The 112,500-nt window shown below is 62.3% G+C and carries 108 protein-coding genes and 2 pseudogenes (1 of these 110 only partly in view); 53 read left to right on the forward strand and 57 right to left on the reverse strand.

The features are described 5' to 3' along the window. Positions 1–77: 77 nt before the first annotated feature. Entirely contained in the window at positions 78–1,067 is a 990-nt protein-coding gene (locus HGO38_RS19975) for a sugar-binding transcriptional regulator (protein ID WP_250957660.1), read from the reverse strand. A gap of 200 nt (positions 1,068–1,267) precedes the next feature. Between HGO38_RS19975 and tal the strand changes: the two genes are divergently transcribed. Then, complete coding sequence (gene tal, locus HGO38_RS19980) at positions 1,268–2,224, forward strand: transaldolase (protein ID WP_250957661.1); 957 nt, start codon at positions 1,268–1,270, stop codon at positions 2,222–2,224. Positions 2,225–2,359: 135 nt separating this feature from the next. Here the strand turns inward: tal and HGO38_RS19985 are convergent, their stop codons facing one another. The 6 genes from HGO38_RS19985 to HGO38_RS20010 all read right to left on the reverse strand — a co-directional run bounded on the left by HGO38_RS19985 (position 2,360) and on the right by HGO38_RS20010 (position 8,580). Beyond that, positions 2,360–2,833, reverse strand: a complete 474-nt coding sequence (locus HGO38_RS19985) for an SH3 domain-containing protein (protein ID WP_250957662.1) — start codon at positions 2,831–2,833, stop codon at positions 2,360–2,362. Positions 2,834–2,998: 165 nt separating this feature from the next. Beyond that, positions 2,999–4,423, reverse strand: a complete 1,425-nt coding sequence (locus HGO38_RS19990) for a gamma-aminobutyraldehyde dehydrogenase (RefSeq protein ID WP_250957663.1) — start codon at positions 4,421–4,423, stop codon at positions 2,999–3,001. Positions 4,424–4,494: 71 nt separating this feature from the next. Further along, entirely contained in the window at positions 4,495–5,310 is an 816-nt protein-coding gene (locus tag HGO38_RS19995) for an ABC transporter permease (protein ID WP_250957664.1), read from the reverse strand. After that, entirely contained in the window at positions 5,300–6,247 is a 948-nt protein-coding gene (locus tag HGO38_RS20000) for an ABC transporter permease (RefSeq protein WP_250957665.1), read from the reverse strand. The genes HGO38_RS19995 and HGO38_RS20000 overlap by 11 nt, the downstream gene beginning before the upstream one ends. Further along, on the reverse strand, positions 6,244–7,233 hold the full coding sequence (locus HGO38_RS20005) for an ABC transporter ATP-binding protein (RefSeq protein ID WP_250957666.1): 990 nt from the start codon (positions 7,231–7,233) through the stop codon (positions 6,244–6,246). Before HGO38_RS20005 ends, HGO38_RS20000 begins: the two co-directional genes overlap by 4 nt. 186 nt (positions 7,234–7,419) lie before the next feature. Then, positions 7,420–8,580, reverse strand: coding sequence for an ABC transporter substrate-binding protein (locus HGO38_RS20010; protein ID WP_250957667.1), 1,161 nt, complete (start codon positions 8,578–8,580; stop codon positions 7,420–7,422). 240 nt (positions 8,581–8,820) lie between these two features. Between HGO38_RS20010 and HGO38_RS20015 the strand changes: the two genes are divergently transcribed. Next, positions 8,821–9,669, forward strand: coding sequence for a LysR family transcriptional regulator (locus HGO38_RS20015; protein ID WP_250957668.1), 849 nt, complete (start codon positions 8,821–8,823; stop codon positions 9,667–9,669). Here HGO38_RS20015 and HGO38_RS20020 read toward each other — a convergent pair. Next, entirely contained in the window at positions 9,666–10,559 is an 894-nt protein-coding gene (locus HGO38_RS20020) for a DMT family transporter (RefSeq protein WP_250957669.1), read from the reverse strand. The two genes, HGO38_RS20015 and HGO38_RS20020, sit on opposite strands and share 4 nt — an antisense overlap. 246 nt (positions 10,560–10,805) lie before the next feature. Here HGO38_RS20020 and HGO38_RS20025 point away from each other — a divergent pair, with 246 nt between their 5' ends. Continuing rightward, on the forward strand, positions 10,806–11,714 hold the full coding sequence (locus HGO38_RS20025; RefSeq protein ID WP_250957670.1) for a LysR family transcriptional regulator: 909 nt from the start codon (positions 10,806–10,808) through the stop codon (positions 11,712–11,714). Positions 11,715–11,736: 22 nt separating this feature from the next. Here the strand turns inward: HGO38_RS20025 and arsA are convergent, their stop codons facing one another. Next, a complete protein-coding gene (gene arsA, locus HGO38_RS20030) occupies positions 11,737–13,497 on the reverse strand; it encodes an arsenical pump-driving ATPase (protein ID WP_250957671.1) in 1,761 nt (586 codons plus the stop codon). Positions 13,498–13,683: 186 nt separating this feature from the next. Between arsA and HGO38_RS20035 the strand changes: the two genes are divergently transcribed. From HGO38_RS20035 to HGO38_RS20045, 3 genes are all read left to right on the forward strand, one after another. After that, positions 13,684–16,131, forward strand: coding sequence for a GcvT family protein (locus HGO38_RS20035; protein ID WP_250957672.1), 2,448 nt, complete (start codon positions 13,684–13,686; stop codon positions 16,129–16,131). Beyond that, positions 16,128–18,575, forward strand: a complete 2,448-nt coding sequence (locus HGO38_RS20040; protein WP_250957673.1) for a GcvT family protein — start codon at positions 16,128–16,130, stop codon at positions 18,573–18,575. Before HGO38_RS20035 ends, HGO38_RS20040 begins: the two co-directional genes overlap by 4 nt. A 246-nt stretch (positions 18,576–18,821) precedes the next feature. Beyond that, on the forward strand, positions 18,822–20,048 hold the full coding sequence (locus HGO38_RS20045) for an aromatic ring-hydroxylating oxygenase subunit alpha (protein ID WP_250957674.1): 1,227 nt from the start codon (positions 18,822–18,824) through the stop codon (positions 20,046–20,048). Here the strand turns inward: HGO38_RS20045 and HGO38_RS20050 are convergent. From HGO38_RS20050 to HGO38_RS20065, 4 genes are read right to left on the reverse strand one after another with little or no spacing between them, the layout of a single operon-like run. Continuing rightward, positions 20,035–20,895 carry a metal ABC transporter permease gene (locus tag HGO38_RS20050; RefSeq protein ID WP_250957675.1) on the reverse strand — a complete coding sequence of 287 codons (861 nt, stop codon included), beginning with the start codon at positions 20,893–20,895 and terminating at the stop codon, positions 20,035–20,037. The genes HGO38_RS20045 and HGO38_RS20050 overlap by 14 nt on opposite strands. Further along, complete coding sequence (locus HGO38_RS20055; protein ID WP_250957676.1) at positions 20,892–21,749, reverse strand: metal ABC transporter permease; 858 nt, start codon at positions 21,747–21,749, stop codon at positions 20,892–20,894. Before HGO38_RS20055 ends, HGO38_RS20050 begins: the two co-directional genes overlap by 4 nt. Then, positions 21,733–22,620: a manganese/iron ABC transporter ATP-binding protein gene (locus tag HGO38_RS20060; protein ID WP_284739495.1), complete on the reverse strand. Its 888-nt coding sequence runs from the start codon at positions 22,618–22,620 to the stop codon at positions 21,733–21,735. The genes HGO38_RS20055 and HGO38_RS20060 overlap by 17 nt, the downstream gene beginning before the upstream one ends. After that, the gene (locus tag HGO38_RS20065) at positions 22,617–23,507 is read right to left on the reverse strand and encodes a metal ABC transporter substrate-binding protein (RefSeq protein ID WP_250957677.1); all 891 of its coding nucleotides are present in this window, start codon (positions 23,505–23,507) and stop codon (positions 22,617–22,619) included. The genes HGO38_RS20060 and HGO38_RS20065 overlap by 4 nt, the downstream gene beginning before the upstream one ends. A 244-nt stretch (positions 23,508–23,751) precedes the next feature. Between HGO38_RS20065 and HGO38_RS20070 the strand changes: the two genes are divergently transcribed. Next, positions 23,752–25,050 (forward strand): hypothetical protein, encoded by a 1,299-nt coding sequence (locus HGO38_RS20070; RefSeq protein WP_250957678.1) that lies wholly within the window; start codon positions 23,752–23,754, stop codon positions 25,048–25,050. Positions 25,051–25,178: 128 nt separating this feature from the next. On the opposite strand, the gene lysS is transcribed toward HGO38_RS20070, so the two are convergent. The 5 genes from lysS to HGO38_RS20095 all read right to left on the reverse strand — a co-directional run bounded on the left by lysS (position 25,179) and on the right by HGO38_RS20095 (position 32,399). Then, entirely contained in the window at positions 25,179–26,675 is a 1,497-nt protein-coding gene (lysS, locus tag HGO38_RS20075) for a lysine--tRNA ligase (protein WP_250957679.1), read from the reverse strand. Positions 26,676–26,923: 248 nt separating this feature from the next. Then, positions 26,924–28,381, reverse strand: coding sequence for a glutamate--tRNA ligase (gltX, locus tag HGO38_RS20080; RefSeq protein WP_250957680.1), 1,458 nt, complete (start codon positions 28,379–28,381; stop codon positions 26,924–26,926). 491 nt (positions 28,382–28,872) lie between these two features. Continuing rightward, on the reverse strand, positions 28,873–30,645 hold the full coding sequence (locus HGO38_RS20085) for an SLC13 family permease (RefSeq protein ID WP_250957681.1): 1,773 nt from the start codon (positions 30,643–30,645) through the stop codon (positions 28,873–28,875). A 167-nt stretch (positions 30,646–30,812) separates the two neighbouring features. After that, complete coding sequence (locus HGO38_RS20090) at positions 30,813–31,568, reverse strand: TerC family protein (RefSeq protein ID WP_250957682.1); 756 nt, start codon at positions 31,566–31,568, stop codon at positions 30,813–30,815. A 105-nt stretch (positions 31,569–31,673) separates the two neighbouring features. After that, positions 31,674–32,399, reverse strand: a complete 726-nt coding sequence (locus HGO38_RS20095; RefSeq protein ID WP_502941603.1) for a TetR/AcrR family transcriptional regulator — start codon at positions 32,397–32,399, stop codon at positions 31,674–31,676. A gap of 135 nt (positions 32,400–32,534) precedes the next feature. On the opposite strand from HGO38_RS20095, the gene HGO38_RS20100 reads away from it, so the two are divergent. The 5 genes from HGO38_RS20100 to xylA all read left to right on the forward strand — a co-directional run bounded on the left by HGO38_RS20100 (position 32,535) and on the right by xylA (position 39,486). Next, positions 32,535–33,746, forward strand: a complete 1,212-nt coding sequence (locus HGO38_RS20100) for an HlyD family secretion protein (RefSeq protein WP_250957683.1) — start codon at positions 32,535–32,537, stop codon at positions 33,744–33,746. A gap of 28 nt (positions 33,747–33,774) precedes the next feature. Then, complete coding sequence (locus HGO38_RS20105) at positions 33,775–35,364, forward strand: DHA2 family efflux MFS transporter permease subunit (protein WP_250957684.1); 1,590 nt, start codon at positions 33,775–33,777, stop codon at positions 35,362–35,364. Between the two features lie 153 nt (positions 35,365–35,517). Next, complete coding sequence (locus HGO38_RS20110) at positions 35,518–36,543, forward strand: LacI family DNA-binding transcriptional regulator (protein WP_250957685.1); 1,026 nt, start codon at positions 35,518–35,520, stop codon at positions 36,541–36,543. 24 nt (positions 36,544–36,567) lie between these two features. Continuing rightward, entirely contained in the window at positions 36,568–38,025 is a 1,458-nt protein-coding gene (gene xylB, locus HGO38_RS20115) for a xylulokinase (protein ID WP_250957686.1), read from the forward strand. A gap of 150 nt (positions 38,026–38,175) precedes the next feature. Beyond that, a complete protein-coding gene (xylA, locus tag HGO38_RS20120; RefSeq protein WP_250957687.1) occupies positions 38,176–39,486 on the forward strand; it encodes a xylose isomerase in 1,311 nt (436 codons plus the stop codon). Between the two features lie 11 nt (positions 39,487–39,497). On the opposite strand, the gene HGO38_RS20125 is transcribed toward xylA, so the two are convergent. Further along, positions 39,498–39,935, reverse strand: coding sequence for a VOC family protein (locus HGO38_RS20125; protein ID WP_250957688.1), 438 nt, complete (start codon positions 39,933–39,935; stop codon positions 39,498–39,500). Between the two features lie 11 nt (positions 39,936–39,946). Further along, positions 39,947–40,969, reverse strand: coding sequence for a LacI family DNA-binding transcriptional regulator (locus HGO38_RS20130; RefSeq protein ID WP_250957689.1), 1,023 nt, complete (start codon positions 40,967–40,969; stop codon positions 39,947–39,949). A 166-nt stretch (positions 40,970–41,135) separates the two neighbouring features. On the opposite strand from HGO38_RS20130, the gene HGO38_RS20135 reads away from it, so the two are divergent. The 5 genes from HGO38_RS20135 to HGO38_RS20155 all read left to right on the forward strand — a co-directional run bounded on the left by HGO38_RS20135 (position 41,136) and on the right by HGO38_RS20155 (position 47,628). Beyond that, positions 41,136–42,662, forward strand: a complete 1,527-nt coding sequence (locus tag HGO38_RS20135) for a sugar ABC transporter ATP-binding protein (protein ID WP_250957690.1) — start codon at positions 41,136–41,138, stop codon at positions 42,660–42,662. A gap of 87 nt (positions 42,663–42,749) precedes the next feature. Further along, positions 42,750–43,754 carry an ABC transporter permease gene (locus tag HGO38_RS20140; protein WP_250957691.1) on the forward strand — a complete coding sequence of 335 codons (1,005 nt, stop codon included), beginning with the start codon at positions 42,750–42,752 and terminating at the stop codon, positions 43,752–43,754. Between the two features lie 86 nt (positions 43,755–43,840). Further along, a complete protein-coding gene (locus HGO38_RS20145) occupies positions 43,841–44,785 on the forward strand; it encodes a substrate-binding domain-containing protein (RefSeq protein WP_250957692.1) in 945 nt (314 codons plus the stop codon). Positions 44,786–45,019: 234 nt separating this feature from the next. Then, positions 45,020–46,072 carry a sugar phosphate isomerase/epimerase family protein gene (locus tag HGO38_RS20150; RefSeq protein ID WP_250957693.1) on the forward strand — a complete coding sequence of 351 codons (1,053 nt, stop codon included), beginning with the start codon at positions 45,020–45,022 and terminating at the stop codon, positions 46,070–46,072. A 383-nt stretch (positions 46,073–46,455) separates the two neighbouring features. Beyond that, positions 46,456–47,628 carry a Gfo/Idh/MocA family protein gene (locus HGO38_RS20155; RefSeq protein WP_250957694.1) on the forward strand — a complete coding sequence of 391 codons (1,173 nt, stop codon included), beginning with the start codon at positions 46,456–46,458 and terminating at the stop codon, positions 47,626–47,628. 156 nt (positions 47,629–47,784) lie between these two features. On the opposite strand, the gene HGO38_RS20160 is transcribed toward HGO38_RS20155, so the two are convergent. Then, entirely contained in the window at positions 47,785–49,725 is a 1,941-nt protein-coding gene (locus tag HGO38_RS20160) for a methyl-accepting chemotaxis protein (protein WP_250957695.1), read from the reverse strand. A 375-nt stretch (positions 49,726–50,100) separates the two neighbouring features. On the opposite strand from HGO38_RS20160, the gene HGO38_RS20165 reads away from it, so the two are divergent. The 6 genes from HGO38_RS20165 to HGO38_RS20190 all read left to right on the forward strand — a co-directional run bounded on the left by HGO38_RS20165 (position 50,101) and on the right by HGO38_RS20190 (position 55,889). Beyond that, positions 50,101–50,589, forward strand: coding sequence for a nucleoside deaminase (locus HGO38_RS20165; RefSeq protein ID WP_250957696.1), 489 nt, complete (start codon positions 50,101–50,103; stop codon positions 50,587–50,589). Positions 50,590–50,801: 212 nt separating this feature from the next. Further along, positions 50,802–52,175, forward strand: a complete 1,374-nt coding sequence (locus HGO38_RS20170; protein ID WP_250957697.1) for a GH1 family beta-glucosidase — start codon at positions 50,802–50,804, stop codon at positions 52,173–52,175. Between the two features lie 68 nt (positions 52,176–52,243). Further along, positions 52,244–52,975 (forward strand): EAL domain-containing protein, encoded by a 732-nt coding sequence (locus HGO38_RS20175; protein WP_250957698.1) that lies wholly within the window; start codon positions 52,244–52,246, stop codon positions 52,973–52,975. A gap of 351 nt (positions 52,976–53,326) precedes the next feature. Further along, a complete protein-coding gene (locus HGO38_RS20180) occupies positions 53,327–54,409 on the forward strand; it encodes a methionine ABC transporter ATP-binding protein (RefSeq protein WP_250957699.1) in 1,083 nt (360 codons plus the stop codon). After that, the gene (locus HGO38_RS20185) at positions 54,399–55,067 is read left to right on the forward strand and encodes a methionine ABC transporter permease (RefSeq protein WP_250957700.1); all 669 of its coding nucleotides are present in this window, start codon (positions 54,399–54,401) and stop codon (positions 55,065–55,067) included. Before HGO38_RS20180 ends, HGO38_RS20185 begins: the two co-directional genes overlap by 11 nt. 42 nt (positions 55,068–55,109) lie before the next feature. After that, on the forward strand, positions 55,110–55,889 hold the full coding sequence (locus tag HGO38_RS20190) for a MetQ/NlpA family ABC transporter substrate-binding protein (RefSeq protein ID WP_250957701.1): 780 nt from the start codon (positions 55,110–55,112) through the stop codon (positions 55,887–55,889). Positions 55,890–55,954: 65 nt separating this feature from the next. Here the strand turns inward: HGO38_RS20190 and HGO38_RS20195 are convergent, their stop codons facing one another. From HGO38_RS20195 to HGO38_RS20205, 3 genes are all read right to left on the reverse strand, one after another. Then, positions 55,955–56,269 (reverse strand): BrnA antitoxin family protein, encoded by a 315-nt coding sequence (locus tag HGO38_RS20195; RefSeq protein ID WP_250957702.1) that lies wholly within the window; start codon positions 56,267–56,269, stop codon positions 55,955–55,957. Then, positions 56,260–56,514, reverse strand: a complete 255-nt coding sequence (locus HGO38_RS20200) for a BrnT family toxin (RefSeq protein WP_250957703.1) — start codon at positions 56,512–56,514, stop codon at positions 56,260–56,262. The genes HGO38_RS20195 and HGO38_RS20200 overlap by 10 nt, the downstream gene beginning before the upstream one ends. Before the next feature lie 62 nt (positions 56,515–56,576). Then, positions 56,577–58,163: a helicase HerA-like C-terminal domain-containing protein gene (locus HGO38_RS20205; RefSeq protein ID WP_250957704.1), complete on the reverse strand. Its 1,587-nt coding sequence runs from the start codon at positions 58,161–58,163 to the stop codon at positions 56,577–56,579. A 235-nt stretch (positions 58,164–58,398) separates the two neighbouring features. On the opposite strand from HGO38_RS20205, the gene HGO38_RS20210 reads away from it, so the two are divergent. After that, positions 58,399–58,788, forward strand: a complete 390-nt coding sequence (locus HGO38_RS20210; protein ID WP_250957705.1) for a hypothetical protein — start codon at positions 58,399–58,401, stop codon at positions 58,786–58,788. A gap of 86 nt (positions 58,789–58,874) precedes the next feature. On the opposite strand, the gene HGO38_RS20215 is transcribed toward HGO38_RS20210, so the two are convergent. From HGO38_RS20215 to HGO38_RS20235, 5 genes and pseudogenes are all read right to left on the reverse strand, one after another. After that, a complete protein-coding gene (locus tag HGO38_RS20215) occupies positions 58,875–59,099 on the reverse strand; it encodes a BrnA antitoxin family protein (RefSeq protein ID WP_250957706.1) in 225 nt (74 codons plus the stop codon). Continuing rightward, entirely contained in the window at positions 59,086–59,364 is a 279-nt protein-coding gene (locus tag HGO38_RS20220; RefSeq protein WP_250957707.1) for a BrnT family toxin, read from the reverse strand. The genes HGO38_RS20215 and HGO38_RS20220 overlap by 14 nt, the downstream gene beginning before the upstream one ends. A 134-nt stretch (positions 59,365–59,498) precedes the next feature. After that, positions 59,499–60,431 carry an SHOCT domain-containing protein gene (locus HGO38_RS20225; protein WP_250957708.1) on the reverse strand — a complete coding sequence of 311 codons (933 nt, stop codon included), beginning with the start codon at positions 60,429–60,431 and terminating at the stop codon, positions 59,499–59,501. 252 nt (positions 60,432–60,683) lie between these two features. Next, positions 60,684–60,911: pseudogene (locus tag HGO38_RS20230) on the reverse strand (aldo/keto reductase); the annotation flags it as partial. A 32-nt stretch (positions 60,912–60,943) separates the two neighbouring features. Further along, a complete protein-coding gene (locus tag HGO38_RS20235; RefSeq protein ID WP_250957709.1) occupies positions 60,944–62,125 on the reverse strand; it encodes an MFS transporter in 1,182 nt (393 codons plus the stop codon). Positions 62,126–62,268: 143 nt separating this feature from the next. On the opposite strand from HGO38_RS20235, the gene HGO38_RS20240 reads away from it, so the two are divergent. Then, entirely contained in the window at positions 62,269–63,162 is an 894-nt protein-coding gene (locus HGO38_RS20240; protein ID WP_250957710.1) for a LysR family transcriptional regulator, read from the forward strand. 48 nt (positions 63,163–63,210) lie between these two features. On the opposite strand, the gene HGO38_RS20245 is transcribed toward HGO38_RS20240, so the two are convergent. Beyond that, positions 63,211–64,023, reverse strand: a complete 813-nt coding sequence (locus tag HGO38_RS20245; RefSeq protein WP_250957711.1) for a class I SAM-dependent methyltransferase — start codon at positions 64,021–64,023, stop codon at positions 63,211–63,213. Between the two features lie 113 nt (positions 64,024–64,136). Here HGO38_RS20245 and HGO38_RS20250 point away from each other — a divergent pair, with 113 nt between their 5' ends. The 3 genes from HGO38_RS20250 to HGO38_RS20260 all read left to right on the forward strand — a co-directional run bounded on the left by HGO38_RS20250 (position 64,137) and on the right by HGO38_RS20260 (position 67,225). Continuing rightward, positions 64,137–65,276 carry an ABC transporter substrate-binding protein gene (locus HGO38_RS20250; RefSeq protein WP_250957712.1) on the forward strand — a complete coding sequence of 380 codons (1,140 nt, stop codon included), beginning with the start codon at positions 64,137–64,139 and terminating at the stop codon, positions 65,274–65,276. 135 nt (positions 65,277–65,411) lie between these two features. Beyond that, entirely contained in the window at positions 65,412–66,479 is a 1,068-nt protein-coding gene (locus HGO38_RS20255; protein ID WP_250957713.1) for a FecCD family ABC transporter permease, read from the forward strand. Further along, positions 66,473–67,225, forward strand: coding sequence for an ABC transporter ATP-binding protein (locus HGO38_RS20260; RefSeq protein ID WP_250957714.1), 753 nt, complete (start codon positions 66,473–66,475; stop codon positions 67,223–67,225). Before HGO38_RS20255 ends, HGO38_RS20260 begins: the two co-directional genes overlap by 7 nt. A gap of 42 nt (positions 67,226–67,267) precedes the next feature. Here HGO38_RS20260 and HGO38_RS20265 read toward each other — a convergent pair whose 3' ends face one another. From HGO38_RS20265 to HGO38_RS20280, 4 genes are all read right to left on the reverse strand, one after another. Continuing rightward, entirely contained in the window at positions 67,268–68,539 is a 1,272-nt protein-coding gene (locus tag HGO38_RS20265; protein WP_250957715.1) for an MFS transporter, read from the reverse strand. Positions 68,540–68,671: 132 nt separating this feature from the next. Then, positions 68,672–69,442, reverse strand: coding sequence for a trans-aconitate 2-methyltransferase (tam, locus tag HGO38_RS20270; RefSeq protein ID WP_250957716.1), 771 nt, complete (start codon positions 69,440–69,442; stop codon positions 68,672–68,674). 47 nt (positions 69,443–69,489) lie between these two features. Beyond that, positions 69,490–70,884, reverse strand: coding sequence for an endo-1,3-1,4-beta-glycanase EglC (gene eglC, locus HGO38_RS20275; protein WP_250957717.1), 1,395 nt, complete (start codon positions 70,882–70,884; stop codon positions 69,490–69,492). A 225-nt stretch (positions 70,885–71,109) separates the two neighbouring features. Beyond that, positions 71,110–71,760, reverse strand: a complete 651-nt coding sequence (locus HGO38_RS20280; RefSeq protein WP_250957718.1) for a haloacid dehalogenase type II — start codon at positions 71,758–71,760, stop codon at positions 71,110–71,112. A gap of 227 nt (positions 71,761–71,987) precedes the next feature. Here HGO38_RS20280 and HGO38_RS20285 point away from each other — a divergent pair, with 227 nt between their 5' ends. Further along, positions 71,988–74,102, forward strand: a complete 2,115-nt coding sequence (locus tag HGO38_RS20285) for an EAL domain-containing protein (RefSeq protein ID WP_250957719.1) — start codon at positions 71,988–71,990, stop codon at positions 74,100–74,102. An 8-nt stretch (positions 74,103–74,110) separates the two neighbouring features. Here HGO38_RS20285 and HGO38_RS20290 read toward each other — a convergent pair whose 3' ends face one another. Further along, positions 74,111–75,340: an ROK family transcriptional regulator gene (locus HGO38_RS20290; RefSeq protein WP_250957720.1), complete on the reverse strand. Its 1,230-nt coding sequence runs from the start codon at positions 75,338–75,340 to the stop codon at positions 74,111–74,113. A gap of 241 nt (positions 75,341–75,581) precedes the next feature. On the opposite strand from HGO38_RS20290, the gene xylF reads away from it, so the two are divergent. The 3 genes from xylF (at position 75,582) to HGO38_RS20305 (ending at position 78,877) form a co-directional block, all read left to right on the forward strand. Then, positions 75,582–76,619, forward strand: coding sequence for a D-xylose ABC transporter substrate-binding protein (gene xylF / locus HGO38_RS20295; protein WP_250957721.1), 1,038 nt, complete (start codon positions 75,582–75,584; stop codon positions 76,617–76,619). A 149-nt stretch (positions 76,620–76,768) separates the two neighbouring features. Beyond that, on the forward strand, positions 76,769–78,079 hold the full coding sequence (locus tag HGO38_RS20300) for a sugar ABC transporter permease (RefSeq protein ID WP_250957722.1): 1,311 nt from the start codon (positions 76,769–76,771) through the stop codon (positions 78,077–78,079). A gap of 12 nt (positions 78,080–78,091) precedes the next feature. Next, positions 78,092–78,877, forward strand: coding sequence for an ATP-binding cassette domain-containing protein (locus HGO38_RS20305; RefSeq protein ID WP_250957723.1), 786 nt, complete (start codon positions 78,092–78,094; stop codon positions 78,875–78,877). A gap of 154 nt (positions 78,878–79,031) precedes the next feature. Here the strand turns inward: HGO38_RS20305 and HGO38_RS20310 are convergent, their stop codons facing one another. After that, positions 79,032–79,436 carry an endonuclease domain-containing protein gene (locus tag HGO38_RS20310; protein ID WP_250957724.1) on the reverse strand — a complete coding sequence of 135 codons (405 nt, stop codon included), beginning with the start codon at positions 79,434–79,436 and terminating at the stop codon, positions 79,032–79,034. 415 nt (positions 79,437–79,851) lie between these two features. Between HGO38_RS20310 and HGO38_RS20315 the strand changes: the two genes are divergently transcribed. Together HGO38_RS20315 and HGO38_RS20320 are read left to right on the forward strand one after the other, a co-directional pair. Then, the gene (locus tag HGO38_RS20315) at positions 79,852–80,733 is read left to right on the forward strand and encodes a branched-chain amino acid aminotransferase (protein ID WP_250957725.1); all 882 of its coding nucleotides are present in this window, start codon (positions 79,852–79,854) and stop codon (positions 80,731–80,733) included. 54 nt (positions 80,734–80,787) lie between these two features. Beyond that, positions 80,788–81,132 carry a YkgJ family cysteine cluster protein gene (locus HGO38_RS20320; RefSeq protein ID WP_250957726.1) on the forward strand — a complete coding sequence of 115 codons (345 nt, stop codon included), beginning with the start codon at positions 80,788–80,790 and terminating at the stop codon, positions 81,130–81,132. Between the two features lie 6 nt (positions 81,133–81,138). Here HGO38_RS20320 and HGO38_RS20325 read toward each other — a convergent pair whose 3' ends face one another. Further along, positions 81,139–81,465: a hypothetical protein gene (locus HGO38_RS20325; RefSeq protein WP_250957727.1), complete on the reverse strand. Its 327-nt coding sequence runs from the start codon at positions 81,463–81,465 to the stop codon at positions 81,139–81,141. Between the two features lie 213 nt (positions 81,466–81,678). On the opposite strand from HGO38_RS20325, the gene HGO38_RS20330 reads away from it, so the two are divergent. Further along, positions 81,679–82,281 carry a superoxide dismutase gene (locus HGO38_RS20330; RefSeq protein WP_250957728.1) on the forward strand — a complete coding sequence of 201 codons (603 nt, stop codon included), beginning with the start codon at positions 81,679–81,681 and terminating at the stop codon, positions 82,279–82,281. Between the two features lie 113 nt (positions 82,282–82,394). Here HGO38_RS20330 and HGO38_RS20335 read toward each other — a convergent pair whose 3' ends face one another. The 3 genes from HGO38_RS20335 to HGO38_RS20345 all read right to left on the reverse strand — a co-directional run bounded on the left by HGO38_RS20335 (position 82,395) and on the right by HGO38_RS20345 (position 83,687). Then, the gene (locus HGO38_RS20335; RefSeq protein WP_250957729.1) at positions 82,395–82,841 is read right to left on the reverse strand and encodes a type II toxin-antitoxin system VapC family toxin; all 447 of its coding nucleotides are present in this window, start codon (positions 82,839–82,841) and stop codon (positions 82,395–82,397) included. Then, positions 82,838–83,089 (reverse strand): type II toxin-antitoxin system Phd/YefM family antitoxin, encoded by a 252-nt coding sequence (locus HGO38_RS20340; protein ID WP_250957730.1) that lies wholly within the window; start codon positions 83,087–83,089, stop codon positions 82,838–82,840. The genes HGO38_RS20335 and HGO38_RS20340 overlap by 4 nt, the downstream gene beginning before the upstream one ends. Positions 83,090–83,195: 106 nt before the next feature. Beyond that, positions 83,196–83,687 (reverse strand): histidine kinase, encoded by a 492-nt coding sequence (locus tag HGO38_RS20345; protein WP_250957731.1) that lies wholly within the window; start codon positions 83,685–83,687, stop codon positions 83,196–83,198. Positions 83,688–83,941: 254 nt separating this feature from the next. On the opposite strand from HGO38_RS20345, the gene HGO38_RS20350 reads away from it, so the two are divergent. Next, a complete protein-coding gene (locus HGO38_RS20350) occupies positions 83,942–84,793 on the forward strand; it encodes a metallophosphoesterase (RefSeq protein ID WP_250957732.1) in 852 nt (283 codons plus the stop codon). Here the strand turns inward: HGO38_RS20350 and HGO38_RS20355 are convergent. Beyond that, the gene (locus HGO38_RS20355; RefSeq protein WP_250957733.1) at positions 84,790–85,488 is read right to left on the reverse strand and encodes a helix-turn-helix transcriptional regulator; all 699 of its coding nucleotides are present in this window, start codon (positions 85,486–85,488) and stop codon (positions 84,790–84,792) included. The two genes, HGO38_RS20350 and HGO38_RS20355, sit on opposite strands and share 4 nt — an antisense overlap. Before the next feature lie 122 nt (positions 85,489–85,610). On the opposite strand from HGO38_RS20355, the gene HGO38_RS20360 reads away from it, so the two are divergent. The 4 genes from HGO38_RS20360 to HGO38_RS20375 all read left to right on the forward strand — a co-directional run bounded on the left by HGO38_RS20360 (position 85,611) and on the right by HGO38_RS20375 (position 88,213). Next, positions 85,611–86,240, forward strand: coding sequence for a LysE family translocator (locus HGO38_RS20360; RefSeq protein ID WP_250957734.1), 630 nt, complete (start codon positions 85,611–85,613; stop codon positions 86,238–86,240). A gap of 201 nt (positions 86,241–86,441) precedes the next feature. After that, positions 86,442–86,885 carry a c-type cytochrome gene (locus HGO38_RS20365; RefSeq protein ID WP_250957735.1) on the forward strand — a complete coding sequence of 148 codons (444 nt, stop codon included), beginning with the start codon at positions 86,442–86,444 and terminating at the stop codon, positions 86,883–86,885. A gap of 98 nt (positions 86,886–86,983) precedes the next feature. Next, positions 86,984–87,901, forward strand: coding sequence for a cytochrome c (locus HGO38_RS20370; protein WP_250957736.1), 918 nt, complete (start codon positions 86,984–86,986; stop codon positions 87,899–87,901). A gap of 87 nt (positions 87,902–87,988) precedes the next feature. After that, complete coding sequence (locus HGO38_RS20375) at positions 87,989–88,213, forward strand: hypothetical protein (protein WP_250957737.1); 225 nt, start codon at positions 87,989–87,991, stop codon at positions 88,211–88,213. Between the two features lie 34 nt (positions 88,214–88,247). On the opposite strand, the gene HGO38_RS20380 is transcribed toward HGO38_RS20375, so the two are convergent. Together HGO38_RS20380 and HGO38_RS20385 are read right to left on the reverse strand one after the other, a co-directional pair. Continuing rightward, the gene (locus tag HGO38_RS20380; protein WP_250957738.1) at positions 88,248–88,838 is read right to left on the reverse strand and encodes a type 1 glutamine amidotransferase family protein; all 591 of its coding nucleotides are present in this window, start codon (positions 88,836–88,838) and stop codon (positions 88,248–88,250) included. Between the two features lie 21 nt (positions 88,839–88,859). Further along, on the reverse strand, positions 88,860–89,348 hold the full coding sequence (locus HGO38_RS20385) for a GNAT family N-acetyltransferase (protein ID WP_250957739.1): 489 nt from the start codon (positions 89,346–89,348) through the stop codon (positions 88,860–88,862). Positions 89,349–89,611: 263 nt separating this feature from the next. Between HGO38_RS20385 and HGO38_RS20390 the strand changes: the two genes are divergently transcribed. Continuing rightward, on the forward strand, positions 89,612–89,887 hold the full coding sequence (locus HGO38_RS20390; protein ID WP_250957740.1) for a ribbon-helix-helix domain-containing protein: 276 nt from the start codon (positions 89,612–89,614) through the stop codon (positions 89,885–89,887). After that, positions 89,884–90,213 carry a type II toxin-antitoxin system RelE/ParE family toxin gene (locus tag HGO38_RS20395; RefSeq protein WP_250957741.1) on the forward strand — a complete coding sequence of 110 codons (330 nt, stop codon included), beginning with the start codon at positions 89,884–89,886 and terminating at the stop codon, positions 90,211–90,213. The genes HGO38_RS20390 and HGO38_RS20395 overlap by 4 nt, the downstream gene beginning before the upstream one ends. A gap of 56 nt (positions 90,214–90,269) precedes the next feature. Here HGO38_RS20395 and HGO38_RS20400 read toward each other — a convergent pair whose 3' ends face one another. Next, positions 90,270–90,683 (reverse strand): MerR family transcriptional regulator, encoded by a 414-nt coding sequence (locus HGO38_RS20400; protein WP_250957742.1) that lies wholly within the window; start codon positions 90,681–90,683, stop codon positions 90,270–90,272. 79 nt (positions 90,684–90,762) lie between these two features. Here HGO38_RS20400 and HGO38_RS20405 point away from each other — a divergent pair. Together HGO38_RS20405 and HGO38_RS20410 are read left to right on the forward strand one after the other, a co-directional pair. Further along, positions 90,763–91,069 (forward strand): annotated as a pseudogene (locus HGO38_RS20405) (cation efflux transmembrane domain-containing protein); the annotation flags it as partial. Between the two features lie 224 nt (positions 91,070–91,293). Further along, positions 91,294–91,902 (forward strand): TetR/AcrR family transcriptional regulator, encoded by a 609-nt coding sequence (locus HGO38_RS20410; protein ID WP_250957743.1) that lies wholly within the window; start codon positions 91,294–91,296, stop codon positions 91,900–91,902. A gap of 13 nt (positions 91,903–91,915) precedes the next feature. On the opposite strand, the gene HGO38_RS20415 is transcribed toward HGO38_RS20410, so the two are convergent. After that, entirely contained in the window at positions 91,916–92,227 is a 312-nt protein-coding gene (locus HGO38_RS20415) for a hypothetical protein (RefSeq protein WP_250957744.1), read from the reverse strand. Between the two features lie 232 nt (positions 92,228–92,459). Here HGO38_RS20415 and HGO38_RS20420 point away from each other — a divergent pair, with 232 nt between their 5' ends. Further along, entirely contained in the window at positions 92,460–93,080 is a 621-nt protein-coding gene (locus HGO38_RS20420) for a glutathione S-transferase family protein (RefSeq protein WP_250957745.1), read from the forward strand. 9 nt (positions 93,081–93,089) lie between these two features. On the opposite strand, the gene HGO38_RS20425 is transcribed toward HGO38_RS20420, so the two are convergent. From HGO38_RS20425 to HGO38_RS20435, 3 genes are all read right to left on the reverse strand, one after another. Continuing rightward, positions 93,090–93,395 carry an addiction module antidote protein gene (locus HGO38_RS20425; protein ID WP_502941604.1) on the reverse strand — a complete coding sequence of 102 codons (306 nt, stop codon included), beginning with the start codon at positions 93,393–93,395 and terminating at the stop codon, positions 93,090–93,092. Beyond that, a complete protein-coding gene (locus tag HGO38_RS20430) occupies positions 93,379–93,678 on the reverse strand; it encodes a type II toxin-antitoxin system RelE/ParE family toxin (protein ID WP_250957746.1) in 300 nt (99 codons plus the stop codon). Before HGO38_RS20430 ends, HGO38_RS20425 begins: the two co-directional genes overlap by 17 nt. 67 nt (positions 93,679–93,745) lie before the next feature. Beyond that, a complete protein-coding gene (locus HGO38_RS20435; protein WP_250957747.1) occupies positions 93,746–95,869 on the reverse strand; it encodes a S9 family peptidase in 2,124 nt (707 codons plus the stop codon). 484 nt (positions 95,870–96,353) lie between these two features. Here HGO38_RS20435 and HGO38_RS20440 point away from each other — a divergent pair, with 484 nt between their 5' ends. Next, positions 96,354–98,300: a putative bifunctional diguanylate cyclase/phosphodiesterase gene (locus HGO38_RS20440; RefSeq protein WP_250957748.1), complete on the forward strand. Its 1,947-nt coding sequence runs from the start codon at positions 96,354–96,356 to the stop codon at positions 98,298–98,300. Between the two features lie 6 nt (positions 98,301–98,306). Here HGO38_RS20440 and HGO38_RS20445 read toward each other — a convergent pair whose 3' ends face one another. After that, positions 98,307–99,452 (reverse strand): AI-2E family transporter, encoded by a 1,146-nt coding sequence (locus HGO38_RS20445; protein ID WP_250957749.1) that lies wholly within the window; start codon positions 99,450–99,452, stop codon positions 98,307–98,309. Positions 99,453–99,542: 90 nt separating this feature from the next. Next, complete coding sequence (locus HGO38_RS20450; protein ID WP_250957750.1) at positions 99,543–100,406, reverse strand: VOC family protein; 864 nt, start codon at positions 100,404–100,406, stop codon at positions 99,543–99,545. 238 nt (positions 100,407–100,644) lie between these two features. Here HGO38_RS20450 and HGO38_RS20455 point away from each other — a divergent pair, with 238 nt between their 5' ends. From HGO38_RS20455 to HGO38_RS20475, 5 genes are all read left to right on the forward strand, one after another. Further along, positions 100,645–101,055, forward strand: coding sequence for a universal stress protein (locus HGO38_RS20455; RefSeq protein ID WP_250957751.1), 411 nt, complete (start codon positions 100,645–100,647; stop codon positions 101,053–101,055). Between the two features lie 49 nt (positions 101,056–101,104). Then, complete coding sequence (locus tag HGO38_RS20460; protein ID WP_250957752.1) at positions 101,105–101,425, forward strand: TraR/DksA family transcriptional regulator; 321 nt, start codon at positions 101,105–101,107, stop codon at positions 101,423–101,425. Between the two features lie 196 nt (positions 101,426–101,621). Beyond that, positions 101,622–102,281, forward strand: a complete 660-nt coding sequence (gene trhA / locus HGO38_RS20465) for a PAQR family membrane homeostasis protein TrhA (protein WP_250957753.1) — start codon at positions 101,622–101,624, stop codon at positions 102,279–102,281. Positions 102,282–102,392: 111 nt separating this feature from the next. Continuing rightward, entirely contained in the window at positions 102,393–102,899 is a 507-nt protein-coding gene (locus tag HGO38_RS20470) for a GNAT family N-acetyltransferase (protein WP_250957754.1), read from the forward strand. Positions 102,900–103,022: 123 nt separating this feature from the next. Next, the gene (locus HGO38_RS20475; RefSeq protein WP_250957755.1) at positions 103,023–103,406 is read left to right on the forward strand and encodes a hypothetical protein; all 384 of its coding nucleotides are present in this window, start codon (positions 103,023–103,025) and stop codon (positions 103,404–103,406) included. Positions 103,407–103,686: 280 nt separating this feature from the next. Here HGO38_RS20475 and HGO38_RS20480 read toward each other — a convergent pair whose 3' ends face one another. Further along, positions 103,687–105,300: a calcium-binding protein gene (locus HGO38_RS20480; RefSeq protein WP_250957756.1), complete on the reverse strand. Its 1,614-nt coding sequence runs from the start codon at positions 105,298–105,300 to the stop codon at positions 103,687–103,689. A gap of 312 nt (positions 105,301–105,612) precedes the next feature. Here HGO38_RS20480 and HGO38_RS20485 point away from each other — a divergent pair, with 312 nt between their 5' ends. Then, positions 105,613–106,668, forward strand: a complete 1,056-nt coding sequence (locus HGO38_RS20485; protein ID WP_250957757.1) for a sensor histidine kinase — start codon at positions 105,613–105,615, stop codon at positions 106,666–106,668. A gap of 83 nt (positions 106,669–106,751) precedes the next feature. Here the strand turns inward: HGO38_RS20485 and HGO38_RS20490 are convergent, their stop codons facing one another. The 4 genes from HGO38_RS20490 to HGO38_RS20505 all read right to left on the reverse strand — a co-directional run bounded on the left by HGO38_RS20490 (position 106,752) and on the right by HGO38_RS20505 (position 109,995). Further along, a complete protein-coding gene (locus tag HGO38_RS20490) occupies positions 106,752–107,426 on the reverse strand; it encodes a type 1 glutamine amidotransferase domain-containing protein (protein ID WP_250957758.1) in 675 nt (224 codons plus the stop codon). Between the two features lie 48 nt (positions 107,427–107,474). After that, positions 107,475–108,512 carry an NADPH-dependent curcumin/dihydrocurcumin reductase gene (curA, locus tag HGO38_RS20495; RefSeq protein WP_250957759.1) on the reverse strand — a complete coding sequence of 346 codons (1,038 nt, stop codon included), beginning with the start codon at positions 108,510–108,512 and terminating at the stop codon, positions 107,475–107,477. A 73-nt stretch (positions 108,513–108,585) separates the two neighbouring features. Beyond that, entirely contained in the window at positions 108,586–109,158 is a 573-nt protein-coding gene (locus tag HGO38_RS20500) for a TetR/AcrR family transcriptional regulator (protein ID WP_250957760.1), read from the reverse strand. Positions 109,159–109,242: 84 nt separating this feature from the next. Beyond that, on the reverse strand, positions 109,243–109,995 hold the full coding sequence (locus HGO38_RS20505; RefSeq protein WP_250957761.1) for a hypothetical protein: 753 nt from the start codon (positions 109,993–109,995) through the stop codon (positions 109,243–109,245). 111 nt (positions 109,996–110,106) lie between these two features. Here HGO38_RS20505 and HGO38_RS20510 point away from each other — a divergent pair, with 111 nt between their 5' ends. Next, on the forward strand, positions 110,107–111,234 hold the full coding sequence (locus tag HGO38_RS20510; protein WP_250957762.1) for a helix-turn-helix domain-containing protein: 1,128 nt from the start codon (positions 110,107–110,109) through the stop codon (positions 111,232–111,234). Positions 111,235–111,266: 32 nt separating this feature from the next. On the opposite strand, the gene trhO is transcribed toward HGO38_RS20510, so the two are convergent. Then, a complete protein-coding gene (gene trhO / locus HGO38_RS20515; RefSeq protein WP_250957763.1) occupies positions 111,267–112,211 on the reverse strand; it encodes an oxygen-dependent tRNA uridine(34) hydroxylase TrhO in 945 nt (314 codons plus the stop codon). Positions 112,212–112,335: 124 nt separating this feature from the next. After that, positions 112,336–112,500 carry the 3' portion of a VOC family protein gene (locus tag HGO38_RS20520; RefSeq protein WP_250957764.1) on the reverse strand. 201 nt of this gene lie beyond the right edge of the window, so only the last 165 of its 366 coding nucleotides appear in the window; its start codon lies off the right edge, out of view; it ends in the stop codon at positions 112,336–112,338.

Below are 112,500 nucleotides of genomic sequence, written 5' to 3' on the forward strand. Positions count from 1 at the left end.
CCCCTGCCCTTGTGGGGAGGGTGGGGAGGGGACTGTTTCACGCGCGGCAGGCTGGTTTTGTGAAAAGGGCGTCGTTTTCAGCCAGACATTTCTTCCACAAGCCGCAACAGTTCCCGTGCCGCGCTCTCGTCGGTGATCAGCGTGTTACAGCCGATGCGGTTGATCGTCGCGCGGATGGCGAGCGCCCGGTGGGCGCCGCCGGAGCAGATGACGATGTGTTTGGCCTTTTTCAGCGTATCGAGATCGACCGACATGACGCGCTCGTTGATCGGGTGGTCGACGGAGCGGCCCTCGGCATCGAGGAAATTGAACATGGTGTCGCAGACGCAGCCGGCGACGATCAGCTCTTCCAGCGTCTGCCGGGAAATGAAGCCTTCCGACAGGGAGGTGGAATGGGGGCCGATGTCGCCGCAGGAGACGATGGCGAGATCGAGGTCCTCGGCCAGGTCATAGATGGTCTTCAGGCCGCATTGCTCGATCAGGGCGCGCTTGGTGGCGACCGAATCGACCAGCAGGGGCGCCAGGAACATGTAGCATTCGGCGCCGAGCTGGCTGGCAAGCCGCCAGGTGTAGTCGATCGGATTGGTCTGGTGCACGGCGACGATGCCGCCCAAAAGGGAGACCACCTTGCAGTTTTCGCGGCGGGGCGGGCGGAAGCCGGCGAGCGAGGCGGTCATGGTGCGGCCCCAGCCGACACCGATCGTCGCATTGTCGGTGACCACTTCGGTCAGGAACTGGCCAAGCGCCAGCCCGACCGCCTTGGCTATGGATGTGGCATCCTGGCCGACCGGTGCCGGCACGACGACGGCCTCATCGAGCCCCAGGGCCTTTTCCAGTCGGACGGCCAGTTCCACGCAATCATTGACGCTGTCGCTGATCCAGATCTGCACTTCGGCGCGCTTCAAGGCCTCGTCGAGCAGGCGGATGACGGTGCTGCGGCTGATACCGAGCCGCTCGGCCACATCCTTCTGGGTCAGGCCCTGGTTATAGTAGAGCCATGCGGCGCGCAGCCGCACGGAGGCGGCTTCCGAATAGGCGATGTGGGTTTCGCGCCTGAGCTTTGCCACGTCGTTGACGGCTCCTGTTGCAGGTGTCCGTACTATCGCTATTTGTGAGACTTATGTCAAACGAGATGCACAAATGTCTTGACTTGATGCTGGTTGGGCGGCGATAATCACGGTAATGGCGCAGTGCGCATTGAGCCCTTTGCTGCGGAACAATGTGCTGGCCTGACGGTTCACTATAGGCACCTGAAGGAATTTTAAGCATGACTTCCAAACTTGACCAGCTTCGCGCCATGACGACGGTTGTCGCCGATACCGGCGATATCGAAGCCGTCGCCCGTCTGAAACCGGTGGATTGCACCACAAACCCGTCGATCGTTCTGAAGGCGCTTGGCACCGAAGCCTTTGCCGAGGCTTTCGAGGAAGCGATTACCTGGGGCAAGGCCAAGGGCGGCAAGGACGATGCGGTGGTCGGCGCGATCGCCGATCGTCTGGCGATCTCGGTCGGCGCGGCTCTGGCCGGCCTCGTGCCGGGACGTGTGTCGACCGAAGTGGATGCGGATCTCTCCTTCGACACCAAGGCCTCGATCGACAAGGCGCATGGCATCATTGCCGGCTACAAGGAACGCGGCATCGAACGCGAGCGCATCTTGATCAAGCTGGCCTCCACCTGGGAAGGCATTCGCGCCGCGGAAGTGCTGCAGAGCGAGGGCATTGACTGCAACCTGACCCTGCTGTTCTCCAAGGCCCAGGCCATTGCCTGCGCCGATGCAAACGTCTTCCTGATCTCGCCCTTCGTCGGCCGTATCCTCGATTGGTACAAGAAATCGACCGGCCAGGACTACACGCCGGAAACCGATCCGGGCGTCGTTTCCGTGCGGTCGATCTACAATTATTACAAGGTCAACGGTATCAACACGATCGTCATGGGCGCCTCATTCCGCAGCGCCGGCGAAATCATCGCGCTGGCCGGTTGTGACCGCCTGACGATCAGCCCGGCTCTGCTCGACGAACTGGATGCCGCGACCGGCGATCTGCCGCGCCTGCTGTCGCCGCAGTCGACCACGCCGGACCCGCTTGTTTCGCTGGATGAAAAGGCCTTCCGCTGGGCGATGAACGAAGATGCCATGGCGACGGAAAAGCTGGCCGAAGGCATTCGCGGCTTTGCCAAGGATCTCGGCACGCTGCGCGGCCAGATCGCGCAGAAACTGTCGGCCTGATTTTTTAGGGCAATTCGAAAATCGAGGGCGTTCCGGGCAACCGGGACGCCCTTTTGTCGTCCATCGCCCATCCTCACACCATCAGGGACGACAGGGTCGCGCCGTTGTCGAGAGTGACGATGGCTGTGACGGTCTTCAGTTGCAATTTTCCATGGGACGGTCGCCAGACTGCCGGCAGCGGTTCGGGCTGATGGCGTCATAGATCCCTTCGGCCACGTAGTCGTCCGTGCTCGGGGCCTTGGCATGGGGTACGCCGTCCTCGTGCAAGGTGCGGCCGACCACCCAGCCGGACATCCGCGGTCGGTCGGTGGTGGCAACCCGGCACCAGTAGCCGCGGCTGTCGTCGCGGCACTCAAGCTTTTCGACCGGGGCGCCATCGGCAAGCGTGCCGATGATCCGGAAGCTGGTGCCGGCGCCGGAGCGGATATTGACCGGGTCGCCCGGACGGGTCGCGTAGACGTGGAAGAGGTAGGGATCATCCTCAAGGGCGCCCGGCAGGGCGCGCGGCGATGCGGGCGCGGGAACGACCTGCTGTGCTCCGGCCGGAAGGACCAGGCCGAGCAGCAGACAGGTTGCCAGGGCGGAAAGAATGGGTGTCGCCTGCATCATATACCTTTTGTCGTTTCGGCTTCCGCATCAGCATCGTCCGGCATAGGCAGGCACGCCAACGGCGCCCCTCCCTATGGTTTACGGATTGGCGGGCATCATGCAGTGCAGAACTTTCGCAGGGCTGATCAGCCCGGCCGTGCGGCCAGGCAGATCACAGATAGTTCTTCAGTGAGCAATCATCACATGGCGCACGGCGGTGTAGTCCTCCAGCGCATAGACCGACATGTCCTTGCCATAGCCGGACTGTTTCAGGCCGCCATGGGGCATTTCGTTGCAGAGCATGAAATGGGTGTTGATCCAGGTGCAGCCGTAGCGCAGCTTGGCGGCGGTCTGCATGGCGCGGGAAATGTCCTTGGTCCAAACGGAGGAGGCGAGTCCATAATCGCTGTCATTGGCCCAGCGGACCGCATCGCTGCTGTCCGAAAAGCGGGTGACGGAGACAACAGGGCCGAACACTTCGCGGCGCACGATCTCGTCGTCCTGTAGCGCGCCGGCAATGACCGTCGGCTCGTAGAAGAAACCCTTGTCGCCGGACACCTTGCCGCCGGTGACGATTTCCATGTGCTTGTGCTCGGCGGCGCGGGTGACGAAGCTCTCGACCCGGTCGCGCTGGCGCCTGGAGATCAGCGGGCCGATTTCGTTTTGCGTGTCGTCGGCCAGGTTGAATTTCAGCGTCGAGACGGCGGAGGCAAGGTCGGCGACGACATTGTCGTAGATCTTGTCGGCGACATACATGCGGCAGGCGGCCGTGCAGTCCTGGCCGGCATTGTAATAGCCGAAGGCGCGGATGCCGGCGACGACGGCATCGATATCGGCATCGTCGAAAACGATGACCGGCGCCTTGCCGCCCAGTTCCAGATGGGTGCGCTTGACCGTCTTGGCAGCCGCCGCCAGCACCTTCTTGCCGGTGGCGATATCGCCGGTGATCGACAGCATGTTGATTTTCGGATGATTGATCAGCGCATTGCCGGTGCTTTCGCCGCGGCCGAGCACGACATTGACCACGCCTTCCGGCAGGATGTCGGCCATCAGCCTGGCCATTTTTAGCGCCGTCAGCGGCGTCTGCTCGGAGGGCTTGAAGACCACCGTGTTGCCGCCGGCAATGGCCGGTGCCAGCTTCCAGGCCATCATCATCAGGGGATAGTTCCACGGTGCGATCGAGCCGACGATGCCAACCGGATCGCGGCGGATCATCGAGGTGTGGCCCGGCAGATATTCGCCGGCCGCAGGCGTCTGCAGCGTCCGGATGGCGCCGGCAAAGAAGCGGTAACAATCGACGATCGCCGGGATCTCATCATTTAGAACGGCATTGATCGGCTTGCCGCAATTGAGGCTCTCCAGCGTGGCAAATCCCACCGCGTCCTTCTCGATCGCATCGGCAATCTGCAGCAGATAGGTCGAGCGCTGGGCCGGCGTGGTGGTTGACCAGGTGTCGAAGGCCTTCTCCGCCGCATCGACGGCGGCATCGATCTGCGCCAGCGAGGCTTCCGGCAGATCGAGAATGGTCTCGCCGGTCTTCGGGTTGAGGATCTTTTCCTCCGTTTCGGTGCCGGCCTCGAATCTCGAGCCAATCAGCATTTGCGTGTCCATACCGTTCTCCCTTGTCTTTTAGATCTGTGCCTGACGACGCAGGTCGAGCCACGTCGCGGTTTTAGTTGTCGTCATTTGCCGCTGCCGGATATCTGGTCTGTGTCGCGGGTCAGGTAATAGGCCGCCAGGATCGGCAGGAAGGTGACGATCACCACCACCATGGCCACGACATTGGTGACCGGGCGCTGACGGGGACGGATCAGTTCCTCCAGCATCCAGATCGGCAACGTTGCCTGCTGGCCGCCGGTAAAGGTGGTGACGATGACCTCGTCGAAGGACAGCGCGAAGGCCAGCATGCCGCCGGCCAAAAGCGCCGTGGCGATATTCGGCAGGATCACGTAGCGGAAGGTCTGGAAACCGTCGGCGCCGAGATCCATCGAGGCTTCGATCAGCGAGCCGGAGGTGCGGCGGAAGCGGGCGACCGCATTGTTATAGACCACCACGACGCAAAAGGTGGCGTGGCCGAGGATGATCGTCCACATGGAATAGGGGATCTCGGCCAGCGAAAAGGCCGAGCGCAGCGCAATGCCGGTGATGATGCCGGGAAGTGCGATCGGCAGGATGACCAGCAGCGAGATCGCCTCGCGGCCGAAGAAGGCGGTGCGCGCCACGGCGGCGGCGGCAAGCGTGCCGAGCACCAGCGCGATCACGGTGGCAATCGAGGCGACCTTGACCGACAGCGCCAAGGCTTCCCAGACATCGGGACGGTTCCAGGCCACCGCGAACCATTGCGTGGTAAAGCCCGGCGGCGGCCATTGAAAACTCTTCTCCTCGGTGGTGAAGGCATAGACGAAGATCAGCAGGATCGGCAGATGCAGGAAGAGCAGACCGGCGCCCGCGGCGATCTTCAGCGGCCATCCGGCGTCATTGGAGCGGTCAGAGCGCATTGAAGGCCCCCATGCGTTTGGCGGCCCAGAGATAGACGCCCATGATGACGATCGGCACGACGGTGAAGGCGGCTGCCAGCGGCACATTGCCGGCGGTGCCCTGCTGGGCGTAGACGGCCTGGCCGATGAACAGGCGCGAGGAACCGACGATCTGCGGGATGATGTAATCGCCCAATGTCAGCGAGAAGGTGAAGATCGAGCCGGCGACGATGCCGGGCAGGGCCAGCGGCAGCAGCACATGGCGGAAGGTCTGGCCGGGGCGGGCACCCAGATCGCCGGAGGCTTCGATCAGGTTGCCAGGCACGCGCTCAAGGGCTGCCTGGGTCGGCAGGATCATGTAAGGCAGCCAGACATAGACGAAGACCAGAAAGGTGCCGATATAGCTGATCGACAGGGAATTGCCGCCGATCACCGGGATGGCCAGGATGGCATCGAGCAGCGAGGACAGGCCGAGCTTTGCAAAGATCCAGGTGAGGATGCCCTCCTTGGCAAGGATCAGTTTCCAGGCATAGACCTTGACCAGATAGCTCGACCAGAGCGGCAGCATGACGCCGAGATAGAAGAGCGCCTTCCATTTGCCGGTCGCATAGCGGGCCGCGTAATAGGCGACCGGGAAGGCGATGACCGCGGAGGCGACGGTGACGGCGGCCGCCATCAGCACTGTGCGCAGGATGATGTCGAAATTCGACGGGATGAGCAGTTGCCGATAGGTCGACAGGGTCAGCTCATAGCTGATCAATCCGGAAAAATCGTCGATCGAGAAGAAGCTCTGCAGCAGCAGGGCCAGCAGCGAGCCGATATAGATGACGCCAAGCCAGAGAAGCGGCGGACCGAGCATCAAAGCGAGCAGCAGGCCCGGCCGGCGCCAGAACAGGTCCGACAGGCGGGCCAGCGCGCCGTCTCTCACCGGCAGTATGGTGGTGGTTGCCTCGCTCATGCCGTGCCGTCCATATAGTGCAGGCCGTCAGCGTTCCAGGACAGGCGGGTATCCGACCCTTCCGCCGGCACCGGCTGGCCGGCCGGGACCATCACCGACAGGACGATATTGCCGACCGAGACATGCAGGCGGGTGGCGCTGCCAAGGAAGCTCGAAGAGCGGACCTGGGCCTGAATGCCGCCGGCGGCGCCAATGCGGATCGCTTCCGGCCGCAGGCTGGCCCATCGGGCCTCGCCGCCGAGTTTCGCCATGTCGGTCGGCGCAATGACGTTGGAGGAGCCGACGAAATCGGCGACGAAGCGGGTCTTCGGCCGCTGGTAGATCTCTTCCGGCGTGCCGGCCTGGACGATCTTGCCGTCGTTGAACACGGCGACCCTGTCGGCCATCGACAGCGCTTCGCCCTGGTCATGGGTGACGAAGATGAAGGTGATGCCGAGCGAGCGCTGCAGGCTTTTCAGCTCTTCCTGCATCTGTTCGCGCAGTTTCAGGTCGAGCGCACCGAGCGGCTCATCGAGCAGCAGCACTTTCGGCTTGTTGACCAGGGCGCGGGCGAGGGCCACGCGCTGGCGCTGGCCGCCGGACAATTGCCCCGGCTTGCGGGCGCCATAGCCCGGCAGCTTGACGAGATCGAGGGCCTGTTCGGCCATGGCATGGCGTTCGGTTTTCGCCACACCCTTGACCATCAGCCCGTAGGCGACATTGTCGAGAATGGAGAGATGCGGGAACAGCGCATAATCCTGGAACACGGTGTTGACCTGGCGGCGATAGGGCGGCACGCCCTCGGCGGTCTCGCCGAAGATTTCGATATGGCCCGAGGTCGGCTGTTCGAAGCCGGCGATCAGCCGGAGGCAGGTGGTCTTGCCGGAGCCGGAGGGCCCGAGCATGGCGAAGAACTCGCCGGGCGCAATCTTCAGATCGACGCCATCGACGGCTTTGACAGCGCCGAAATGGCGCGACACCTGCGAGAATTCAACGGCTGCGGTCATTGGTGACTCCGGGAAAGCGAGACGCAGGTTGCAAGGCCGGCGCGAGGTAACACCCTCCCCTTGAGGGGGAGGGTCGGACCGAAGGTCCGGGGTGGGGTGACATCTCTGTGCATCCCATAATGCAGAAGGGTCACCCCCACCCGCGCGTTCGCGCGACCTCCCCCCCTCAAGGGGGAGGTGGGAAGATCAACGGCCGCCGATGACGCCGATGTAGTCGGAGACCCAGCGGTGGTAGGGCACGCACTCGCCCTGGCTTTCGCATTTGCTGGTCGGGGTCTTCCAGAAGCGGATCTTCTCGAAGTCGTTGTAGCCGTTGGCGGCGCAGCCCTCGTCGGTCAGCAACTCATTGCCCTTGCAGGCGGCCGGGACCGAAGGCACCGTGCCGAACCAGGCGGAGACATCGCCCTGCACCTTGGGCGACAGCGTGTGCTCCATCCACATATAGGCGCAGTTGGGATGCTCGCTATCGGCATGCAGCATGGTCGTGTCGGCCCAGCCGGTGGCGCCTTCTTCCGGGAAGGTCGAGGCGATCTTGGCGTTCTCGGCCTTCATCATGTTGACCTGGAAGGGCCAGGAGCCGGAAGCGACGACGCCCTCGTTTTTGAAGTCGTCGATCTGGATCATGGCGTCGTGCCAGTAGCGGCCGACCAGGGTGCGCTGGACGCGCAGCACGTCGAGCGCTGCCTTGTACTGGTCCTCGTTGAGTTCGTAGGGGTCCTTGATGCCGAGTTCCGGCTTGTGGGCCATCAGGTAGAGGGCGGCGTCGGCGACATAGATCGGGCCGTCATAGGCCTGGATGCGGCCCTTGTTGGATTTGCCGTCGGGCAGGGTCATTTCCTCGAAAACGACCTTCCAGCTCTTCGGCGCTTCGTCCTTGAAGGCATCGGTATTGTACATCAGCACATTCGGGCCCCAGACATAGGGCGTGCCGTAATGCACATCCTTGACCGTGTGCCACGGAGCATTCTGCAGCCGTTCGTCGATGGTCTTCCACGAAGGGATCAGGGCGGTATTGATCGGCTGGACGCGCTTGCCGGCCACCAGGCGCAGCGAGGCGTCGCCCGAAGCGGTGACCAGGTCAAAGCCACCTTCGTTCATCAGGGCGACCATTTCGTCGGATGTCGCGGCTGTCTTCACCGAGACCTTGCAGCCGGTGTCGGCTTCGAACTTGGTGACCCAGTCGTAATTCTTGTCGGTTTCGCCGCGCTCGATATAGCCGGCCCAGGCAACGATGGATAGTTCGCCTTCGCCCTTGCCCAGTTCTTTCAACGGCTCCTGGGCAACGGCATTAAAGGCAAAGCTGACAATGGCTGTGATGGCAGTGCAGGACTTCAGGATAGTCTTCATGTCGATTTTCTCCCGGTTCGGAGCCGCTTCTCGCGGCATTTGTTCCCGATCGCCAGAGTGGCGCGATTTCGCCGCATTCGCAAATTCATTTATCAGAAAGGCGATATCGGAATTTCCGAACGCAGCGAGAGCCTGCGAACCGCTTGCCGGGATTGTCCGGCTCTCCTATCCTCGTCAGGCCTGCGAGCGGCGCTCCGTCGGAGCGGCTTTGCCGGCGTCCGAGGGAAAGCCAAACCGACGATGCAGATCGAATTGATCGAGACCTATCTGGATCTCATGGAGACCCGCAGCTTCAATCGCACGGCCGAACGCCTGAACCTGACGCAATCGACCATTTCCCATCGCATCCAGGCGCTTGAGACGGCGCTCACCCGCAGGCTGTTCACCCGCAACAAGGGCGGCACGGTCCCGACATCGGCGGGCCTGCGCTTTCTCGACCATGCCCGCGCGCTGCAGCGCCAGTGGCACGAGGCGGCCAGGGCTGTCGAAAGCGCCGGTGCCTATGAGCATGCCATGCGCATCGGTGTGCAGCAGGATGTGGCCGAGCGGCTGGCCGGTCCTTGGCTGGCAGCGATCCGGGCCGATCTTCCGGCGACCTCGATCTATATGGAGGTCGATTATTCCGGTCAGATGAACCGGGATCTCGCCAGCGGCGATCTGGACCTTGCCATTCTCTACACGCCGCATCATCTGCCGGATCTGCATTACGAGCGCATCGGCGAGATGACCTATGTGCTGGTCAGCACCCTGTCGGCGCTGGCCGTGGATCTGCGGGTCGAGACCTATATCTACGCGAACTATTCGCCGGCCTTCGACCGGGCGCAGCGGCTGGCCTTGCCGCAATTCGTCGGCGCGCCGCTGGCCTCAGGCCAGAATATCGCCATTGCCGGATTGCTGCGCAGTCTCGGCGGTGCCGCCTTCGTCAGCAAGGCGACGGCGGATGACCTGGTCGAGAGCGGTGCGGCCCAGATCGTTGCCGATGTCGCGCCGATCGCCCAGACGGTCTATGCGGCCACTGGCATCCGCACCCGGCATGCGCCGCAGCACCGGCGGATCATCTCGGCCATGGCCGATCTGCTCAACGGTTAGGCATCCAATGCCGCAAGCTCGCGGTTGCGTCGCAGCACGACATGTTCGCGCCAGGCGGTGAAAATACCGGCCGCGACGACAATCATCGCGCCGACCACCATGTTGAGGCGCAGGGTCTCGCCGAAGACGACGACGCCGATGCCCGACGCCAGCACCAGTTGCAGATAGCTGATCGGCTGCACGACGACGGCATTCAGGTTCTGGTAGGCCTTGATCAGCGAGTAATGGCCGACGATACCGGTGAAACACAGGAACAGCATCCATTTCCAGTCTTCCGGCGCGATCTCCACCCAGAAGAACGGGCCGGCAAGGGTCAGCGCCACGGCACCGACGACGCCAATGTAGAAGAAGCTGGTGGTCGGGCCATCGACGCGGCTGACCAGTCGCGTCGTCAGCCCATAGATCGCGCCGATGAAGGCGACGATCAACGGCAGCACGACCAGGACATTGAAATCGGCCCCGGTCGGTCCCAGGATCAGCAGCACGCCGCAGAAACCGACGCCGATCGCCGTCCAGCGCCGCCAGCCGACCTTCTCGCCGAGGATCGGCACGGACAGCAGCGCCACGATCAGTGGGCCGGATGCAAAGATCGCCTGGGATTGCGCCAGCCCAACGAGCGTGAAGGCATTGATGGCAATCGGGATCTGCGAGGCCAGCAACAGGCCGCGAAAGATCTGCAGAGCCGGCCGCTTCGACTTTATCGCAACGGTCAGGCCGCCGCGGGCGCGCATCGCCAGGAGAATGGCGAAGACGGCAAAGGCCCAGTAGCGGATCATCGCCACGACCACGGCCGGGTAGGCAGCCCCCAGATGTTTGGAGACGCCGTCCTGCGCAGAAAAGACCACGAACGCAAGCAGGGCGAAAGCGTAACCGATAGCCGTGGATTTCATGGGGAGACTTCAGACAATAAAGACGGCACACCACAGGCGTGCGCACCGCTGGCGGCAGGAATGCGAAACCAGATAGTATACGTCTCTTGATTTTTGCAAAGGCTTTTCCGCGCACGGCTGGGATGCGCGAAACAATCAAGCGATCACCCGTCGGCGGCGATAGCGGCTGTCATACGGTTTCCATTGCGGAGATCTGCCCCGCAGGCGCCGCTTGCCCTTGGCGTATCCGGCGTGTTCTAAAAGGCCATGGCCTTCACGCTTCGACAATTGCAGTATTTCGTCGCCGTGGCCGAGCAGGGCTCGGTGACGCGGGCAGCGCAGAACCTGTCGATTTCGCAATCCTCGGTCACCGAGGCGATCAAGGAGCTGGAGGGCGATCTGAGCGTCGAGCTGTTCGAGCGGCATCCGCGCGGCTTGACGATCACCCACAACGGCCATCAGTTCCTGCGCCACGCGACGAAAATTCTTGCCACCGTGTCGGATGCGCGCAATTCCTTTTCGATCACCAAGCCGGATGCCGGCGGCACGCTGAACATTGGCGTGACCTCGCTGGTCGCCGGTTATGTTCTCTCGGATCTTCTGGCCCGCTATCGCCGCGCCTGCCCCGGCGTCGAGGTCAGCGCCATCGAGGACAACGGGTCCTATCTCGAACACCTGCTGATCGGCGGCGAGCTGGATGTCGCCGTCATGGTGATTTCCAATTTGCGCGATCGCATGGCGCTGCAGGCGGAAATCCTGGAGACCTCGCCCTATCGCCTTTGGTTGCCGATGGGCCATCCGCTGGTCTCTGCCGATATCATTTCCGTGGCCGATATCGCCCGCGAGCCGCTGATCATGCTGACGGTCGACGAAATCGAGGAGAATACCGGCAAATTGCTGTCGGCACTCGGAGCCCGGCCGCATGTCGCCTTCCGCACCCGGTCCGTCGAGGCGGTGCGCAGCCTGGTGGCGACCGGGGCCGGCGTGGCACTGCTGCCCGATCTGGTCTATCGGCCCTGGTCGCTGGAAGGCGACCGGATCGAAAGCCGCGATGTGTCTGGCGCCCTGCCTGTCGTGCAGGTCGGCATGGTCTGGCGCAAGGGATCGAGCCTGCCGCAATCGGCCCGCGATTTCGTCGGCGTCGCCGAGGCACTGCGCTCCGGAAGACCACGCTGATTGGGCCGGGTTGTGAAGGATCTCAGGCTTTCGACAGGTTCGCAAGCTTCTCCACGCCGACCGGCGCTTCGCTGCAAAATCCCAGCGCATAGACCCGTTTTGCCAGCGTATCGCGAACCCGTTCGATCTGGACGCGCTCGCCCTTCAGCCGGGCCCGCAGCAGCGGATCGCGCGTTCCGGCGGCCGTCATGCTGCGGTTGATCACCCAGCCATAGGGCTCGATGCCGGCGCGGCGCAGGTCCTCCTGCAGGGCGCCGGCTTCGGAGACGGGCGTGGTCTCCGGCAGAGCCACAAGAATGACGCGGGTGTAGTCGGGATCCTGCAGCCGCATCAGGGGCGTAATCATCCGGCCGGGTGCATCGGCTTCCAGATGCTGGGTCATCTGCCGATGATAGGCGCCGGTGGCGTCGAGCAGCAGCAGGGTATGGCCGGTCGGCGCGGTATCGATCACCACGAAGGCGCTGCGCGCCTCGCCGACGACGCGGGAAAAGGCGTGGAAGACGGCCACTTCCTCGGTGCAGGGCGAGGCAAGGTCTTCCCGCAGCAGGGCCTTGCCATCATCGTCCAAGTCGCGGCCGCGGCTGGCCATGATCTTGTCGATATAGCGTTTGGTCTCTTCTGCCGGATCGATGCGGTCGACCGTCAGTCCGGGCATCGCGCCATCGACCACGAAGGCGACATGGGCGGCGGGATCGGTGGTGGTCAAGTGAACGGAATGGCCGCGGGCCGCAAGGCCGACGGCGATGGCGGCCGCAATTGTCGTCTTGCCGACGCCGCCCTTGCCCATGACCATCACGAGGCCCTTGGTGCCGGCGGCGATCTCGTCGACCAGGTGCGACAGCCGCGGCAGGTCGATCTCGGCCGGCGCGTCTTCTCCGGCAAGAGCGGGTATTGCCGCTGCCGGTTTCAGCAAAGCGCGCAGGGCGGGCAGGCCGACCATGTCGAAGGCGAGCAGGGGAACCTCGTCGCGCGGCAGCCGGGCAAGGCTTGCCGGCATGGCCGACAGCGCCTCGTCCTGTTCGCGCGCAAAGGCGGCAGCGATCGGGTCCGTGGTTTTGCTGGCATGAAACCGTCCGTTGACGGCCAGCAACTGGTTCGACAGCCCGAGCGCATTGAGTTCGCCGGATGTGCGGGCCGCCTCGCGGATGGCGCCCTTGTCGGCGCGGGTGACCAGGATGATGGTGGTGCGGGCGGCATCGCCCAGGCATTCCAGGGCTTCGCGGAACCGGTCCTCCTGCATTTTGAGGCCGGAATGGGGACCGAGGCAGGAGGCGCCGCGATCGTTGTTTTCCAGAAAGCCGGTCCAGGCTTTGGGCAGGCTCAACAGCCGCAAGGTGTGGCCGGTCGGTGCGGTGTCGAAGACGATATGGTCAAAGCCCTGCTCGTCGCCCGACAGAAGCCCGGCGAATTCGTCGAAGGCGGCGATCTCCGTGGTGCAGGCACCGGACAGCTGTTCCCGGACGGTCGATTTTTCCGTGTCGGTGACCGAAGGTCCCAATTGCGCGATGACGCGGCGGCGGTAGTCCTCGGCCGCCTGTTCGGGATCGATGTTCATGGCAAACAGGCCCGGTACGTCGGGCACCGCGACAGGGCTGTCGGACAGGGCGACGCCCAGCATCTCGTCTAGATTGGAGGCGGGGTCGGTGCTGACCAGCAGGATGCGCAGGCCGCGGTCGGCGAGTGCTATGGCACTGGCGCAGCTCAGCGAGGTCTTGCCGACGCCGCCCTTGCCGGTGAAGAACAGGTATTTCGTCGGAGCGTTCAAGGCGCGGAACGAAGCCATCGCACATTCTCTTCCAGCTTGCGAGTGTTGGCTGTACCCTATCACCGGGCCTGCGACCGCGACTTGATCTTTCGCAAGGGATACCAAGGCAAACTAATCGAAGTCTTCGATCAATAAAGCGGTTTTGCGTGGCTTGATGACTGTCAGTTTCGGCGTCACAACTTCTCCCAAAACAAGGGAGCAGTCATGTCAGGTTTGCCGTCGCATGCGCGCGTCGTGATCATCGGAGGCGGGGCTGTCGGGGCCTCCTGTCTCTACCATCTGGCCAAGGCCGGCTGGAGCGATTGCGTGCTTCTGGAGAAGAACGAGCTGACGGCGGGCTCGACCTGGCATGCGGCCGGCAATGTGCCAACCTTTTCGTCGTCGTGGTCGATCATGAACATGCAGCGCTATTCCGCCGCGCTCTACCGCGAGCTGGGCACGCTGGTCGATTATCCGATGAACTATCACGTCACCGGCTCGGTGCGGCTTGGCCATTCCAAGGAGCGGCTGCAGGAGTTCAAGCGCGTCGTCGGCATGGGCCGCTACCAGGGCATGGATCTCGACATCCTGTCGCCGGACGAGATCAGATCGAAATATCCCTTCGTCGAGACTCACGACCTGACCGGGGCGCTTTATGACCCTTACGACGGCGATATCGATCCGGCACAGCTGACCCAGGCGCTGGCCAAGGGCGCGCGCGATCTGGGCGCAAAAATCTTCCGCTTCTGTCCCGCCACCGGCGTGCGCCGGGACAATGACGAGTGGGTGATCTCGACGCCGCAGGGCGAGATCCGTTGCGAGAAGGTGGTCAACGCCGCCGGCTATTATGCGCGCGAAGTAGGCAAATGGTTCGGCCGGGACGTGCCGATGATGGTGATGAGCCATCAATATATGCTGTTTGAGGAAATCCCCGAGCTGGCGGCCTGGTCCAGGGAGGTCGGGCACAAGCTGCCGCTTTTGCGCGATGTCGACAGTTCCTATTACCTGCGCCAGGAAAAGACCGGCATGAATCTCGGTCCCTACGAGAAGAACTGCAAGGCGCACTGGATCACGCCGGACGATCCGATGCCGGAGGATTTTTCGTTCCAGCTGTTTCCCGACGATCTGGAGCGGCTGGAATGGTATCTGAACGATGCCGTCGAGCGGGTGCCGATCCTCGGCACCGCGGGTCTTTCCAAGATGATCAACGGCCCGATCCCCTATGCTCCGGACGGCAATCCGCTGATCGGCCCGATGCCGGGCGTGCCGAACGCATTCGAGGCCTGCGTCTTCACCTTCGGCATCTGCCAGGCCGGCGGGGCCGGCAAGGTGCTGGCCGAATGGGTGACGGAGGGTCAGACCGAGTGGGACATGTGGTCCTGCGATCCGCGCCGGTTTACCAGCTTTGCGACCCAGGATTATTGCGTGGCCAAGGGCATGGAAATCTATGGCCATGAATATGCGATGCATTTCCCCAAGCACGCCTGGCCGGCCGGCCGCAACCGCAAGCTCTCGCCGATCCACGACCGGATCGCAGCACTCGGCGCGCAGTTCAAGCCCTATAACGGCTGGGAGCGTGCCAGCTGGTATGCCAGGCCGGGCGACGATACGTCGGAGGCCTCCACCCAGACCTGGAACCGGGCAGGCCCCTGGGCGGCGCGGATCGAGGAGGAATGTCTGGCGGTGACCAGCGCTGCCGGCATTCTCGATCTGCCCGGCTTTTCGCGCTATCGGCTGAAGGGCGAGGGCGCGCGCGCCTGGCTGCTAACACTCACCACCGGCAAGGTGCCGAAGCCCGGCCGCATCGGACTTGCCTATTTTTCCGACGACCAGGGCCGCATCGTCACGGAAATGTCGGTCATGGCGCTGGAGGAGGATGTCTTCTTCCTGATCACGGCGGCCACGGCCCAGTGGCACGATTTCGAATGGCTGCAGAAACACCTGCCCGCAGATGCGGGTTTCACGCTCGATGACGTGACCGAGGATTTCACCTGCCAGATCCTGCCCGGCCCCAAGTCGCGCGATATACTCGCCGAGGTCTGCGACGCCGATCTCGCCAGGGGCTGGCTGACCCATCAGAGCTGCCAGATCGCCGGGCGCTGGTGCCAGCTGGTGCGCGTGTCGTTTGCCGGCGAGCTCGGCTGGGAAATCCATACGAAAATCGATGACACCGCCGTGATCTTCGACGCTGTCTGGGCGGCGGGGCAAAAGCACGGGCTGAAACCCTTCGGCATGGAGGCGCTGGATTCGCTGCGCATCGAGAAGGGCTATCGCGCCTGGAAGGGCGATCTGTCGACCGATTACAGCATCCTGCAGGGCGGGCTGGAACGCTTCATCGACTGGAGCAAGCCGGATTTTAAAGGCAAGGCGGCATTGGAGCGCGAGAAGCAGCAGGGGCTGTCGAAGCGGTTTGTGACGCTGGTGGTCGAGGCCGGCGATTGCGACGCGCCTTACATGTCGACGCTCTGGCACGGTGGTCAGGTGGTCGGCGAGACGACCTCGGGCAATTGGGGCTACCGGGTCGGCAAGTCCATTGCGCTTGGCATGTTGCGGGCCGATCTGGCCGTGCCGGGCACGGAGATCGAGGTGGAGATCTTCGGCGAGCGCTTCAAGGCCGTCGTCCAGGCCGACCAGCCGCTGTTTGATCCCCAGAATGAAAGACTGCGCGCATGACCAAGGCCATCCCCAAAAAGGCGAGAGCGGTGATCATCGGCGGCGGCGTGTCGGGCTGCTCGGTTGCCTATCACCTGGCCAAGCTCGGCTGGACCGATGTGGTGCTGCTGGAGCGCAAGCAGCTGACATCAGGCACGACCTGGCATGCGGCCGGGCTGATCGGCCAGCTGCGCGGCAGCCAGAACATGACGCGGCTCGCCAAATATTCGCGCGATCTCTATGTGCGGCTGGAGGAAGAGACCGGCATCGGCACCGGCATGAAGCAGAACGGATCGATCACCGTGGCGCTGACCGCTGAGCGCCGCGAAGAAATCTACCGCCAGGCCTCGCTGGCCCGCGCCTTCAATATCGACGTGCGCGAGATTTCGCCGGACGAGGTCAAGGCGATGTATCCGCATCTCAACGTCTCCGACGTGGTGGCCGCCGTGCATCTGCCGCTCGACGGCCAGTGCGATCCGGCCAATATCGCCATGGCGCTGGCCAAGGGGGCGCGCCAGAGCGGGGCTTCGATCATCGAGGGCGTCAAGGTGACCGCGGTTCTCCAAAAGGATGGCCGCGTCACCGGCGTTGCCTGCGAGCAGAATGGCGAGAGCACTGTCATCGAGACGGAGCATGTGGTCAACGCGGCCGGCATGTGGGGGCGGACGCTCGCCAATATGTCCGGGGTGACGCTGCCGCTGCATGCCTGCGAGCATTTCTACATCGTCACGGAGCCGGTGGCGGGCCTCAAACAGTTGCCGGTGCTGCGCGTGCCGGACGAGTGCGCCTATTACAAGGAGGATGCCGGCAAGATGCTGCTCGGCGCCTTCGAGCCTGTCGCCAAGCCCTGGGGCATGGAGGGCATAAGCGAGGACTTCTGCTTCGACCAGCTGCCGGAGGATTTCGATCATTTCCAGCCGATCCTCGAGCAGGCGATCAACCGCATGCCGATGCTGGAAACCGCCGGCATCCATACTTTCTTCAACGGTCCGGAGAGTTTTACGCCCGACGACCGCTACTATCTCGGCGAGGCGCCGGAGCTGAAGAACTATTGGGTGGCGGCCGGCTACAATTCCATCGGCATCGTCTCGTCCGGCGGCGCCGGCATGGCGCTGGCGCAGTGGATGAACGACGGCGAGCCGCCGTTCGATCTGTGGGAGGTCGATATCCGCCGGGCGCAGCCATTCCAGAAGAACCGCAGCTATCTGAAGGAGCGCGTTACCGAGACGCTCGGTCTGCTCTATGCCGATCACTTTCCCTATCGCCAGATGGCCACCGCCCGCGGTGTCCGCCGTTCGCCGATCCATGAGCATCTGAAACGCCGTGGCGCGGTGTTCGGCGAGGTGGCCGGCTGGGAGCGGGCCAACTGGTTTGCCAGAGACGGCCAGGAGCGCGAATACCGCTACAGCTGGAAGCGGCAGAACTGGTTTTTGAACCAGCGCGACGAACATCTGGCGGTGCGCGGCGGTGTCGGCCTGTTCGACATGACCTCGTTCGGCAAGATCCGTATCGAAGGCCGCGACGCGCTGCCCTTCCTGCAGAGACTTTGTGCCAACCAGATGGACGTGGCCGCCGGCCGCATCGTCTATACGCAGATGCTCAATGCGAAAGGCGGCATCGAGAGCGACCTGACCGTGACGCGGTTGTCGGAGACCGCCTTCCTCGCCGTCGTGCCCGGCGCTACCCTGCAGCGCGACCTTGCCTGGTTGCGGAGGCATATCGGCGATGCCTTCGTGGTGGTGACCGACCTGACCGCATCGGAATCGGTGCTGTGCGTCATGGGGCCGAAATCGCGCGATCTGCTGCAGAAGGTCAGCCCCAACGATTTTTCCAATGCCGCCCATCCGTTCGGCACGGCGCGGGAGATCGAGATCGGCATGGGGCTCGCCCGCGCCCATCGCGTTACCTATGTCGGCGAACTCGGTTGGGAGCTGTATGTCCCGACCGACCAGACGGCGCATGTGTTCGAGGCGCTGGAGGAGGCGGGCTCGCAAGTCGGCCTTAAACTCTGCGGCCTGCATACGCTGGACAGTTGCCGCATCGAAAAGGCGTTCCGCCATTTCGGCCACGATATTACCGATGAGGATCATGTGCTGGAGGCCGGGCTCGGCTTTGCGGTGAAGACGGCCAAGGGCGATTTCATCGGCCGTGATGCGGTGCTGGCCAAGCAGGAGGCAGGTCTCGACCGCCGGCTGGTGCAATTCCGCCTGACCGATCCCGAACCGCTTTTGTTCCACAACGAGGCGGTGGTGCGTGACGGGAAGATCGTCGGCACGGTCACCTCCGGCAATTACGGCCACCACCTCGGCGGCGCCATCGGCCTTGGCTATGTGCCCTGTGCCGGCGAGAGCGAGGCGGATGTGCTGAGCTCAACCTACGAGATCGAGATTGCCGGCGTGCGGGTAAAGGCGGAGGCGTCGTTGACGCCGATGTATGATCCGAGGGCGGAAAGGGTGAGGGCATGATGCAGGACACACCGGCGTTTGCCGGGGCTACCCCCCTCTGTCACTCCGTGACATCTCCCCCTCAAGGGGGGAGATTGACCGCAATCGCTGCGGCTCATGCCACTTATCATCGCTCAACGCCCGTTCAGTCGGTTGTTGTTGGACAGAAAATTATCCGCAATCGCCCGATCTCCCCCCTTGAGGGGGAGATGTCACGAAGTGACAGAGGGGGGTGCGCCGCAGGCTCGTCAATTTGGAGACATTCCCATGCTCGCACCTGACATCACCACCCAGCCCACAGCCGACCGCATTGACCAACTGGTCACCGCCCACACGCCTGGTCACGGCCTTGCCCGGCCGTTTTATCTCGACCCTGATATCTACGAGCGCGATCTGCAGCGGGTGTTCTTCCGCCATTGGCATTGCGTCGCCCATGAGAGTGTCATCCCCAATATCAACGATTTCGAAGTGTTCCGCATGGCGTCGGAACAGGTGATCGTGACGCGTGGGGCGGATGGCCGGGTGCATGCGATCCTCAATGTCTGTCGGCATCGCGGCGCCGAGGTCTGTACAAAGGACAAGGGCAATGCCCGCGTCTTCGTCTGTCCCTATCATGCCTGGACCTATGGCAATGACGGGGCGCTGAAGGCCGCCCGGCTGATGCCGAAAGAGTTCAAACGGGAGGATCACGGGCTGAAGCGGCTGCAGGTGCGGGTGGTCGAGGGGCTGATCTTCATTTCGTTTGCGGAAAATCCGCTGGATTTCTCCGAGGTCGAAAACCTGCTGCATGCGACCTGCGGGCAATATGGCTGGGCCTCGGCCAAGGTGGCGCACCGCCAGAGTTATGCCGTCGATGCCAACTGGAAGCTGGCGGTCGAGAATTATGTTGAGTGTTATCACTGCGGCCCGGCCCATCCGGAATATTCGCAGACCCATGCGCTGGAACAGCCGCTGCCGATGATCGAGGCGCTGAATGCGGCGATGGAGGAGCGAACCTGCGCGCTCGGCATCGAAGTCGGCTCCGGCGATCACTGGCAGACGTCGGAGGGCGGCCGCGAGACCATCCATGCCTTCCGCTATGCGCTCTATGATGGCGTGAAGACCGGCAGCCAGGACGGATCGCCTTTGGCGCCGCTGATGGGCCGGTTCAGCGAATATGATGGTGGCGTCACCTCCGTGCATCTCGGCGGTACGAGCTTCCTGGTCTGCTATCCCGACCACGGCATGATCTACCGCTTCATTCCGAAGGGGCCGGAAGCCTGCGAGATGGAGCTGATCTGGCTGGTCGACGGCCAGGCTGAACAGGGTGTCGACTACGATTTCGACAAGCTGACATGGCTGTGGACCGTCACCACCGACGAGGACAAGGCGATCATCGAGCACACCTCGCGCGGCGTGCGCTCGCATTTCTTCGTGCCGGGACCGATCGCGCCGATGGAGCAGAACGAGTTGCGCTACATCAACTGGTATCTCGACGAGATCAGCCGTCCGTAAGGGCCTGACCGTTTTTGTCCGTTGCGTGCGCCTTCCACACGGTGCGGACGAAGGCGGCGATGAACATGGCCGTCATCAAGAGCACGATGGTCGGGGCCGGGGCGCTGTCGATGTAGAAGCTCAGATAGATGCCGGACAGCGTCGCTGTGACCGCGACCAGGACGGCGGCGACCAGCATGCTCTGGAAGCGCCGGGTGATCAGAAAGGCGATGGCGCCGGGCGTCACCAGCATGGCGACCGACAGGATGATGCCGACGGCCTTCAGCGCGCCGACCACGGTCAGCGACAGTACCGCCAGCAGGCCGTAATGCAGCAGCCGCACCGGCAGGCCGATGGCGCGGGCATGCTGCGGATCGAAGGCATGGGCCAGAAGATCCTTGCGCAGGATGACGAGAAAGGCAGTCGCTGCCAGGGCGATCAGGCCGGTTTCCAGCAAATCCGATGGCAGGATGCCGAGCATGTCGCCGAACAGGATATGGTCGAGATGTACGTCGCTTTCGACCTTCACGTAAAGCACGAGACCGAGGCCGAACATTCCTGAGAATACGATGCCGAGAACGGTGTCTTCCTTGATGCGGCTGTTTTCCTTGAGATACCCCGTTGCCAGCGCGCAGGTCATGCCGGCGACGAAGGCACCTATGGCCAGCGGCAGGCCGACGACATAGGCGATCACAACGCCGGGCAGGACGGCATGGGAGACGGCGTCGCCCATCAGCGACCAGCCCTTCAGCACCAGAAGGCAGGAGAGCAGGGCCATCGGCACGGCAATCATCAGGGTGACGATGAAGGCATATTGCATGAAGGGCAGCTGGAACGGCAGGATCAGCAGGGCAAGCGTGTCACTCATGCCGCATCCTCCAAAGCGAGCCGCGCCTTGCGCTTGGAAGCGAGAAGCCCGTGTTTCGGGGCAAAGACAAAAGCGCCTAAGAAGATCAGCGTCTGCAGCACGACGATGATGCCGCCGGTGGCGCCGTCGAGGAAGTAGCTGAGATAAGCGCCGACGCCGCTGGTGCCGGCGCCGATGCAAAAGGCCATGACGATCAGCCGCTGGAAACGGTCGGTTAGGAGATAGGCGGTGGCGCCCGGGGTGACCACCATGGCGACGACCAGAAAGGCGCCGACGGTCTGCAGGGCGGCCACCGTCGAGCCGGCCAAAAGGGTGAAGAACAGCACTTTGAGGAAAGCCGGCTTCAGGCCGATCGAGCGGGCATGATCCTCATCGAAGAAGGTGACCATGAGGTCCTTCCATTTCAGCGTCAGGATGACCAGGCTGACGCCGCCGATGATCACCAGCTGCAGGGTGTCTTCCGGGGTGATGGCCAGTATATTGCCGAGCACGATGGTCTGGATGTTCACCGACATCGGCGACAGCGACACCATGAACAGGCCGAGACCGAAGAAGGAGGTGAAGATCAGGCCGATAATGGCATCTTCCTTCAGCCGGGTGCGCTGGTTGAGAAACAGCATGGCGCCGGCGGCAAGACCGCCCGAGAGGAAGGCACCGGCGGCAAAGGGCAGGCCCAGCATATAGGCGCCGGCCACGCCCGGCACGATGGCATGGGACAGGGCATCGCCGATCAGCGACCAGCCTTTCAGCATCAGATAGGCCGACAGAAAACCGCAGACGCCACCGACCAGGGCGCTGACCCAGATGGCGCTGACCATGTACTGGTAGGAGAAGGGTTCAAGCAGCAGGGCCATCGTCCACCTTCTTGGCTTGCGGATCGCGATAGATCACGAAGGGCCGTTCGTCGTCGGTGATCACCTTGACCTGACGGGCGTCGGCATCGTCATGCAGATCGGTGCCGGACAGCACGAAGTGCCTGAGCGCGCCGCCAAAGGCCAGATGCAGGTTTTCCTCGGTAAACGTGTCTTCCGTCTTGCCGGAGGCGATCACCGTGCCCTTGACGAACACCGTGCGGTCGCAGAAATCCGGGACGCTGCCGAGATTGTGGGTCGAGACCAGCATGACCCGGCCCTCGCGGCGCAGGTCTTTCAAGAGGGCGACGATCTGCTCTTCGGTGGTCACGTCGACGCCGGTAAAGGGTTCGTCGAGCAGGATGACCTGCCCTTCCTGGGCAAGTGCGCGGGCCAGGAAGACGCGCTTGCGCTGGCCGCCGGAGAGCTCGCCGATCTGGCGCTTGCGGTAGTCGAGCATGCCAACGCGGCCGAGCGCCTCGTCAACCAGGGCCTTGTCGCGGCGCGACGGGATGCGCAGGAAATTCATATGGCCGTAGCGGCCCATCATCACGACGTCTTCGACCAGAACCGGAAAATTCCAGTCGACTTCCTCGCTTTGCGGCACGTAAGCGACGAGGTTCTTCTTCAGCGCCTCGCGCACCGGCATGCCGAGAATGGTGATGTCGCCGCGCGCCAGCGGCACGAAGCCCATGATCGCCTTGAAGATCGTCGACTTGCCGGCGCCGTTGACGCCGACCAGCGCGGTGATCGTGCCCTTGGGGATGGTGAAGCTGGCATCCTTCAGCGCCGTGTGGCCGTTGCGATAGGTGACGGTGATACTGTTGGCTGTCAGGCCGTCCAGCCGCTTGCCGGTGCTTTTGCCCATGATCATGCGGCCAGCCCTTCGACGATGGTGGAAACGGTGACCTTCAGCAGATCGAGATAGGTCGGAACCGGACCGCCCTTTTCGCTCAGCGAATCCACATAGAGCACGCCGCCATATTTGGCGCCGGTCTCGGCGGCGACCTGGCGGGCCGGCTTATCCGACACGGTGCTTTCGGAGAAGATCACCTTGATCTGGTGCTCGCGCATGGCGTCGATGACGGCGCGCACCTGCTGCGGCGAGCCCTGGCTGTCGGCATTGATCGGCCAGAGGAACAGTTCTTTCAGACCGAGATCGCGGGCGAGATAGGAGAAGGCGCCTTCACTGGTGGCAAGCCAGCGTTCCTGCTCCGGCAGCTTGGCGATCTGCGCCTTCAGCGGCTCCAGTTCGGCCTTGATCTTTTGCGAATAGGCGGCCGCGTTGGCGGCATAGAGATCGGCGTGGTCGGGGTCTATGCCGGTCAGGGCCTTGCGGATGTTCTCGACATAGATCAGCGCGTTTTCAGGTGACATCCAGGCATGCGGGTTCGGCTTGCCCTCATAGGCGCCGCCGGCAATGCTCATCGGGGCGACGCCTTCCGAGATCACGGCGTTTGGAACCGAGCCGAGATTGCCAAGGAATTTCTGGAACCAGAGTTCGAGATTGAGGCCGTTCCACAGAACCAGGTCGGCGTCGCGGGCTTTGAGGATATCGCGGGGCGTCGGCTGGTAGTTGTGAATCTCGGCGCCAGCCTTGGTAATGCTTTCAATGTCGGCGGCATCGCCGGCAACATTCTTGGCCATATCGGCAATCACGGTAAACGTTGTGATAACCTTGGGCTTGTCTGCTGCCACTGCCGCCGACACGGGCAGAAGGGCGAGGGCGACTGCCAGAATTCCCGCAATTCGGTTCAACATGATCGACTCCAAAAGGCTTTTGCAACTCATTCGCAATCTAAGCTAGTGCGTTTGTGGCGTTTGTCAAACGCTATTGCAAATCATTCGCAATGTGAGCTGCTGCGAAGAGCGGTCTTGTGCCGAAATGGGAAAGCTTCGCTGCAGCGCACAGCGTGTAGATTAAAGTTTCCTCAAGAACAGTGTGGCAAGGTCAGTCCAAGTTTTGCGTATGTGTATGGAGTGACTTGATGCCGGAGTTGTTGGCGTGAAGGGTCTTGGCGGCAAGTTCCGGTTATCCCGCAAATTGATTTTGATTTCCGGCGGCGTCCTGGTCCTGTTGGGCGGAACGGGCGCGGCTGCCGTGTTCATCGGCACGGAAGCGATCCTTGGGCCTCCCTACGAGAAGATCAATGGGTTGGAATGCACGGAAGTGACGTCGGTGACGATCAAGAAGAAGGATCGTTTCTGGGTTCGTAAATTCGTCACCACGGAGCCGACCGATGGCTTGACGCGGGTGAAAACGGCGCTGCGGGTCGCCAAGGCCGTGCAGGAGGCCGAAAAGGCCGATCTTGTGCAGGTGGTGGTGCTCGACGCGAAAGGGCCGGTCAAACGGGCGGATATGCGCGGACGGGCGGTCGGCGCCGATGTCATCTATGTTCCTGATCCCAGCAAGATTCCAGAAGAGGCAAACGGCCAGATTTTTACGGCCCGCTACGTGGAAAAGCCCGCCAATGGCAGCGGCCAGTTCTACGGCGAGAAGATTTCGATGACATCGGATGATATCGATCATCTCGTGGCTAGCCTCGATGACACGGCCAATTGCGTCAAGCCGGAAGTGGCCCTGCCGGAAGGCCATGGCGCTCCGAGCGGCCATGGCGAAGCACCCGCGGGTCACGGCGAAGCGCCGGCCGGTCATGGTGAGGCGCCGGCAGAGGGGCATGGCGAAGCGCCAGCCGGGCATGGCGACGCGCCAGCAGACGGACATGGCGACGCGCCAGCCAGTGACGAGATTGCATCGGCCGAGGGCCATGGCGAAGCGCCTGCCGCCGATGGCCATGGCGCAGCTCCGGCTGAGACCGGCGGCTGGTTTGCCTCGCTGAAGGGCATGGTGTTCGGGGCAGACGAGGCCCCGGCCGCCGAAGGACATGAGGCCACGCCTGCGGCCGAGGGCCATGACGCTGCTCCTGCGGCGGAAGGACATGGCGAGGTTGCTGCCGATCATGGTGCTGCACCGTCCCACGAGGCGGCCGCTGAACCGGCGGCCGGACACGGGGAACATGCCGCTACCGAAGAGGCTGCCGCTTCTGCTGCAGCGCATGGCGCGGAAACGGCCGCTGCAGGCGAGCATTCGACGGAAGAGGCCACGGCGCCGAGCCAGGAGCCCGTGGTCGAGGCCGACAATGGCGGCTGGCTGTCCTCGGTGAAGAGCATGATGTTCGGCAGCGGTGAAGATGCGGCAGCGCCGGCGGAGGCGCAGGGCGAGGCGGCCGCTGCACCCGAGCACGCATCGCCTGAAGAGCCGGTGCCGCCGGTTTCAAAGGAACATGTCGCGGCCACGCATTGAGTTTGAAAAAGTGCTGCTTTCGTTCGCGAAAGCGGCACCTTGATATGCCAACCGACATTGCATCAAACGCAAAAAGCCCGGAGCGATGATCAAGCGTTCCGGGCCTTTCGAATTCATGAGGCGACAGATCAGTCGTTCTTGTTGCGGCGGGCCGGGAACAGGATGATGTCGCGGATCGACGGCGAATTGGTGAGCAGCATGATCAGGCGGTCGACACCGATACCGAGGCCACCGGCCGGCGGCATGCCCTGGTCGATCGCGTCGAGGAATTCCTCGTCCAGCTGCTTGTCCTTCTCGCCGCGGGCATGGGCCTGTTCGAGCTGCTCGACCATGCGGGCGCGCTGTTCTTCCGGGTCGTTCAGTTCGGAAAAGGCGTTGCCGATTTCCCAGGCGTTGCAATAGGTCTCGAAGCGCTCGACGAGACGCGGTTCGCCCGGCACTTCCTTGGCAAAGGGCGAGATGTCCTTGGGGAAATGGGTGACGTGGCTCGGCTGGATCAGCGTGCCCTCGACCTTTTCCTCGAAGATGAAGGCCAGGCATTCGCCCCAGGTCCAGTCCTTCTCGACAGCAAAACCGGCTGCCTTGGCCGCAGTGCGGGCTTCCTCGTCGGTCTTCATGGCCAGGAAGTCGATGCCGGTCACATCCTTGACGGCGTCGGGCATCGGCACGCGGCGGAATGGACCCTTGAAGGAGATTTCCGTGTCGCCGAATGTGAACTCGGTCGAGCCGTGGATGCGGGTCGCGAGGTCTGCGAACAGCCGCTCGACGAGGTCCATGATGTCCTCGTAATCGGCATAGGCCCAGTAGCATTCCATCATGGTGAATTCGGGATTGTGCCGGGTCGAGACGCCTTCGTTGCGGAAGTTACGGTTGATCTCGAACACCTTGTCGGACAGGCCAGAGACCAGCGTGCGCTTCAAGAACAGTTCCGGCGCGATGCGCAGGTACATGTCGAGCTTCAGCGTATTGTGGTGGGTCTTGAAGGGCTCGGCCGTGGCGCCGCCATAGATCGACTGCAGCATAGGCGTTTCGACTTCCATGAAGCCGTCGTTTTCCATGAAGCGGCGGATGCTGGAGACGATCTTCGAGCGCTGCTGGAAACGCAGCTTGCTGTCCTCGTTGGTCATGATGTCGAGATGACGCTTGCGGTAGCGCGTCTCGATATCGGTGACGCCATGCCACTTTTCCGGCATGGGGAGCAGCGCCTTGGTCAGCATGGTGATCTCTTGCGCATTGATCGTCAGCTCGCCGCGCTTGGTGCGGCGGACCATGCCGGTGACGCCGATGATGTCGCCCAGGTCGATCAGCGGCAGCAGGGCGCGGGCGCTTTCGGGCGTGGTGTCCTTGTGGCTGAAAATCTGGATCTTGCCCGAGGCATCATGGATATCCATGAACATGCCCGAGTTGCGCGAGGAATAGACGCGGCCGGCAACGGTGATGATATCGCCCGATTCCGTATCCAGCTCCAGCCCGGCATATTTCTCGGCCAGTTCGGCATTGGTCATCGTGCGGTGGAAATGCGCCGGATAGACATCGCCGATGAGCTCGCGCAGCAATTTCAGCTTCTGGGCGCGCACTTCCGTGACGTCGGAGGACAGGGCGGTTTCGGTCTTGGTATCGGTCATCGTTTTCGCCTTTTTCGGGCTGTGTTCGTTGCGGTTACCCCCCTCTGCCCTGCCGGGCATCTCCCCCTCAAGGGGGGAGATCGGATGAAGCGGTCTCTTCGTCCTGCCGCTGGCGTCGCGTGCTCAGCACTCTATGCTGAATTGGGCGAAGGCGGTGCCTCTGGTGGATCTCCCCCCTTGAGGGGGAGATGTCCGGCAGGACAGAGGGGGGTATTTAAAACGCCGCCGTTGCGGGCAGCCTGTGCTTATTACTTTTCTGCACCCACCATCTGCGCCACCACCGTCGCCGCGACCTTCAAACGCTGGCGCACGACCGAGCGGCCGAGCAGCGCCATGCTGTCAAACAGTGGTAGCGAGCGGGACGAGCCCGACACGGCGACGAACAGCGGCGGGGTGACCACGCGCAGCTTCTTGCCGAGGCGCTCGGAAATGGCGCGCAGTTCCTCGTCGATGGTCGTCACGTTCCATTCGAGGATCTTTTCGAGATCCGTCTGCACGGTGGTGAGGATTTCCAGCGTCTCGGCCGGGCTGGTCTTCAGGCCGGCAAAGGATGCCGGTGTCAGCCCGACGTCGTTGGCGAGCAGGAAGCCGGCAAGCTGCGGCAGTTCGCCGAGCTTGGAAATGCGGCTCTGGGCGAGCTTCAGGCCTTCCGTCAGACGGTCGTTTTCAGCAGACCATTCAAAGACACGGGCCAGGAACTGGTCCGGCGTCAGCTTTTCGCGCAGCCAGCGGCCGTTCAGCCAGTCGAGCTTCTGGATGTCGAAGATCGCGCCGGCCTTGGAGAGGTTGTCCGGATCGAATTTTTCGGCAAGCTCGTTCATATCCAGCAGCTCTTCGCCTTCGGCGATCTGGATGAAGAACAGGCCGAGGAAGTTCATCAGGGCTTCCGGCAGGTAGCCGAGCGCGGAATAATAGGAGATCGAGGTCGGGTTCTTGCGTTTCGACAGTTTTGACTTGTCGGCATTGCGCATCAGCGACAGATGCATGAACTTCGGCTCGTCCCACTCGAAATAGCGATAGAGCAGGATGTGCTTAGGGACTGATGCCAGCCATTCCTCGCCACGTGCCACATGGGTGATCTTCATCAGATGGTCGTCGATGACATTGGCCATGTGATAGGTCGGCATGCCGTCGGCCTTCATCAGCACCTGCATGTCGACCGAATCCCAGGGGATCGAGACATCGCCATAGACGCCGTCGTTGAAATCGCAGGAGCCCTCGGTCGGGATCTTCATGCGCACGACGGAGGCTTCGCCGGAGGCGACGCGGGCGGTGACTTCCTCGGCCTTCAGGTGCAGGCAGAGACCGTCATATTTCGGCGGCTTGCCGCTGGCGCGCTGGGCTTCGCGCATTTCCGTCAGGCGCTCGGGCGTGCAGAAGCAGCGGAAGGCATGGCCCTTGTCGAGCAGGTCCTGGGCGAAGGGCTGGTACATGTCCTTGCGGTCGGACTGGCGATAGGGACCGTAGGGGCCGCCGACATCGGGGCCTTCCGACCAGGTCAATCCCGTCCACTTCAGCGCGTCGAGCACTTTCTGCTCGAATTCCGGCGTCGAGCGCGTCGCGTCGGTATCCTCGATGCGCAGGATGAACTCGCCGCCCATCTTCTTGGCGAAGAGATAGTTGAACAAGGCGATGTAGACGGTGCCCACATGGGGTTCACCGGTCGGGGAAGGTGCGATGCGGACGCGGACGCCGGATGTGCTCATTGGATTCGTGCTCGTGGTAACGTGCGGGCAATCGGACGACACTCGCGCGATTGCGGGAAAGGCTTAAAACTCTCGGAAACGCAGAAAAACCGGCTTGGCACCCGGTTTTCAGCAGTGTTCCATTGCGAGGCCTTAGGCCATATTCAGCGCCAAGCGTCAAGGAAAACTGCCGCCTGAAGCCAGAGGGAAAGGTCCTGCCATTCAAAAAGAGTGAAGGAAGCACATTTTTTTGCGCCCCTGGCGGAACCATTTCCGATCGGCGGCGTTAGACCCCACGAATGAAGGTTGGGTCAGCCTATTCCGCGGAGACGAAAAAGACAGGATTGGATCCGTGTTCTTTCAGCGACCAAAGATAAAGCAGGTGCCCCCTTACCCCCAGCCCGACTTTCATTCGCGAAGCCCGTCCCTACCCGAAAGCCTGCGTCCCGCCCGACGCAGGCTTTCTCCTTTTGGGGGATCGTCATGGGACCGATGGGTCCTGCCAATCGATCTCACGTGATCGGCCAGACCAGCAGCAGCATGGGGATCGCCACGACAATGATCAGCAGTGATAAGGGCAGGCCGAGGCGCGGGTAGTCGCTGAAGCGATAGCCGCCCGGTCCCATCACCAGCGTATTGCACTGATGGCCGATCGGGGTGAGGAAGTCGCTGCCGGCGCCGATCGCCACGGCCATCAGGAAGGCATCCGGCCGGAAGCCGAGATTGGCGGCGAAGCTCGCGGCAATCGGTGCCATCACGAGAACGGTGGCGGCATTGTTGAGGAACGGCGTGACCGCCATCGCCGTGACCAGGATCAGCGTCAGTGCGCCATAGGCCGGCATGCCATGGGCCATTTGCCCCAGCCATTCCGCGATCTTCTCGCTGGCGCCTGTGGTGCGCAGGGTCTCGCTGACCGGGATGAGGGCGGCCAGCATGATCAGGATCGGGCCATCGACGGCGCGGTAGATTTCGCTCAACGGAATGACCTTGAAGATCACCATGGCCAGGGCGGCGGCAAAGAAGGCAACGGCGACTGGGGCCAGGCCGAGGGCCGTCGATCCCATGGCGGCGATCAGGATGATGATCGGGATCAGGGCGCTGCGCGAAGTCCCGAGCAGAATTTCCCGTTCGGCCAAAGGCAGGCATCCCAGTCCCTGCAGGGCCCCCGGAAGCGTCTTGCGATGTCCTTGCAGCACCACCACATCGCCGGTGCGCAGGGTCAGTTCGCCCAGCCGCTCCTTGATGCGCTTGCCCTGCCGGCTGACGGCCAGGAGGTTGATGCCATAGGTGTTGAACAGTGACACGTCGCGTGCCGACAGATCCACCAGCACCGAACTGGGCGCCACGACGGCTTCGATCGTGCTGATTTCCCCTTTCCTGGCGTCGGTCTCCGCGATCGGCTTGCCGGACAGGCTGAGCTGGGCCTGGGAAACGATACGGTCCAGCGCTTCGGACGGTCCTTCCAGCAGCAAAGTGTCGCTCTCCTTCAGCGCCACATCCGGAAATGGCGACATGCGGGTGTGACCTCGTAAGATTGCAGTTGCGATCACGTCGCCCGACGCGAGCATCAGCAGGTCGTTCAGGGGCTTGCCGATGAAGGGCGATTGTTTGGTGAGCGTGGCCTCGGTGGCATAGGTCGAATTTTCCAGCGCCTCCTGCATGGAGGGATTCTGGTTTTCGCGGCGCGGCACCAGCCAGTAGAAGAACATCAGGAAGATCGTGCCGGTGACGGCAAGCGTGGCGCCGACCGGCGTAAAATCGAACATGGTGAAGGCTTCGCCGGTGATCTCCTTGCGAAGACCCGAGACGACGATGTTGGGCGAGGTGCCGATCTGCGTCATCAAGCCTCCCAGCAGGGCACCGAACGCCATGGGCATCAGGAAAATGGATGGCGGACTGTTGGAGCGGCGCGCAAACTGAAAGGCGACCGGCATCATGATGGCCAGCGCGCCGATATTCTTGATGAAGGCCGACAGGATCGTTACGGTGACGATCAAAAGCAGCATCTGGCCGCGGATCGATTTCAGCCGTGGAAAGAAGCGCTTGATGGCCCCATCAACGATGCCCGATCGCGCCACGCCGGCGCTGACCACCAGGGCGGCACCGACGATGATGACGATATCGTCGCTGAAGCCGGAGAAAGCCTTGTCGACCGGCACCAGGCCAAGGGCAACGGCAGCCACCAGCGTCACGCAGGCCACGATGTCATAGCGGAACCGATCCCATATGAAGGCGGCCATCATCAGGCCAATGACCGAAAACGCAAGAATTTGCTCGGTGGACATGGTGCTCCAGTCAATTCTGATGGGGGTAGGGATTTGGGAAGAACGGCAGAAATCGCAGTCGGAATGCAAACGGATGTCGCTTTGTTCCGAGCAAAAGCTGCAGTCAGACATGGAAAAGGCCCGCGGAGGTTTCCGCGGGCCTGCCGGAGTCGATCAGGCGACGCCTGTCAATGCATGCTTTTCTTGTCCTTGTCGGACAACTTCTTGCGACGGGCGAACATGTTGAGCACTTCCACCAGGCCGGAGAAGGCCATGGCTGCGTAAATGTAGCCCTTGGGAACATGGAAGCCCATGCCGTCGGCAATCAGCGTCATGCCGATCATCAGCAGGAAGCCGAGCGCCAGCATGACGACGGTCGGGTTCTTCTCGATGAACTTGGCCAGCGGATTTGCGGCGAGCAGCATCACGGCGACGGCCACGATGACGGCAACCACCATGATCGGCAGGTGCTCGGTCATGCCGACGGCGGTGATGATGCTGTCGACGGAGAAGACCAAGTCAAGCAGCAGGATCTGGCCGATGGCGGCCGTCATGGTGGCATTGGCGGTCGAGGCGATGAAGTCGCCGTCCTTGTCGACCGGATCGACGCTGTGGTGGATTTCCTTGGTGGCCTTCCAGACCAGGAACAGACCGCCGGCGATCAGGATCAGATCCTTCCAGGAGAAGCCATGATTGAACAGCACGAACAGTGGTTCGGTCAGCTGGACGATCCAGGCGACGGTGCCGAGCAGGGCAAGACGCATGACAAGCGCAAGGCCGATGCCGATGCGGCGGGCGGATTCGCGCTGATGCTCGGGCAGCTTGTTGGTCAGGATCGAGATGAAGACCAGGTTGTCGATGCCAAGCACGACCTCCATGATAATCAGCGTGATCAGGGCGATCCAGGCGGCGGGATCCTGGAGAAGTAGGGCGATGTCCTGCATGGGGCTCTTCCGGTTGGCGGTGTCTTCGCGATAGCATCAAATGGCGCTAGCGAGAAGGATCGGCAAGGTGTCATCCGTAAAAGGACTAAAAATACCCGTAACCTGTTATTGCGGCGAGGCTTTCGCGGCCTCGCTGCCGGCAGGCCCATAGGCCGCCAGGAAGACACGCAGACCGCTTTTGACGATCCGGTCGATTTCGTTGACATCCGGGGTGCTGGTCATTTGCCCGAACAAGCGCCGCTTGAACAGAATGCTGGTCGACAGATCGATGAACTGACGCGATGCCAGATCCGCGTCATCGACGCTCAGGGCTCCCACCTCAGCCTGGCGCTCGATGAATTCCTGCAACACCGTCTGGGCATTGCTCGGCGTGCTGGCAAAAAAACGTGTGCACAGGCCGGGCATGCGATCGGTCACGCCGATCACCGTGCGCATGGCCGGGATCATGTCACTGTTGACGACATGACGGGCATAGGTCAGGCCAAACTGCAGCAAGCGATCCTCAACCGAGCCGTCGCGGGCCAGGAGATCGCGCAATTCTTCGGCAAAGCGGCCTTTTTCCCGTTCGATCAGCGAGGCAAACAGGTCTTCCTTGCTCTGGAAGTAGACATAGATCGTCCCCTTCGAAACGCCGGCTTCCCGCGTCACGTCGTTCATGCTGGCTGCATCGAAGCCAAGCTTCATGAAAACCCGCTTGGCACCGTCGAGAATCTGCTCGCGTTTGACAGGATCGGCGCCGGCCGCAAAACGGCCCGAAATCGGCGCACACATATAGGGAGGACAGTTCTCTAAGCCCTCCGCCATCTTGTCTTTGTCCGCTGCTTCGCTCATTTCCAACCTAAAATTAACACTGTCGAACTGATACGTTCTTTAACGCTTGATATGTGGTATAAAACGCCCTATGTCAAATCGAACCGAACGGTTCAGTTCGGTAATTCTTCACAATTTACTCGCTATGGTAACGATATGTCAGGCACGCAGAGAAAAGGCGCCGTTCGCGCCGTCGATCTTCAGACCACGCCGCAGACAGGCGTCGACGACACGGCCAAGGTGGATGATGCGGGTGCACCGGTCTCGGCTGACGTCGCTGCCAGCGCTGCCGTTACCGAAAAGCCAAAGGCCAAGCGTCGCAACCCGGTCCTGCCGTTGATCCTGCTTGCCCTGGTGGCGGCCGGCGGCTGGTACGGTTATTCCTGGTGGACGAATGGGCGCTTCATGGTGTCGACCGAAGACGCCTATATCGAAGGCGACATCGCGATCATCTCGCCCAAGGTTTCGGGCTATGTCGCCGAGGTGAACGTCACGGACAACCAGAGGGTCAAGGCGGGCGATCCGCTGGTCACCCTGGACAATGGCGATTATCGCATCGCGCTTGAGCAGGCCGACGCGGCCATCCAAACCGAGATGCTCTCCCTGAAGCGTATCGACGCGCAGATCGTTGGCGGGCAAGCGTCGCTGGAACAGGCCGAAGCGCAGAAAGTGGCGCTTGAGGCTGCGGTGCGTGGCGCCGTTATCACCCAGCGCCGGGCAGGCGAGCTGCAGTCCAAGTCGGTCGGCACCGTTGCCTCGCTCGACAATGCGCAGGTGGTTCTCGATCAGGCGCGCGCCAACCTGGTGGCTGGTGACGCGAGCATTTCGTCGGCCAAGGCCAATATCGAGCTATTGCGGGCGCAGCGTGCCGAGGCGGAAAGCTCGGTGCGGTCGCTGGAATTGTCGCGCCAGAAGGCGCAGCGGGATTTCGATTTCACCGTTCTGAAGGCACCCTATGACGGCGTCGTCGGCAATCTGGCGGTGCAGACCGGCGATCTGGTGTCCGTCGGCAAGCGGCTCGCAGCGCTGGTGCCGGTCCAGGACCTCTATATCGATGCCAATTTCAAGGAAACGCAGATCGCGCATCTGGTGCCGGGCTCCAAGGTCAAGATCCATGTCGATGCCTTTGAGGACGAGCCGCTGATCGGAACGGTGACGTCGATTGCGCCGGCGTCCGGCTCGGTGTTCTCGATGCTGCCGGCGGAAAATGCCACGGGCAATTTCACCAAGGTCATCCAGCGCGTGCCGGTCAGGATCGCGCTGCCCGAAGAGGCCCTGAAGCAGGGACGCCTCAGGGCGGGCCTCAGCGTCGTGGTCGATGTCGATACGCGTACGGCCCCCGCCGACGCGGCCGTCGCTGCCAAGTAGTCCGTCGAACAAGAGGCCGGGACCAACGATGGCGACCACAGTAAGCCCAAGTGCTGGCGGCATCACCGTCCCGAAGGCCGAGGAGCGCATGGATCCCAAGCGCATCATCGCGTTTTTCGCGATGGTGTTCGGCATGTTCATGTCGATCCTCGACATTCAGATCGTCTCCGCCTCGCTGTCCGAGATCCAGGCAGGCCTGGGTGCCGGTTCCGACGAGATCGCCTGGGTGCAGACCTCCTACCTGATCGCCGAAGTCATCATGATCCCGCTATCGGGAGCCCTGGCGCGCATCGTGTCGACCCGCGTGCTGTTCTCGGTCTCGGCGGCCGGCTTTACGCTTGCCAGCGCGCTGGCGGCAACCGCCACCAATATCGAGCAGATGATCGTCTACCGCGCCATCCAGGGCTTCATCGGCGGCGGCATGATCCCGTCGGTGTTTGCCGCAGCCTTCACGATCTTTCCGCCCTCCAAGCGCAACATCGTCTCGCCGATCATCGGGCTCGTCGCGACGCTGGCGCCGACCATCGGGCCGACCATCGGCGGCTATATCAGCCATGCCATGTCCTGGCACTGGCTGTTCCTGATAAATGTCATTCCCGGTATCATCGTGACCGCCGTCACCTGGAGCCTGATCGATTTCGACAAGCCGGAATATAGCCTGTTCAAGAAATTCGACTGGTGGGGATTGCTGACCATGGCGGTCTTCCTCGGCTCGATGGAATTCGTGCTGGAAGAGGGCAATTCCAAGGACTGGTTCAACGACGAGCATATCGTCATGGGCACGGTCGCCATGGTGATCGGCGGCATGATCTTCTTCTACCGGGTGTTCAGGGTCGATTTCCCCGTGGTGGATCTCAGGGCATTTGCCAACCGAAACTTCGCCTTCGGTTCGCTGTTCTCCTTCGTGATGGGCGTCGGCCTCTATGGCCTGACTTATCTCTACCCGCTCTATCTCGGCCGGATCCGCGGCTACGATTCCCTGATGATCGGCGAGACCATGTTCGTCTCCGGTCTTGCCATGTTCCTGACGGCGCCGGTCGCCGGTGCGCTGTCCAGCCGGCTCGATCCGCGGGTGATGATGATGGCGGGTTTTGCAGGCTTTGCCGCCGGAACCTTCCTGATGACCCAGATGACGGCGGACTGGGATTTCTACGAATTGCTGGTGCCGCAGATCCTGCGCGGCTGTTCCTTGATGATCTGCATGGTGCCGATCAACAATATCGCCCTTGGCACCCTGCCGCCCGAGCGGATGAAAAACGCCTCCGGACTGTTCAACCTGACCCGCAACCTCGGCGGCGCCGTGGGCCTGGCGATCATCAACACCATGCTGACGCAGCGCACCGACGATCACTACGCCCGTCTGTCCGAACATGTCACCTGGAGCAATCCCGCAGCCGTCAGCTGGCTCGACGACATCGGCGCCAATTACGACTCCTACGGACTCGACGGCACGTCGACGGCGCTTGCCAGGCTTTCGGGCCTGGTGACAAAACAGGCCTGGATGATGTCGTTCATTGACGTGTTTCTGGGGCTGACGGTGCTGTTCAGCGCGCTCGTTTTCATGGCCATGCTGATCCAGAAACCCAAAGCCGCACCGCCGCCCGGCAGCGGCCACTAGCTTCTTTCACCAATCCACCGCAGCGCATAAGGCCGTCGTCTCAAAGCGACGGCCTTGTCGCGTTTCCAGTCCCAAGCAGGAAATGACGTACGTCCATCAGAAAATGATTTACGTACCTCAAGAACTTCGCTAGGAGTCGGCGCCGGAGGAGACATGAAGCCTACAGTGCACGATATCGCCGCCCATGCGGGCGTCAGCCTGGCAACCGTCGACCGGGTCTTGAACCGGCGCGCCGGCGTGCGGGCGGAGACGCGCGAGCGCGTCGAAGGGGCGATCAGTGAACTCGGCTACGTGCGCGATCTGGCCGCGGCCAATCTGGCCAAGGGCCGGGTCTATCCGCTGGTCTTCATTCTGCCCTCCAACGACAATTCCTTCATGCGAACCCTGCGCCGCGAGGTGGAAGGCGCCAGGGCGCGCTCGGGGCAGGAGCGCACGACCATCTCTATTGTCGAGGTGCCGCCCTTCGATCCGCAAGCGATTGCCGCGGCGCTGGACGCCGTGCTGGCCGATGGTCCGGCCGGCGTGGCTCTGGTGGCGGTCGATGCACCCGAAGTTCGCGTGGCGATCGACAATCTGGTGCAGGCCGGCATTCCTGTGGTGACGTTGGTATCGGATCTGCCAGGGTCCCGACGCCATCATTATGCCGGCATCGACAATATGGCGGCGGGCCGCACGGCGGGCAGCCTGCTGGGGCGTTTCCTGGCCGGGCGACCGGCAACGGTGGCGGTAATCGCCGGTTCGATGCTGGTGCGCGACCACCGCGAACGTTTCGAAGGGTTTCGAGCCGTGATGGCTGCGGAATTCCCGCAGGTGTCGCTGCTACCGGTTCTGGAGGGGCGCGACGATCCGGGGCTCGTCGAGCAAATCGTGACCGACCTGTTTGCGGCTCAGCCGGATCTGGCCGGCCTCTACAGCCTGGGGGCCGGCAATCGCGGGCTGGTGCGGGCGCTGGAGGCGGCGCACCTGCCGGTCCGACCGGCGGTGATCGCCCATGAACTGACCGAGACGACGCGGGCAGCGCTTCTGTCCGGCCGGATCGATGCGGTGCTGAACCAGGATGCCGGCCACGAGGTACGCAGTGCCATCCGGCTCTTGAAGGCCAAGGCGGACGGATTGCCGGTACTCAGCGCCCAGGAGCGCATCCGGCTCGATATTTTTCTGCGAGACAATCTGCCCTGAGGGGCAAAGGCATGGAGACCTATGATGTATTTGGGACTGGATCTCGGCACTTCGGGTGTCAAGGCGCTGCTGATCGACGGCGATCAGCGGGTGATCGGTTCGGCCAACGGGGCGCTCGACGTGTCGCGGCCGCATCCCGGCTGGTCGGAGCAATATCCGGTCGACTGGATCCGCGCCACGCAGCAGGCGATCGCGGGCCTGAAGGCCAGCCATGGACGGGAGCTTAGCGCCGTCAAGGGCATCGGCCTGTCCGGCCATATGCACGGCGCCACCTTGATCGGCAGCGACGGCGAGGTTTTGCGGCCCTGCATCCTGTGGAACGATACGCGCAGCCATGTCGAGGCCGCCGCCCTTGACGCCGACCCGCGCTTCCGCGCCCTGACCGGCAATATCGTCTTTCCCGGCTTTACCGCGCCGAAACTCGCCTGGGTCGCCAAACATGAGCCGGAGATCTTTGCCAAGATTGCCAAGGTGCTGTTGCCCAAGGACTACCTGCGCTTCTGGCTGAGCGGCGAATACCTGTCCGACATGTCGGATTCGGCGGGCACCGCCTGGCTCGACACCGGCAAGCGGGCCTGGTCGAGCGCCTTGCTCGAGGCGACGGGGCTCAGCGAAAGCCAGATGCCGGGGCTCGTCGAGGGCACGGAACAGGCCGGTCTCCTCAAAGCCGAACTGGCTGCGGAATGGGGCATGGGTGCCGGTGTGGTGATTGCCGGCGGTGCGGGGGACAATGCGGCCTCGGCCTGCGGCATGGGCACGGTGGCGGCCGGCCAGGCCTTCGTGTCGCTCGGCACGTCGGGCGTGCTGTTTGCCGCCAACGGGTCCTATCTGCCGAAGCCGGAAAGTGCCGTGCATGCCTTCTGCCATGCACTGCCCAATACCTGGCACCAGATGGGCGTCATCCTGTCGGCGACCGATGCGCTCAACTGGCATTCCCATGTCACCGGCAAATCGGCCGGCGACCTGACCTCGGAACTCGGCGACACGCTGAAGGCGCCGTCGAGCGTGACGTTCCTGCCCTATCTCTCAGGCGAGCGCACGCCGCACAATGATGCAAAGATCCGCGGGACCTTCCTCGGCCTTGGCCATGAAAGCGACCGGGCGGTGCTGACCCAGGCGGTGCTGGAGGGCGTGTCCTTTGCCATTCGCGACAATCTCGAAGCGCTGAAATCGGCCGGAACCTCGATCAGCCGGGTGACCGCGATCGGCGGCGGCTCGCGCTCGCGCTACTGGCTGGCCTCGATCGCGACCGCCCTCGACATGCCGGTCGACATCCCGGCTGACGGCGATTTCGGTGCCGCCTTCGGCGCCGCCCGCCTCGGCCTGATTGCCGCAACCGGTGCCGACCCCATCTCTGTCTGCACGGCGCCGGCAACCTCGGAGACGATCGAGCCGGTGGCGGGGCTCAGCGCGGATTACGAGACAGCCTACCAGCGCTATCGCTCGGTCTATCCGGCGATCAAGGCGCTGAATCCATCGTAAGAATTTGCCCCTCACCCTGACCCTCTCCCCGCAAGCGGGGCGAGGGGACGGAAACGCTGCGGCAAGTCCCTTCTCCCCGCAGGCGGGGAGAAGGTGCCGGCAGGCGGATGAGGGGCCGCATATGCTAGACATTCAACAGGAGGATACCCCATGACGACAGGCTTTTTCGGCGATACGCCCAAGATCAAATACGAGGGCCCGGACAGCACCAATCCGCTGGCCTTCCGCCACTACAATCCCAACGAGATCGTCAACGGCAAGCGCATGGAAGATCACCTGCGCTTTGCTGTCGCCTATTGGCACACGTTTACCTGGCCGGGTGGCGATCCGTTCGGCGGTCAGACCTTCCAGCGCCCGTGGTTCGAGGACAGCATGCAGGCGGCCAAGCTGAAGGCCGATGTGGCGTTTGAATTCTTCTCGCTGCTCGGCTCGCCCTATTACTGCTTCCACGACGCCGACGTGCGCCCGGAAGGCCGCAACTTTGCGGAAAACACCAAGAACCTCAACGAGATCGTCGACTATTTCGCCGAGAAGCAGGCCGCCACCGGCGTCAAGCTGCTATGGGGCACGGCGAACCTGTTTTCCCAGCGCCGCTTCATGAGCGGCGCCTCGACCAACCCCGATCCGGATGTTTTTGCCTTCTCGGCGGCGACGGTGAAGACCTGCCTCGACGCGACGATGAAGCTCGGCGGCGAGAATTACGTGCTGTGGGGCGGCCGTGAAGGCTATGAGACGCTGCTCAACACCGACCTCAAGCGCGAGCTCGACCAGATGGGCCGTTTCCTCAACCTGGTGGTCGAATACAAGCACAAGATCGGCTTCAAGGGCACGATCCTGATCGAGCCGAAACCGCAGGAGCCGACCAAGCATCAGTATGACTACGATGTCGCCACCGTCTACGCCTTCCTGCAGCGGTACGGCCTGGAGAAGGAAGTGAAGCTCAATATCGAGCAGGGCCACGCCATTCTCGCCGGCCATTCCTTCGAGCATGAACTGGCCATGGCCAATGCCTTCGGCATTTTCGGGTCGATCGACATGAACCGCAACGACTACCAGTCCGGCTGGGATACCGACCAGTTCCCCAACAATGTGCCGGAAATGGCGCTGGCCTATTACCAGGTTCTGGCAGGCGGCGGCTTTACCACCGGCGGCACCAATTTCGATTCGAAGCTGCGCCGCCAGTCGCTCGATCCCGCCGACCTCTTGATCGGTCATATCGGCGGCATGGACTGCTGCGCCCGCGGCCTGAAGGCGGCCGCCAAGATGATCGACGACGGCGCCCTGTCGACACCGCTCAACGAGCGTTATGCCAAGTGGGACAGCGCTGACGCCCAGAAGATGCTGCGCGGCGAACTCTCCCTCGACGCGATTGCCGAGAAGGTGGAGAACGAGGATATCAGCCCGGAACCGAAGTCCGGCCGCCAGGAATATCTGGAGAATGTGGTGAACCGTTACGTGTGATATCGGTCACGTCATAGCAAGGAGCGGCCACCTCCGGTGTTTTGGCGGTGGCCGTTCGCATTCGATCTCTGGCCGTTGCCGTTGGCGCCATCAGGCGTTACCGAGGCCCGGCTGGTGACGGAAATCGGATTTCCGGAAGGGTCCTTGGCATTGGCGAAGACATAGCCGTCCGCTTTGTGCAACGGACCGAAATGCAGGCCTTGTTCGGCACACCGGGCGCAAAATCCTGCAACGTCCTCCACGTCGAAGCCGAGCTTCACCAGGACTTGTCCCATCTTCTGGGATTTCGCCGCCGCATGGATCATGAGATTGGCGCCGCCATCGGCACTGACGAGTTCGATGATGCGGTCGCCTTCCAGGCGGAGAGCCGTGAAGCCAAAATACTTCTCATAAAAGCTGACGGTTGCTTCCACATCGCGTGCGTAGATGGTGATCCTGCCCAGTCGCATGGATGACATCCCTATTTATGAGGACGCGGCGGCCCCACCGAATTCCTGACCACCAGATCGGGCCGCAGCAGGATTTCCGTCTCGGCGGGTTTGCCGTCGGAGAGCAGTTCCAGCAGCAGCGCCATGGCATGTTTGCCGATCGCCGTGCGGGGCTGGCGGATGGTGGTGAGCGAGGGGGTCATGAAGCTTGCCTGCGGCACGTCGTCGAAACCGGTCACGGAGAAATCACGCGGGACATTGTAGCCGCGGGCCGACAGGCCGATCATCAGGCCGATCGCCGTCTGGTCGTTGACGCACATGAAGGCGGTCGGCAGCGTGTCGCGCATGAACAGTTGCTCGACGGCGAGCCTTCCGCTTTCGATCGTGCCGTCGCCTTCGAGGATGATGCGCAGGCTGTCCGGCACGTTGGCCGCGTCGAGGCCCGCCTCATAGCCAAGCCGACGTCGGTGATAGGCGAGCCGTGTCTTGCTGTCGCCGATGAAGGCGATCTTGCGGTGGCCTTCCGACAGCAGCAGGTCGACGGCCTTGCGGGCCCCTTCGATATCGTCGACGCCGACATAGGGAATGCCGCCGTTGAACACCGGCTCGAACACGCCGACCGAGGGCGGCAGGCGGGCGGTCATGGTCTGGTGGCCGAAGGGCAGGATGCCGGTGAACAGGATCAGGCCGGCGGCCTGGTTGGAATTCAAGAATTTCAGATATTCCAGGCCGCGCTGGGCGTCGTTCTGGGTATGGCCGATCAGCACGCCATAGCCGTGGGAGCGCGCCTCGTTTTCAAGCCCGACCAAAATGCTGGAAAAATTGGGGTCGCCGATATCGGGCGCTACGACGAGGATCATGTTCGACCGGCCAAGCCGCAGGCTGCGGGCCATGGCATTGGTCGTATAGCCGGTGATGGCGATCGCCTGGTTGACTTTCAGCCGCGTCGAGTTGGCCACCTTCTCCGGCATGTGAATGGCCCGCGATACCGTGGCAATCGAAACCTCGGCGATCCGGGCGACGTCTTCGATGGTGGCGGGTGAGGAATTCGACACTGCGTTCTGCCTTGGAGTCTCGTTGCGCGGGACACTACACAGACTGGCTTGAAGGTCAAAGCTTGTACGAGGAAAATCCACGTTATGCCTCTATGTAAACCTTTACAGTGACCATGTAAAGGTTTACATCTCGCTCCAAGCGGATGGGAGCCGCGGGGAGGCCAGCATGAATTCCGAGACGATCGACGACCGTGCGGTGGTGCTTCGGGCTAAGCGCATCAGCAAGTCGTTCAGTGGCGTACAGGTGCTGTTCAGCGTCGATTTCGATCTGCGGGCCGGCGAGATCCATGCGCTGATGGGCGAGAATGGTGCCGGAAAATCGACCCTGGTCAAGATCCTCTCCGGCTTCGAGCAGCCGACCTCCGGCGAAATCCTGCTCGACGGCAAGCCGATCAAGCTGCCGGCCAATGGTGCCGCCGAGGCGCTGGGCATTGTCATCATCCACCAGGAATTCAATCTTGCCGACCATCTGACCGTGTCGGAAAGCCTGTTTCTCGGCCGCGAGATCACCCGGTTCGGGGTGCTGGACCGCAAGCGCATGCGCGCCGAGACGCGCCGCGTGCTCGATACGCTGGGCTCGCATGTCGACGAGAACCAGCTGATCAGTTCGCTGAGCGTTGCCGACAAGCAGATGGTGGAGATCGCCAAGGCGATCAGCCGCGATGCGCGCGTCGTGTTCATGGACGAGCCGACCGCGGTGTTGTCGCGCGAGGAGACGCGGGTTCTGTTCCAGCAGGTTCGCAAGCTACGCGACAAAGGCACCAGTTTCGTCTTCGTGTCGCATAAGCTCGACGAGGTGATGGAACTGACCGATCGCGTCACGGTGTTGCGCGACGGGCAATGGGTGAAGACGGCGCAGACCGCGGTGCTCGACGGCGAATCCATCGCCCAGCTGATGGTCGGCCGCGAGCTGTCCAGTCTTTATCCCGCCAAGCATGAGCCGGATGTGGACGGCGAGGTGGTGCTGTTGGTGCGTTCGATTTCGACGGGTTATGTGCGGGATGCCGGTTTCGAGGTGCGGCGTGGAGAGGTGTTCGGATTTTCTGGACTGATGGGCTCCGGCCGCACCGAACTGATGGAAGCGGTGGTCGGGCTGCGGCCGCGCCTATCGGGCGAGGTCGTGGTCTATGGCCATGCCATACCGGCCGGGGATGTCGAGGCGGCGACCGCTGCCGGGCTTGCCTATATGACCAAGGATCGCAAGTCCAAGGGCCTGCTGCTGGCCTCCGGCATGACGGTGAACCTGACGCTGCAGTCGCTGGCCCAGCACAGCCCGCATGGCTATCTCCAGCCGAAAAGCGAGGCGGCGGCGATGGCGCGGGCGCAGCGGCGCTTCGACATCCGGGTGCGCGACGACCGGGTGGTGGCGGGGCGCATGTCGGGCGGCAACCAGCAGAAGCTGCTGCTGGCCAAGGTCATGGAGACCGAGCCGCAGATCATCATCATCGACGAGCCGACACGCGGCATCGATGTCGGCACCAAGCAGCAGATCTATCATTTCATCTCGGCGCTTGCGCGCGAGGGCCGGTCGATCATCGTCGTGTCCTCGGAATTGCAGGAGGTGATTGGCCTCTGCACCCGCGTCGCGGTGATGCGCGAGGGCCGCATGGTCGGCGTGCTGGAAGGCGACGAGATCAACGAGCAGGAAATCATGCGCTACGCCGCCGGCCTGAAGCAGAAGCAGGCGGCCTGAGGCGACGGCGCATCAACGGATAACAAGACAGGCCCGGAGAGCCCGGCAAGGGACACGGAGGGCGGGAGGTTGAGTTTGGACACGAGCATGAATGACGAGCCGAAGGGCCCCGAGACACGGCGCCGCACCTGGCGGGATATCGACATGCGGGCCGTCGCACCCTTTGCCGCCCTTGCACTACTGCTGCTGGTCGGCGCGCTGGTCAATCCGAATTTCATCGGCATCACCAATCTGGCCAATGTGGCGACGCGCTCAGCGTTTATCGCCATCATCGCGGTCGGCGCCACCTTCGTCATTTCCTCGGGCGATCTCGACCTGTCGGTCGGCTCGATGGTGGCCTTTGTTGCCAGCCTGATGATCCTGTTCATGAATTCCGGCGTGATCGTCGACAGTGGCCTGATGCTGGCGGCGGCCGTCGTGCTGACGCTTTTGATCGGGGCGGCCTGCGGGCTTGCCAATGGCCTGATCACCACGGTTGGCCGCATCGAGCCGTTTATTGCGACGCTCGGCACCATGGGCATCTATCGGGGGCTCACCACCTGGCTGTCGCAGGGCGGCGCCATCACACTGAAATCGCCGGAGCTGCAGGACCTCTACCGACCGGCCTATTTCGGCACGGTGGCGGGCGTTCCGTTCCCGATCGTCATCATCTTCGCCGTCACGGCGATTGCCGCCTTCGTGCTCTATCGCACCCGCTATGGCCGGCATGTGGTGGCCGTCGGCTCCAGCCGCGACGTGGCGCGCTATTCCGGCATCAGCGTCGACAGAGTGCGCACCATTGCCTTCGTGATCCAGGGGCTCTGCGTGGCGATTGCCGTGCTGCTCTATGTGCCGCGGCTCGGATCCACTTCGGCAACCACGGGCATTCTCTGGGAGCTGCAGGCGATCACCGCGGTCGTCGTCGGCGGCACGGCGCTGAAGGGCGGGGCAGGCCGCGTCTGGGGCACGATCTGCGGCGCCTTCATCCTCGAGCTGGTCGGCAACATCATGCTGCTGTCCAATTTCATCAGCGAATATCTGATCGGCACCATCCAGGGATCCATCATCATCATCGCGATGCTGGTGCAGCGTTCGCTGGGGCGGAAAGCCTGATCGGTCGCACCATTGAGCCGGGTCCTCGGGTCGCCCGGCTCCTTTCAAAGACCAAAAGACCCCGGCATTGCACTAGGGAGAGAGAAATGCTGAAAAGATTGATAGGAGTAGCCTTTGTCGCGGCGGCCATGGCCGGAACGGCTCTGGCGCAGGAGGCCAAGACCATCGGCGTATCCATTCCGGCGGCCGACCACGGCTGGACGGCCGGCGTCGTCTACCATGCCGAGCGCGTCGCCGAACTGATCCGCAAGGAACATCCGAACGCCACGGTGATCGTCAAGACCTCGCCGGATGCGGCAAGCCAGGCCAATGCCATCCAGGATCTGGCGATCCAGGGCCTCGACGCGCTGGTCATCCTGCCGACCGATCCGGATCCGCTGGTCAACGCAATCAAGGAAGTGAAGGCCAAGGGCACGTTCGTCACCATCGTCGACCGGGCGCCGAGCGTCAACGACAGCTCCGTGCGCGATCTCTACGTCGCCGGCAACAATCCGGCGCTCGGCGAAGTGGCCGGCACCTATATCAAGGAAACCACGCCGGACGCCGAAGTCGTCATCATCCGCGGCATGCCGATCCCGATCGATCAGCAGCGCCAGGATGGGTTCGACAAGGGCATTGCCGGCTCCAAGGTCAAGGTTCTCGACCGCCAGTTCGGCAACTGGAACCGCGACGATGCCTTCAAGGTCATGCAGGACTACCTGACCAAGTATCCGAAGATCGACGTGGTGTGGTGCCAGGATGACGACATGGCCGTCGGCGTGCTGCAGGCCATCGAGCAGGCCAAGCGCACCGACATCCAGTATGTCGTGGCCGGTGCCGGGTCCAAGGACATGATCAAGAAGGTCATGGACGGCGACAAGATGATCCCGGTCGACGTTCTCTATCCGCCGGCGATGGTCGGCACCGCCATGGAGCTGACGGCTGCCGCCGTGCTCAACCAGGTTCCGGTGTCGGGCACCTATACTCTGGATGCGACGCTGATCACCAAGGAGAATGCCGCGAACTACTACTTCCCGGATTCGCCTTTCTAAGTCACGTCGTGTGGGAACCGCCCGGGACATGATGACCCGGGCGGGCTTCTCCGCAGCATGTCGCGGTCAAAAAAATCTGACGGCGCGGCTTGTCGGACGAGGTTTGGACGGTTAGCCTTCAGGCTCCTGCAACGTTACAGGTCGAGGACCCGGATTGGGCGCCTCAAGAGTCTAGAGATAAGAGGGATCCCGCCCTTTACAGAGCGGCACGGTTCCAAGGGAGGATGTGAAGCGATGAAAACCATCAAGGGCCCGGCCCTGTTTCTCGGCCAGTTCGCCGGCGATGCGGCACCGTTCGACACCTGGGACGGCATTACCCAATGGGCGGCCGACAAGGGCTATCTCGGCGTGCAGGTTCCGACCTGGGCCGGTCAGCTGTTCGACCTCAAGAAGGCGGCCGCTTCCAAGGATTATTGCGACGAATTTTTAGGGGTGGCGCGCGGCAATGGCGTCGAGGTGACCGAGCTGTCGACCCATCTGCAGGGCCAGCTGGTCGCCGTCCACCCGGCCTATGACGAGGCCTTCGACGGTTTTGCGGCACCGGAAGTGCGCGGCAATCCGAAGGCGCGCCAGGCCTGGGCGGTCGAACAGGTCAAGATGGCCATCACCGCCTCGCGGCATATGGGCATCTCGGCGCACGCGACCTTTTCAGGCGCGCTCGCCTGGCCCTTCATCTATCCCTGGCCGCAGCGCCCGGCCGGCCTGGTCGAGGCCGCCTTCGACGAGCTGGCCAAGCGCTGGACGCCGATCCTCGACCATGCCGAGGCGCATGGCGTCGACGTGTGCTACGAGATCCATCCGGGCGAAGACCTGCATGACGGCGTGACCTTCGAGATGTTCCTGGAGCGGGTGAAGAACCATCCGCGCGCCAACATGCTCTACGATCCCTCGCATTACGTGCTGCAGTGCCTGGATTATCTCGACCATATCGACATTTACAAGGACCGCATCAAGATGTTCCACGTCAAGGACGCGGAGTTCAATCCGACCGGCCGGCAGGGCGTCTATGGCGGCTACCAGGGCTGGGTCGGACGGGCCGGGCGGTTCCGGTCGCTGGGCGACGGGCAGGTCGATTTCGGCGCGATCTTTTCGAAGATGGCGGCCAATGATTTCGACGGCTGGGCCGTGGTCGAATGGGAATGCGCCCTGAAACACCCGGAAGACGGCGCCCGCGAAGGGGCCGAATTCGTCAAGGCGCACATCATCCGCGTCACCGAGAAAGCCTTCGACGACTTTGCCGCCAGCGGCACCGACGATGCGGCCAACCGGCGCATGCTGGGGCTTTAGTCTGCCCCTCGCCCCAACCCTCTCCCCAAGCGGGGCGAGGGGACGCAGTACGCCGGCGGCGGAATTTCGGTAAGGCGGGCGGCTTGCGGCATGCTTGCTTCTCACCGCTTGCGGGGAGGAGGTGGCGGCAGCTCAGGCGCAATGCACGTTGCGCCGGGGATGAGGGGCAGCAAGGCAGAGGGGCGGTGAGGCAGGGCTACCCCCCTCTGCCCTGCCGGGCATCTCCCCCTCAAGGGGGGAGATCGGATGGAGCCGGCACCACGCGACCCAAACAAGGCATAACGCTTGCGGCCAATCTCCCCCCCCTTGAGGGGGAGATGTCACGGAGTGACAGAGGGGGGTAACCCCTCGGTTGAACGATCGATTTCAAAGGAGAAAACCCCATGACTATCGAAGCCGGAAAAACCCCATCGCGTGCCCCGAAAATCCGTCTCGGCATGGTCGGCGGCGGGGCGGGGGCGTTTATCGGCGGCGTGCATCGCATGGCGGCACGGCTGGACGACCGCTTCGATCTCGTCGCCGGCGCGCTGTCGTCGACGGCGGAAAAATCGCTGGCCTCCGGCCTTGAGCTCGGCCTCGATCCCGACCGCGCCTATGGCAGCTTCGAGGAAATGGCGGAGAAGGAAGCGGCCCGGCCCGACGGCATCGAGGCGGTGTCGATCGTCACGCCCAACCATGTGCATTATCCCGCGGCAAAAGCCTTTCTGGAGCGCGGCATCCATGTGATCTGCGACAAGCCGCTGACCTCGACGCTCGACGATGCGCTGAAGCTGAAAGCCATGGCCGACCAGTCCAAGGCGCTGTTCATCCTGACCCACAACTACACCGGCTATCCCATGGTGCGCCATGCCCGCGAGCTGGTGCAAAACGGCGAACTGGGCGAGATCCGGCTGGTGCAGATGGAATATCCGCAGGACTGGCTGACCGAGGCGGTCGAGCAGACCGGCGCCAAGCAGGCGGTGTGGCGCACCGATCCGGCGCAATCGGGCGCCGGCGGTTCGACCGGCGATATCGGCACCCATGCCTATCATCTCGGCTGCTTCATCTCTGGCCTCACCCTCGACGAACTGGCCGCCGACGTGCACACCTTTGTCGAAGGCCGCAGGCTCGACGACAATGCCCATGTCATGCTCAGGTTTGAAGGCGGAGCCAAGGGACTTCTGTGGTGCAGCCAGGTGGCGCCGGGCAACGAAAACGGCCTCAAGGTGCGCGTCTATGGCACCAAGGGCGGCATCGAATGGGTGCAGGCCGATCCGAACTATCTGTGGCTGACGCGGCTCGGCGAGCCCAAGCAGCTGATCACCCGCGGCGGGGCCGGCGCCGGCGCGGCCGCCGCCCGCGTCACCCGCATCCCGGGCGGCCACCCGGAAGGCTATCTCGAAGCCTTTGCGACGATCTACACCGAGGCCGCCAAAGCCATCCACGCCGCCCGCACCGGGGCTCCGGTCGATCCGGCGGTGATGTATCCGACCATCGATGATGGTGTGAAGGGGGTGGCGTTCGTCACGGCCTGCGTGGCGTCGTCTAGGGCGAATGGGGTGTGGGTGAAGGTGTAAGCGAAGACAGTATCGAGCGAAGACGAGACGCTGGTTGTCCTGCGATCACGCTGCGGGCTTGGTCTTAAGGGACGACCGCGACTTGCGCGCAAAAAGAAAGGCCGGCAAATTTGCCGGCCCCTCTGTTTGCCGATGTTGGTGGGGACGAGAGCAATCTCAAAACTCTTCCCAGCTCTCGGCAGAGGCACCGCCGCCCATCCCGACGGCGCTGGCCACCTTGGCCATCATGCGTCTCGCCGGCGAGGCGACGGGCTTCTGGCCCGGCTTGGCGGCGACCGGTCTGCTGCTGCTGGCGACATTGCTGTCGGACCCCAGGCGGAATTCGGAGATGATTTCCCGCAGGCGCTGAACTTCGCCGGCAAGGGCGGCACTGGCGGCCGTGGATTCCTCGACCATGGCGGCGTTCTGCTGGGTCACCTGGTCCATCTGGTTGACGGCCGTGTTGACCTCGGCAAGGCCGACGGACTGTTCCTTGGCCGAGACGGCGATCGCGTCGAGCTGGGTATTGATCGTCACGACCTGCTCTTCGATGACCTTCAATGCCTGTCCGGTTTCCTGCACGAGCTTGACGCCGGTGCTGACCTCGTCGGAAGAATTGCGGATCAGGTCCTTGATTTCCTTGGCCGCCTGGGCCGAGCGCTGGGCCAGTTCGCGAACCTCCTGGGCCACGACGGCAAAGCCCTTGCCTGCGTCACCGGCTCGTGCGGCTTCCACGCCGGCATTCAGGGCGAGCAGGTTGGTCTGGAAGGCGATCTCGTCGATGACGCCGATGATGCTGGAGATCTGGTTCGACGACTGTTCGATGCGCTGCATTGCAGTGACGGCATTCGAGACGACCTCGCCGGAGCGGCGTGCCGATTTGTTGGCTTCGATCGCGACGTGGCGCGCCTCTTCCGTGCGCTTGGAAGAGTTGCTGACATTGGTGGTGATCTGGTCCAGCGCTGCCGCGGTTTCTTCCAGGGAGGCAGCCTGCTGCTCCGTGCGCTTCGAGAGGTCTTCGGCGCTCTGGCTGATCTCGCGGGCGCCGCTGTCGATCGAACCCGTTGCCTGGGACACCGACCGCAGGCTCTCCGCCAACTGGCCGACGGCGGAGTTGAAGTCGGAGCGCAGAGCTTCGAAGTCGCTCGCAAAGGGTTCCTGCAGGCGGAAGGTCAGGTCGCCACTCGACAGATGCTTGAGACCCTCTCCAAGGCCTGATGTGGCCTTGGCCATTTCCTGGGCGCGCTGACGGTCCTGTTCGACCACGCGGGCCCGTTCTGCTTCGCTTGCCGAACGGTTGGAGGCGGCATCCTGCTCCAGCTGGATGGCCCGCAGCCCGTTGTCCTTGAAGATCTGCACCGCCTTGGCCATGGTGCCGATTTCATCGCGGCGATCGGCGCCTTCGACAACCGGGGTGAAGTCGCCATTGGCAAGCACGCCCATGGCGCCGACCATGGTCTGGATCGGCTTGACGAGCCACGCGCGGATGGCGAGGAAACCGAAGACCAATACGGCAAGCATGCCCAGAACAACGACGCTCAGCGTCATCACAAAGGCTTTGTTGGTGACTTCGGTGAGCCGATCGCTTTCTGCATTTGCCGAATCCACGATTGCGGTGGTCAGTTCCGTGAAGCGCGGTGATATGGCGCCAAAGGCGGGCTGGCACTCCTTGGCGAACAGGAGTTGCGATGCGACGACGTCCTGCTCGCTCGTCGCTGACTCGGCCGCAGATAGTGTCGGTCCACAGACATCCGTAAACAGTTTCACGGCGTCTTCCTTGATAACCGGCAGCTCCTGCTTTTCCGGTAGGGCAGCGATGGCCAGGTCCATATATTTGACGAAACTCGCTATGGCATCCTTGATGTCTTTATCGGCCTTCGCGTTTGTTTCAGGCGTTCGCGCCATCAGCAGGTCGCCGATCGAGGCGCGCACGGCCTGCAGGCTGCGGTTGGAGCGCGCCATGTAGAGGGCCGCCGGCGATTCACTGTGCAGCAACTCGCTGTAGCTATCGTCGATAGCTTTGAGTTGTTGGCCGGAATAGAAAGCCATGCCCAGCGAAAACAGGCCGAATGCGGCCATGATGATGAAGAATTTCCCGATGATCGATACGTGTTTCACATGCCACTCCTGTAGGAACCTGGCGTTCATTTGAGGGAGCCACAGGCAAATCATTCGCCGGGCAAACCGTTAAGCGGTAAGGCATCGCCACCTGGCTCCCTCAGGTTGCCAGGTTCCGATGCTGTGTACCGTCCGACACCATCAGCAATGTGCGACAGGTGATTTCGACATGGCCAAATCTAATCATGAAATATTTTGTATTCGTTAATTACGATGTTCGAAGTAAAGGAAAGGATGAAAGACGGAAGTCTTCAGCGCAAAACGGCAACACAGGCCGGATTGCAGAGCCCGTTCCGAGCCAATTCTTCTTGCCAACCCAACCCGCATCTCCCAATCTCCCCCGCAGTGCACAACACCCACGAGGGATCTCCGCCCATGACCACGCCTCCCCCCACCGCCCTGGATGACGAAGCGCTGTTGCGCAAATCTTTTGAGGTGGCGGCGCGGGCGTATCGCAATGGCAATCATCCGTTCGGGTCGATCCTGGTCGGGCCGCATGGGGCTGTCTTGATGGAGCAGGAGAATGCCTATAACCCGACCAAAGACATGACCGGCCATGCCGAGCGCGTGCTGATGACGCGGGCCTCGCAGCAGTATGATCCGAAGTTCCTAAACTCCTGCACGCTCTATTCCTCGGCCGAGCCCTGCGCCATGTGCGCCGGCGCGATGTATTGGGCCGGCGTCGGGCGGCTGGTCTATGGCATCAGCGAGCATCAGCTGAAGGAGATCACCGGCAATCATCCGGAAAACCCGACGCTCGACCTGCCCTGCCGGGTGGTGTTCGATGCCGGACAGCGCAAGGTCGAGGTGATCGGGCCGATGCTCTGCGAGGAATCGGCGGCCCTGCATGAGGGCGTCTGGTAGGGGCTTTTGTTGCGGCTTCTGCTGTCTGCGGAAGGCGTTATCCCCTGATATTGCGGCAATAGTCATCAATCTGTCGTCTGAAACGTTGCAGTTTGTGATGTTCGCAGCCTTCACCTGGGCGCCGTGTTGGTTTAAACCGCTGGCCATCCCATTCATGGCGGGCGTGGCGACCTCGGCCCGCCGTCCACTCCAGGTAAAGACGAGTTCCCGATATGATCGATCCCAAAACGCTCGCAGCCCGCTTCCCCGGCGATTTCCTGTTCGGCGTGGCCACCGCCTCGTTCCAGATCGAAGGCGCCACCAAGGTCGATGGCCGCAAGCCGTCGATCTGGGATGCCTTTTCCAACATGCCGGGCCGGGTGTTCGGCCGGCACAATGGCGATATCGCCTGCGACCATTACAATCGCTGGGAAGCGGATCTCGACCTGATCAAGGAGATGGGCGTATCGGCCTATCGCTTCTCGATCGCCTGGCCGCGCATCATTCCCGATGGCACCGGCCCGATCAACGAGACGGGTCTGGATTTTTACGACAGGCTGGTCGACGGCTGCAAGGCGCGCGGCATCAAGACCTATGCGACGCTCTACCATTGGGACCTGCCTTTGGCGCTGATGGGAGACGGCGGCTGGACCTCGCGCAACACGGCCTATGCCTTCCAGCGTTACGCCAAGATCGTCATGGCGCGGCTCGGCGACCGGCTGGATGCCGTGGCAACCTTCAACGAGCCATGGTGCTCGGTCTGGCTCAGCCATCTCTACGGCATTCATGCGCCGGGCGAGCGCAACATGGACGCAGCACTTGCTGCCCTGCACTATACCAATCTCGCCCATGGCCTCGGCATCGATGCGATCCGCCAGGTGGCGCCGCAGGTGCCGGCCGGCCTGGTGCTGAACGCCCATTCGGTGATTGCCGGCTCCGACAGCGCGGCCGACACGGCTGCTGCCGAGCGCGCCTTCCAATTCCACAACGGCGTCTTCTTCGGTCCGGTGTTCAAGGGCGAATATCCCGCCGACATGATGGAGGCGCTGGGAGACCGCATGCCGCCGATCGAGGAGGGAGACCTGGCGATCATCAGTCAGAAGCTCGACTGGTGGGGTCTCAACTATTACACGCCGATGCGGGTTGCCGCCGATCCGAGCGAGGGCGCCGTCTATCCGGCGACCGTCGATGCGCCGCCGGTCTCCCCGGTCAAGACCGATATCGGCTGGGAGGTCTATGCGCCGGCGCTGAAGTCGCTGGTCGAGACGCTCTACGACCGCTACGAACTGCCGGTCTGCTACATCACCGAGAACGGCGCCTGCTACAATATGGGCGTCGAAAACGGCGAGGTGGATGACCAGCCGCGGCTTGACTATTATGCCGAGCATCTCGGCGTCGTCGCCGACCTGATCAAGGACGGTTTTCCGATGCGCGGCTATTTCGCCTGGAGCCTGATGGACAATTTCGAATGGGCGGAGGGCTACAGCATGCGCTTCGGCCTGGTGCATGTCGATTATGACACGCAGGTCCGCACGGTGAAGAAGAGCGGCAAGTGGTACAGCGAGCTGGCCGCCCAGTTCCCGGCCGGCAACCACAAGGTGATTTGAGCCGGCAGCGGAAACCTTTTTAACCGAACATGCGTTATGTCTCAACTTCAAGCGAGGAGAGATGAGCGATGACATGTGCTGGATGTCGGGATGGCGAAGGTTTCCAGACCCCGTTTTCCATGGCGTTTCAGCCGATCGTCGATGTCAGCAGCGGCGATGTCTTTGCCTATGAGGCCCTGGTGCGGGGCGTCAAGGGCGAGGGCGCCGCCGATATTCTCGCTTTGGTCGACGACCGGAACCGCTATGGTTTCGACCAGCAATGCCGGGTCAAGGCCATCGAACTGGCGGCCGCCCACGCGCCGGCCGGAACAAGGTTGTCGATCAATTTCATGCCCAATGCGGTCTATGAGCCGCGCGCCTGCATCCGCCTGACGCTGGCCACCGCCGAGCGGGTCGGCTTTCCCCTCAACAACATCATCTTCGAGTTCACCGAAAGCGAGAAGATCGACACCGAACATCTGCTCAACATCCTGAAGACCTACAAGGATATCGGCTTCAAGACGGCGATCGACGATTTCGGCGCCGGCCATGCGGGGCTGAATTTGCTTGCCGATTATCAGCCCGACATCGTCAAGCTGGATATGGACCTGATCCGCGGCATCGACAGAAACAGGGCGAAACGCATCATCGTCTCCCACACGCTGGCGATGCTCAGCGAATTCGGCATCACTGCCGTCTGCGAAGGTGTGGAGACCGCAGACGAGATGGCCGTGCTGAGCGATCTTGGCGTGACCCTCATCCAGGGCTACCTGCTTGCGCGGCCTGCCTTCGAGCAATTCGAGCAACCGTCGCGGATCTGAAAACACGACAGCACGCTGCGTCATCCCCAGGCGCGCCGGCAGAAAAATCCGAGACCGGCCTCAGTCATATTTTGCGTGACAGCACGGTTCTTCGGAAAAATTTGTCTCGGCTTGCCGGCCAAACGGGTTCATAACGGCACCAGTTTCCACAGGCGCATGGCTGACCTGCGCGCGACGGGTTTGAAAAGGCAGAGACAGAGATGATAGAGCGGCGTCGAGACCGTCGAATGTGTTCCTCGCGATAAACAGCGAGTGCCGCCCATCTTTGCCCGGTCCAGCCGGGTGCCATGACCGAGAGACTATCATGACCACTCCTTTCCGCCTGAGTTGCTCCGTTCCGGGGGGCCTGCGATGAGCGTGCCTATCGCTGCCATAGCAGAGCAGGACGGTCCGATGGTCGCCTTTCAGGGTGTCACCAAACATTTCGGCGGCAGCCACGGCCAGCCGGCCTTCACGGCGCTGGCGGGTATCGACTATGCGGTGCCGAAGGGCGCGATCACCGGCATTATCGGCCGCTCGGGCGCCGGCAAGTCGACGCTGATCCGGCTGGTCAACGGGCTCGAACTGCCGTCGGCCGGAAAGGTTCTGGTCGATGGCGTCGATGTCGGCGGGCTGGACGAGGCGGGCTTGCGAACACTACGCCGCTCGGTCGGCATGATCTTCCAGCATTTCAACCTGCTGTCGTCACGCACCGTGCGCGACAATATTGCCCTGCCGCTCGAAATTGCCGGCTTCGACCGCAAGACGATCGAGGCGCGGGTCAGGCCGTTGATCGACCTGGTGGGCCTGTCCGACAAGGCGGAGCGTTATCCGGCGGAACTGTCCGGTGGCCAGAAGCAGCGCGTCGGCATTGCCCGGGCGCTGGCGACCGAGCCGAAGCTGCTGCTGTCGGATGAGGCGACCTCGGCGCTGGATCCGGAAACCACCCAGTCGATCCTGGAACTGCTGAAGAGCATCAACCGCGACCTCGGCCTCACCGTGCTGCTGATCACCCATGAGATGGAAGTGGTCAAGACCATTGCCAGCCATGTGGCGGTGATCGATCGCGGCCTGATCGTCGAGGCGGGTCGCACGTTCGACGTCTTTACGCAGCCGCGTCACGAGACGACGCAGGCGCTGCTGTCGGCCAGCATCGGCGCCAAGCTGCCGGACTGGATCAGTTCCGACCTGAAACCGATCCCGGCGCCGGGCGACCGCGCCTTCGTGCGGCTGATCTTTTTCGGCGATACGGCCTTCCAACCGCTGACCGCCCGGCTAGTCGCGGCACTGGGCCCCGAGGTCAATATTCTGGCCGGGGCGATCGACGATATCGCCGGCGAGCCCTATGGCTCTCTGGTCGTTGCCTATCCCGCCGATCCGGCGACGCTTGCGCGCGCCACCGGTTTCTACCAGCAAACCGGTCTTTCCACGGAGGTGCTCGGCTATGGCGCCTGACATGCTTTTCGCCCTGCTTTCGAAAGCACTCCTGCAAACCCTGCACATGGTGGCCGTTGCCGGCATCATCGGCACGCTGATCGGCCTGCCGATCGGCGTGTTCCTCGCCACCAGCGGCAAGGGCGAGCTGTTTGCGGCGCCGGCGATCAACCGGATCTTCGGCCTGATCGTCAATGCAGCCCGCTCGACGCCCTTCATCATCCTGGTTGTGGCGATCATCCCGTTCACGCGGTTGATCACCGGCACCTCGATCGGCACGTCGGCGGCCATCGTGCCGTTGACCGTGGCGACCGTGCCCTTCGTGGCGCGGCTGATCGAAGCGGCGATCCGCGAGGTCGACAAGGGCTTGATCGAAGCGGCGCGCGCCATGGGCGCCACGCCGGTACAGATCGTCACCAAGGTGCTGCTTGCCGAAGCCCGGCCCGGTATCACGCTGGCCCTGACGCTGACCGCCGTCAGCCTGGTCGGCTATTCGGCCATGGTCGGTGCTGTTGGCGGTGGCGGGCTCGGCGATCTCGGCATCCGCTACGGCTACCAGCGCTTCATGCCGGATGTCATGCTGGCCGTCGTCGTGGTGCTGATCGTGCTGGTGCAGGCGCTGCAGAGCGCCGGCGATGCGCTGGCTCGCCGCTTCGACAAGCGCAGTCGTAAGAACTAATTCCGCCCAAGGAAAACCAAGGGAAAAATAAGGAGACATCCCATGAAAAAACTGATCCTCGCGGCCTCGCTCGCCGCCCTGTTCTCGGCCGGTACGGCGCTTGCCGAAACCATCAAGATCGGCGTGACGCCGGGTCCGCACGCGCAGATCATGGAAAAGGTCAAGGAAGTCGCTGCCACCAAGGGCCTCGATCTCGAGATCCTCGAATTCTCCGACTATGTCGTGCCGAACCAGGCGCTGGCCGATGGCGATCTCAACGCCAATTCCTTCCAGCACCAGCCCTATCTCGACAATCAGGTGAAGGACCGCGGCTTCGACATCGTCAGCGTCGGCCAGTCGGTCAATTTCCCGATGGGCATCTATTCCAAGAAGGTCAAAAGCCTCGATGAACTGGCCGATGGCGCCACCGTCGCCATCCCGAACGATCCGACCAATGGCGGCCGCGCGCTGCTGATCCTTGCCGACAAGGGCCTGATCAAGTTCAAGCCCGATGCCGGTCTCAAGGTCGGTCCGGCCGACGTGGTCGAGAACCCGAAGAACATCACCTTCGCCGAACTCGATGCCGCGCAATTGCCGCGCGCGCTGGACGATGTCGACGCCTCGGTGATCAACACCAATTACGCGCTCGAAGCCGGCCTTGATCCGGCCAAGGACCCGATCGGCCGCGAGGGTGAAAAGGCGCCTTATATCAACGTGATCGCGGTCAAGAGCGCCGACAAGGATGCCGCCTGGGTCAAGACCCTCGTCGAGTCCTATCACAGCGATGCCGTGAAGGCCTTCATCCAGGAAGAGTTCAAGGGCGCGGTCATTCCGTCCTGGTAAGACGAAAAAGGCCAGAGGACCGGTATTGTCCGGCCCTCTGGCCCTATATTGCTTTCCGCCTGTCTTTACAGGCCGACGGCCTTGCGCAGCGCCTCGTTCATGCGCGATTGCCAGCCGTCTCCCGATGCCTTGAACCGTTCGATCACCTCGGCATCGAGGCGAATGCTGATCGCCTGTTTCGGGTTTTCCAGCTTCGGCCGCCCGGCCAGCTTCTTCTCGATCGCCTCAGCCAATTCAGGGAAAACCTCCCGAAAGGGGCGCATTTCGGCAAGCTGTTCGTCGGTGAGTTCGGGATTGTCCGGATCGGATGCAATCATCCGCTGGATCTCGGCCTCTGCCGCATCGGACAGCGGGCGTTTGGATGAATATTTCAAGGCCATCGATTTGTCCTTTCCTTCCGGCTAGCCGGGCGCATGGAGATAATAGACAGCGCCTGCGAACCAAGAGCTGCAAACACCACAGCGATAATCACCCTGCCGTTCCACTCGCCAATTGCCAGCATGCGCCCTTGTCTGGAGGGCGTGATTTGTGCGTCGAGGAAAAAGGCGACATCCAGATCAGCAAAATCCATGCCGTGCTTGGCCAGATTCTGCTGCCGCTTGTGCTCATCCCAGACGATGTCCATGGATTATGTATATACGGAAATCGGCAGCTGCGCAAAGGTTTCTGTGTACCGGGAGGGCTCCGCTACCGCCTCAAACTCCCCAAGATCCCCCGAACCAGCGCCCGGCCTACCGATGTGGCGACCGAGCGGGCGGCGCTTTTCATGGCGGCTTCGATGACCGTTTCGCGCTGGTAGCCGGAGCGGCGGGTGGTCGTGGTGGAGGATTTGGTGGTCGGGCGGCGGTTGTCGTCGTCGCTGTCGGTGCCGAAGCCCGGCAGGCTCCAGCGGCCGGCGGCGCTGTCCTTGTCGTCCGGCGGTGCGCGGCCCTCTTCCTCGGCCTTGCGAGCGGCGTCTGCGTCGGCGGCCTGCTTGGCGCGGGCAGTGAGGATTTCGAAGGCGGATTCCCGGTCGAGGTCTTCGTCATAGAGGCCGGCCACCGGGCTGACATTGATCACGGCCTGGCGTTCGGCGTCGGTCAGCGGGCCAGGCCGGCCGGAGGGCGGGCGGATCAGCGTACGCTCGACGATCGACGGCGCGCCCTTGGTCTCCAGCGTCGAGACCAGCGCTTCGCCGGTGCCAAGCGTGGTGATTACCGTTTCGCAGTCGAAGGCCGGATTGGGGCGGAAGGTTTCGGCTGCCGTCTTGACGGCTTTCTGTTCGCGCGGGGTATAGGCGCGCAGGGCATGCTGGACGCGGTTGCCGAGCTGGGCCAGCACCGTTTCCGGCACATCGAGCGGGTTCTGCGTCACGAAATAGACGCCGACACCCTTGGAGCGGATCAGGCGGACCACCTGTTCGACGCGCTCGATCAGCACCTTCGGCGCATCGTTGAACAGCAGATGGGCCTCGTCGAAGAAGAACACCAGCCGGGGCTTGTCCGGGTCGCCGATCTCCGGCAGCACTTCGAACAGTTCCGACAGCATCCACAGCAGGAAAGTGCCGTAGAGCCGCGGGTTCATCATCAGCTTGTCGGCGGCCAGCACCGAGATCGCGCCGCGCCCGTCATTGGTGGTGCGCATGATGTCGGAAATCTTCAGGGCGGGTTCGCCGAAGAAATGTTCGGCGCCCTGCTGTTCGAGCATCAGCAGCCCGCGCTGCAGCGAGCCGACCGAGGACTTCGAAATCAGGCCGAACTGGCTCGACAGTTCGGTGGCGTGCTCGCCCATGTAGTTGAGCAGCGCCTGCAGATCTTTCAGGTCCAGCAGGGCAAGGCCTCCCTGGTCGGCGATCTTGAAGGCGATGTTGAGCACGCCTTCCTGGGCTTCGGAGGCATCCATCAGCCGGGCCAGCAGCAGAGGGCCCATTTCGGCGATGGTGGTGCGCACCCGATGGCCTTTTTCGCCATAGAGATCCCAGAAGATCACCGGGAATTCCTGGAAGGCGAAATCGGTAAAGCCGATCTGCGCGGCGCGATCGGTCACCCAGCCCTTCGGCTCGCCCATTGCGGCAACGCCCGACAGGTCGCCCTTGATATCGGCGCAGAACACCGGCACGCCGGCATTGGAGAAGCTTTCGGCCAGAACCTGCAGGGTGACCGTCTTGCCGGTACCCGTGGCGCCGGTGATCAGCCCATGACGATTGCCGAATTTCAGGTCGAGATATTCGCCCTTGTTCATGCTGTCGTCGGGATTGCGGCTGGTGCCGATATAGAGCTTACCGTCAACAAGCATGGCGCCTCGTCCTCATCCCTTGTGAAAAGGCCGGGCGCAACCGCGTCATTGCGCCTCAACCGCATCTTTTCATTGAATCATCGTAGAGCTCTTATAAGGATAGTATCAAGGACCGACAACAGGCGAGGCGGCGCACCGGGCGGTGGAAAACACCAGGGCCCGGAGCTTCGGCAACTTGCGTTCGGAACCGACGTGAATTACGTTGACGTTAACGTCAAATAACCAGGAGGCAACCATGAATGAACTCGTTTCCCGCATCGCCGACAAAGTCGGCATTGCTCCCGATGTCGCTGAAAAGGCGGTCGGCATGATGCTCGGTTTCCTCCAGCGCGAAGCTGAAGACGGCCCGGTTGCCAAGATGATCGAAGCGATCCCCGGCGCCATGGAACTGGTGGCCATGCACAATGGCGAAGGCGAAGGCAAGGGTCTGCTCGGCGGCCTGATGAGCGCGATGGGCGGCGGCGGCATCATGGGCCTCGGCCAGCAGCTGATGGCGCAAGGCCTCGGCATGGGCGAAATCACCGCTCTCGCCAAGGAAACCATCGCCGCTGCCCGCGAATATGCCGGCGATGAAGTCGTCGACAATGTCGTCGCCTCGGTTCCGGGCCTCAGCCAGTTCGTCTGAGCCAACGGTCGGCAATCAATGCGAAAAGCCGCCGGGGCGACCCGGCGGCTTTTGTGTGAGATGTCGGCTGCGGAGGAGGGCCACCGTCACGTCCGGCGTTGCAGCCATTCGCGGAGGGCCGCATTGATCCGCGATTGCCAGCCGGGACCGTCGCGGCGAAAGCTGTCGATCACATCCTGATCGATGCGGATCGTGGTCGATGCCTTGGTCGTGCTGCTTTTCGGGCGACCGCGTCGGACCGGCACTGCGGCCAGCTTTTCCAGCCAGGGGCTTTCGGACAAATCCGGAGCATCGTCGTCAGGTGTTGCCAAGACGGGGTGCAAAGGCTCGTTGTTCGCGTTCATTCGCCTTCCTCATACTGATAATGCGCATGCTATTGCCGCGCTCTGTCCAGACGATGACCACCAGCCTTTGATGAAGCCATCCAACCGTGAAGAATCGCGTCTCGCCATAGTCGGTTCGATCATCCTCAATGGTTAGATGGGGCCCTTCAAAGACTTTTGAACTGTCGGCAAAATCAAGGCCGCGCTCGTTGAGCGTCTTTACTCGTTTCGCCTGATCAAAGGTGATTTCCATTTATTGTTACTACAAAATATGGTTTCTGCCAAGGGAGCGAAAGTGGTTGCCCTGCACGACATGCTGCTCATGCATATACAGGCCATTGATGCTGCCTGATATTGCCACCACCGTCCAGCGTCGTCTCAGCCCACCTACAGTCGCGCCAGCAGTTCCGCTTTCTTGGTCTCGAATTCGGAATCGGTCAGGATGCCCTTGGCATGCAGGCCGGCCAGCCGTTCGATCTTGTTGAAGATGTCGTCGTCGGATGAGAGGACCGCTGCCGAAGGTGTCGAGACGGGCATCATGGCAGGTGTTTCGGGTGGTGCCGGAACCGTCGGCGTTTCATGGACCGATTCCACGACCGGCGCCGCAGCGGTTGGCGTCGGTGCTGTCTCGCCGGTGGGCGATACCACGGCGAGGTCGGAGACCCGCACCAGGCCGTATTGCGAGGTGAAGCTCAGGGATTGATCGCCGCTCTGCTGCTGCGAGAAGCCGCCGATCTGGTGGTCCTTGGTGTCGTAGACGGTAACCTGGCCGTTGACGTCGATCGCCAGCCGCCGGCTTGCCGGGAAGAAGGCATAACGCAGGTTGTTCTGGGCGCCCGTGGATGCGGCGTGGCCGAGATCGTCCGGCCACCAGTTGCCCTGGGTGAAGGCGCCGGGCACGAACAGGCTGGCGCCATGGCCTTGGGACTGCTGGCCTGGAGAAGAGTGCCCCTGGAAACTGCCCTGAAACTGAGTGTTCTGGTATTGGCCATTCTGGTATTGGCCATTGCCCTGGGACTGCGACTGGGAGCTCGCCGCCATCGGCATGAGAAGATCCATGTTGCGCACCAGCCCCGACAGTTCCGTGCAGAGCGTGTCGACGCGGGCCTTCAGGCCATGGTTGAACATGTCGCCGACCATGGTCATGCCGCCCTGCGACCATTGCCCCATGCCGCCGAGATCGGGATGGTTGAACTGGGCCTGATTGCCGTGGCCGGCCATGACGGCCATCAGCAGATGCTCGACCGCGTCCAGGCTGACGCCGTGGCGGCTGGCAATATCGGTAAGGGTGCGCAGGCCTTCGTCGCTGAGTGTTCGCATGCCGGTCGTTCCTTCTCCATCCCGCAGCCTTAAACGAGCTCTGCCCGCAGGCCGTGCCTTTGAAATTTCTCTAGCACGGTCGGCAGGCTGATGACAGGGCGGTCGAAGGTCTGGGCTATCCGGCGAGCGGCGGAGACAGGCGCGCAAAACCCTCCTGACGGCGGTAGGGGAAATGCGGATAGGGCGCCGTCACTGCGCTGGCGGCATCGAGCGTCGCCATCTGCGTGTCCGTCAGCGACCAGCCGATAGCGCCTTGATAGCGGCGCCGAGCACCTCTTCGGAGGCGCCGTTCGAATAGACGTCCGCCGTGTCAAAGAAGTTGACGCCGGCCTCCAGGCAGATGTCGACAAGGCGACGGGCCTCGTCGATATCGGTATTGCCCCAGGCGCCGAACAGGGGGCCGGAGCCGCCGAACGTGCCGGCGCCAAAGCTTAAGACCGGCACCTTGAGGCCGGATTTTCCGAGATTGCGGTATTCCATGATGGGTATCCTTATTTGGAACCAAAAACGTGTCAGACGGCGGTGGCAAGCGTGTCGCGGCGGCGGTCGATGAGGCCGCTGACGACGGTCAGGCCAAGGGCGCCGGTGACCATCAGCGCGCCCACCATTGGCGTGGCACCGAGCCCAAGAGAGGAGGCGACCACCAGTCCGCCGATCCAGGCGCCGGCGGCAATGCCGAGATTGAAGGCGGCAATGTTGAGCGCCGAGGCGACATCGACGGCGCCGGGGCGGAAACGTTTCGCCATGTCGACGACATAGAGCTGCAGGCCCGGCACATTGGCAAACGACAGGAAGCCAAGCGCGGTCAGCGTCAGCAGCGCCGGGATGGTGAAGGGGGCGGTGAAGGTGAAGATCACCAGGACCATTGCCTGCAATGCGAACAGCCAGGTCAGGGCCTTGACCGGATCGCGGTCGGCAATGCGGCCTCCGGCAATATTGCCGGCGGCGATGGCCAGGCCATAGAGCACCAGCACGAGGCTGACGCTGGAGGCGGCAAAGCCGGTGATGTCCTGAAGGATCGAGGCCAGATAAGTGAAGGTGACGAATGTGCCGCCATAGCCGAGTGCGGTCATGGCGAAGACCAGCAGCAGGCGGCCAGAGCCAAGCACGCGGACCTGATCCATCAGGCTGGCGGGTGCCGCTTTCGGCAGGTTGGCCGGCAGCAAAGCGGCAATGCCGACAAAGGCAACCAGACCAAGACCCGAGACGGCCAGGAAGGTCGAGCGCCAGCCGAAGGTCTGGCCGATAGTGGTGCCGAGCGGCACGCCGGTGACGATGGCGACCGTCAGGCCCATGAACATCATGGCAATCGCCGAGGCGCGGCGGTTTTCCGGCACCAGCCCGGCGGCGATCGTCGCGCCGACCGAGAAGAACACGCCATGGGCAAAGGCCGACAGCACGCGGCCGGCCAGCAGCAGGCTATAGGACGGGCTCATCGCCGCCACCATGTTGCCGGCAATGAACAGCGCCATCAGCGCCAGCAGCAGCGGCTTGCGGCCGAGCCTGCCGGTCAGGGCGGTGATGACCGGCGCCCCGAAGGTGACGCCGAGCGCATAGATCGAGACGATCAGCCCGGCCAGCGGCAGGGTGATCTGAAGGTCGGAGGCGACGGTCGGCAGCAGGCCGACAATCACGAATTCTGTGGTGCCGATCGCGTAGGCCGCAATCGTCAGTGCAAACAATGCCAGAGGCATGGGAATGTGCCTTTCCTGATCCGCGTTTGGCGCGGCTGGTGAACTATGGATGTGGTGAGGTGACTATCGGCGCTTCCCACTTGTTTGAGAATGCGCAGTAATGGACAATCACCTGTGAATTAAAATCACAGTGAGGCGTTGCCATGGATAACCGGGCCGGAGAAATGCAGGTCTTTGTGCTGGCAGCCGAGCTCAAGAGCTTCTCAGAGGCGGGACGCCGGTTGAAGCTGTCGCCTTCGGCGGTCAGCAAGCTGGTGACACGGCTGGAGGACAGGCTCGGCACGCGGCTGATCGTGCGCTCGACCCGCATGCTGCAGCTGACGCCGGAGGGCGAGACCTATCTGGCGCGGGCGCAGCGCATCCTGGCCGAGATCGCCGATACGGAGGCGATGGTGTCCGGCGGCGGGCGCATGCTGCCGCGCGGGCCGCTGTCGATCAATGCCTCGGTCGGCTTTGGCGAGCGCTACATCCTGCCGCTGGCGGGGGACTTCCTGGCGCTTTATCCGGATGTGCAACTCGACATCACGCTGACGGACGGCATTGTCGACCTGATCGGCGATCGGGTCGATATTGCCATTCGCCACGGGCCGATGCGCGATTCCAGCCTGAAGGCGCGCAAACTGTCGGAAAGCCGGCAGGCGATCATCGCCTCACCGGATTATATCGAGCGCCATGGCCTTCCTTTGACCCCGGCCGATCTCGATCACCACAATTGCATCAACTTCAATTTTAGGCGCTCTTTCGAAGGCTGGCGATTCCGCAATCCAGACACCGGCCTTGCGGAGACCCGGCCGGTGCCCGGCAATCTGAAAGCCAGCAGCGGCTCGATCATCCGGCAATTCTGCCTGGCGGGCCTCGGCATCGGCCGCATCGGCCGCTTCCATATCGAGCCCGACCTGCAGGCCGGCCGGCTGGTCACAGTGCTCGAGGATTACAATCCCGAGGATATCGAGGAAATCCACGCCGTCTATGCCGGCCACGAGCATCTGGCCGTGCGCATCCGTGCCTATATCGATTTCCTGGCCGAGCGGTTGTGAGCAGACCACCTCCGACTCTCCGTTTAAAGAGAAAGCCGGAGGCGAACCTTACTTCACCGCGCGGATGGCGTAGCGGTGCTGGGTGGCGCGCTCCAGCGATTTGAAAAAGCCGAAATTCTTGGCCTGGGTCTTATGGATGGCGCGCATGTCGGTGTCGACCACGACGTCGGAGAAGCCCGCTTCCTTGAGCAGTTCCACCACCGCCTCGGCGCGGGCGCCTTGCGAGAAATAGACCCGTGACAGGATGCTCTGGTGGGTGTCGGCCATGGCGCCGGTGCCACGATGGGTGTTGGTCTTGGTCAGGCCCAGTTTCACGGCAATGGCGGTCATCGTCTTGGCAAGCCGCGAGGCAAGGCCGGGATTGACGAAGTCGCCATCGACGATCAGCAGGATGCCGCTGGTCTTGAGCACGCGCCGCCACTCGAGGAAGGCGGATTTCGGATCGACCAGCGTCCAGACCAGGTGCCGGTTGGTGATGACGTCATAGGCCCCGTCGGGTTCCATGGTGTTTTCCGCGTCGCCCATCACGAAGCTGATATCGCGGCCGCGGGATTTCGCCTTGGCGCGGGCGCGCTCCAGCATCGGCTCGGCCCAATCGAGCCCCGTCACCTGGAAGCCGACATCGTCCAGCAGATGGGATACGACGCCGGTGCCGGATGCGAGGTCGAGCGCCTTGCGGCCGGCGCCATCGCCCAGGTGCCGGCGGATCAGCGCATGCCAGGCCTGGCGCTCCGGCTCGGAGAAGATCTCGTGTCCCGGCTGGGTGTCGAAGGTCTCGGCGCGGGCCGACCAATAGGCTTTGATCTCGTCGCGCAGATCGTAATTGCTGAGGGTGTTTGCCGCGGAATTGGCCGGGGTCATGAGGGTCCGAGCTCCAAAGGTGAGTGAGATTGGAAGCTTTCTAAAAGATATTTGTTGACTATTAAAGTCATAAAATAATAATCCACCGCGAACCCATTCACAGGAGACAAATCGTGCGTATTTTCAACAGGGTGGCCACCGCCGCCGCGCTTTCGCTCGCGCTTTTTTCGAGCGTGGCTCTGGCTGGCGACGTGATCAAAATCAAAGACATCACTGGTCGCGAAGTGGAAGTCAGCGTGCCGGTCGAGCGGGTGATTCTCGGCGAAGGCCGTCAGATCTATTTCACCGCTGCCCTGGATACCGACGCACCGTTTGCCCGCGTCGTCGGCTGGCGCGACGATTTCAAGAAGGCCGACCTGGACGGCTACAACGCCTATCTCGAAAAATTCCCTGAGATGGCGAAAATCCCGACCTTCGGCGGCATGAAGGACGGCACCTTCGATATCGAGCAGGCCGTGACGCTGAAGCCCGACGTCATCATCATGAACACCGAGGCGAAGTCGGCGACCGAAGAGAGTGGCTATATCGAGAAGCTCGCCAAGGTCGGCATCCCGCTGGTCTATATCGACTTCCGCGAAAAGCCGATGCAGAACACCGACGAATCCATGCGCATCATCGGCAAGCTGTTCGGCAAGGAGACCCGCGCCGAAGAGTTCGTCGCTTTCCGTTCAGAGCAGATCGCCAAAGTCACCGATACGCTGGCCAAGGCGCCGGATGTCAAGAAGCCGCTGGTCTTCGTCGAGCGCGCCGGCGGCTACAGCGAAGATTGCTGCATGTCCTTCGGGAATGAGAATTTCGGTAAGATGGTCGAGATGGCCGGCGGCATCAACATGGCCAAGGACATCATTCCGGGCACCTTCGGCACGGTCAATCCCGAGCAGATCATCGCCTCCAATCCGGACCAGGTCATTGTCACCGGCTCCAATTGGGAACTCTACGTTCCAGGCGGCGCCTGGGTTGGCGTCGGCCCGGGGGCGGATCAGGCCAAGGCGACGGAAAAGCTTGAAAAGCTGATGCATCGGCCTGCCTTTACCGGCGTCAAGGCGGTGACCGACCACAATGTGCATGCCATCTGGCACCAGTTCTACAACAGCCCCTACCAGTTCGTCGCCGTCCAGCAGATGGCCGAATGGCTGCATCCTGACCTGTTTGGGGATCTCGATGCCGATGCCACCTTCAAGGAGCTGCATGAGCGCTTCCTGCCGGTTGCCTATCGTCCGGGCTATTTCGCCTCGCTGAACGCCGGCCACTGAACGCCGGCCATTGATCGCGAACTGCAATCGAGCGCCGGCAGGGCAGGTCTCCTGCCGGCTCTTTCTCATCATCAACAGATCTCGCCCGTCATTCGCTGACCGGGCGTTCTTCATATTGGGACAGGGTGGCAATCGATGGCTGCACTTGGCGAAACTCTTCCGGTGGCAGAAGGGCGCGCACTCTACCGGGCGCTGGCCTTCCGCCGTATCCTGCTGATCTGCGGCATGGTCGTGGCGCTGGCGCTCAGCGTCGCCTTCGACATGGCGCTCGGCCCGGCGCGCTATACGCTGTCGCAGGTTCTGTCGGCGCTCTGGGATGCGGCCTCGGTCGACCAGCAATTGCGGGTGGTGATCTGGGATATCCGCATGCCGATCGCCCTGATGGCGGTGACCGTCGGCGCCTGCCTGTCGCTGGCCGGTGCGCAGATGCAGACCATCCTTGCCAATCCGCTGGCCAGCCCCTTCACGCTCGGCATTTCGGCCGCCGCCGGCTTCGGCGCGGCCCTGGCGCTGGTCGGCGGCGTCGCCATATTCCCCGCCGCCGTGCAGTATATGGTGCCGATCAACGCCTTCCTGATGGCCATGCTCGCCTCGCTGTTCATCTACGGCGCCTCGACGCTGCGCGGCGTGACGGTCGAAACCATTGTGCTGCTCGGCATCGCGCTGGTCTTCACCTTCAATGCGGCACTGGCGCTGCTTGAATATCTGGCCTCCGAACAGGCGCTGGCCGCCGTGGTGTTCTGGACCATGGGCAGCCTCACCAAGGCGACCTGGACCAAGGTCGCGGTGACCGCCGCCGTTCTCGCCTTCGCCACGCCGCTGTTCATGCGCCGCGCCTGGGCGCTGACGGCGCTCCGGCTCGGCGATGACAAGGCCGCCAGCTTCGGCGTCAACATCCGCCGGCTGCGGCTCGAAACCCTGATGCTGGTCAGCCTGCTGGCCGCCATTCCGGTGGCGTTTGTCGGCACGATCGGCTTTGTCGGCCTGGTCGGCCCGCATATCGCCCGCATGCTGGTCGGCGAAGACCAGCGCTTCTTCCTGCCGGCCTCGGTGCTGTGCGGCGCGCTGCTGTTGTCGACCACCTCGGTCGTGTCGAAAATACTGATCCCCGGCGCCATCCTGCCGATCGGCGTGATCACGGCGCTGGTCGGCGTGCCTTTCTTCTTCTCCCTCATCTTCAGCAGCCGGAGGCGGTCATGGTAGCGCTCGCGCTTGAAAATCTCGGTGCCCGTTACGGCAAGGTACGGATCTTTGAGGATATCTCCACCGATATCCTGAGGGGTGGCGAACTGACCGCCGTCATCGGACCCAATGCGGCCGGCAAATCGACGCTGTTCAAGCGCATCGCCGGATTGCTGAAAGGCGAGGGCGTGGTGCATCTGAGCGGCACCGCATCCGACAAGGCGATCTGTTATATGCCGCAGGACACCGGCGCCAATGCCGTGCTGACGGTCTACGAATCCGTGCTTTTGGCCGCCAAGCAGGGCTCCACCTGGAAAGTGGACGAGGACGAGCTCAAGGCCATCGACCGGATCCTCAAGGCGCTCAGCATCAGCGATCTGGCCTTCCGCAACCTCGGCGAATTGTCGGGCGGCCAGCGTCAGCTGGTGTCGATCGCCCAGGCGCTGGTGCGCAATCCGGAGGTGCTGCTGATGGACGAGCCGACCTCGGCGCTCGATCTGTTCCGGCAGGTCGAAGTGCTGCATTTCATGTCTGATCTCGCCGCCCGCAGCGGCATGGCCGTGCTGATTGCGCTGCATGACCTCAACCATGCCCTGCGCTACTGCGCCAATACCCTGGTGATCGCCGATGGCCGCATGGCCGCCTGCGGCCCGACCCGCGACGTCATCACGCCGGACATGCTGCGCGAGGTCTACCGCGTCGATGCCCGCATCGAATCCTGCACCCTCGGCCGCCCCATGGTGATCGTCGACAATGCGGTGAATTGAACGAGCGGTGAGGCAAGAGCCGGCGATGAAATGCCGGTTGTCTCACTCGAACCTCGCCCCCTCGATGGCCGTCGTCGACAGCCTCTTCCACATCAGCACGACCAGCAGCAGCAAGATGATGGCGGCGATGATGAAGGGGGTGGTGAGGGCCATGGCGCGGGGCAGATACGGTTCGGCGAGCTTGACCGAGAGGCCGGAAACCACGAGGCCGAGCGGCATCGTTCCCCAGGCGAAAAAGCGATAGACGCTGTTGACGCGGCCGAGCAGGTGCTGCGGAACCAGCCGCTGGCGCAGCGTCACCGTGACGGTGTTCCAGATCATGCCCGTGAATTCGGCAAGCAGAATGGCGCCCCAGATCGGTGCGGCATGGGGAATGCTGGCCATCACCACCGCCTGCAAGAGGGCCGCGACCAGCGTCAGCCGCAGCGCCATGCCGGTGCCGATCACGCGCACCACGCGTTCTGCCAGGACGCCGCCCAGGATACCGCCAAAGGCGCCGGCCGTCAGCAGCAGGCCATACTGCGTGGAGGAGAGGCCCAGAACCTCCTGGCTGTAGAGAATCATCGCGATCTGCATCATCAGATAAGCAGCATTGAGCACGCCAAGGCCGATGGCCAGATCGCGCAGCATCGGATTGCGCCAGAGAAAGGCCGCCCCTTCGCGCATCTCTGTTACCCAGTGCTTCGGCTCGGCGCGGGTCGGGCGAAAATGGCCGGGGATCGACATCACCAGGGCGGCGGCAATGGCAAAGCCCATGCCGTTGAAGGCAAAGGCCAGCGGCACGGCGACGGTCAGCACGAGGCCGGCCAGGGGTGGCCCGATCAGCGAATTCATCATCACCTCGACGCTCCATAGGCGCCCGTTGGCGGCTTCCAGCCGTGACGCGGGCACGATCGCCGGCATCAGGGTCTGGGCGGCATTGTCGCGCAACACTTCGGCAAAGCCGACCGCCAGCGCCGAGACCAGCAGGATCCAGTAGAGCGGATTGCTCGGCAGGCCCGTGCCGGGCGTGCCGTCAGTCGGGTCGGAGAACCAAAGGGCTGCGGCAAGGCCCGTCAGCAGCGCGAAGCGGGTGAGATCCATCGCCACCACGAGCTTGCGGCGGTCGACGCGGTCGGTGATGACGCCGGAGGGTAGTGCGAACAGAAGCCACGGCAGACGCAGCGCGGTGGCGACAAAGGCGATCGCCAGCGGATCGCGGGTCAGCAGCGAGGCGAGCCAGGGCCATGCCACCACGCCAATGCCGTCGCCCAGATTGGAAACGGCGCTGGCGGTAAAAAGCGCCGCGAAATTGCGGCCGAGTTTGTCTTTCAATGCAGTCTTCCCTGTGCCTTTGCGGCTTGTCGCACAGGTTGACCATCAAATTTTTCGCAAGGCAATATGGCCGCCAGCAGATCAGCAATTGCTGAATTGGGAGCGGGCCGCAGCCCGCCCTGGGTCTTTCCGTCAGGCTTTCACCGCGACCACGAACAGGCGTGGAAAGCGCAGCAGGCGGCGGCCGTCGGCGATGGGCGGATAGGCCTTGTCGATGCGGGCCGTGTAGTCGGCGAGGAATGCGTCGTGGTTTTCCGGTTCGACCTTGTCGAGATAGGGCCGCAGGCCGGTGCCCTTGACCCATTCGACGATGGCCTCGGCATCGGCCATCGGGTGGTTGTAGATCGTATGCCAGACATCGAGGCGGGCGGGCTTCGGCGCCCGCCGGTCGGGATAGGAAGACGGGGGGGGGGGGGGGGCCCGCCGCATCCGGCCGCCGGCAAAGGCCGGCGCCCAGGGTCCCGCCGCACCGCTCTCCTCCATCATCAGATGGCTCGGTTCATTGAGATTGTCCGGCATCTGCACGGCCAGTACGCCGCCTGTCTTCAGGCTGTCCATCAGCCGATCCAGAACCGTCAGATGATCGGGCAGCCATTGAAAGACGGCATTGGCATAGAGCAGATCGGCCGGCGTTTCCGGCTGCCAATCGCCAAGGTCAGCTTGGGTGAAAGATAGGCCAGGCAAACGCAGCCGCGCCTTTTCCAGCATATCGGGATCGCTGTCGAGCCCGCTCACGGCGGCGGAGCCGAAGCGCTCGACGAGCAATTCGGTGGAGTTTGCCGGCCCGCACCCCAGATCGTAGACGGCGTCTGCGTCGCTTAAGGGCACCTGGGCCAGCAGATCGCGGGCTGGCCGCGTTCGCTCGTCTTCGAATTTTAGATACTGATCGGCGGACCAGGCCATGGCGGCGTTTCCTCGCGCGTTTGAGGCTCGACATCGAGGCGGCAGTCCTAGATCTGCCAGTCATCGAGCGAATAGGCCTTGATGTAGTCGATCTGCATCTCGGCCCCATCATCTAGACTGCTCGAGGGGGTTCCTGCAATGCCGCCGACGGCCAGATTGACGACCATATACATCGGGTCATGCATGTCGGAGGGCGTATCGGTACTGGCCACGGCGACATCGTCGAAGTACCAGACGATTTCCTCCGCCGTCCACAGCACACCGTAGGTGTGGAAACCTGCCGTGTCGCTGACCTGCACGGCCGAGGAGACGGTGGTCTGCTCGCCGGTTTCGTTGGAATGCACCGCTACATTGACGGTGTTCTGATCCTGGCCGCGCATTTCCACGACATCGAGTTCCGGCGGCCAGGAGCCGTCCTCCGGCAGCAGCCAGAAGGCCGGCCAGGTGCCCTGTTCGCTCGGCATGTCGGCGCGAATCTCGAAATAGCCGTAGGTCTGGGCGAAGGAGGAATGGGTGGTCAGCATGCCCGAGGTATAGTCATAGCCCTCGATTTCCGCCTGCACGTCCGCCGATGCCGGGGCTGCGGTGATGGTCAGAACGCCATCGTCGATGGAGAAGGGATTGACCGAAGACGTGCCTTCATAGTCCGGATTGATATACCATTGCAGTTCGCCATTGGTGTCGAGGCTGCTGCCCTTTTCCGGCGCCCAGGAGAATTTCGCGTCCCAGGTGCCGCTGTCACCGTCGGTCAGCGACAAGGTGTTGAAGTCGTCGGAAAAGGTCTGGGTCAGGTGCGAACGATCAAGGCTCAGCTTGAACTGGCCGGCACTTAAGGAGGAGGCTGTGGTATTGGCCAGCACCAGGCTTTCGCCGTCGCCAAGGTCGAGGCGAAGATCGGCCCCTTCCTGGGTGATGTTGGCCAGCACGTCGTCGAAGGACGTCAGCCCGTAATCGTAGAGACGGATCGTGTCGTCGGCGCTGAAGCCGCTGATCAGGTCGCTGCCATTGCCCTTGGTGAAGATGAAGATGTCGGCACCGCCACCGCTGACCAGCACGTCGTTGCCGGCGCCACCGTCAAAGGTCTGGCGGCTCGAGGATCCGGTGATGATGTTGTCGGCACCGTTGCCGAAGGCATAGCGTCCGTCGCCGGTCACCGTGAGGTTCTCGAAATTGTCCGGCAGCGTGTAGCTCATCCAGGTCTCGATCGTGTCGACACCCTGGCCGGCCGCCTCGCTGGCGCGGTTGATGCTGGAATAGAGGTAATAGATATCGTCGCCGGTGCCGCCGGCCATGGTGACGTTGACGGAACTGTCGCCCCATATCGAATCGTTGCCGGCGGTGCCGTTCAGCGTTGGTCCGGAGCCGGTTGCCGAGAACCAGGCCGTCGAGCTTCCGCTGTAATAGAGCGGCAGACCGAGGGCATTCGTGATCGCGTTTGCCATGCTATCCTCTTCGCGTTTCTGGAACCTCCCAGCCCCTCCGCTGCGGCGACCATAGCAGTGCGATGCCTTGCGTTAAGGCCGGGGACACGAATTCAAAGGGGAGGTGCACAGGTTCCGCGAAGGGTGGTTTCATGCTCCCTTAGGCGAACGACAACTGTGCCCGGCTTTGGGACGATGGCGATCAAATGTGCCAAATCGGGCCGCGGTGACGCCGGGACCGATGGTTCAAAGACTGTCGAGAGACGGCAGGATGAGGTCCGGTCCAAAGTCGAAATATTCGTCCGGCATCTGGGCGCGGTTGACCCAGACGGTGCGGAAGCCGAATTTGGCGGCGCCGGCAATGTCCCAGCGGTTGGACGACTGGAAGGAGACGGCATTGGGATAAAGCCGGTATTGTGTCGTCACCAGATCGTAGACGGCCGGCGCTGTCTTGTAGGCGCGGATCGCATCGACCGAGAAGATATCGTCGATCACCATGTCGAGCGCGGCATTGGCCACGGCTGCCTCCAGCATGGCGGGCGAGCCGTTGGAGAGAATGGCGACTTTCGAGCCGCGCTGGCGCAGTTCCTTGAGGACGGCGGGCACTTCCGGATAGCAGTCGAGCCGCCAATAGGCCTCCAGCAGATCGGAGCGCAGCGCCTTGTCGACGCTCGGGCAGCGGGCCAGCGCATAGTCGAGCGCCTGCTCGGTCAGTGGCCAGAAATCCTGGTAAGCGCCCATCAAGGTGCGCACCCAGGAATATTCGAGCTGTTTGGCCCGCCAGAGATCCGAGAGACGCTGATAGTCGGGCCCGACACGGGACGCGTGGCGACGCGCGGCCGCGTGCACGTCGAACAAGGTGCCGTAAGCATCGAAAACATAAGCTGCACTGGACAAGGTCGCCTCCCAAACGCTGTTACTCTGTCTTATACCAAGTCTCGAGGATAGGAACCTATAGGATCGGCTCGATCGGTTCTGCCGGCGAGGAGAGGTCAAGAGCGATGCTTGCGCATCGGTCGGTCAATTGGTTTGCCGAGACAACACATTAACAGATACTTAGAAAAGCCCTGCTAATAGTCGTAGGCAACGACAGATTTCCTTTTGGGCAAAATCCGAGACCCATCGTGCAGACCAAGCTGACGCTCTCGCATCCTCGACTGATCTGGCGGCTGGTCATGCCGCTGGTGCTGATCGTTGTCGGATCCTTCGTCGGCCTGTCCCTTTATCTGCCGACAGCGTTTCGAGCCTCTGCTCTCGATACCGCCCATGACAACAACATCAGCATGCTAAAGCAAGCTCGGATATTGCGCTCCTATTACGGCAAGACGGTCGCCTCGAAAGTCGGCAAATCCGATCACTTCAAATTTGCCGTCAACCACAGTCAATTGCCCAATGCGATTCCGCTGCCATCTACATTTCTGCAGGAAGTTGCTGCAGAGTTGGGTGACGAGCAAAGCCGGTTGAAACTGATCAGCCCGTATCCCTGGCCATTCCGGGAATCGGTTCCGATGAGCGATGACGAGAAGGACGTATGGGACCTCCTGAGCCGGGATCCGAATCGCGTTGTCAGTCATGGGGAGACGGTTGACGGAAAGCGATACCTGCACACGGCCATTGCCGATCGCATGGATGAGCCAGGCTGCGTCTCTTGCCACAATGGGGACGTCATGTCGCCGAAACGCGACTGGAAGCTCGGCGATATGCGCGGCCTGCTTGAGGTTACCAGTCTGTTGGAGCCGCACTATGCCGCGGCCGAAAAGCGCAGCTACATGGTGCTGGGCTCGATCGGCGCCATGCTGTTGCCGGTTGTCCTGGCCCTGCTGATCTTTGCCTGGATCGTGGATCGCCGCACCCGCGAGAAGGAGGAGGTGGCGCGTCGGCTGAGCGAGTTGACCAATTTCGATCCGATGACCGGCGTCCTGACGCGGCAGAGTTTCATCGACATCACCACGGTCGTGCTGAAGGACAAGACCTACAAGTCCGGTTTCTCGATCCACCTGCTGAACCTGGGCGGAGTGGCGCCGGCCAACCAGTTGCACGGCACGCCTTGCGGCGACCAGATGATCCGCGAGGCTGTCCGCCGGCTGCGCGACGGTCTGCCCGAACATACCTTGATCGGCCGCCTGGGCGGAAACCGGTTCGTGGTCGCCGGTCTGGGGCTCGAATGCCAGGCTGAGGTCAGACTGTTCGTGGCTGACCTGATGGCCATGATGGAGCAACCCTTCGGCTTCAATCAGCAGGAGATCCCGATGCTGGCCAGCATCGGCTCGGCTATCCAAAGCTCTGACGGGGAGCGTTGTATCGAGCCATTGCTGCAAAAGGCGGAAATCGCGCTGGCGACCGCCAAACATTCGCCCGGCGCCAACGCGCTGATCTTCGACCAGGCGATGCAGGACACGCTCGAGGAACGCCAGCGCCTGCTGGCCATGATCGACAAGGCCCTGTGCAAGGGCGGTTTCGAACTGCATTATCAAGGCGTGCACGATGCGGTGACGGCAAGGATCAAGGGCTTCGAAGCGCTGATCCGCCTGCGCGGCGCCGACGGTCGGCTGATCCCGCCCGACGATTTCGTTTCCGTGGCGGAGGCTAGCGGTGCGATCTGTGAAATCGGCGCCTGGACGATCCGCGAGGCGTGCCGGGTGGCCGCCACCCTGCCGTCCGATACGTTCATGGCGGTCAATCTCTCGCCGGTGCAGTTCCGCGCCCAGGCTTTCGAGAAACCCGGTATTGCCGAAGTGGTGATGGCCGCCCTTGCGGAAAGCGGCCTGCCGGCCCATCGGCTGGAGCTGGAAATCACCGAAGGCCTGTTTCTCGACCGCAATGATGCGGTGATTGCCGAATTACTGAAACTGCACGAGATCGGCGTGTCGCTGGCCATGGACGATTTCGGCACGGGCTATTCCAGCCTGAGCTATCTCTGGCATCTGCCGGTCGACAAGATCAAGCTCGACCGTTCCTTCGTCACCGGCTGGTCGGCATCGCCGGACACGGCAAAGCCGATCATCGAGGCCATCACCGGCCTGGCCAAGGCGCTCGACAAGCGCATGACCGTGGAAGGCATAGAAACATCGGCCCAGGCGAAATATTTCGCCGACCTCGGTTGCGGCATGGTGCAGGGCTTCTATTACTCGCGGCCGCTGCCGGAATCCGACCTCGCCGTCAGCCTGCTGCGCTTTGTCGGTACCCGTGCGCCGCCCCTGTCTGACGATCTGTCGGGATGGATCTCCGCCAAGGCCTGAGGACAATCTCAGCGCGCCGCGGCCTCGTCGGCACGTAAACCTGCCACATCGTGGTCGATTTCGGACAGGGCGCGATCGACATGGCCGTCGAAGACCAGGGTCGCTTCTTCCGGCACGATCATGATCTGGGGCATGCCGCTGACCCGCACCTGCAGGGATTGCTGCAACCCTTCCTCGATGCCGCGATTGAGCAGGTCGATGAAACGCGTGCCCGGCCCGGTGATGGCGATCGGCATGGTGTCATAGAGGCTCAGCATGCGCGACAGACCCTGGCCAAGTGCCAGGCCGGCCTGGCGAAAGGCATATTCCGACATGCGATGGCCTTGCCGGGCCCGCAGCGCGATCTTGTCCATCTCAGCCAGCGGCACGAACTTCGCCGGGATCGTGTCCGGCGGCACTTCGAAGGCGGTGCGCAGGATGCCGTAAAAGCCGGCCGAGGCCTCGACGCAACCATAGGAGCCGCAGCGACAAAGCTTGCCATCGGCGGCATTCAGCATATGTCCGAAATTCGGTGCGCTGACATCGATCCGGCCATCGCGGCCGCGCTGGGCGATGCCAAGCCCTATGCTATGGCCGAGCGACAGGGCGGCCAGCGACTGGAAGGCCGGGCTGCCGGCCTTGTCGGTCTTTTGCGCCAGCGCATGGGCCACCAGCAGCGTCTCGTTGTTCAGCCGGATGCGGGTCTGGGGTGCTACCTGCAAAGCGGACGAGAAATCGATCGCCTCCCGCCCGAACACTGGCGACCACAGCAGACGCGAGCCGCTGGCGTCGACCAGGCCCTTGCTGGAAATCGAAACGGCATTGATCTGTGTGAACGCCAGCTTCGATCGCGTCGCGAGCCGTGCCAGCGCGTCGCGAAAGCCGGTCAGAAATCGTGGCGCCGAGGGTGCCGTTTGATCCCGCGGGTCCTCGAACCGGTCGATCAGCGTGCCGGCATAGTCGGCGAGCGAATATTGCACGGTGTCGGACGAGATCCGCACCGCGACGACATAGCCGAAATTGCGCCTGCGGCCGAACAGGACACGCGGCCGGCCGCGACTGCCGGCGACATGCTGCTCGTGTTTTTCAATGGCGCCGAGCCGTTCCAGATCGGCGGTGATCGCCGAAACGGTGGCCGAGGACAGATGGGTGAAGGCGGACAGTTCGGTATGGGACAGGGGGCCGTTGCGGCGTAGCGCCGACAGGGCAAGCGCAATGTTCTGCTGACGCACCATTTCGGTGCTGGACTTGGTCAGCATTCTTTACGCCCTGGCCTCAGTTTCGATTGCAACCCATGCTCCTCCCAAAGCATTTGGCCGTGTCATTGGCAAGCCTCCACAAGCCATGTTGACAGCCCTGCATTCTTCTGACACTTATTTTCTCGACTGTCGAGAAAAAGCGTCGACTGGGAAGTCGAAGGCGGGCGGCAGTGTTTTTAAACGGGTGTCAGCGCGGACGGGAGGTCTGGCGCGGCGGCCCGTAAACACTCGGGAGGGTAAGATGAAGTCATTTTATAAACTGATGGCGTGTGCAGCGGTCATCGTCAGCGTTCATTCCGTGGCCAGCGCCAAGGATCTGACGATCGGCGTGTCATGGTCGAATTTCCAGGAAGAACGCTGGAAGACCGATGAGGCCGCCATCAAGGCAGCGCTCGAAGCATCCGGTGACAAGTACATCTCGGCCGACGCCCAGTCGTCCGCCGCCAAGCAGCTTACCGATATCGAATCGCTGATCTCGCAGGGCGCCAATGCGCTCATCGTGCTGGCCCAGGACAGCGACGCCATCGGTCCGGCCATCGAAAAGGCTGCTGCCGAAGGCATTCCGGTCGTCGGCTATGACCGCCTGATTGAAAATCCGGCTGCCTTCTACATCACCTTCGACAACAAGGAAGTCGGTCGCCTGCAGGCCGCCGAAGTGTTCAAGGCCAAGCCTGAAGGCAATTACGTCTTCATCAAGGGTTCGTCGTCCGATCCGAACGCAGACTTCCTGTTCTCGGGCCAGATGGAAGTGGTCAAGGCGGCGATCGATGCCGGCAAGATCAAGAATGTCGGCGAAGCCTATACGGACGGCTGGAAGCCGGAAATTGCCCAGAAGAACATGGAGCAGTTTTTGACCGCCAACGACAACAAGATCGATGCTGTCGTCGCCTCGAATGACGGCACGGCCGGTGGCGCGATCGCGGCCCTCGACGCGCAAGGGCTGGCTGGCTCGGTACCGGTCTCCGGCCAAGATGCCGACAAGGCAGCCTTGAACCGCGTTGCTCTCGGCACCCAGACCGTGTCCGTCTGGAAGGACAGCCGCGAACTCGGCAAGCGTGCGGCTGAAATCGCCGTGGCGCTGGCCGGCGGCAAGAAACTGAACGAGGTCGAAGGCGTGACCTCGTTTAAGGGCGGCCCGAAGGGTGTCGAAATGCAGTCGGTCTTCCTCGCGCCGCTCGCCATCACCAAGGACAACCTCGCCACCGTTATCGATGCGGGCTGGATCTCCAAGGCGGAAGCCTGCCAGGGTGCCAAGGCTGACGTTGCCGCCTGCAAGTAACGAGTTCCGTTTCAAAGCCTGAGGGATAGGCAACGCCGCAACGCCAACCGTTGCGGCGTTGCCTTGAAATTCGGGATCGTTTGAACGGCTGAGGATCGGGCGGCGCCAGGCCGTCCTGCAAGAGCATACAGTGGGGAGACCGGCAGGGCATGGCCGATACGATACAGACCACCCAGACGACGCGCGGCCTAAGCGCGGAACACCCGGTCAAGCGCTTCTTCCGCGCCACCGAGATCGACACGCGGCTGCTCGGCATGATCGGCGCGCTGCTGTTCATCTGGATCGGCTTCCAGATCCTGACCGGCGGCCTGTTCCTGACGCCGCGCAACCTATGGAACCTGACGGTCCAGACCTCGTCGGTCGCCGTCATGGCGACCGGCATGGTGCTGATCATCGTCACCCGCAATATCGACCTGTCGGTCGGCTCGGTGCTGGGCTTCTGCGGCATCGTCATGGGCGTGCTGCAGGCCAAGATCCTGCCGCAATATCTCGGCCTCGACAATTCCTGGATCTGGGTGATCACGCTTGCCTGCGGCATCGTCGTCGGGGCGGCCATCGGGGCGCTGCATGGCGCCATCATTGCCTTCCTGCAGGTGCCCTCCTTCATCGTGACGCTGGGCGGTCTGCTGGTGTGGCGCGGCGCCACATGGTTCGTCACCTCGGGCCAGACGGTCGCGCCGATGAACCCGACCTTCCGCCTGATGGGCGGCGGCACGGAGGGCTCGATTGGGGCCACGGCCAGCTGGATCGTCGGCCTGGTGGCCTGTCTTGCCATCGTTGGGGCCATCGTCAATGCCCGCAAGCAGCGCAAGCGCTTCGGCTTTCCGCGCCGGCCGCTGTGGGCGGAATATTTCCTGTCGGTGCTGTCCTGCGCGCTGGTGCTCGGCGCCGTCTGGGTCGCCAATCTCTATTACTGGCCGATCAACATCGCCCGCCGATATGCTGAGTTCACGGGTATCGCCTGGCCGGAGGGCGGGTTGCTGATCCCGCATGGCATCGCCGTGCCGGTGCTGATCGCGATTGCTGTCGGCATCGTCATGACCTTCATCTCGACCCGGCTGCGCTTCGGCCGCTATGTCTTCGCGCTCGGCGGCAATCCGGAGGCAGCGGAACTGGCCGGCATCAAGACCCGCTGGGTGACGATCCGCATTTTTGCCCTGATGGGCATGCTCTGCGCCATCGCCGCTGCCATCTCCACCGCCCGCCTCAACGCCGCCACCAATGCGCAGGGCGAGCTCGATGAACTCTACACCATTGCCGCCGCGGTGATCGGCGGCACGTCGCTGGCCGGCGGTGTCGGCACGGTGGCCGGCGCCATGCTTGGCGCTCTCGTCATGCAGTCCCTGCAATCGGGCATGGTGCTTCTGGGCATCGACAGCCCGTTGCAGCGTATCGTCGTCGGTATCGTTCTGGTGCTTGCCGTCTGGGCCGACACCGTCTACCGCGCTCGTGCCAAGTAAGGAGTCCGAACCATGTCAGACCAGCGCACTCCCCTTGTGGAAATGAACGGTGTGTCCATCTCGTTTGGCGGTATCCACGCCGTCGACAATGCCTCGGTGGATCTGTTTCCCGGCGAAGTCGTGGCCCTGCTCGGCCATAACGGCGCCGGCAAGTCGACCCTGATCAAGATCCTGTCGGGCGCCTATAAGCGCGATGGCGGCGAGATCCGCATCAATGGCGAGACCGCCGAGATCAACAACCCGCGCGATGCCAAGAAATATGGCATCGAGACGATCTACCAGTCGCTGGCGGTCGCCGACAATGTCGATGCCGCCGCCAATCTCTATCTCGGCCGCGAGTTGCGCACCCCGTGGGGTACGCTGGATGACGTGGCGATGGAGGCCAAGACCCGCGAGGTGATGGGTCGGCTCAATCCGAACTTCCAGCGCTTCAAGGAACCGGTCAAGGCGCTGTCCGGCGGTCAGCGGCAATCGGTGGCGATCGCCCGCGCCATCCTGTTCGATGCCCGCATCCTGATCATGGACGAGCCGACCGCGGCTCTCGGGCCGCAGGAGACCGCGCAGGTCGGCGAGTTGATCCTGCAGCTGAAGCGCGAAGGCATCGGCATCTTCCTGATCAGCCACGACATCCACGACGTTTTCGATCTGGCCGACCGCGTCTTCGTGATGAAGAACGGCCGCGTCGTCGGCCACGCCCGCACCAGCGATGTCACCAAGGACGAAGTGCTGGGCATGATCATCCTCGGCAAGGTGCCTCCGGGTGCCACGCCTGGACCGGGGGCAATGGCGACGGGGTGAGAGCATCATAAACCCCGGCGGTTGATCAGCCCCTCACCCTGACCCTCTCCCCGCCAAGCGGGGAGAGGGGAAAGAGACGCTGCGGCATAGTCCCTTCTCCCCGTCGAGACGGGGAGAAGGTGCCGGCAGGCGGATGAGGGGCGGTATTGCCGCCCTATCGCAGACACCGCGCTGGTATGAATGTCAAATCGGCCGCTTCGACCGGCTCCCTCACTCTCCCGTCGAGAATCGCCACAATCGTTTCCAAGACGGATGGCATGTTCCTGAGGACGTCAGTATTCCAGAAACGGACCACCGACCAACCCTCTGCTATCATATGGTGGTTTCGCACGGCATCTCGCAGGCTTTCCGCATGCTGACTGCCATCGATCTCCACGACGAGGTTTTGGTCGCGGCAGGCGAAGTCAGCGAAATAGGGTCCGATCGGCAATTGTCGCACGAACTTGAACCCATTCAACCGCCTGTTGCGTAGCTCCGACCAGAGATTTCCTTCGGCATCATTGTCCACTTTGCGCAGAGACCGCGCCCGGCTGGTCGTCGCCTGTCTCGCTCCCCGCATGGCCACCTCTTGGAAACACAGCATTATTTTAGCGTGAATATTACGTCAGGCAATCCACCCTTGGTGCATGGCGCTTGCCCCTCACCCTGACCCTCTCCCCGCTTGCGGGGAGAGGGGAAAGAGACGCTGCGGCATATGCCTTCTCCCCGTTTATACGGGGAGAAGGTGCCGGCAGGCGGATGAGGGGCGGGCAAGGGGCGGTGCCGCCTGTCGCTGGCCACTGTCCAGACCATTCATCCCATCACGCGGATTGATCGACCCATTCACCAAGCGTTTGATCCATCGGCGAAATCGGCAAAAAGCCGACACGGCGGACCAAAGCCGGTGTGCTTTGGGCATTTGGCCTGACTTTGTCCTTGACCTTTGCGGCGCTCCTGTCCTTTCCTGCCGGGAACATGAAGGATTGGAGACCGAAATGGCTGTCGATACGTCTGCCCGCACCCCCACCTGGACCTTTGTCGATGGCGATTGGATCGCCGGCAATCCGCCACTGATCGGGCCGACCTCGCATGCCATGTGGCTGGGCTCGACAGTTTTCGATGGCGCCCGCTGGTTCGACGGCATCGCGCCCGATCTCGACCTGCACTGCCAGCGCGTCAACCGTTCGGCGACCAATATCGGCCTGAAGCCGGTGAAGACGGCGGAGGAGATCGAACAGCTCGCCTGGGACGGCATCGGCCGCTTCGAGGGCAAGACCGCGATCTATATCAAGCCGATGTACTGGGCCGAGCACGGGCAGATGGGCTCGGTCGTTGCGGCCGATCCGGAGTCGACGCGCTTTGCGCTCTGCCTGTTCGAAGCGCCGATGAACACCGCAAAACCCTCGTTACTGACCCTGTCGCCGTTCCGCCGCCCGACGCCGGAATGCGCCATGACTGACGCCAAGACCGGCAGCCTCTATCCCAATTCCGGCCGGATGATCATCGAGGCGCGGTCGCGCGGCTTCGACAATGCGCTGGCCCGCGACATGAACGGCAATGTGGTGGAGACCGCATCCTCCAATATCTTCATGGTCAAGGATGGCGTGGTGCTGACGCCGGCCGCCAATCGCACCTTCCTCGCCGGCATCACCCGCGCCCGCGTCATCGCGCTGCTGCGCCAGGCCGGTTTCGAAGTGCGCGAACAGACCCTGTCGGTCGAGGATTTCATGGGCGCCGACGAGATCTTCACCTCCGGCAACTATTCGAAAGTCGTGCCGGTGACGAAGCTCGACAGCCGCGACCTGCAGGAGGGGCCGGTGACCCGCAAGGCGCTCGATCTCTATATGGATTGGGCGCACTCCAGCAACGACGCCTGACCTTGGCGCACCTCTCTGCTGGATTTCCGCGTCCCGATCTGCTTTGGGTAGGCCATGCTTGAAACCTCGCCGCCCGATATCTTCGATTGCCAGACCTGCGGGGCCTGTTGCGCCTACTCGGCCGACTGGCCGCGCTTCTCGCTGGAAACCGACGAGGAGATCGCCCGCATTCCGGAAAAGTTCATTGCGGCCGACGAGAGCGGCATGCGTTTCGAGGCCGGACGCTGCCTGGCGCTGACCGGGGAGCTCGGCAAGCATGTCGGCTGCGGCGTCTATGCCGACCGGCCGCATGTCTGTCGCACCTGCATGCCAGGCGACCCGGAATGTCGCATCGCCCGGCAAGCGCTCGGCATGCCGGTCGATGATCTGCCGGATTTCGATGCGATGGATCAGGCGTAACGGTGGTTACTTCGCCGGAATGTTGACCGTCAGCGTATCGGCGCCCAGTTCGCTGCCGATTTCGGCGGTTTCCGTCTTTTTGTCCATGACGCAGAGATAGCTGACCGATCCCTCGGCACCCCGAGGCTTGCCGCTCAGGATGGCGACGCCATAGCTTGCCGTGCCGAACGGATCGACGGCAATCACCGGTTTTTCCAGCATGTCGGCCGCGGCGGCAAGGCATTTCGTCTCGACCTTGGCGGCGAACTCGGCCCAGGCGTCGTCGGACGAGGCAAGGGCTGGAGCGGCAAGGCAAAGGCTGGCGAGGCCAAGGGCGGCAAAGGGGCGAATCATGATGTTTCCTTCGGGGTTTTGAAAGCCGGTAACGGCCATTTTGTCGTGCCCAATCTGGCGGACGATTTTGACAGATGTGCGATGCGCCGAGGCACAAACTTCTCTTTCCATGGAACAATTTGGCAAATGGCAGGTTGCCTCCGAACGGTTCCGCTCCTATGTTCCCGAGCACCCGCCGAATTCCCGCAATCTTTGCCAAGAGGAGAATATACCATGGCTTTTGAATTGCCCGCACTTCCCTACGACTACGAAGCGCTCGCCCCTTTCATGTCGAAAGAGACGCTCGAATTCCACCATGACAAGCACCACAAGGCCTATGTCGACAACGGCAACAAGCTTGCCGCCGATGCCGGTCTGTCGGATCTGTCGGTCGAGGACGTCGTCAAGAAGTCCTATGGCACCAACCAGGGCCTGTTCAACAATGCCGCCCAGCATTACAACCACATCCATTTCTGGAAGTGGATGAAGAAGGACGGCGGCGGCACCAAGCTGCCTGGTAAGCTGGAAACGGCGATCGCCTCGGATCTCGGTGGCTACGACAAGTTCAAGGCCGATTTCATCGCGGCCGGCACCACGCAGTTCGGCTCCGGCTGGGCCTGGCTCTCCGTCAAGGACGGCAAGCTGGAAATCTCCAAGACCCCGAATGGCGAGAACCCGCTGGTACATGGCGCATCGCCGATCCTCGGCGTCGACGTGTGGGAGCATTCCTATTACATCGACTACCGCAACGCCCGCCCGAAATACCTCGAAGCCTTCGTCGACAGCCTGATCAACTGGGATTACGTGCTGGAAATGTACGAAGCCGCCGCGAAGTAAGAACCGCGTTCAAGGCCTGATTGCGAGACGCCCGGTGCAGCGATGCGCCGGGCGTTTTTTGTGAGCCGACGGGTTGGGTATTTGCAGGCGAATTGCTTGTCGTGAATGCCGCGCTAGACCCGAAGATCGGTCGGCGTGACGACATCTGCCGAAAATGGCAGGAAATGGCGCGTGTTCCACGTCACCACCACCAGCCCATGGGCCTTTGCCGTGCCGGCGATCAGGGCGTCGGCCATGCCGGGGCTGTGGCCGGCAGATATGGCCTGGGCCTCCAGGCCGCCGGCGATCGAGGCAATGTCCATATCGATGGAAAGAATGCGATCCTGGAAGATATGGACCAGCCCGTTCAGCCAGAGGCGGATGGCCTCGGCTTTGGCCGTGGCGCCCTTTGCCTCCAGCAAATGCTGGCCCTTTTCGATCTCGTGGATCGTCACCACCGAAAGATACAAGGCGTTTTGTGCATCCTGCTCGCGCATCCAGCTGAGAAAATCACCAGGGATATCGACCTTGGACGGCGACAGCATGGAGATGACGTTGGTGTCCAGCAGATAACCGTTCAAAGATCGACATCCCTCGACGGGGACGGATTGCGCTGCGGCTCCATGCCGCCCGGAAACGTCATCAGATAGTCGGCAAAGCTCGGACGATCCGTCTTCAAGGATTTCCGGGCGGCTTCGGCGGCCTCGAGAGAGACCAGAACGGCAGCGGGCTTGCCGTGGCGGGTGATGGTGACGAATTCGCCATTGACCGCATCATCGACAAGCTTGGAAAATCCGGCCTTGGCATCTTTCAGGCTGACGGTCGACATAACGAAAAGCCCTATTGTGATCACATATGACCACAATAGGGCTGTGCATGTTTCAAATCAAGCAGGCGGGAGGATAGTTTAGCCCCCCCAAAAGCCCTGCGTCACCTTACTTGGCAGGCTTCAGCGAGTTGATGATTTCCATCAGCACAGGCCCGTGCTTTTCCTGCTCGCCCTTGGTGCCCCAATAGGTGATGACCAGCAGCTTGTCGGGCTTGGGGGCAACGAAGGACAGGCCGATATTGACCGGGCCGTCCTTGTCCGTGCCGGACCAGTCGAGATTGCTCATGGTCATGCCGTTGAACTTGTCTTCCGACTCTTTCTGGGTGGCCGGATCGATGGTGATGCCGTTTTCCTCGAAGAAGGCGAAGGCATCCTCGATGACCTTGTCGCTGGTCTTCTCTTCAGCGACATCGATCGAGAAATAGATGGCGTCGTCATCGGACACGGCCTGAATGCCGGTCTCGGTTTCTTCCGGGTTCCAGGTGTCGGGAATGGTGATCGAGGCGACCGGCGTGTCGCTTGGAAACAGCAAGGTGGCAGCCTGCGAGCCGCAGGGCAGCAGAAGCGCCATCATGGTGGCGGCAAGAAGGGTCTTCATGGCGTTCTCTCCTCTAAGAAATGGCGGAATGCGTCAGGTGAAAAGTGGGATTCTGTCGAAAGCGGAGGCACGCGTTTGCCTTTGCCGCAAGCGGACTAAAACCAGGCTCGCCTAGCATGAAAACAGTTGTATTCCGATGAGGGTCCGGGCCCGGTGCAATAAAAGTCAGACGCGGAGGGCCGTTCGTCGTCATGCCTCTGTCACACAGAGGTCCTATCCAGCCGGCCAGTCTCCTCTTGCGAATGCGCCGTTCCATGTTCCCTGAAAAATCCGGCAATCCCCTGCTTCGCTTCGGCGTCGTCGCCGATCCGCAATATGCGCCGATCACGCCGAATATCCAGCTTGATCGCCACTATGCCAACAGCCTCGACAAGCTCCGGCAGGCCCTGACTCATTTCGACGATCTCGACCTCTCCTTCGTCGTGACGCTGGGCGACCTCATCGATCGCGATTTCGACAATTTCGACCGCGTGCTGCCGCTTTATGAAGGCTCGCGGCATCAGTGCCTGTTTCTGCCGGGCAATCATGATTTTGCCGTGGCTCCGGAGCGGCTTGGCGAGGTTCATGGCCGTCTCGGCATGCCGGCGCCCTATCATGACTTTGTGCGAAACGGCTGGCGGTTCATCCTGCTCGACGGCAACGAGATTTCGCTATTTGCCCCGCCGCCCGGCGATCCGCGCCGCACCGAGGCTGCCGATCGGCTGACAAGGCTGGAGCAGGTCGGCGCCGTCAATGCCAAGCCGTGGAATGCCGGCATGAGCGCCGCGCAGATCGGCTGGCTCGGCGAACGGCTGTTGCTGGCCGAACAGGCGGGCGAAAGGGTGGTGGTGATGGGCCACTATCCGCTTTTTCCGCAGACGGACCACACTCTCTGGGATGGGGAACAGGTGGCAGCGCTACTGTCTGCGTCGCCGGTTGTCGCGGCCTATCTCTGCGGCCATAATCATGTTGGCAATTATGGGTTCCTGGGTGGCTGCCACTTCGTCAATTTCAAGGGCATGGTGGATGGCGAAACCGAGAGTGCCTTTGCCGTGGTCGAGCTCTATCGCGATCGCATCGAGATCATCGGCTTCGGCCGGGAGGAAAGCCGCAGCCTGGCCTTTTAGGTCGATGCGGGGTTGCCGCTCGTCCAGCCGCTGATCCACAGATCCCGCAGACGGTTTCCCTCGCCGCGGAAGAAGGTGTCGTCCGGCTGGCAGTCCTCCACCCGGTCGGCGCGGAAATTGCGGATCGCCTGGCGCAGCTCGCACCAGGCGACGATCACCGCGGTCGCCGAATAGTAGATCAGCGCCAGCGGCCGGATCAGCCGCTCCGTCGCATTGCCCCATTCGTCGCGATAGTCGAGCAGCAGCTTCTGCTCGTCGCGGATGGCATGGCGCACCATGCCGAGGTCGATGCCGTCCGGTGCCGGCGCGATGCTGCCCCAGGCCTGCAGCGCATTGCTTTGCAGCACCTGGCGCAGCGGCCCCGGCACGGCGGCGGCGATCTTGGCATTGACGCCTTTGGCGGCCTGCTTCAATGCCTGGTCGCCGGTGCGCTCCAGCAGGGCCAGACCCAGCACGATCGCCTCGGTTTCCTCCACCGAAAACATCAGCGGCGGCAGGTCGAAGCCTGGCCGCAGGATATAGCCGAGCCCGCGCTCGCCCTCGATCGGCACGCGCATCGCCTGCAGCGCCACGATATCGCGATAGATCGACCGTGGCGTCACTTCCAGTTGATCGGCAATGGCCTGGGCGGTCACCGCGTGACGGGCACGTTTCAGGATCTGGATGATCTCGAACAGTCGCGATGCCTTGCGCAATGCGGTCTCCTTGAACGCTCCTGACACAACGCTGTCAGGAGGAGAGTTGTATGGACATCGCAACTATCTGAAATCTTGCCAAAAGATTCAGACTCGTCCTCGCTTCCTTCAAGGATACTGACATGAGTTACGCGGAAAATCTCTGGATTTTTCTTCTTCTTCTGACCGGCATCATCCTCGTGCCCGGCATGGACATGATCTATGTGCTGGCGAGTTCGCTGTCGGGCGGGCGGCGGTCCGGACTTGCCGCCACCGGCGGCATGATGCTCGGCGGCGCCATCCACACCCTGTTCGGGACGCTCGGCGCGGGACTGCTGGTGGCGCTGGCGCCCGCCCTGTTCGGACCGCTTTTGCTTCTCGGTGCCGGTTACATGATCTGGGTCGGGTTGCAGCTGGTGCGAAGCTCGATCACGGTCGCGGCTGTGGATGCTGGCCATCTCCACCGTCTGTGGGTGACCTTTCGCCAGGCGGTCACGACCTGCCTGCTCAATCCCAAGGCCTATCTGTTCGTCATCGCCGTCTATCCGCAATTTCTCAAGAGCCAATATGGTCCCTTGTGGCTGCAAGGCGTCGTGATGGGGCTGATGACAGTGCTGGTACAGGGCCTGGTTTATGGCGGCGTGGCGATGGCTGGCCATGGCGCGCGGCAGGCGCTCGTCTCGCATCCCGGTGTCACCAAGGCGATCGGCCGCGGCGCAGGGGTCTTGCTGATCATCGCGGCTGTCCTGACGCTGGTCCATGAATGGGCGTGAGGGCGAGGCTCATGGTGTCGCCGCCTGGGTCTGAAAAAGGTGTATTTCAGGCAGTTTTCTTGTTGAACATCAAATCCTTGCCGTTTGGCCCGGACTTCACCGCATTGTGACTTCATTCCTGTCATCGAAGTCTGCAAACATCTTATGGCTTGCCCATTGCAATCGCCGGTACGCCCGGCTCTCTACAAGGAGCGTTCTTCGATGAAGCTGAAACTCGCCCTGGCTGCGGCCGCAACTCTCTGTCTTGGCATCGCCGCGGCTTCTGCTGCCGGCGAGCCGCAGGTCGTCCGTCAGGACATGATGAAGAAGGTTGGCGGCGCCATGGGTGCGCTCGGTGCGATCGCCAAGGGCGAAAAACCGTTTGATGCCGAAGTGATCAAAGCGTCGCTCTCCACCATGGCCGAAGTCGGCAAGACCTTTCCGGACCAGTTCCCCGCCGGTTCCGAAGTCGGTCTGGAAACGGAAGCCAGCCCGAAGATCTGGGAAGACATGGAAGGCTTCAAGGCCAAGTCTGCGGCCCTGGTCACGGTGGCCGAAGCGCAGCTCGCTGCCATGCCGACGGATCAGGCCAGCGTCGGCGCGATGATGAAGACCGTCGGCGGTACCTGCGGCGATTGCCACCAGACTTTCCGCCTGAAGAAGTAAGCCTCATCGGCCCTGCCATGGCCGGCTGTCGTCTTTGACGTGTGGCTGGCCATGGCGCTTTTATTTTCTGACATGAACTGTGCTTTGCGGAGGGTGCCATGGCATCGAAATGGCTCAAGGGGCTCGGCGTTCTGGTGGCACTTGGCGTGGTCGGCGCTGGTGGTTTTCTGCTGGTGACGGCACCTGACCCACAGAGTGATAGCGTCTGGGCCAATCTCGGCGAGCCCGACCTTGTCAATGGCCGCACGGTATTCTTTGCCGGCGGCTGTACCAGCTGTCATGCCGCCGCCGGATCGCAGGGCGATGCCCGCCTGGTGCTATCCGGCGGCGCACCGCTGAAAAGCTCGTTCGGCACCTTCCATGCCCCCAATATTTCCAGCGACGCGACTGCCGGGATCGGCGCCTGGACGCTTGCCGAATTCGGCAATGCCATGACGCGCGGCGTCGGGCGGCAGGGCGAACATCTCTATCCGTCCTTTCCCTATGGGTCCTATGCCCGGATGAGCCCGAAGGACGTCAACGACCTCTACGGTTTCATGAAGACCCTGCCGGCCAGTTCCGCGGTGGCGCCGCCGCATGACTTGCCGTTCCCCTTCAACATTCGCCTGGTGCTGGGCGGCTGGAAACTGCTCTACTTTACCGACGCGCCGCGGGTCGAGATCGCCAATGCCAGCGACGTGGTGAAGCGCGGCCAATATCTGGTCGAGGGCCCCGGCCATTGCGGCGAATGCCACAGTCCGCGCGATGCGCTGGGTGGGTTCAAGTCCGGCCAATGGCTGGCGGGCGGCCCTAATCCTGAAGGCGAAGGCACGATCCCCAATATCACGCCGGGCTCGAAAAGCATTGGCAGCTGGAGCGAAGGCGATATCGCGACCTATCTCGAAACGGGCTTTACGCCCGACTTCGACAGCGTCGGCGGCTCGATGGTCGAGGTGCAGAAGAACATGGCGGAACTGCCGGCTGCCGACCGTGAGGCGATTGCCGCCTATCTGAAGGCGATCCCGGCGGTGCCATGAGATTGCCGATGCCGACATCCGTCCAGCGTCGCGTAAGCCTGTGCGCTCAGAGTGACGCCCGGGGAAGACGGAGGAGACGGACGCGGCATGACCAATGAACGCAGGCGAATGGAAAGCGCGCTTCGCACGCTTCTCGACAGCTATCCCGATCCGGCCCTGCACCGCTGGGTCAGCCAGACGATCGACGCCTTTGCCGCGCGCTTGAGCGGTATTGCCGATCCGCGCGAGCGCGACCATGCCTATCAGGCGGCCCTCATTCTCATCAAGACAACCCTGCAGCAATGGTCAAAAGACCGGCCGGTCTTTCATTGATCCGCGCCTGATCCAGGTGCAAGGCCGCGGAAGCCTATCGATGTTCGCCGGCAAAGGCGGTGATTTCGTCTTGCGCCTCCGGTGTCCAGAGATCGAGGGCTTTGAGAATTTCCGTCGTGAAGCTGACCGGCGCCGTGCCCGGGGCCGTCACCACGCGACTGTTGGACATCGCCTGCGGCTGGTCGCGATAATGGGCGGTGCCCCGATAGGCCGGATAGGCCTGGTGCGAGGCCAGTCGGTTACCGGTATGGACGACATCATCGAGCACACCGGTCGCCGCCAGCGCGCTCGCCGCCGCGCAGATGCCGGCCACCACCTTACCGGCCTCCTTGAACGACCGGGCAAGGGTCCCAAAATCCGGTGCCGCTCCATTTTCCCAGGACAGCCCGCCGGGAATCACCAGCGCATCAAAGGTTGCGGCGTCCAGATCGCCATATCCGATGTCGGGCGTCACCTTCAGGCCGCCCGTCGAGGTCACGGGCCTGCCATCCGGCGAGGCGGTGATCACCTCCACGCCGAGATAGGAGCGCGCCACCGCCATCAGCAGGGCGCATTCCCAATCGGCAAAGTCGGGGGTCAGGGCAATGGCGATGCGGGTTGCGGGCAGAGTCGTCGTGCTGGTCATGGCAAACCTCGTTTCAGACGTTCAGGAGAGGGCCTGCATGTAGCGCATGCCGGTGACCGGCCGCGGGATGAAATCCATGTTCTCGTAGAAGCGATGGGCGGCGAAATTGCCGGTGGCCGCGCTGACCGACAGGTAATCGCAGCCGGCCGTCCGGGCGATTTCGCGGGCGCGTGCCACCAGATGATGGCCGATGCCGTTGCCGCGCTGGCCGTCGCGCACGTAGAGATGGTGCAGGTCCATGCCGCGCTTGCCTTCCTGAGCCTTGTAGAGCGGCACGAGAATGGCGTAGCCGATCAGCCCGTCATCGCCTTCGGCCACCAGGGCGGTGATCCAGGGCAGGGGGCCGAACAGGTCGCGTTGCAGTTTCTCAGGTGTGATGTCCGCAGCGTCGCCGTGATGGGCAGCAAGGGCTGCGATCATCTGGTTCAATTCCGGCAGGTCATGCGGCTTGGCGCTGCGGATGACGACCACCGGCGGGCGCGGCAGGGTGATATCGGTATCTTCGGTCATGTCGAACTTCCCTTAATTCCGTATGCGCCGTCAGGGGAAGCTGGTTGAAACAACAAGGCCGCCTGACGGCGGCCTGTTGACATTGTGATCTGTCGAGCCGCCCTCTAGAGGTAGGCCCAAAAATACGTGCAGGAGATGGTTGTGCGCGTGTCGATCATGGGCGTTTAGATGCGCTGGATTCAATCGATTGTCAAGAGAGCCGGTGCTGTTCCCAACGCCGGATCGCTGATACAATTATTTCGTCGAGCAACAGGAAATGTCCCATGTCTGTGCGGTTGGTTTTGAGCGAGAGTGATGAGAAACGCATTGAGAGACAACTGTCGACGGGCCTCTATGCCGATGCATCCGATGTTGTGAGAGCCGGCCTTGAGATGCTGGAGGATCTTCACGATAGCCACGATCGCTGGCTTGCCGAAGATGTTCATCGTCGGATGCTGAGTGCCGAACAGGAACCATCGATTCTCCGGCCTGCCGACGAGGTCTTTTCGGCTATTGAATTACGCCACCAGACAAAGCTTGCCGGACAACAGGATAAATGACCCATTCGCTCGTCATCCATCCGGAGGCGGAAAGCGAACTGAATGCGATATATGACTACATTTCCGAACGCACTGGACCTGAGTTTGCCTGGGCCTATATTCGCGGTGTGAGGGATTATCTCTATCGGCTGAGCGAATTTCCGGAACGGGGCTCGATCAGAGATGCCAATGTCAACGGGTTGCGCCTGATCGGCTATCGCAAGCGCTTGAGCATTGCCTTTGTCGTTCGCGAAAATAATTTAATTATCCTCGGATTCTTCTATGCGGGGCGCAATATCAATCCGTCGGTATTGAGGGAGAGGAATCTTGGATTTGATGGTCCCTGAGGCCCACCCTGGCGCGTAGCCGAGAGCCCTTTGTGTGTGCCCAAACTCCATAATCTTCAATGCTCATGCCCACACAGCCCGTGGTCCGATAGCGCCCGGATGACATAACAATCCTCGATCGAGTGACCGTCGCAATGGGAGACGATGCGTTGCAGTTCGGTTTCCAGCCGGCGCAGCTTTGCGATCTTTTCGCGCACATCATCGAGATGCGCCTTGGCGATGCGGTCGGCCTCGCCGCAGGGGCGCTCGGGATGCTGGCTCAGCGCGATCAGATCGCGGATCGCCTCGATGGTCAGGCCGAGATCGCGGGCATGGCGGATAAAGGTCAGCCGGTCGAGTTCAGGGCGCCCGTAGCGGCGCTGGTTGCCCTCGGAGCGGTCCGGCGCCTGCAACAGCCCCATCTGCTCGTAATAGCGGATGGTCGGTACCTTGACGCCGGTCCGTCTGGAAATCTCGCCGATCCCGTACATGTCTTCAGAATTCCTCTTGAACCTCTAGTCGCTAGAGAGATTAAGAAAGGATCCAGACGGAATCAAGACCGAGAGGATCGATGGTGACGCCAATGTGCGATCCGTGTGGTTGTGCTGGCGCAATGATGCGATCGGCAATGTCATCGTCATGATCGCTGCCTTCGCGGTCTGGGGCACGGCGACGGTCTGGCCGGATCTGATCGTGGCCGGCATCATGGCGGGTCTTTTCCTGTCCTCGGCCTTCCAGATCCTGCGCCAGTCGCTGGCGGAGTGGCAGGCTGGCGGAACCGTGGCTCCAGAATGCAGAGCCAGGCGGTCATGTTCTTGCAAAGGGCTCGTGTGACCACAGTCATGGGCCGCATTCGCATCATGAACATGGGCACTGAGTGTGCTACTTAAAAAGGAATGCAATTTGTCAACCGCCCGCTCAATCTTTTGCTAGGTTTCGAGGTTGTTTGGTGGTAACTTTTTCGTGGGGCTTGCATAAAAACACGAAAAAGCGGGTGTCTCGCCTTTGTGGCCGACGATTCCTGGGAGTTGGGGTATGTCAATTGTATTGAAATCGCGGGGAGGGCGTCCGCTTGCCTTTTCCGTGGACGAGAGGCGGCGATTGATCTTGGCCGCAGCCGAGCGTGTTTTCGTGGATCAGGGCTACGGCGCTTCCACGATGGAAGAAATCGCGCGCGCGGCGGAAATGTCGAAGAAGACGCTTTATCAGTATTTTACCGATAAGGAATCGCTGTTTGCAGCCTTGCTGCAAAGCGATGTCATGCCGGATTTTCCCGAGGTGCCGGCCGATGGTCCAGCGTCGCCGGAACTCTTGCGGGAAACGTTTTCGACGATCGCCCGTGCTATACTGGCTCCCCGGCATATCGCGCTGACGCGCCTGGTCATTTCAGAAGCGCCGAAGACGCCGGAACTGGCCGCCAGTTTCTATTATAACTATATCGAACGGTTCCGCCGCACGGTGTTTGATCGCCTGCTGGAGCTGGAAAACGCCGGAATGGTCGAAGCAACCCGAGCGCTCGCCATGATCGAGCCGATCATGGGGATTATCCTGGGTCCGGTGCATATCAAGACGCTGCTATGCTGCGAGATGGCTTGCAACGAGGCGCTGGAAGAGCGCGTTGATTTTGTGATGAAGCTGATCGGGTTGGAGTGCCCGGATCGGGCGCTGCGGGACACGGCCGAGCGGCGGGCCAAGATTGCGTCCGTCTAGCAGATAGCCTGATTTATTCGTCGTCGGCCGTCATGTTTTCGAGGTAGAAAGCTTCGATCTGTTCCGAAGGAGACGCGGGAAGGCGGTCGTCTTTGGCCGTGGTGGCAGTCGTCGGCACGGCCGTAGCGGCTCTCTTGCCACCCTCGATGCTCCAGAGGGCATTGGCCAGCGATGAAGACAGAAGGGTGCTGCTGACCGCGACGCTTCCCGTGGCGCGCGATCGGGTCGCGGTCACGGCTTCTGCCGCGTTCTCATCGCTTTCGATGCCGCTGTACACAAAGCGGTTCTGGTAATAAGCATTGCTTAGGCTGCTGTCGATCCTCATAGCAGACCCTTTCATAATTGCTCGTTAACCTTTTATTAACCTTTGAAGCTTGCGCGGGGCTTGCGTCATTCGCCTTTGCCGCGCATTAGCAAAAATGTGGCATGGCTCTTGCTCTAACCAAATCTGGGGTTCGGCTGCCGTTTCTCCGGTTATCTAGTGTCGCCGATGTGGCAAAAGGGGCCACCTGGTGCTACCTCTGCGGGCGGTACACGATAAATCCGGAGAGAGACGCATGTTGAAACTTTATGTCGCGCCAGGCAGCTGCTCGCTTGCCCCGCATATCGCGCTTGAGGAAGCGGGAGCGGATTACCTGGCCGAGAAGGTGGAATTGGGAAAGGGCGTGCAGCACCAGCCGGATTTTCTGGCCATCAATCCCAAGGCCCGCGTGCCGGCATTGGCGACCGATCGCGGTATTCTCACCGAAAATCCGGCTATCCTGGCCTATATTGCGCAAGCCTATCCAAAGTCCGACCTGGCGCCGCTCGATGATGCCTTCGCCTTTGCGCAGGTTCAGTCCTTCAATGCCTATCTGGCCTCGACCGTGCATGTCGCCCACGCCCACCGGCCGCGCGGCAGCCGCTGGGCGGACGATCCGGCAGCGCTGGAGGCGATGAAGCTGAAAGTGCCGAAAAACATGACGGATTGCTTCAACCTGATCGAAGACAAGATGTTTGCCGGCCCCTGGGTCATGGGCGAACAGTATACGATCGCCGATCCCTATCTGTTCACGATGGCCAGCTGGCTGGAATCCGATGGCGTCGATCCCGCCCGCTTTCCGAAAGTTCTCGACCACCGCAACCGCATGGCGGAGCGCCTGGCGGTCAAGGCTGTGCTGGCGTGGCTGAAGGGATAAGCTTCGGCCTCACTCGGCCGGCTTGGAGATCGGGGTTACGCTGAACTTCAGGCCCAGGGCCCTGGCGACACCCAGAACAGTCGAGAATTTGGGGTCGCCCTTGTCGCTCAGTGCCTTGTAGAGGGCTTCCCGGGTGACGCCGGCATCGCGGGCGACACTCGTCATGCCGCGGGCCTTGGCAATGACACCGAAGGCATTGGCGATATAGTGGATATCGCCGGTCTCAAGGGCGTCGGCCAAAAGCGCTGCTTGCGCTTGAGCGTCGGGGAAGAATTCCGAAGCGTCGAAGGGAATGGTCTCAGCTTTCATCGTCATGTTCCTTCGCCAGCGACTTGGCGCGCTGAATGTCCTTGGCTTGAGTGCTCTTGTCTCCACCACACAAGAGTATGACGATGGCGGCGCCGCGCCTGACGAAATAGACCCGGTATCCGGGTCCATAATCGATACGAAGCTCGCCTATGCCCTCGAAATACTTCACATCGCCGATCAGGCCTGATTGAAGACGAACAAGACGAGTAGCGATCCTGATCTGCGCTTGCCGATCCGCCAGCTTGCGCAGCCATTTTATGAAATCTGGATGCTGGCGTATCTCCACCATGTGAACTATAGTTCACAGTTGCGGGGAGGTCAATATCCCGTCGGCTGTGAAGATAAGCGCCTTGCCCTCACATCCTGCCCGCCACCTTGATCGCGAACGCATACTCAAAGGCGGTTTCCTCCAGGCGCTGGAAGCGTCCCGACTTGCCGCCGTGGCCGGCGGCCATGTTGGTCTTCAGGAGGATCGGCGCACCGCCGGTGCTGTGCTCGCGGAGCTTGGCCACCCACTTGGTCGGCTCCCAATAGGTGACGCGCGGGTCGGTCAGGCCGGAGAGCGCCAGAACCGGCGGATAGGGTTTGGCGCCGACATTGTCATACGGGCTATAGGCGGCGATCCAGCGGTATTCTTCCTCCGATTCGATCGGGTTGCCCCATTCCGGCCATTCCGGCGGGGTCAGCGGCAGGGTGTCGTCGAGCATGGTGTTCAGAACGTCGACAAAGGGCACCGCCGCGATCACGCCGGCGAATTTTTCCGGAGCCATGTTGGCGATCGCGCCCATCAGCATGCCGCCGGCCGAGCCGCCTTCGGCGATGATGTTCTCGTAGGAGGTAACCTTCTCGCTGACTAGGTGGTCGGCAGCCGAGATGAAATCCTTGAAGGTGTTGACCTTCTTTTCCATCTTGCCGTCTTCATACCACTTAAAACCCTTGTCCTTGCCGCCGCGGATATGGGCGATGGCATAGACAAAGCCGCGATCGGCGAGCGACAGGCAATTGGTGTTGAAGCCGGCCGGAATGGTCATGCCATAGGCGCCATAGCCATAGAGCAGGCAGGGGGCGGAGCCGTCGAGGACAGTGTCCTTGCGGTACAATAGAGTGACCGGCACCAGTTCGCCGTCATGGGCGGGCGCAAAGACGCGGCGGGTGACGTAGTCGTCGGGATTGTGACCGGACGGCACTTCCTGGGTCTTCAACAGCGTGCGCTCACGGGTCGCCATGTCGTAGTCGTAAAGCTGGCTCGGCGTGGTCATCGAGGAATAGGAAAAGCGGATGACATCCGTGTCGTATTCGGCGGCACCCTGCAGGCCGAGAGAATAGGCCTCTTCGTCAAAGGCGATCGCATGCTCTTCTCCGGTCGCGCGGTCGCGGATCATGATGCGCGGCAGGCCGTCGCGGCGCTCCAGCCAGAGCAGATGGCGGGCAAAGGCCATGTGGCTGAGGATCAGCCGGCCCGGTTCGTGCGGCACCAGTTCCGCCCAATGCTCCTTGCCCGGCGTTGCTGCCGGCGCCACGCAGATCTTGAAGTCCTTGGCGCCATCGGCATTGGTCAGGATGTAGAAGACGTCGCCGCCTTCGGTCATCGAATATTCGACGCCTTCGTCGCGTTCGGCCACGATCGCCGGCTCGGCGGTCAGGTCGCTGGTCGAGAGAATGCGGTATTCCGAGGTCTCGTGGTCATGGATGTCGATATAGATATAGTCGTCGAGCAGCGAGCCGCCGACGCCCATGAAGAAGCCCGGATCGGTTTCCTCATAGACCAGACGATCCTCGCTCTGCGGCTGGCCGATGATATGGTGGAAGACTTTCGACGGTCGGTGGTTGTCGTCCTGCAGCGTGTAGAAAAAGCTCTTGCCGTCCGGCGCCCAGGCGCCGCCGCCACCGGAGTTCTCGATCACGTCGCCAAGATCCTCGCCGGTCGCCAGATCGCGGACCCGCAGGGTGAAATATTCCGATCCCTTATCGTCATAGCCCCAGATGCCAAGGCTGTGATCGGTCGAATGGTCGATGCCTGCCAGGCGGAAATAGTCCTTGCCGGCGGCTTCCTTGTCGCCGTCCAGCAGCAGCTGGCGGATCGATTCGTCCGTGTGATCGGCGTCGCGGGGCAGGCGGAAATAGCGCGGCTGCTCGCCGCCGGTGACGAATGCCGTGCCATAGGCAAACGGGCCGTCCTTCATCGGAATGGACGAATCGTCCTCCTTGATGCGGCCTTTCATCTCTGCAAACAGTTTTTTCTGCAGGTCCTTGGTGTCGGCCATGGCCGCGTCCATATAGGCGTTTTCCGCCTCCAGATGGCGGCGCAACTCGGCGTCCAGCAGCGTCGGATCCTTGAACATCGCCTGCCAGTTGTCGGCCCGCATCCAGGCATAGTCGTCGGTGCGGGTTATGCCGTGGCGGGTATCCTGGTGCTGTTTCTTCGGCGCGACGGGAGCCTCGGGCAGGTTCTGGAAGACGGACTTCGGTGTGGAGGACAAGGGCTGGTCTCGCTCTATCGGAGGTATCGGTACAGGCCTTGAGAGATAGACAGAGGGCGGGCGCCGATCAAGGGGCGAATGAACTGTCACCGATCGGCTCGCCGCTGCCATGGTGCTCGCACAGGATGCCATTGTCCGAAAGGCACCCGGCAAACTGCTGAAAACCCATGCTGGCGGGCCCGAATTATTGAAACTGAGAGGCGTAAGAAAATATGCGGGCGGCTTTGCAGGTCAAACTATTGTGTGGCATTCCTGCGTGTACATTCATCAAATCTCAAATAAGCCCGTATATGTATTGTCGGATGCAGGGCATGACCGGCGAAACGTTAGAAACGTCTCGCCCGCCCGGCTGGTCAGGAGCATGTCGCGCTCCGAATATCCCTGTCTGCCGACCATGATCGCAGGGGATATCCGCGAATTTGGAGATTGACCGCGGTTCCGGCGCGCCCGTTCGGACGTGCCGCGCGGCAGAACGGAGCGCCGGGTGGCGGAACTGGTACCGACGACAGAGCGGCAGGTCGATGCTGCCGATATCCTGATTGAGGAAGAGGCGCTGCGCCGTGCGGATGCGCTTTTGCTGGAGGAGGAAATGGCCAAGGCCATTCATCCGATCATTGCCCGGGCCATGACGCCGCTCGCCACCTATTTCGGTGGCATCATCATCGTCTACTATTTTCTGGAAACGACGGGCGGTTTCCTGGTCATGTCGGTCCTGTCGGCGATGACGGCGGCTATCCTTCTGCTGGCCGAACACCGATGGCTGGCGGACTATCGCAGCATTCGGCAGCTGGAAGCGGCCAGCGCCATCGTCGGCTTGTTGATCTACGCCAATATCCTCGCCTTCCTGCATTTCCACCCGGAACCGGTGCGGCTGTCCTATTTCATCCTGGCGATGATGTGCGTGGTGACGGTCGGTGCCACCTTGCGGGTGGTGATCGGCGGCGCCTTGCTGTCGTTGTGCACCATGTTGTGGCTGGCCTATGGCCTGGGGCCGGACATCCTCGCGCAATATGCGATGCTGGGCATTGCCTGCATTTTTGTTGCTTTCGGCATGGTTCTGTTGATGCGCAATGCCATCGGGCGCGCCGTGAAGGCGCGGATCCTGGCCGATGCGTTGCGCGGCAAGGCGCTGGAGCAGGCTTACAAGGATGCGCTGACCAGTCTTCCGAACCGTCGCCGGTTCTTTACCGAACTGGAAGCCTTGCTTGAGCCCGGCGCGGCTTCGGAACCGTTTTTTATGGGGATCATCGATCTCGACGGGTTCAAGCCGGTCAATGACCTCTATGGTCACGCGGTTGGTGACGAGCTGCTGATCCAGGTCGGCGAGCGTCTGCAATCGATTTTCGCCGAGGAACACATGGTGGCCAGGCTTGGCGGCGACGAATTCTCGCTGCTGATCACCAGGCCGATCGACGATCAGGCCTTGCAGGCGCTTGGCCGGGAAGCCATCGAGGCGCTCAAGCGGCCGTTTCGGGTCGGCGATCGCGACGTCACCATTTCCGGCTCGGGCGGCTTTGCCCAGTTTCCGCGCAATGGCCGCACGGCCGGCGAAATCTACGAGCGTGCCGATCATGCGCTCTACAGTGCCAAGAGCCATCGCCGCGGCGATATCGTCATCTTCGACGATCGCCATGAGGCCGATATCGGCAATATGGGCCGGGTCGAGCAGGCATTGCGCATCGCCGATCTCAATCGCGAGCTTTCGGTGGTCTTCCAACCGCAGATCGACGTGATCGCGCGGCGCACCGTCGGCTTCGAAGCCTTGGCGCGCTGGGAGAGTTGCCGGCTTGGCAAGGTGGCCCCGGACGTCTTCATCGCCGCGGCAGAACGTTCCGGGCTGATCGAGATGGTCACCGAAACCCTGTTGCGCAAGACGCTCTGCGCCATGGCGGACCTTCCCTCCGATATCCGCGTCGCCTTCAATCTCTCGGCCTGCGATCTCGTCTCGGAGCGGTCGATCAGCCATATCTGCTCGCTCGTCAGGCAGAGTGGCATAGAGCCGGGCCGGCTGGAATTCGAAATCACCGAGACGGCGATGATGACGGATTTTGAGCGTGCCCGGGAAGCTCTGGCCACTCTGTCGGCAATGGGATGCCGGATCGCGCTCGACGATTTCGGATCGGGTTATTCGAGTTTTGGCTATATCCACCGGTTTCCGTTGAACAAGATCAAGACCGACCGGGGTTTTGTCAGCCAGCTGGACGATGGGGCGATCGGCCACAACATCATTCGCGCCATGGTGGATCTGTGCCGCAACCTCAATCTGGACTGCCTTGTCGAGGGCGTCGAGACCTTGGCGCAGATGGAGGCCGCCCAGGCCTCAGGCGCCCGTTACGTTCAGGGCTATTATTTCGGCCGGCCGATGCCGATGGCCGAGGTTCTCGACTATCTGGCGGTCGAAGCCACCAAGAGCGAGCGCTTCGTGTCCTGACGTTGTCTATCCCGGCAGGCGGGGATGGGGGATTTTCTGCGTCGGCACCAGCTCGTTGAAAATGGTCATGCCGATCAGCGATAGCGGCAAAGCGAGCATGGCACCGACCGCGCCCCACATCCAGGTCCAGAAGATGATCGCCACAAAGACGGCGAATGCATTGATTTCCAGCCGCTTGCCCATCACAGCCGGCGTGACGAGATTCTCCACCACCGCATGCACCGTGAAGAAAGCCGCGGCCGGGGCCAGCCCGAGGATCAGGCTGTCATGGGTCAGCATGCCGGCGACGGCCAGCGCCAGGGTCATCAGCGTGACCCCGAGGAAGGGTACGAAGCTCGACAGAAACGCAAAGAACCCCCACAGAACAGGCATCTGCAGCCCGCCGAACCAGGAGATGAGCACCATGGACAGGCCGACGCCGGCATAGATCAGCGAGGCGGTGGCAAAATAGTATCCGAGTGCGGTCTGAATGGCATTATAGGTGCGGATGAAGGCCAGTCGGCGGGCGCGGTCGCGAAAGCCGATGATCATCGCCTTTCGGATCGACAGGCGGCTGGCAAGAAACAGCAAAAGGGCGGCAAAGAAGATCAGCGCCTGCACGATCGCCGGCGTGACATTGGTGGCGAGGGTCGACAGGATGGTGCCGGTATTTTCCAGCAGGGCCTCGATCGACACAGGCCCGCTGCGAAACGTGGCGCTGGTGATATGCAGCCACTCGATCTTCTCCAGATAGGGTACCCAGCGTTCGATCGCCCGCTCGGCCATGACAGGCGCCTCTTGCGCCAGTTCCGCCATTGGTGTCAGCAGGGCATTGGCCGTCAGGATGACGATCAGCGCAAAAAGGGTCGACAGGATAAAGGCGCTGCCCATTGGCGGCACGCCGAGTTCGCCGAGACGATCTGCAGCGAGGCCGAGGATCAGGCCGACAACGATCGCCAGCGTGATGGGCATCAACACGGCCTTGGCGATGTAGATCGCCGCCACGGCCATGATCAGAAAAATGCCGATCACAGACCATATCAGCGCAAGGTCGAGGCCGGATTTGCGGATCCGGACACGATGGATGGTCTTGCGTGTGTTGCGACCGGTCCGTTCGGCGGTGCGCGCACTGATGTCGCGCGGCCCATCCGCCCCGGTCGCTCTGTCGTCCATTGTCCGCCACCCTCGCTTGCGATGCGGAACAACGCGGCAAGGCCGGTGCGGTTCCGCCGGCGCGAAAATATTCCGGCGGTTATGGCCCCGTCAGGCGACGAGTTTCAGTCCCATCCCCCAGGGATCCTGGAGCGTGTAGCCTTCTGCGGTGCGCGTCACCGGAATTTCCAATGCCTCGAGGGCGGCAAGCGCCTTTTCCAGCGCCGGCGGTTCGTTGAAGCGCAGGGTGTAGTCCGCAAGGCCGGTCATGGCGCCGCTGCGGGCCGTCGCGCCGCGGCTGTTCCAGATATTGGCGGCGATATGGTGGTGATAAGTTCCTGCACCAAAGAAGCTGGCGCCGGGATAGGTCGCCATTTTCTTCAGACCGAGAACGCCGTCATAGAAGGCATCAGCCTCAGGGATATTGCCGACCTGTAGATGCAGGTGGCCGATCGCCGTTCCGGCCTGCATGCCCTGCCACGCCGTTTTGGGAGCGCTGTCGTAGAGCGCCTGCAGGTCGAGGCGATGGGTTGCCATCTCCACCGTGCCGTCGGCATGGAAGGTCCAGTCTTCAACCGGCCGGTCGGCATAGACTTCGATGCCGTTGCCCTCCGGGTCCGACAGATAGATGGCCTCGCTGACCAGGTGGTCGGAGGCGCCGTCCAGCGGCACATTGTTATGGGCGACATGGGTGATCCAGTGGGCGAGTGCGGCCCGATCCGGCATCAGGAAGGCGGTGTGGAACAGGCCGGCGGCGGTGCGTGGCGCCTTGGCCGCGTCCGAGCGTGTCGTCAGGGTCAGCAGCGGCAGTCCATGGACGCCGAGCACCACGCCACTGGCGCTTTTCTCGATAACCTGAAGGCCGAGCACGGTCTGGTAGAAGGCGGCGACCATTTCGAGGTCGCGCACCACCAGGTGGGATTGCCCGACATGCACCGGGCGGGTCAGCGCAAAACTCTGATGTGTCATGGTCATGGTGTCGTCTCCCTGCCGGCAGGGCCGGCGTCTGGATCGTCTCTATTGACTGCAATATGGCATCACTTCGCTGTTCACGGTAGATCGCGCAATGACAAAGCATCGTTCAGTAATTATTGACGATGCCGATCCCTTAGAACTTGATCTTGATCAATGCAGCGGCTGCATTTGGATGGAAAAGTCGAGGCAGAGAGGACGGGCGGGTCGTATTTCGATCCGCTGCCAAAAGGAGAGCAACATGTACACGAAAATCATCGTCCCGGTTGATTGCGGTGCCCTCGACAAGGGCGAGAAAATCCTGCGCAAGGCAGCGACCCTGCTGGATGCCGGCGGCCAGATCGTGCTTCTGACCGTGGTCGAGGATATGCCGGGCTATCTGGCCATCGACCTGCCGGTCGATATCATCGAGAATGCCATCAAGGACGGCAGGTCCAAGCTGGTGGAACTCAAGGAAAAGACCGGCATCGATGCCCGCGTCGAATTGCGCAGCGGTGCGCCGGCCCGTGAAATCCTGGCGGCGGCCCACGAGCATGGCGCCGACCTGATCATCATCGCATCGCACGTGCCGGATCTGGCCAATTACTTCATCGGTGCGACCGCAGATCGCGTCGTGCGTCATTCCAAGTGCTCGGTGCTGGTTGACCGCTGATCGCCGGGCCCTATCTACCAGCTATAAGAACAACGAGGAAACACCCGGAATGGATACGGCGAAGTACGAAACCATCCTGCGCGACCGGCAGCGCGAACTCAATTCCCGCCTGCACAAGATCGATGACGATCTCGGCCGGCAGAAAAGTGCCGACAACGAGGACCGTGCCACCGAGACCGAAAACGACGAGGTGCTGGAGGAAATGGGCCAGGCCGGCGAGACCGAGTTGAAGGCCATCGATGCGGCGCTCGACCGGATCGCCAATGGCACGTTCGGCACTTGCGTCAAATGCGGTCAGGCGATTGCGCCGGAGCGTCTGGCGGTCGTGCCCTATACGCCATTCTGCCAGGAATGCGCGGCCGAACTGTAGTCGGACCTGTTTTGAAGAGACGCGCGGTTCTCCCGGACCGCGCGTCTTTGCGTTTGACCCGAGGCCGTGAGGCGTAGCCGACCGCGCGGTGCACGAGCCTGCGGCTCCACGCCGATTGACGATCTTGCCGACGGTCACAAATTCGCTCATGATGGTGGTTATAGGGCATGGTATCGGCAATAGCGGGTGCAAGGCGATGAGCGAACAATTCCGCTTTGGACGGAAATATGATGTCAGTGAACTGGTTGCCGATGGCATCGTCCATGGCATCGGCGTGGTCTTTGCGCTGATCGGCGCCACCGTGCTGATCTTCTATGCCACGGTCTGGTCCAGCTATGGCGAACTGGCCGCCGCCTGGATCTACGGGCTCGGGCTGGTCATCGCGCTTTCGGTGTCCTTCACCTACAATATGTGGCCGCATTCGCGCACCAAATGGTTCCTGCGGCGGCTCGACCATTCGGCGATCTTCATCCTGATCGCCGCCACCTACACACCTTTTTTGCAGCGCGGCGCCCATGATCTTGCCGTGCTGGCGCTGCTGATCGGCATCTGGATCATGGCGGCGGCGGGCATTGCCCTGAAATGCCTGGTGCCTGGCCGCTACGACCGGCTTGCCATCCTGCTTTATCTGGGCATGGGCTGGAGCGGCGCACTGGCGATCGGCCCGATTTCCCAGAACCTGCCCTATATCACCATGCTGCTGATCGTCGTCGGCGGGGTGATTTATTCGGCCGGCGTGGTCTTCCATGTCTGGGAGCGGTTGCGTTTCCAGAATGCCATCTGGCACGGATTCGTGGTGACGGCCGCCGCGGTGCATTATTCCGCCGTGCTCACCGCCTTCAGCTACGGTGCCTGAATAGCGCGCCTGACCAAAAAATCATAACAGGTCGATGCCATCCGGCGCTGGACACGGGTGATGATCGTCTTATATAGTAGAAAAATATCAAATTTAATGGATTTGTAACCGATGCCGTCTTCCGTCCTGATCCGCGATGCCGGCGAGGCCGACCTTGCCGCTATCCGCGATATCTATAACCACGCCGTCGAGCATACCACGGCGATCTGGAACGAGGTTTTGGTGGATGTCGACAATCGCCGGTCCTGGATGGAGCTGCGCCATGCCAAAGGGTTTCCGGTCCTGGTCGCGGAGCGCGACGGCCGGGTGGCGGGCTATGCCTCCTATGGCGACTGGCGCGCCTTCGATGGCTATCGCCATACGGTCGAGCATTCCGTCTATGTCGACAAGGATTGCCGGGGCGGCGGCATCGGCCGGTTGCTGATGCAGGCGCTGATCGAGCGGGCGAGGGCGGCAAAAGTGCATGTGATGATTGCGGCCATCGAGGCGGAGAATGCCGCCTCGATCCGGTTGCACGAGAGCCTCGGTTTCCGCCTGGTCGGCATTCACAGTCAAGTCGGCACCAAATTCGGCCGCTGGCTGGATCTGGCGGCCATGGAACTGAAGCTGGAAAGCTGATGGCCCTTGGCCGCTGACTATTCTTGGCAATAGTCAATGATTACTAGGTTTTGCCCAAAAAATCCCGTCGACGGATCGATACGGACGTGCATGATGCGGCCACGTTGCATAGGGGGATTTACAATGCGATCAATCGTTTCGGCTTTGCTGGTGTCGTCCGCCGTCCTGTTCGTCTCCGGCCCTTTGTCGGCGCAGACAGCAGGCGATCCGATCGAAAGCTATTGCGCGACCATGGGGCATCGCGATCACTTTGCGTCGGATGGCTATCCGCTCGACAATGCGGCGGCGATCATCCGCCAGGATCGCGCCAATTTCCACGCCTTCCGCAAGCGCGACCCGAGCGACGAAAACGATTCCATCTTCAGCTCGAAGGCCAATCGTGCCGCGCTCGAAGGCTGGCTCAGGGCCGGCAGCATCGATGCCGATGCCGAGGATGCCATCGTCAACGGCACCCCGGATGTCTGCGTCGACATCTATGAGGACTATATCAACGTCGTGGTGCTCTGAGCCTTTGCTCTAGAGCGTTTCCTGGTTAGATTGAAACATTCTGTTGGCTCAAACGGTTCCGGATGGTCGCCCGGCCGGCGCGCGTCGTAGTCACGCCCTACGGCCAAGCCGGCCGGGCGATCAGGCGGCCCGTTTCAGCCAACCCGAAGGGCCGGGCATCTTTCCGCCAGGATCAAAGGCGATCGGCTCGGACGTACCAAAAGGTATGCCCTTCGCCAATCGCCTTTGCCCTGACGAAAACCTGCTCCGGCAGAATGCTTCAATCTAACCAGGAAACGCTCTAGAACAGGAAATCGTCGGCGGTGATCGTCGACGCCTTGATGTCGTCCAGGGTGATCGTGTCGCCGCCCGACAGGGTGATGACGGTGTCGCCGTGCACGGATTTGATCGACGAGATATCGCTGAAATCATCGATGCCGCTATAACCGGTGAGGTCGATGTGGTCCTTGCCGTTCTGGAAGTCGGTGATGGTGTCGTCGCCGCCGTGCTTGCTGAAGACGAAGGTGTCGGCGCCGCCGTTGCCGGTCAGAACGTCGTCGCCGCGCCCGCCGGTCAGCACATTGGCGGCGCTATTGCCGGTGATCGTATTGTCGAGGCTGTTGCCGGTGCCGTTGATCTTCGACGAACCGCTCAGCGTCAGGTTTTCGAAATTGGCACCCAGCGTCCAGCTGATCGTCGATTTCACGGTGTCGACGCCCTGGTCGGCATATTCCTTCAGGGTCGCATCGATGCCGACCTTGTAGAGATCGTTGCCGGCGCCGCCATAGACGGTTCCGGTCACTTCGCCCTTCAGCGAGGTGAAGGTGTCGTTGCCGGCACCGAGCTTTACGTCACCGTAGAGGCTGCCGGTATTCGTCACGGTCTCGGAGCCCTTGCCGGACTGGAACACAACGCCGGACTCGGCATAGACCGATCCGGTGGTCTTGAAAGTCGTGTCGCCGGTCGAGGAGACGATGATCGTCGCCGCGGTCTCGGACGTGCCCTTGATGATATGGGTATTGGTGACCGTGCTGTCGTCGCCCGATATCCGCAGAGCCACGTCACCCGACAGCACTGACTTGTTGACGATGGTCGCATCGTCGCCAGTCGAACGGACGGCGGTGCCGGACGACTTGATGGTGGCGTAGTTGGTCAGGGTCAGATCGTCGCCGGACGACGACACGCCGTAGGTCTTGCCGGAAACGGTGGTGGTATTGGTGATGGTTGCGTCGTCGCCCTGGCTTGCTATGCCAGCGCCGGCCGACGAGGTGATGAGCTTGGTATTGCTGATGTCGGCGCCGTCGCCGGTCGAGCGGATGCCGTCAAGAACCGAGCGTATGGTTTCGTTGTTGGTGATCGTTGCATCCGATCCGGTCGAGACGATGCCGCGCGCCGCGCTCGAAACGATCAGGGCATTGTTATCAATCGTCACATTGTCGCCCGATGAGACGATGACATTGCCCTTGCCCTTCAGGCTGCCGTCATTGTTGGCAATCGTATCGCCATCGCCCGCCGTGACGATCACCGAGCCTCCGGTCGAGGCCATGGTGCCGTCATTCTCCACCGTATTGCCGTCGCCCAGCAGTTTCAGGCTGGTCGACCCGGTCTTCACAGTTCCGATATTGAGAAAGTCGACGCCGCCGCTATAGGCCACAATACCGGTGCCGCTGGCGGTGAAGCTTGCCACGTAATCGATGCGGATGGAGGTGTCGCTATCGGCAAGCGCCGAACTGCCAAGCACGAAGGCCGTGCCGCTGGTCGAGGTCAGGCTGCCCTTGATGATGAAGCTCTGGCCGGTCGTCGTGCCGGTCGCGTCGATCACGGTGCCTTTGGTCGACAGCGATGTATCGGTGTCGAGAATCCACGTCTCGTCCTTGGTCGCGGCCCTGATGGCCGTCGTGAAATATGTCGTCATGACATCTCCTTGAAACGGAGGCGAGGATAGAGCCTGGGTCTGAACGATGGGTTAAGGGCCCCCTTATGTCGATCTCGCGGCAAAAGGGGAAGCGTTATCTGTGGGCTTCCTCGTGTGTGATTTCGCATCTGTCAATTGGCAGCGCAGTATTGCGTCCATGGTCATGCTATTGTTTAGCTTCGCGTGTGCTGCTGTGCTAACCTCACACCAATGAGGAGCTGCGGACCCGTTGTTGGGTCCGATAAAGCACGGGGAAATCTCCCCTTGCTTCGCTTTCGCTCCGAAAGCCTCCGTTGCCCGAAGGGGTACGATATGACCGGCATTGCCGCGCCGCCGCCGATACTGGCTTTCGACCTCGCCCTGGAAGTCATTCTGTCCTCCGACGCTCCGCTGCTGATGCTGGACGGCAATCTGCTGATTGTGGCTGCCAGCAAATCCTTCTGCCGCGCCTTCCAGATCAATCCGACTGGAACGATCGGAAAGCCGATGGCGGAACTGGGGGCGGGGGAATGGAACGTACCGCAGCTGGATTCGCTGTTGCGCGCCACGGCATCGGGCTATGCCGAGGTCGAAGGGTATGAAATGACGCTGAAGCGCGCCGATCGCCCGCCCGCCCATCTGGTCATCAACGCACACAAGATTGCGTATCCCGACGGTGCCAATATCCGACTTCTTCTGTCGGTCCAGGATGTCACGCTGGCCCGTCACAACGAGAAGGCCAAGGACGACCTGGTGCGGGAAAAGGCCGTGCTGTTGCAGGAATTGCAGCACCGGGTGGCCAATAGCCTGCAGATCATCGCCAGCGTCCTGATGCAAAGCGCCCGCAAGATCCAGTCCGAGGAAACCCGCGGCCATCTCTATGATGCCCATAGCCGCGTCATGTCGGTCGCCGCCCTGCAAAAACAGCTGGCAGCGTCGCAAATGGCCCAGGTGCGACTGCGCACCTATTTCGACGATCTGTGCCGCAGCATCGGCGCGTCGATGATCCATGATCGCAACCTGGTTTCGCTGGCGGTGACGGTGGATGACAGCGTTGTCAAGCCGGAGATCTCGATCAGCCTCGGCCTGATCGTCACCGAACTGGTGATCAATGCCCTGAAACATGCTTTCCCGGAGGGACGCGGCGGCCGGATCGTGGTGGATTATCGGTCAAGTGGCGAGGGCTGGGTTCTGTCGGTCGGCGATGACGGCATTGGAATGCCGACAGTCGGGGAAGGCGCGACGCCCGGCCTTGGAACCAATATCGTCAAGGCGCTGGCCAGCCAGGTGGATGCCGTCATCGAGGTTGCCGATGCCCGCCCCGGCACACTGGTGTCTCTGAAGCACTCGGCAGCGGTGCCTGCTTCGGCCGATGAGGCCGCCGTCTGACGGTCAGCCCTCGCGGCCGACCTCTCAACGAAACGCCCGGCTGCGGTTTGCCTGCAGCCGGGCGTTTGTCTGATCGGATGTGATTAGAGCAGGGCCAGCAGCGCCTTGGCGGCTTCTTCCGACGAGGCCGGATTCTGGCCGGTCACCAGCTTGCCATCGGTGACCACATGCACGGCCCAATCGCCGCCCTTTTCATAATGACCGCCATTGGCAACCAGCATGTCTTCCACCAGGAAGGGCACGACATCGGTCAGGCCGACGGCTTCTTCTTCGGAATTGGTAAATCCGGTGACGCGACGGCCGGAGACCAGCGGCTTGCCGTCGGCACCGCGAACGTGGCGCAGGACGCCCGGCGCATGGCAGACCGTGGCGACGGGACGATCCGTTGCGACAAAGGCTTCGATCAGGCGGATGCTGTTGCCGTCTTCGGCCAGATCCCAGAGCGGGCCATGGCCGCCGGGATAGAACACGGCGTCGAACTCGGCCGCTTCGATTTCGGAGAGCGGCCTGGTCGAGGCGAGGGCTGCCTGGGCTGCCGGGTCGGCCTTGAAGCGATGGGTGGCTTCCGTCTGGGCATCGGCCTCGTCGCTTTTCGGATCAAGCGGCGGCTGGCCACCGCTCGGCGAGGCGAGCGTGATGTCGGCGCCGGCGTCCTTCAGCACATAATAGGGCGCTGCGAACTCTTCCAGCCAGAAGCCGGTCTTCTTGCCGGTATCGCCGAGCTGGTCGTGGGAGGTGAGAACCATCAGGATCTTCATAAGGGGTATTCCTTCCTTGGGAATTTCAGTTTGTTGATTTTTAAAGGGCTAGTCGTTCGGTCCGACGCGGATCACCCGCTTGCCGAAGCCTTCGCCGCGCAGCAGGCCAACGAAGGCGCGCGGCGCTTGTTCCAGCCCGTCGATCACCTCTTCGCGATACTGCATCTGACCGGCGGCGACCCAGCCGCCCATCTCCTTGGCGAAATCCGGATAGAGATGGCCGAAATCATCGTAGATGATGAAGCCGCGCAGCGTCAGGCGCTTGCGCAGGATCAGGCCCATCAGCCAGCTCAAACGGTCGGGACCGTCCGGCAGACCGGTGGCATTGTACTGGGCGATCAGGCCGCAGACCGGAATGCGGGCATTGGTGTTCAGCCGCTCGGCCACCGCATCGAAGACCTTGCCGCCGACACCCTCGAAATAGATGTCGATGCCGTCCGGCGTGGCGGCGGCCAGCTGCGCGACGAAATCCTCGGCCTTGTAATCGACGCAGGCATCAAATCCGAGCACCTCCACCGCATGGGCGCATTTCTCTTTGCCGCCGGCAATGCCGACGACCCGGCAGCCGCGGATCTTGGCGATCTGCCCGACGGTGGCGCCGACCGGACCAGTGGCGCCGCCGACCACCAGGGTTTCGCCGGATTTCGGCTGGCCGATTTCCTTCAGGCCCGCCCAGGCGGTGAAGCCCGGCATGCCGGTGACGCCGAGCGCCCAGGAGGGATGGGAGGGATTGGCACCGAGCGGTACCACGCCCTTGCCGTCCGACAGGGCATAATCCTGCCAGCCGGCAAAGCCGACCACCCAGTCGCCGGGCTTGAAGCCCGACAGGTTGGAGGCAACGACGCGCGACACGGTGCCGCCGACCATGGTGCCGCCGATCTCGACCGGGGCTGCATAGGACGGCGCATCGCTCATGCGGCCGCGCATATAAGGGTCGAGCGACAGATAGACGGTGCGCAGCAGCATCTGTCCGGGGCCGGGTGTCGGGATCTCGGCGGTTTCCAGCCGCAGGGTGGCGTCGGTCGGTTCGCCCTTGGGGCGTTCGGCAAGGACGAAACGGCGATTGACGGTGGTGGATTGGCTCATGGTCGTCTCCAATGATGGATGAAGGGATGGGTTGGAGCGGATCTTGGCAAAGCCTGCCGCTCCGGTGGCAGGGTCAGGCCAGCAGCAACTGTGTGCTGGCGATCGCCTGATCGAAGGGGTCGGATGTGCCGGAGAGTTTTGCCATCAGGCTTGCCCCCAGCCAGATCTGATAAAGGGTGGTGGCGGTGCGCTGCGGATCGAGCGCCGGGTTGACCGAGCCGTCGGCCTGGCCTTCGCGCATTGTGTTTGCCAGCCGTTCGACGATGCGCGCCACGCCATCGTTCAGGATGCCCCGCATGTCCGGCGACAGGTCGGCAATCTCGGCCGACAGCTTGACCACCAGGCATTTGTCCTCGGCATTGGCATTCATCTGCCGCTCGCGCCAGCACTCGAAATAGGCGAGCAGCCGGGCAGCGGCGGGCCGGCCTTCGGCGCCCAGGGTCTGCGCGAGGTCTTTGCGGTACTGCGCCACGTAGGCGTCCAACAGCGCGCAGCCAAAGGCCTCCTTGGAGGGGAAATAGTGGTAGAACGAGCCCTTCGGCACGCCGGCCGTCTTCAACAGCTCGCTCAGCCCGACGGCGGTATAGCCGCGCTGCGCCGTCAGCGCCCGGCCGGTGTCGAGAATATGGGTCCGTGTGTCTTCCATGAAAGGGTATATGGGCACCACTAGACCGATCGTCTAGTGGTGCCCATGAGATTAACGGTCATCGGGCTGGAGGGGCGCTTCCCGTCAGCGGATCGTGGTGTGCACCATCTCGCCCTTGATGCGGATTTCGGGCTTGGCGCCTGATGTGTTGGGCAGGGCGCTGTCGATATAGGAGGCGGTGGCCTCGACCAGGTAGCTGATCGGCGCCGGCTGGATGAACTCAAGCGTGGCGCTCATCATCTTGCCGGTCAGCGCGATGGTTTCATCCTGCATGACCCGCTCGAAGGCAAGCCGGGCACGGAGGGCCTGGCCGGAAATGGAAATATCCGTGGTATGGCCCTCCAGCATCACGTCGCCGGCATCGCTGTTGATGGCCACCGTCGAGAAATCGCCGGCAAGCCGCGTGCGGGAGGCCTTCTGGTCGATCATGATGGCGGTTTCCGGCCGCAGATTGGCGACCAGCTCGGTGGTGCAGTCGGAGAGATCGAACCAGTCGGAGCGCGATCCGACCTCGACGATCAGCGTGGTGGCGTCGATGTGCATGCGGCCGGGCGAACCGCAGCCGCCGGAAAACCAGCCGGATTGCCACACGGCGCCCCAGCCGGAATGGCGCGACGACAGGGTTGCCGTCTGCGGTGCCGTGGCGTCCGTCGTGATATCGACGAGACTGGCATCGCCGGTGATGCGGACGCTGGACACCTCAGACAAATCCAACGTGCCGGCCGGGATGCGGCGCATGCTCCACCAGAGGTTTCCCTGGCCTATGGCCAGCAGAGCAATGGTGACGGCGGTCAGGGAGAGAAGGACGGTCTGGGTGGTGGTCAGTCGGATGGTCATGGCATGGGCCTTCAAGGGTTGGAATGAACCGATGCCGATGTGATGCGCGAAAAGACGTGTTCCGCTCGACCTCAAACCTGTTTCAGGTCGACCTTGAACGCGCTTCAGGGCATGGTAACGGCTGTCCGTTGCTGTCCTGTCCCTTTCGTCTTCACTGCAAAGCCGCGCTTCCCGATGATCTTCGTTCCGCTGCCCTTCGTCGTCTCGCTGTTCCTGCTGACCTTCCTGATCCGCATGATCCGGCGGTCGGATGACCATGGCCGGGAAAACCGTGCCTTCCTGGTTCTGGTCGCCGTCTATGCCTGCCAGTCGGTGCTGGTCGGCCTGCGCTGGGGCTATGGCCTGACGGAGATTGTCCCTGCGCTGGCGATCATGGCGACGCTCATCCCGCCGCTGACCTATCTGGCCTTCAGGAGCCTTGCCGGCGATGGCCGGGAGCCATCGCTGGGCCGCGACTGGCCGCATCTGCTTCCAAGCCTTGCGGCGATTTTGATGTTCGTCTCCGCGCGGGAACCGATCGATCTGCTGATCATTCTCGATTTTTTCGCCTATGGCGTGGCGCTGCTGTGGTTTGGCCGCCACGGACCGGACGGTCTGGCGGCCTCGCGGCTCGATGGCGTGCTGCGATCCTATCGCGCCCTGCAACTGACCGCGTTCTCGCTGATCGGCTCGGCCCTTTCCGATATTGCCATCGGTTTCGATGTGACATGGGGCGATGGCCGGCATGCGGCGTTGCTTGTTTCCGGCGGGACGGCGCTGGTGCTGATGTTGCTCGGCATTGCCGCTTCCGTCACCGAACCGAGCCTGCGGTCGGACGAGACCCGGGAGGGAGAGGCCCGGGAGGGAGAGGCGGGCGGCGAGGCGGAGGCGCCGGCGAGCCAGGCGGATGCCGAAATCGCCAGTGCGGTCGACGCCCTGATGCAGACAAGGCATCTTTACCGTGATCTCGATCTTAACCTCGGAAAGCTGGCGCGGCGCCTGCATCTGCCGGCCCGCAGCGTCTCCAATGCCATCAACCGCATCCACGGCATGAGCGTCTCGCAATATGTCAACAATTACCGGATTACAGAGGCGCAAAGGCTGCTGTCATCGACCGACGAGCCGGTGACCCGGATCATCTTCGATGCCGGGTTCCTGACCAAGTCGAATTTCAATCGCGAGTTTCTGCGGGTGACGGGTTTGACCCCGACGGCCTGGAGGCGGCTGCATCAGCGGTCGGACGAAGCAAAGGCCGCCTGAGCGCGCCGCCCCGGCGCTGGCGGCAGCCGCACTCAGCTGCCGATATGCCGCTCGCCGCGCTTCTTGGCGAGATCGATCTGCTTCTGGCGCTGGCGGTAGCGCAGCCGGTCTTCTTCCGAGCGCTCATGATAGCAATGGGGACAGGAGACGCCGGCCTCGTAGAGCGGCGAGGCGATCTCTGCTGCGGTGATCGGGTTGCGGCAGGCGTGGCAGAGCAGGTGGTTGCCTTCCTTCAGGCCATGGGTCACCGAGACGCGTTCGTCGAAGACGAAGCAGGCGCCGTCCCACAGGCTCTGCTCTTCCGGCACTTCCTCCAGATATTTGAGGATGCCGCCCTTCAGATGGTAGACCTCCTCGAAACCCTGTTGCTTCATGAAGGCGGTCGCCTTTTCGCAGCGGATGCCGCCGGTGCAATACATGGCGATCTTCGGCTTGTTGTGCAGGCCGGCATTGTTCTTCACCCAGTCGGGGAATTCCCGGAAGGTCTTGGTGTTCGGATCGACCGCGCCGCGGAAAATGCCGATCGCCGTCTCGTAATCGTTGCGGGTGTCGATCACGATGGTCTCCGGATCGGAGATCAGTTCGTTCCAGTCTTTTGCATCGACATAGGTGCCGACGATCTTGTTGGGGTCGATATCCTCGACGCCCATGGTGACGATTTCCTTCTTCAGCTTCACCTTCATGCGCAGGAAGGGCATTTTGGAGGCGCGGCTTTCCTTGTGCTCGAGCCTCACGAATTCCGGCTGGGCGCGCAGAAAGGCCAGCACCGTGGCGATGGCGGCGTCCGTGCCGGCAATCGTGCCATTGATCCCCTCATGGGCCAGAAGCAGTGTGCCTTTGACCCCTTCCGCCTTGCACAGCGCCTCCAGCGGTTCGCGAAAGCTCTCGAAGCGCGGAAAGTCAGCAAAATGATAGAGTGCGGCAACGCAGAACGCGCCGCCCTCTTCGTGGCGAGGGGTTTGTAGAGTGTCTGTCATGAGGCTGGAAATACTGCCTCAGCCGCTGCCGCGCAACGCATTTTCGCTGGATCGATGAAGTTTGAAATTCGTCAAATCCACGGACCATGCTGCAGCGTGACGGCGGCGGCCGAAGCCATGCGGGTCAGACGGGCGGGGTGAAGACGCGGATGCGGTGGCCGTCCGGGTCGGCGATGGTGAAGGTCCGGCCGAATTCCGCCGTGACCGGGGCCTGCAGCACCGTTACGCCCTGCGCGGTCCAGGCGGCGTGGGTTTCATCGACCAAAGCGGCGTTTGCTGCCCGGATGGC

It is taken from the genome of Rhizobium sp. CG5 (genome assembly GCF_023701945.1).
GTDB lineage: Bacteria > Pseudomonadota > Alphaproteobacteria > Rhizobiales > Rhizobiaceae > Allorhizobium.

Coding starts and splice junctions, on each gene's coding strand:
- HGO38_RS20225 (WP_250957708.1), bottom strand. CDS start 60,431: ATGCGAACACTCAGCGACGAAGGCCTGCGCACCCTTACCGATATTGCC.
- HGO38_RS20000 (WP_250957665.1), bottom strand. CDS start 6,247: ATGAGCGAGGCAACCACCACCATACTGCCGGTGAGAGACGGCGCGCTG.
- HGO38_RS20345 (WP_250957731.1), bottom strand. CDS start 83,687: ATGAAGACCCTTCTTGCCGCCACCATGATGGCGCTTCTGCTGCCCTGC.
- HGO38_RS20050 (WP_250957675.1), bottom strand. CDS start 20,895: ATGAGTGACACGCTTGCCCTGCTGATCCTGCCGTTCCAGCTGCCCTTC.
- eglC (WP_250957717.1), bottom strand. CDS start 70,884: ATGGCAAACGCGATCACGAATGCCCTCGGTCTGCCGCTCTATTACAGC.
- HGO38_RS20395 (WP_250957741.1), top strand. CDS start 89,884: ATGACCCATTCGCTCGTCATCCATCCGGAGGCGGAAAGCGAACTGAAT.
- HGO38_RS20055 (WP_250957676.1), bottom strand. CDS start 21,749: ATGGCCCTGCTGCTTGAACCCTTCTCCTACCAGTACATGGTCAGCGCC.
- HGO38_RS20100 (WP_250957683.1), top strand. CDS start 32,535: ATGTCAGGCACGCAGAGAAAAGGCGCCGTTCGCGCCGTCGATCTTCAG.
- HGO38_RS20380 (WP_250957738.1), bottom strand. CDS start 88,838: ATGACCAGCACGACGACTCTGCCCGCAACCCGCATCGCCATTGCCCTG.
- HGO38_RS20095 (WP_502941603.1), bottom strand. CDS start 32,399: ATGAGCGAAGCAGCGGACAAAGACAAGATGGCGGAGGGCTTAGAGAAC.
- HGO38_RS20015 (WP_250957668.1), top strand. CDS start 8,821: ATGCAGATCGAATTGATCGAGACCTATCTGGATCTCATGGAGACCCGC.
- HGO38_RS20430 (WP_250957746.1), bottom strand. CDS start 93,678: ATGGTGGAGATACGCCAGCATCCAGATTTCATAAAATGGCTGCGCAAG.
- HGO38_RS20370 (WP_250957736.1), top strand. CDS start 86,984: ATGGCATCGAAATGGCTCAAGGGGCTCGGCGTTCTGGTGGCACTTGGC.
- HGO38_RS20005 (WP_250957666.1), bottom strand. CDS start 7,233: ATGACCGCAGCCGTTGAATTCTCGCAGGTGTCGCGCCATTTCGGCGCT.
- HGO38_RS19990 (WP_250957663.1), bottom strand. CDS start 4,423: ATGGACACGCAAATGCTGATTGGCTCGAGATTCGAGGCCGGCACCGAA.
- HGO38_RS20425 (WP_502941604.1), bottom strand. CDS start 93,395: ATGACGATGAAAGCTGAGACCATTCCCTTCGACGCTTCGGAATTCTTC.
- HGO38_RS20205 (WP_250957704.1), bottom strand. CDS start 58,163: ATGCTTGTTGACGGTAAGCTCTATATCGGCACCAGCCGCAATCCCGAC.
- HGO38_RS20315 (WP_250957725.1), top strand. CDS start 79,852: ATGGCTGTCGATACGTCTGCCCGCACCCCCACCTGGACCTTTGTCGAT.
- arsA (WP_250957671.1), bottom strand. CDS start 13,497: ATGGCTTCGTTCCGCGCCTTGAACGCTCCGACGAAATACCTGTTCTTC.
- HGO38_RS20190 (WP_250957701.1), top strand. CDS start 55,110: ATGAAAAAACTGATCCTCGCGGCCTCGCTCGCCGCCCTGTTCTCGGCC.
- HGO38_RS20135 (WP_250957690.1), top strand. CDS start 41,136: ATGAATTCCGAGACGATCGACGACCGTGCGGTGGTGCTTCGGGCTAAG.
- HGO38_RS20140 (WP_250957691.1), top strand. CDS start 42,750: ATGAATGACGAGCCGAAGGGCCCCGAGACACGGCGCCGCACCTGGCGG.
- HGO38_RS20260 (WP_250957714.1), top strand. CDS start 66,473: ATGGTAGCGCTCGCGCTTGAAAATCTCGGTGCCCGTTACGGCAAGGTA.
- xylF (WP_250957721.1), top strand. CDS start 75,582: ATGAAGTCATTTTATAAACTGATGGCGTGTGCAGCGGTCATCGTCAGC.
- HGO38_RS20170 (WP_250957697.1), top strand. CDS start 50,802: ATGATCGATCCCAAAACGCTCGCAGCCCGCTTCCCCGGCGATTTCCTG.
- HGO38_RS20310 (WP_250957724.1), bottom strand. CDS start 79,436: ATGCGGGGAGCGAGACAGGCGACGACCAGCCGGGCGCGGTCTCTGCGC.
- HGO38_RS20150 (WP_250957693.1), top strand. CDS start 45,020: ATGAAAACCATCAAGGGCCCGGCCCTGTTTCTCGGCCAGTTCGCCGGC.
- HGO38_RS20470 (WP_250957754.1), top strand. CDS start 102,393: ATGCCGTCTTCCGTCCTGATCCGCGATGCCGGCGAGGCCGACCTTGCC.
- HGO38_RS20475 (WP_250957755.1), top strand. CDS start 103,023: ATGCGATCAATCGTTTCGGCTTTGCTGGTGTCGTCCGCCGTCCTGTTC.
- HGO38_RS20210 (WP_250957705.1), top strand. CDS start 58,399: ATGAATGAACTCGTTTCCCGCATCGCCGACAAAGTCGGCATTGCTCCC.
- tal (WP_250957661.1), top strand. CDS start 1,268: ATGACTTCCAAACTTGACCAGCTTCGCGCCATGACGACGGTTGTCGCC.
- HGO38_RS20505 (WP_250957761.1), bottom strand. CDS start 109,995: ATGACCATCCGACTGACCACCACCCAGACCGTCCTTCTCTCCCTGACC.
- HGO38_RS20040 (WP_250957673.1), top strand. CDS start 16,128: ATGACCAAGGCCATCCCCAAAAAGGCGAGAGCGGTGATCATCGGCGGC.
- HGO38_RS20020 (WP_250957669.1), bottom strand. CDS start 10,559: ATGAAATCCACGGCTATCGGTTACGCTTTCGCCCTGCTTGCGTTCGTG.
- HGO38_RS20390 (WP_250957740.1), top strand. CDS start 89,612: ATGTCTGTGCGGTTGGTTTTGAGCGAGAGTGATGAGAAACGCATTGAG.
- HGO38_RS20485 (WP_250957757.1), top strand. CDS start 105,613: ATGACCGGCATTGCCGCGCCGCCGCCGATACTGGCTTTCGACCTCGCC.
- HGO38_RS20385 (WP_250957739.1), bottom strand. CDS start 89,348: ATGACCGAAGATACCGATATCACCCTGCCGCGCCCGCCGGTGGTCGTC.
- HGO38_RS20365 (WP_250957735.1), top strand. CDS start 86,442: ATGAAGCTGAAACTCGCCCTGGCTGCGGCCGCAACTCTCTGTCTTGGC.
- HGO38_RS19995 (WP_250957664.1), bottom strand. CDS start 5,310: ATGCGCTCTGACCGCTCCAATGACGCCGGATGGCCGCTGAAGATCGCC.
- HGO38_RS20480 (WP_250957756.1), bottom strand. CDS start 105,300: ATGACGACATATTTCACGACGGCCATCAGGGCCGCGACCAAGGACGAG.
- lysS (WP_250957679.1), bottom strand. CDS start 26,675: ATGACCGATACCAAGACCGAAACCGCCCTGTCCTCCGACGTCACGGAA.
- HGO38_RS20320 (WP_250957726.1), top strand. CDS start 80,788: ATGCTTGAAACCTCGCCGCCCGATATCTTCGATTGCCAGACCTGCGGG.
- HGO38_RS20500 (WP_250957760.1), bottom strand. CDS start 109,158: ATGGAAGACACACGGACCCATATTCTCGACACCGGCCGGGCGCTGACG.
- gltX (WP_250957680.1), bottom strand. CDS start 28,381: ATGAGCACATCCGGCGTCCGCGTCCGCATCGCACCTTCCCCGACCGGT.
- HGO38_RS20175 (WP_250957698.1), top strand. CDS start 52,244: ATGACATGTGCTGGATGTCGGGATGGCGAAGGTTTCCAGACCCCGTTT.
- HGO38_RS20300 (WP_250957722.1), top strand. CDS start 76,769: ATGGCCGATACGATACAGACCACCCAGACGACGCGCGGCCTAAGCGCG.
- HGO38_RS20185 (WP_250957700.1), top strand. CDS start 54,399: ATGGCGCCTGACATGCTTTTCGCCCTGCTTTCGAAAGCACTCCTGCAA.
- HGO38_RS20145 (WP_250957692.1), top strand. CDS start 43,841: ATGCTGAAAAGATTGATAGGAGTAGCCTTTGTCGCGGCGGCCATGGCC.
- HGO38_RS20155 (WP_250957694.1), top strand. CDS start 46,456: ATGACTATCGAAGCCGGAAAAACCCCATCGCGTGCCCCGAAAATCCGT.
- HGO38_RS20165 (WP_250957696.1), top strand. CDS start 50,101: ATGACCACGCCTCCCCCCACCGCCCTGGATGACGAAGCGCTGTTGCGC.
- HGO38_RS20360 (WP_250957734.1), top strand. CDS start 85,611: ATGAGTTACGCGGAAAATCTCTGGATTTTTCTTCTTCTTCTGACCGGC.
- HGO38_RS20125 (WP_250957688.1), bottom strand. CDS start 39,935: ATGCGACTGGGCAGGATCACCATCTACGCACGCGATGTGGAAGCAACC.
- HGO38_RS20065 (WP_250957677.1), bottom strand. CDS start 23,507: ATGTTGAACCGAATTGCGGGAATTCTGGCAGTCGCCCTCGCCCTTCTG.
- HGO38_RS20460 (WP_250957752.1), top strand. CDS start 101,105: ATGGATACGGCGAAGTACGAAACCATCCTGCGCGACCGGCAGCGCGAA.
- HGO38_RS20325 (WP_250957727.1), bottom strand. CDS start 81,465: ATGATTCGCCCCTTTGCCGCCCTTGGCCTCGCCAGCCTTTGCCTTGCC.
- HGO38_RS20400 (WP_250957742.1), bottom strand. CDS start 90,683: ATGTACGGGATCGGCGAGATTTCCAGACGGACCGGCGTCAAGGTACCG.
- HGO38_RS20455 (WP_250957751.1), top strand. CDS start 100,645: ATGTACACGAAAATCATCGTCCCGGTTGATTGCGGTGCCCTCGACAAG.
- HGO38_RS20305 (WP_250957723.1), top strand. CDS start 78,092: ATGTCAGACCAGCGCACTCCCCTTGTGGAAATGAACGGTGTGTCCATC.
- HGO38_RS20110 (WP_250957685.1), top strand. CDS start 35,518: ATGAAGCCTACAGTGCACGATATCGCCGCCCATGCGGGCGTCAGCCTG.
- HGO38_RS20010 (WP_250957667.1), bottom strand. CDS start 8,580: ATGAAGACTATCCTGAAGTCCTGCACTGCCATCACAGCCATTGTCAGC.
- HGO38_RS20085 (WP_250957681.1), bottom strand. CDS start 30,645: ATGTCCACCGAGCAAATTCTTGCGTTTTCGGTCATTGGCCTGATGATG.
- HGO38_RS20025 (WP_250957670.1), top strand. CDS start 10,806: ATGGCCTTCACGCTTCGACAATTGCAGTATTTCGTCGCCGTGGCCGAG.
- trhA (WP_250957753.1), top strand. CDS start 101,622: ATGAGCGAACAATTCCGCTTTGGACGGAAATATGATGTCAGTGAACTG.
- HGO38_RS20290 (WP_250957720.1), bottom strand. CDS start 75,340: ATGCTGACCAAGTCCAGCACCGAAATGGTGCGTCAGCAGAACATTGCG.
- HGO38_RS20445 (WP_250957749.1), bottom strand. CDS start 99,452: ATGGACGACAGAGCGACCGGGGCGGATGGGCCGCGCGACATCAGTGCG.
- HGO38_RS20035 (WP_250957672.1), top strand. CDS start 13,684: ATGTCAGGTTTGCCGTCGCATGCGCGCGTCGTGATCATCGGAGGCGGG.
- tam (WP_250957716.1), bottom strand. CDS start 69,442: ATGGCCTGGTCCGCCGATCAGTATCTAAAATTCGAAGACGAGCGAACG.
- HGO38_RS20330 (WP_250957728.1), top strand. CDS start 81,679: ATGGCTTTTGAATTGCCCGCACTTCCCTACGACTACGAAGCGCTCGCC.
- HGO38_RS20220 (WP_250957707.1), bottom strand. CDS start 59,364: ATGGAAATCACCTTTGATCAGGCGAAACGAGTAAAGACGCTCAACGAG.
- HGO38_RS20240 (WP_250957710.1), top strand. CDS start 62,269: ATGGATAACCGGGCCGGAGAAATGCAGGTCTTTGTGCTGGCAGCCGAG.
- curA (WP_250957759.1), bottom strand. CDS start 108,512: ATGAGCCAATCCACCACCGTCAATCGCCGTTTCGTCCTTGCCGAACGC.
- HGO38_RS20415 (WP_250957744.1), bottom strand. CDS start 92,227: ATGAGGATCGACAGCAGCCTAAGCAATGCTTATTACCAGAACCGCTTT.
- HGO38_RS20195 (WP_250957702.1), bottom strand. CDS start 56,269: ATGGCCTTGAAATATTCATCCAAACGCCCGCTGTCCGATGCGGCAGAG.
- HGO38_RS20045 (WP_250957674.1), top strand. CDS start 18,822: ATGCTCGCACCTGACATCACCACCCAGCCCACAGCCGACCGCATTGAC.
- HGO38_RS20200 (WP_250957703.1), bottom strand. CDS start 56,514: ATGGACATCGTCTGGGATGAGCACAAGCGGCAGCAGAATCTGGCCAAG.
- HGO38_RS20350 (WP_250957732.1), top strand. CDS start 83,942: ATGTTCCCTGAAAAATCCGGCAATCCCCTGCTTCGCTTCGGCGTCGTC.
- xylB (WP_250957686.1), top strand. CDS start 36,568: ATGTATTTGGGACTGGATCTCGGCACTTCGGGTGTCAAGGCGCTGCTG.
- HGO38_RS20450 (WP_250957750.1), bottom strand. CDS start 100,406: ATGACCATGACACATCAGAGTTTTGCGCTGACCCGCCCGGTGCATGTC.
- HGO38_RS20060 (WP_284739495.1), bottom strand. CDS start 22,620: ATGATCATGGGCAAAAGCACCGGCAAGCGGCTGGACGGCCTGACAGCC.
- HGO38_RS20255 (WP_250957713.1), top strand. CDS start 65,412: ATGGCTGCACTTGGCGAAACTCTTCCGGTGGCAGAAGGGCGCGCACTC.
- HGO38_RS20340 (WP_250957730.1), bottom strand. CDS start 83,089: ATGTCGACCGTCAGCCTGAAAGATGCCAAGGCCGGATTTTCCAAGCTT.
- HGO38_RS20245 (WP_250957711.1), bottom strand. CDS start 64,023: ATGACCCCGGCCAATTCCGCGGCAAACACCCTCAGCAATTACGATCTG.
- HGO38_RS20105 (WP_250957684.1), top strand. CDS start 33,775: ATGGCGACCACAGTAAGCCCAAGTGCTGGCGGCATCACCGTCCCGAAG.
- xylA (WP_250957687.1), top strand. CDS start 38,176: ATGACGACAGGCTTTTTCGGCGATACGCCCAAGATCAAATACGAGGGC.
- trhO (WP_250957763.1), bottom strand. CDS start 112,211: ATGACAGACACTCTACAAACCCCTCGCCACGAAGAGGGCGGCGCGTTC.
- HGO38_RS20420 (WP_250957745.1), top strand. CDS start 92,460: ATGTTGAAACTTTATGTCGCGCCAGGCAGCTGCTCGCTTGCCCCGCAT.
- HGO38_RS20090 (WP_250957682.1), bottom strand. CDS start 31,568: ATGCAGGACATCGCCCTACTTCTCCAGGATCCCGCCGCCTGGATCGCC.
- HGO38_RS20180 (WP_250957699.1), top strand. CDS start 53,327: ATGAGCGTGCCTATCGCTGCCATAGCAGAGCAGGACGGTCCGATGGTC.
- HGO38_RS19985 (WP_250957662.1), bottom strand. CDS start 2,833: ATGATGCAGGCGACACCCATTCTTTCCGCCCTGGCAACCTGTCTGCTG.
- HGO38_RS20510 (WP_250957762.1), top strand. CDS start 110,107: ATGGTAACGGCTGTCCGTTGCTGTCCTGTCCCTTTCGTCTTCACTGCA.
- HGO38_RS20490 (WP_250957758.1), bottom strand. CDS start 107,426: ATGAAGATCCTGATGGTTCTCACCTCCCACGACCAGCTCGGCGATACC.
- HGO38_RS20375 (WP_250957737.1), top strand. CDS start 87,989: ATGACCAATGAACGCAGGCGAATGGAAAGCGCGCTTCGCACGCTTCTC.
- HGO38_RS20235 (WP_250957709.1), bottom strand. CDS start 62,125: ATGCCTCTGGCATTGTTTGCACTGACGATTGCGGCCTACGCGATCGGC.